Annotated in this window: 109 protein-coding genes and 5 pseudogenes (2 of these 114 only partly in view); 30 read left to right on the top strand and 84 right to left on the bottom strand. The window is 59.6% G+C overall.

Annotated features, from left to right (window positions below):
- The 3 genes from ACA079_RS12405 to ACA079_RS12415 form a co-directional block, all read right to left on the bottom strand.
- Positions 1-387 carry the 5' portion of a helix-turn-helix transcriptional regulator gene (locus tag ACA079_RS12405; RefSeq protein WP_497703710.1) on the bottom strand. 297 nt of this gene lie to the left of the window's left edge, so only the first 387 of its 684 coding nucleotides appear in the window; it begins with the start codon at positions 385-387; its stop codon lies off the left edge, out of view.
- Between the two features lie 19 nt (positions 388-406).
- Entirely contained in the window at positions 407-1,036 is a 630-nt protein-coding gene (locus ACA079_RS12410; protein WP_497703711.1) for a hypothetical protein, read from the bottom strand.
- 161 nt (positions 1,037-1,197) lie between these two features.
- A complete protein-coding gene (locus tag ACA079_RS12415; protein WP_134418515.1) occupies positions 1,198-1,629 on the bottom strand; it encodes a nuclear transport factor 2 family protein in 432 nt (143 codons plus the stop codon).
- Between the two features lie 281 nt (positions 1,630-1,910).
- Here ACA079_RS12415 and ACA079_RS12420 point away from each other — a divergent pair, with 281 nt between their 5' ends.
- The 5 genes and pseudogenes from ACA079_RS12420 (at position 1,911) to ACA079_RS12440 (ending at position 5,839) form a co-directional block, all read left to right on the top strand.
- Positions 1,911-2,543 carry a CDP-alcohol phosphatidyltransferase family protein gene (locus ACA079_RS12420; RefSeq protein WP_497703712.1) on the top strand — a complete coding sequence of 211 codons (633 nt, stop codon included), beginning with the start codon at positions 1,911-1,913 and terminating at the stop codon, positions 2,541-2,543.
- On the top strand, positions 2,530-3,129 hold the full coding sequence (locus ACA079_RS12425; protein ID WP_046049021.1) for a lysophospholipid acyltransferase family protein: 600 nt from the start codon (positions 2,530-2,532) through the stop codon (positions 3,127-3,129). The genes ACA079_RS12420 and ACA079_RS12425 overlap by 14 nt, the downstream gene beginning before the upstream one ends.
- Entirely contained in the window at positions 3,126-4,073 is a 948-nt protein-coding gene (locus tag ACA079_RS12430) for a phosphatidate cytidylyltransferase (RefSeq protein WP_497703713.1), read from the top strand. Before ACA079_RS12425 ends, ACA079_RS12430 begins: the two co-directional genes overlap by 4 nt.
- Positions 4,074-4,237: 164 nt before the next feature.
- Positions 4,238-4,741 (top strand): annotated as a pseudogene (locus tag ACA079_RS12435) (MCP four helix bundle domain-containing protein); the annotation flags it as partial.
- Between the two features lie 444 nt (positions 4,742-5,185).
- Entirely contained in the window at positions 5,186-5,839 is a 654-nt protein-coding gene (locus tag ACA079_RS12440; RefSeq protein WP_497704316.1) for a methyl-accepting chemotaxis protein, read from the top strand.
- Between the two features lie 105 nt (positions 5,840-5,944).
- Here the strand turns inward: ACA079_RS12440 and ilvD are convergent, their stop codons facing one another.
- On the bottom strand, positions 5,945-7,627 hold the full coding sequence (gene ilvD, locus ACA079_RS12445) for a dihydroxy-acid dehydratase (protein ID WP_497703714.1): 1,683 nt from the start codon (positions 7,625-7,627) through the stop codon (positions 5,945-5,947).
- 386 nt (positions 7,628-8,013) lie between these two features.
- Here ilvD and mqo point away from each other — a divergent pair, with 386 nt between their 5' ends.
- Complete coding sequence (mqo, locus tag ACA079_RS12450; protein WP_497703715.1) at positions 8,014-9,660, top strand: malate dehydrogenase (quinone); 1,647 nt, start codon at positions 8,014-8,016, stop codon at positions 9,658-9,660.
- Between the two features lie 116 nt (positions 9,661-9,776).
- On the opposite strand, the gene ACA079_RS12455 is transcribed toward mqo, so the two are convergent.
- The 29 genes from ACA079_RS12455 to ACA079_RS12595 all read right to left on the bottom strand — a co-directional run bounded on the left by ACA079_RS12455 (position 9,777) and on the right by ACA079_RS12595 (position 39,660).
- Complete coding sequence (locus ACA079_RS12455) at positions 9,777-10,055, bottom strand: hypothetical protein (RefSeq protein ID WP_497703716.1); 279 nt, start codon at positions 10,053-10,055, stop codon at positions 9,777-9,779.
- 192 nt (positions 10,056-10,247) lie between these two features.
- Positions 10,248-10,871, bottom strand: a complete 624-nt coding sequence (locus ACA079_RS12460) for a hypothetical protein (protein ID WP_497703717.1) — start codon at positions 10,869-10,871, stop codon at positions 10,248-10,250.
- 141 nt (positions 10,872-11,012) lie between these two features.
- Positions 11,013-11,843: a diaminopimelate epimerase gene (gene dapF, locus ACA079_RS12465; RefSeq protein WP_497703718.1), complete on the bottom strand. Its 831-nt coding sequence runs from the start codon at positions 11,841-11,843 to the stop codon at positions 11,013-11,015.
- 272 nt (positions 11,844-12,115) lie between these two features.
- A complete protein-coding gene (locus ACA079_RS12470) occupies positions 12,116-13,135 on the bottom strand; it encodes an AbrB family transcriptional regulator (protein ID WP_497703719.1) in 1,020 nt (339 codons plus the stop codon).
- A gap of 152 nt (positions 13,136-13,287) precedes the next feature.
- The gene (gene katG / locus ACA079_RS12475; RefSeq protein ID WP_497703720.1) at positions 13,288-15,543 is read right to left on the bottom strand and encodes a catalase/peroxidase HPI; all 2,256 of its coding nucleotides are present in this window, start codon (positions 15,541-15,543) and stop codon (positions 13,288-13,290) included.
- Between the two features lie 379 nt (positions 15,544-15,922).
- Positions 15,923-17,959, bottom strand: a complete 2,037-nt coding sequence (locus ACA079_RS12480; RefSeq protein WP_497703721.1) for an LTA synthase family protein — start codon at positions 17,957-17,959, stop codon at positions 15,923-15,925.
- Between the two features lie 32 nt (positions 17,960-17,991).
- A complete protein-coding gene (locus ACA079_RS12485; RefSeq protein ID WP_497703722.1) occupies positions 17,992-18,606 on the bottom strand; it encodes a hypothetical protein in 615 nt (204 codons plus the stop codon).
- The gene (locus tag ACA079_RS12490; RefSeq protein ID WP_497703723.1) at positions 18,603-19,901 is read right to left on the bottom strand and encodes a sialidase family protein; all 1,299 of its coding nucleotides are present in this window, start codon (positions 19,899-19,901) and stop codon (positions 18,603-18,605) included. The genes ACA079_RS12485 and ACA079_RS12490 overlap by 4 nt, the downstream gene beginning before the upstream one ends.
- A 675-nt stretch (positions 19,902-20,576) precedes the next feature.
- Entirely contained in the window at positions 20,577-21,605 is a 1,029-nt protein-coding gene (locus ACA079_RS12495; protein ID WP_497703724.1) for an IS110 family RNA-guided transposase, read from the bottom strand.
- Between the two features lie 171 nt (positions 21,606-21,776).
- Positions 21,777-23,006 (bottom strand): putative porin, encoded by a 1,230-nt coding sequence (locus ACA079_RS12500; protein ID WP_497703725.1) that lies wholly within the window; start codon positions 23,004-23,006, stop codon positions 21,777-21,779.
- A gap of 389 nt (positions 23,007-23,395) precedes the next feature.
- Positions 23,396-24,355 (bottom strand): PDR/VanB family oxidoreductase, encoded by a 960-nt coding sequence (locus ACA079_RS12505; RefSeq protein WP_497703726.1) that lies wholly within the window; start codon positions 24,353-24,355, stop codon positions 23,396-23,398.
- A gap of 3 nt (positions 24,356-24,358) precedes the next feature.
- Entirely contained in the window at positions 24,359-24,796 is a 438-nt protein-coding gene (locus ACA079_RS12510) for a Rid family hydrolase (protein ID WP_497703727.1), read from the bottom strand.
- A complete protein-coding gene (locus ACA079_RS12515) occupies positions 24,793-25,827 on the bottom strand; it encodes a Rieske 2Fe-2S domain-containing protein (RefSeq protein WP_056745372.1) in 1,035 nt (344 codons plus the stop codon). The genes ACA079_RS12510 and ACA079_RS12515 overlap by 4 nt, the downstream gene beginning before the upstream one ends.
- A gap of 21 nt (positions 25,828-25,848) precedes the next feature.
- Positions 25,849-26,076 (bottom strand): recombinase-like helix-turn-helix domain-containing protein, encoded by a 228-nt coding sequence (locus ACA079_RS12520; RefSeq protein ID WP_027923567.1) that lies wholly within the window; start codon positions 26,074-26,076, stop codon positions 25,849-25,851.
- A gap of 1 nt (position 26,077) precedes the next feature.
- Positions 26,078-26,395: a hypothetical protein gene (locus ACA079_RS12525; RefSeq protein WP_123368846.1), complete on the bottom strand. Its 318-nt coding sequence runs from the start codon at positions 26,393-26,395 to the stop codon at positions 26,078-26,080.
- A gap of 14 nt (positions 26,396-26,409) precedes the next feature.
- Positions 26,410-27,552, bottom strand: coding sequence for an FAD-dependent monooxygenase (locus tag ACA079_RS12530; protein WP_497703728.1), 1,143 nt, complete (start codon positions 27,550-27,552; stop codon positions 26,410-26,412).
- Between the two features lie 13 nt (positions 27,553-27,565).
- Complete coding sequence (locus tag ACA079_RS12535) at positions 27,566-28,531, bottom strand: VOC family protein (protein ID WP_497703729.1); 966 nt, start codon at positions 28,529-28,531, stop codon at positions 27,566-27,568.
- Entirely contained in the window at positions 28,528-30,024 is a 1,497-nt protein-coding gene (locus tag ACA079_RS12540; RefSeq protein ID WP_056745365.1) for an aldehyde dehydrogenase, read from the bottom strand. Before ACA079_RS12540 ends, ACA079_RS12535 begins: the two co-directional genes overlap by 4 nt.
- Positions 30,025-30,034: 10 nt before the next feature.
- Positions 30,035-30,838 (bottom strand): aspartate dehydrogenase, encoded by an 804-nt coding sequence (locus tag ACA079_RS12545; protein ID WP_497703730.1) that lies wholly within the window; start codon positions 30,836-30,838, stop codon positions 30,035-30,037.
- A gap of 10 nt (positions 30,839-30,848) precedes the next feature.
- Entirely contained in the window at positions 30,849-32,531 is a 1,683-nt protein-coding gene (locus tag ACA079_RS12550) for a thiamine pyrophosphate-binding protein (protein ID WP_497272944.1), read from the bottom strand.
- The gene (locus ACA079_RS12555) at positions 32,524-33,321 is read right to left on the bottom strand and encodes an SDR family oxidoreductase (RefSeq protein WP_497703731.1); all 798 of its coding nucleotides are present in this window, start codon (positions 33,319-33,321) and stop codon (positions 32,524-32,526) included. Before ACA079_RS12555 ends, ACA079_RS12550 begins: the two co-directional genes overlap by 8 nt.
- Before the next feature lies 1 nt (position 33,322).
- On the bottom strand, positions 33,323-34,159 hold the full coding sequence (locus tag ACA079_RS12560) for an IclR family transcriptional regulator (RefSeq protein ID WP_082555898.1): 837 nt from the start codon (positions 34,157-34,159) through the stop codon (positions 33,323-33,325).
- Positions 34,156-35,040: an alpha/beta fold hydrolase gene (locus ACA079_RS12565; RefSeq protein WP_497703732.1), complete on the bottom strand. Its 885-nt coding sequence runs from the start codon at positions 35,038-35,040 to the stop codon at positions 34,156-34,158. Before ACA079_RS12565 ends, ACA079_RS12560 begins: the two co-directional genes overlap by 4 nt.
- 4 nt (positions 35,041-35,044) lie before the next feature.
- Positions 35,045-35,584, bottom strand: a complete 540-nt coding sequence (locus ACA079_RS12570; protein ID WP_497703733.1) for a cupin domain-containing protein — start codon at positions 35,582-35,584, stop codon at positions 35,045-35,047.
- A gap of 14 nt (positions 35,585-35,598) precedes the next feature.
- Positions 35,599-36,366 (bottom strand): SDR family oxidoreductase, encoded by a 768-nt coding sequence (locus ACA079_RS12575; RefSeq protein ID WP_497703734.1) that lies wholly within the window; start codon positions 36,364-36,366, stop codon positions 35,599-35,601.
- A complete protein-coding gene (locus ACA079_RS12580) occupies positions 36,363-37,139 on the bottom strand; it encodes an ABC transporter permease (RefSeq protein ID WP_027923579.1) in 777 nt (258 codons plus the stop codon). The genes ACA079_RS12575 and ACA079_RS12580 overlap by 4 nt, the downstream gene beginning before the upstream one ends.
- 28 nt (positions 37,140-37,167) lie before the next feature.
- On the bottom strand, positions 37,168-38,169 hold the full coding sequence (locus tag ACA079_RS12585) for an ABC transporter substrate-binding protein (protein ID WP_497703735.1): 1,002 nt from the start codon (positions 38,167-38,169) through the stop codon (positions 37,168-37,170).
- Between the two features lie 39 nt (positions 38,170-38,208).
- On the bottom strand, positions 38,209-39,045 hold the full coding sequence (locus tag ACA079_RS12590; RefSeq protein WP_497704317.1) for an ABC transporter ATP-binding protein: 837 nt from the start codon (positions 39,043-39,045) through the stop codon (positions 38,209-38,211).
- A gap of 453 nt (positions 39,046-39,498) precedes the next feature.
- The gene (locus ACA079_RS12595) at positions 39,499-39,660 is read right to left on the bottom strand and encodes a hypothetical protein (protein WP_497703736.1); all 162 of its coding nucleotides are present in this window, start codon (positions 39,658-39,660) and stop codon (positions 39,499-39,501) included.
- Between the two features lie 161 nt (positions 39,661-39,821).
- On the opposite strand from ACA079_RS12595, the gene ACA079_RS12600 reads away from it, so the two are divergent.
- The 3 genes from ACA079_RS12600 (at position 39,822) to ACA079_RS12610 (ending at position 42,484) form a co-directional block, all read left to right on the top strand.
- Positions 39,822-40,475 (top strand): DUF2238 domain-containing protein, encoded by a 654-nt coding sequence (locus ACA079_RS12600; RefSeq protein WP_497703737.1) that lies wholly within the window; start codon positions 39,822-39,824, stop codon positions 40,473-40,475.
- Positions 40,476-40,597: 122 nt separating this feature from the next.
- Positions 40,598-41,818, top strand: a complete 1,221-nt coding sequence (locus ACA079_RS12605) for a winged helix-turn-helix domain-containing protein (protein WP_497703738.1) — start codon at positions 40,598-40,600, stop codon at positions 41,816-41,818.
- 36 nt (positions 41,819-41,854) lie between these two features.
- Positions 41,855-42,484: a Vgb family protein gene (locus tag ACA079_RS12610; protein WP_497703739.1), complete on the top strand. Its 630-nt coding sequence runs from the start codon at positions 41,855-41,857 to the stop codon at positions 42,482-42,484.
- Between the two features lie 16 nt (positions 42,485-42,500).
- Here the strand turns inward: ACA079_RS12610 and ACA079_RS12615 are convergent, their stop codons facing one another.
- The gene (locus ACA079_RS12615; protein ID WP_497703740.1) at positions 42,501-43,361 is read right to left on the bottom strand and encodes a CAP domain-containing protein; all 861 of its coding nucleotides are present in this window, start codon (positions 43,359-43,361) and stop codon (positions 42,501-42,503) included.
- A 173-nt stretch (positions 43,362-43,534) separates the two neighbouring features.
- Here ACA079_RS12615 and ACA079_RS12620 point away from each other — a divergent pair, with 173 nt between their 5' ends.
- Positions 43,535-43,942, top strand: a complete 408-nt coding sequence (locus ACA079_RS12620; protein WP_497703741.1) for a hypothetical protein — start codon at positions 43,535-43,537, stop codon at positions 43,940-43,942.
- On the opposite strand, the gene ACA079_RS12625 is transcribed toward ACA079_RS12620, so the two are convergent.
- Positions 43,890-44,780, bottom strand: a complete 891-nt coding sequence (locus ACA079_RS12625) for a DMT family transporter (RefSeq protein ID WP_497703742.1) — start codon at positions 44,778-44,780, stop codon at positions 43,890-43,892. The two genes, ACA079_RS12620 and ACA079_RS12625, sit on opposite strands and share 53 nt — an antisense overlap.
- Positions 44,781-44,862: 82 nt before the next feature.
- On the opposite strand from ACA079_RS12625, the gene ACA079_RS12630 reads away from it, so the two are divergent.
- The 3 genes from ACA079_RS12630 (at position 44,863) to ACA079_RS12640 (ending at position 48,214) form a co-directional block, all read left to right on the top strand.
- A complete protein-coding gene (locus ACA079_RS12630) occupies positions 44,863-46,194 on the top strand; it encodes an aminotransferase-like domain-containing protein (protein WP_497703743.1) in 1,332 nt (443 codons plus the stop codon).
- 158 nt (positions 46,195-46,352) lie between these two features.
- Positions 46,353-46,769 (top strand): organic hydroperoxide resistance protein, encoded by a 417-nt coding sequence (locus tag ACA079_RS12635; RefSeq protein WP_497703744.1) that lies wholly within the window; start codon positions 46,353-46,355, stop codon positions 46,767-46,769.
- Positions 46,770-46,942: 173 nt separating this feature from the next.
- Complete coding sequence (locus tag ACA079_RS12640) at positions 46,943-48,214, top strand: epoxide hydrolase family protein (protein WP_497703745.1); 1,272 nt, start codon at positions 46,943-46,945, stop codon at positions 48,212-48,214.
- 2 nt (positions 48,215-48,216) lie between these two features.
- On the opposite strand, the gene ACA079_RS12645 is transcribed toward ACA079_RS12640, so the two are convergent.
- From ACA079_RS12645 to ACA079_RS12655, 3 genes are all read right to left on the bottom strand, one after another.
- A complete protein-coding gene (locus ACA079_RS12645) occupies positions 48,217-48,816 on the bottom strand; it encodes an LOG family protein (RefSeq protein WP_497703746.1) in 600 nt (199 codons plus the stop codon).
- A gap of 104 nt (positions 48,817-48,920) precedes the next feature.
- On the bottom strand, positions 48,921-50,339 hold the full coding sequence (pdxR, locus tag ACA079_RS12650) for a MocR-like pyridoxine biosynthesis transcription factor PdxR (RefSeq protein ID WP_497703747.1): 1,419 nt from the start codon (positions 50,337-50,339) through the stop codon (positions 48,921-48,923).
- A 27-nt stretch (positions 50,340-50,366) separates the two neighbouring features.
- A complete protein-coding gene (locus ACA079_RS12655) occupies positions 50,367-50,996 on the bottom strand; it encodes an FMN-dependent NADH-azoreductase (protein ID WP_497703748.1) in 630 nt (209 codons plus the stop codon).
- 189 nt (positions 50,997-51,185) lie between these two features.
- Between ACA079_RS12655 and ACA079_RS12660 the strand changes: the two genes are divergently transcribed.
- Positions 51,186-51,641: a carboxymuconolactone decarboxylase family protein gene (locus tag ACA079_RS12660; RefSeq protein WP_497703749.1), complete on the top strand. Its 456-nt coding sequence runs from the start codon at positions 51,186-51,188 to the stop codon at positions 51,639-51,641.
- A gap of 81 nt (positions 51,642-51,722) precedes the next feature.
- The gene (locus ACA079_RS12665) at positions 51,723-52,043 is read left to right on the top strand and encodes a DMT family transporter (RefSeq protein WP_134097527.1); all 321 of its coding nucleotides are present in this window, start codon (positions 51,723-51,725) and stop codon (positions 52,041-52,043) included.
- Between the two features lie 15 nt (positions 52,044-52,058).
- On the opposite strand, the gene ACA079_RS12670 is transcribed toward ACA079_RS12665, so the two are convergent.
- Positions 52,059-52,847, bottom strand: coding sequence for an alpha/beta hydrolase (locus ACA079_RS12670; RefSeq protein WP_497703750.1), 789 nt, complete (start codon positions 52,845-52,847; stop codon positions 52,059-52,061).
- 454 nt (positions 52,848-53,301) lie between these two features.
- Here ACA079_RS12670 and ACA079_RS12675 point away from each other — a divergent pair, with 454 nt between their 5' ends.
- Positions 53,302-54,246 carry an aldo/keto reductase gene (locus tag ACA079_RS12675; RefSeq protein WP_497703751.1) on the top strand — a complete coding sequence of 315 codons (945 nt, stop codon included), beginning with the start codon at positions 53,302-53,304 and terminating at the stop codon, positions 54,244-54,246.
- A gap of 18 nt (positions 54,247-54,264) precedes the next feature.
- Here ACA079_RS12675 and ACA079_RS12680 read toward each other — a convergent pair whose 3' ends face one another.
- Positions 54,265-54,945: a glutathione S-transferase family protein gene (locus ACA079_RS12680; protein WP_497703752.1), complete on the bottom strand. Its 681-nt coding sequence runs from the start codon at positions 54,943-54,945 to the stop codon at positions 54,265-54,267.
- 148 nt (positions 54,946-55,093) lie between these two features.
- Here ACA079_RS12680 and ACA079_RS12685 point away from each other — a divergent pair, with 148 nt between their 5' ends.
- Positions 55,094-55,465, top strand: coding sequence for a nuclear transport factor 2 family protein (locus ACA079_RS12685; RefSeq protein ID WP_497703753.1), 372 nt, complete (start codon positions 55,094-55,096; stop codon positions 55,463-55,465).
- Positions 55,466-55,510: 45 nt separating this feature from the next.
- Here the strand turns inward: ACA079_RS12685 and ACA079_RS12690 are convergent, their stop codons facing one another.
- Positions 55,511-56,902, bottom strand: a complete 1,392-nt coding sequence (locus tag ACA079_RS12690) for an aldehyde dehydrogenase family protein (RefSeq protein WP_497703754.1) — start codon at positions 56,900-56,902, stop codon at positions 55,511-55,513.
- A 100-nt stretch (positions 56,903-57,002) separates the two neighbouring features.
- On the opposite strand from ACA079_RS12690, the gene ptrR reads away from it, so the two are divergent.
- Positions 57,003-57,887, top strand: a complete 885-nt coding sequence (gene ptrR / locus ACA079_RS12695) for a putrescine utilization regulator PtrR (RefSeq protein WP_415768564.1) — start codon at positions 57,003-57,005, stop codon at positions 57,885-57,887.
- 35 nt (positions 57,888-57,922) lie between these two features.
- Here the strand turns inward: ptrR and ACA079_RS12700 are convergent, their stop codons facing one another.
- From ACA079_RS12700 to ACA079_RS12715, 4 genes are all read right to left on the bottom strand, one after another.
- On the bottom strand, positions 57,923-58,384 hold the full coding sequence (locus ACA079_RS12700; RefSeq protein WP_497703755.1) for a MarR family winged helix-turn-helix transcriptional regulator: 462 nt from the start codon (positions 58,382-58,384) through the stop codon (positions 57,923-57,925).
- Positions 58,385-58,518: 134 nt separating this feature from the next.
- Positions 58,519-58,959, bottom strand: coding sequence for an Ohr family peroxiredoxin (locus ACA079_RS12705; protein WP_415768566.1), 441 nt, complete (start codon positions 58,957-58,959; stop codon positions 58,519-58,521).
- A gap of 109 nt (positions 58,960-59,068) precedes the next feature.
- Positions 59,069-59,521 (bottom strand): Ohr family peroxiredoxin, encoded by a 453-nt coding sequence (locus ACA079_RS12710; protein ID WP_497703756.1) that lies wholly within the window; start codon positions 59,519-59,521, stop codon positions 59,069-59,071.
- 76 nt (positions 59,522-59,597) lie between these two features.
- A complete protein-coding gene (locus ACA079_RS12715) occupies positions 59,598-60,038 on the bottom strand; it encodes an Ohr family peroxiredoxin (RefSeq protein WP_497703757.1) in 441 nt (146 codons plus the stop codon).
- Between the two features lie 237 nt (positions 60,039-60,275).
- On the opposite strand from ACA079_RS12715, the gene ACA079_RS12720 reads away from it, so the two are divergent.
- Positions 60,276-61,283: an Ldh family oxidoreductase gene (locus ACA079_RS12720; RefSeq protein ID WP_497704318.1), complete on the top strand. Its 1,008-nt coding sequence runs from the start codon at positions 60,276-60,278 to the stop codon at positions 61,281-61,283.
- Positions 61,284-61,422: 139 nt separating this feature from the next.
- On the opposite strand, the gene ACA079_RS12725 is transcribed toward ACA079_RS12720, so the two are convergent.
- The 15 genes from ACA079_RS12725 to ACA079_RS12795 form a co-directional block, all read right to left on the bottom strand.
- Entirely contained in the window at positions 61,423-63,003 is a 1,581-nt protein-coding gene (locus tag ACA079_RS12725) for an aldehyde dehydrogenase (NADP(+)) (protein WP_497703758.1), read from the bottom strand.
- 204 nt (positions 63,004-63,207) lie between these two features.
- On the bottom strand, positions 63,208-64,605 hold the full coding sequence (gene abaF / locus ACA079_RS12730; protein WP_497703759.1) for a fosfomycin efflux MFS transporter AbaF: 1,398 nt from the start codon (positions 64,603-64,605) through the stop codon (positions 63,208-63,210).
- A 72-nt stretch (positions 64,606-64,677) separates the two neighbouring features.
- Positions 64,678-65,595: a dihydrodipicolinate synthase family protein gene (locus ACA079_RS12735; RefSeq protein ID WP_033056590.1), complete on the bottom strand. Its 918-nt coding sequence runs from the start codon at positions 65,593-65,595 to the stop codon at positions 64,678-64,680.
- A gap of 137 nt (positions 65,596-65,732) precedes the next feature.
- Complete coding sequence (locus ACA079_RS12740; protein ID WP_076030925.1) at positions 65,733-66,761, bottom strand: trans-3-hydroxy-L-proline dehydratase; 1,029 nt, start codon at positions 66,759-66,761, stop codon at positions 65,733-65,735.
- A 117-nt stretch (positions 66,762-66,878) separates the two neighbouring features.
- Positions 66,879-67,601 carry an amino acid ABC transporter ATP-binding protein gene (locus tag ACA079_RS12745; RefSeq protein WP_008157200.1) on the bottom strand — a complete coding sequence of 241 codons (723 nt, stop codon included), beginning with the start codon at positions 67,599-67,601 and terminating at the stop codon, positions 66,879-66,881.
- Positions 67,594-68,244, bottom strand: coding sequence for an amino acid ABC transporter permease (locus ACA079_RS12750; protein ID WP_008157201.1), 651 nt, complete (start codon positions 68,242-68,244; stop codon positions 67,594-67,596). Before ACA079_RS12750 ends, ACA079_RS12745 begins: the two co-directional genes overlap by 8 nt.
- 10 nt (positions 68,245-68,254) lie before the next feature.
- Positions 68,255-68,920, bottom strand: coding sequence for an amino acid ABC transporter permease (locus ACA079_RS12755; protein WP_008157202.1), 666 nt, complete (start codon positions 68,918-68,920; stop codon positions 68,255-68,257).
- Entirely contained in the window at positions 68,913-70,691 is a 1,779-nt protein-coding gene (gene lhpI, locus ACA079_RS12760; protein ID WP_497703760.1) for a cis-3-hydroxy-L-proline dehydratase, read from the bottom strand. Before lhpI ends, ACA079_RS12755 begins: the two co-directional genes overlap by 8 nt.
- 10 nt (positions 70,692-70,701) lie before the next feature.
- Positions 70,702-71,520, bottom strand: coding sequence for an ABC transporter substrate-binding protein (locus ACA079_RS12765; RefSeq protein WP_497703761.1), 819 nt, complete (start codon positions 71,518-71,520; stop codon positions 70,702-70,704).
- A 250-nt stretch (positions 71,521-71,770) separates the two neighbouring features.
- Complete coding sequence (locus ACA079_RS12770; protein WP_497703762.1) at positions 71,771-72,520, bottom strand: AraC family transcriptional regulator; 750 nt, start codon at positions 72,518-72,520, stop codon at positions 71,771-71,773.
- Positions 72,521-72,594: 74 nt separating this feature from the next.
- Complete coding sequence (locus ACA079_RS12775; protein WP_497703763.1) at positions 72,595-73,851, bottom strand: FAD-dependent oxidoreductase; 1,257 nt, start codon at positions 73,849-73,851, stop codon at positions 72,595-72,597.
- Entirely contained in the window at positions 73,848-74,084 is a 237-nt protein-coding gene (locus ACA079_RS12780) for a (2Fe-2S)-binding protein (protein ID WP_008157207.1), read from the bottom strand. Before ACA079_RS12780 ends, ACA079_RS12775 begins: the two co-directional genes overlap by 4 nt.
- Positions 74,077-75,192, bottom strand: coding sequence for an NAD(P)/FAD-dependent oxidoreductase (locus tag ACA079_RS12785; RefSeq protein WP_497703764.1), 1,116 nt, complete (start codon positions 75,190-75,192; stop codon positions 74,077-74,079). Before ACA079_RS12785 ends, ACA079_RS12780 begins: the two co-directional genes overlap by 8 nt.
- Positions 75,189-76,121, bottom strand: a complete 933-nt coding sequence (locus tag ACA079_RS12790) for a 4-hydroxyproline epimerase (RefSeq protein WP_497703765.1) — start codon at positions 76,119-76,121, stop codon at positions 75,189-75,191. Before ACA079_RS12790 ends, ACA079_RS12785 begins: the two co-directional genes overlap by 4 nt.
- 114 nt (positions 76,122-76,235) lie before the next feature.
- Positions 76,236-76,907 (bottom strand): GntR family transcriptional regulator, encoded by a 672-nt coding sequence (locus ACA079_RS12795; protein ID WP_174553771.1) that lies wholly within the window; start codon positions 76,905-76,907, stop codon positions 76,236-76,238.
- Positions 76,908-77,084: 177 nt separating this feature from the next.
- On the opposite strand from ACA079_RS12795, the gene ACA079_RS12800 reads away from it, so the two are divergent.
- Positions 77,085-77,891, top strand: coding sequence for a hypothetical protein (locus ACA079_RS12800; protein ID WP_497704319.1), 807 nt, complete (start codon positions 77,085-77,087; stop codon positions 77,889-77,891).
- Between the two features lie 39 nt (positions 77,892-77,930).
- Here ACA079_RS12800 and ACA079_RS12805 read toward each other — a convergent pair whose 3' ends face one another.
- Positions 77,931-78,671, bottom strand: a complete 741-nt coding sequence (locus tag ACA079_RS12805; protein ID WP_497703766.1) for a hypothetical protein — start codon at positions 78,669-78,671, stop codon at positions 77,931-77,933.
- Between the two features lie 320 nt (positions 78,672-78,991).
- Positions 78,992-80,359: a M15 family metallopeptidase gene (locus ACA079_RS12810; RefSeq protein ID WP_497703767.1), complete on the bottom strand. Its 1,368-nt coding sequence runs from the start codon at positions 80,357-80,359 to the stop codon at positions 78,992-78,994.
- 717 nt (positions 80,360-81,076) lie between these two features.
- Here ACA079_RS12810 and ACA079_RS12815 point away from each other — a divergent pair.
- The 3 genes from ACA079_RS12815 to ACA079_RS12825 all read left to right on the top strand — a co-directional run bounded on the left by ACA079_RS12815 (position 81,077) and on the right by ACA079_RS12825 (position 83,469).
- Entirely contained in the window at positions 81,077-82,543 is a 1,467-nt protein-coding gene (locus ACA079_RS12815) for a DUF6861 domain-containing protein (RefSeq protein ID WP_497703768.1), read from the top strand.
- A gap of 8 nt (positions 82,544-82,551) precedes the next feature.
- Positions 82,552-82,866, top strand: a complete 315-nt coding sequence (locus ACA079_RS12820; RefSeq protein ID WP_497703769.1) for a hypothetical protein — start codon at positions 82,552-82,554, stop codon at positions 82,864-82,866.
- 291 nt (positions 82,867-83,157) lie between these two features.
- Positions 83,158-83,469: a hypothetical protein gene (locus ACA079_RS12825; RefSeq protein WP_497649276.1), complete on the top strand. Its 312-nt coding sequence runs from the start codon at positions 83,158-83,160 to the stop codon at positions 83,467-83,469.
- Positions 83,470-83,675: 206 nt separating this feature from the next.
- Here the strand turns inward: ACA079_RS12825 and ACA079_RS12830 are convergent.
- Both ACA079_RS12830 and tnpC read right to left on the bottom strand, forming a co-directional pair.
- A pseudogene (locus tag ACA079_RS12830) lies at positions 83,676-83,834 on the bottom strand (IS30 family transposase); the annotation flags it as partial.
- 23 nt (positions 83,835-83,857) lie between these two features.
- Positions 83,858-84,610: pseudogene (gene tnpC, locus ACA079_RS12835) on the bottom strand (IS66 family transposase); the annotation flags it as partial.
- Between the two features lie 2 nt (positions 84,611-84,612).
- On the opposite strand from tnpC, the pseudogene ACA079_RS12840 reads away from it, so the two are divergent.
- Together ACA079_RS12840 and ACA079_RS12845 are read left to right on the top strand one after the other, a co-directional pair.
- Positions 84,613-84,702 (top strand): annotated as a pseudogene (locus ACA079_RS12840) (transposase domain-containing protein); the annotation flags it as partial.
- 652 nt (positions 84,703-85,354) lie between these two features.
- A complete protein-coding gene (locus ACA079_RS12845; RefSeq protein WP_497704411.1) occupies positions 85,355-85,726 on the top strand; it encodes a hypothetical protein in 372 nt (123 codons plus the stop codon).
- Here ACA079_RS12845 and ACA079_RS12850 read toward each other — a convergent pair.
- The 5 genes and pseudogenes from ACA079_RS12850 to ACA079_RS12870 all read right to left on the bottom strand — a co-directional run bounded on the left by ACA079_RS12850 (position 85,679) and on the right by ACA079_RS12870 (position 89,501).
- Entirely contained in the window at positions 85,679-85,840 is a 162-nt protein-coding gene (locus ACA079_RS12850; RefSeq protein WP_497703770.1) for a DUF2986 domain-containing protein, read from the bottom strand. The genes ACA079_RS12845 and ACA079_RS12850 overlap by 48 nt on opposite strands.
- A gap of 132 nt (positions 85,841-85,972) precedes the next feature.
- Positions 85,973-86,362, bottom strand: a pseudogene (locus tag ACA079_RS12855) (VOC family protein); the annotation flags it as partial.
- Positions 86,363-86,436: 74 nt separating this feature from the next.
- Positions 86,437-87,762 (bottom strand): epoxide hydrolase family protein, encoded by a 1,326-nt coding sequence (locus tag ACA079_RS12860; protein WP_497703771.1) that lies wholly within the window; start codon positions 87,760-87,762, stop codon positions 86,437-86,439.
- A 106-nt stretch (positions 87,763-87,868) separates the two neighbouring features.
- Positions 87,869-88,777 (bottom strand): alpha/beta fold hydrolase, encoded by a 909-nt coding sequence (locus ACA079_RS12865; protein WP_497703772.1) that lies wholly within the window; start codon positions 88,775-88,777, stop codon positions 87,869-87,871.
- Positions 88,778-88,787: 10 nt separating this feature from the next.
- The gene (locus tag ACA079_RS12870; protein WP_497703773.1) at positions 88,788-89,501 is read right to left on the bottom strand and encodes an SDR family oxidoreductase; all 714 of its coding nucleotides are present in this window, start codon (positions 89,499-89,501) and stop codon (positions 88,788-88,790) included.
- Positions 89,502-89,696: 195 nt separating this feature from the next.
- Between ACA079_RS12870 and ACA079_RS12875 the strand changes: the two genes are divergently transcribed.
- Positions 89,697-90,287 carry a TetR/AcrR family transcriptional regulator gene (locus tag ACA079_RS12875; RefSeq protein WP_497703774.1) on the top strand — a complete coding sequence of 197 codons (591 nt, stop codon included), beginning with the start codon at positions 89,697-89,699 and terminating at the stop codon, positions 90,285-90,287.
- Positions 90,288-90,541: 254 nt separating this feature from the next.
- On the opposite strand, the gene ACA079_RS12880 is transcribed toward ACA079_RS12875, so the two are convergent.
- From ACA079_RS12880 to ACA079_RS12895, 4 genes are all read right to left on the bottom strand, one after another.
- Positions 90,542-92,107, bottom strand: coding sequence for an amino acid permease (locus ACA079_RS12880; protein ID WP_497703775.1), 1,566 nt, complete (start codon positions 92,105-92,107; stop codon positions 90,542-90,544).
- Positions 92,108-92,272: 165 nt separating this feature from the next.
- On the bottom strand, positions 92,273-93,433 hold the full coding sequence (locus ACA079_RS12885) for an iron-containing alcohol dehydrogenase (RefSeq protein ID WP_497703776.1): 1,161 nt from the start codon (positions 93,431-93,433) through the stop codon (positions 92,273-92,275).
- Between the two features lie 3 nt (positions 93,434-93,436).
- Positions 93,437-94,828: an aldehyde dehydrogenase family protein gene (locus ACA079_RS12890; RefSeq protein ID WP_497703777.1), complete on the bottom strand. Its 1,392-nt coding sequence runs from the start codon at positions 94,826-94,828 to the stop codon at positions 93,437-93,439.
- Between the two features lie 10 nt (positions 94,829-94,838).
- Positions 94,839-96,212 (bottom strand): glutamine synthetase family protein, encoded by a 1,374-nt coding sequence (locus tag ACA079_RS12895; RefSeq protein ID WP_497703778.1) that lies wholly within the window; start codon positions 96,210-96,212, stop codon positions 94,839-94,841.
- Between the two features lie 212 nt (positions 96,213-96,424).
- Here ACA079_RS12895 and ACA079_RS12900 point away from each other — a divergent pair, with 212 nt between their 5' ends.
- Complete coding sequence (locus ACA079_RS12900) at positions 96,425-96,742, top strand: carboxymuconolactone decarboxylase family protein (protein ID WP_497703779.1); 318 nt, start codon at positions 96,425-96,427, stop codon at positions 96,740-96,742.
- A gap of 81 nt (positions 96,743-96,823) precedes the next feature.
- Here ACA079_RS12900 and ACA079_RS12905 read toward each other — a convergent pair whose 3' ends face one another.
- Positions 96,824-97,279: a hypothetical protein gene (locus ACA079_RS12905; protein ID WP_497703780.1), complete on the bottom strand. Its 456-nt coding sequence runs from the start codon at positions 97,277-97,279 to the stop codon at positions 96,824-96,826.
- A gap of 238 nt (positions 97,280-97,517) precedes the next feature.
- Between ACA079_RS12905 and ACA079_RS12910 the strand changes: the two genes are divergently transcribed.
- On the top strand, positions 97,518-97,790 hold the full coding sequence (locus ACA079_RS12910) for a DUF2790 domain-containing protein (RefSeq protein ID WP_497703781.1): 273 nt from the start codon (positions 97,518-97,520) through the stop codon (positions 97,788-97,790).
- Between the two features lie 63 nt (positions 97,791-97,853).
- On the opposite strand, the gene ACA079_RS12915 is transcribed toward ACA079_RS12910, so the two are convergent.
- From ACA079_RS12915 to ACA079_RS12935, 5 genes are all read right to left on the bottom strand, one after another.
- A complete protein-coding gene (locus ACA079_RS12915) occupies positions 97,854-98,792 on the bottom strand; it encodes a LysR family transcriptional regulator (RefSeq protein WP_497703782.1) in 939 nt (312 codons plus the stop codon).
- 274 nt (positions 98,793-99,066) lie between these two features.
- Positions 99,067-100,017, bottom strand: coding sequence for an aldo/keto reductase (locus ACA079_RS12920; protein WP_497703783.1), 951 nt, complete (start codon positions 100,015-100,017; stop codon positions 99,067-99,069).
- A 23-nt stretch (positions 100,018-100,040) separates the two neighbouring features.
- On the bottom strand, positions 100,041-101,531 hold the full coding sequence (locus ACA079_RS12925) for an efflux transporter outer membrane subunit (protein ID WP_497703784.1): 1,491 nt from the start codon (positions 101,529-101,531) through the stop codon (positions 100,041-100,043).
- Positions 101,532-101,550: 19 nt separating this feature from the next.
- A complete protein-coding gene (locus ACA079_RS12930; RefSeq protein ID WP_497703785.1) occupies positions 101,551-103,035 on the bottom strand; it encodes a DHA2 family efflux MFS transporter permease subunit in 1,485 nt (494 codons plus the stop codon).
- The gene (locus ACA079_RS12935) at positions 103,035-104,171 is read right to left on the bottom strand and encodes an HlyD family secretion protein (RefSeq protein WP_497703786.1); all 1,137 of its coding nucleotides are present in this window, start codon (positions 104,169-104,171) and stop codon (positions 103,035-103,037) included. Before ACA079_RS12935 ends, ACA079_RS12930 begins: the two co-directional genes overlap by 1 nt.
- Positions 104,172-104,397: 226 nt before the next feature.
- Here ACA079_RS12935 and ACA079_RS12940 point away from each other — a divergent pair, with 226 nt between their 5' ends.
- Positions 104,398-105,024: a TetR/AcrR family transcriptional regulator gene (locus tag ACA079_RS12940; RefSeq protein ID WP_497703787.1), complete on the top strand. Its 627-nt coding sequence runs from the start codon at positions 104,398-104,400 to the stop codon at positions 105,022-105,024.
- 8 nt (positions 105,025-105,032) lie between these two features.
- The gene (gene mug / locus ACA079_RS12945) at positions 105,033-105,554 is read left to right on the top strand and encodes a G/U mismatch-specific DNA glycosylase (protein ID WP_497703788.1); all 522 of its coding nucleotides are present in this window, start codon (positions 105,033-105,035) and stop codon (positions 105,552-105,554) included.
- Here the strand turns inward: mug and yghX are convergent.
- The 5 genes from yghX to glcE form a co-directional block, all read right to left on the bottom strand.
- The gene (gene yghX / locus ACA079_RS12950; protein WP_497703789.1) at positions 105,551-106,438 is read right to left on the bottom strand and encodes a YghX family hydrolase; all 888 of its coding nucleotides are present in this window, start codon (positions 106,436-106,438) and stop codon (positions 105,551-105,553) included. The two genes, mug and yghX, sit on opposite strands and share 4 nt — an antisense overlap.
- Positions 106,439-106,775: 337 nt before the next feature.
- Positions 106,776-108,956, bottom strand: coding sequence for a malate synthase G (locus ACA079_RS12955; protein WP_497703790.1), 2,181 nt, complete (start codon positions 108,954-108,956; stop codon positions 106,776-106,778).
- A gap of 55 nt (positions 108,957-109,011) precedes the next feature.
- A complete protein-coding gene (locus tag ACA079_RS12960; RefSeq protein WP_497703791.1) occupies positions 109,012-109,413 on the bottom strand; it encodes a heme-binding protein in 402 nt (133 codons plus the stop codon).
- Positions 109,414-109,433: 20 nt separating this feature from the next.
- A complete protein-coding gene (gene glcF, locus ACA079_RS12965) occupies positions 109,434-110,651 on the bottom strand; it encodes a glycolate oxidase subunit GlcF (protein ID WP_497703792.1) in 1,218 nt (405 codons plus the stop codon).
- 3 nt (positions 110,652-110,654) lie between these two features.
- Positions 110,655-111,621, bottom strand: the 3' portion of a protein-coding gene (gene glcE / locus ACA079_RS12970) for a glycolate oxidase subunit GlcE (RefSeq protein WP_497703793.1). It continues 98 nt past the right edge of the window; only the last 967 of its 1,065 coding nucleotides appear in the window; the start codon falls outside the window, past its right edge; its stop codon occupies positions 110,655-110,657.

A 111,621-nucleotide genomic window follows, 5' to 3' on the forward strand; every position in this document is an offset into this window, starting at 1 on the left:
CTGCACGATCCTGGCTTCGTCAACCACCTGTGGTTCGCGGTCCTGGGCCAGTTTTCGGCCCATGCTGCGCATCAGCGAAGCCAGGGCATCGTGGCCGATGATGTCGGCCACTTCCTCGATCAGCACACTGGCCAGCATCTGGTATTGGCGAGGGAACTGCTCGCGCGCATGGTCGGTGAGCCGATACAGCTGCTCTGGTCGCCGGCCCGTCGGACGGGTTTCGCCGCGCAGCACCAAGGCGTCACGCTCCAGCGCCGCCAGATGCTGGCGAACGGCGGTGCGTGTCACCGAAAGATGGTCAGCCAACTCGTCAATGCTCATGCCGCCCGCGTGGTGCAGCAGTGCATTGAGCAGGTCCTGCTGTGTACGGCCCAGTCCTTCCAGCATGGTTTGCCCTCGCGCGGTATCAGAACTTGTCCGGGAACTGCTTGACCAGTGCGGCCGTCAGCGCGTCAGCCAGCGACACGATATGGCTGCGCATCATCTGCCAGGTGCGTGCTTCGCCTGCATAGTCGTGCGCGGCGAGTTCATCGACCTGGGCGACGTGGTGGCCGCCGTGAGCCGACAACATGGCAACCAGCGTGTTTTCAGGCAGGTTGGGGTTGGCTTTGGCCAGAAACGCCGCAATCGCCTTGGCATTGCTGGTCAAATCCGTGACAGCAGCCTGCTTGCCTTTGGTGTCTTTGGCGACCGTGGCGTCGCTGTAGTGTTTCACCGCGCCCCAGTGACCGGCAAGCAGCTTGAGCAGTTGATCGGCTGCGGGCTGGCCGTAGAGCGGAGCGATGCTGTTGGCGATTTTGGTCGCGTTGTCGACGACCTGGTCAGCGGCGACTGTGGCTTGCTGTTTGTCCGCTGCCTGATTGGCGATCGCGTAATTTCTGATCCAGAAAATATGCTCGACCCACAGGTCGCGCAAGGCCAGGCGCGTGGTCAGCGCAGCGCTGTCGGCGGAGGCTGGAGCGGCGGGGGGATTCTGACTCCAGGCCGGTTGAGCACAGAACGCCAACAGCATTAAAGCCAAAACTTTGATATTCATGACGGCACCCTCTGGTGATGGGATTGTTCGACAATATCAATTTAAGCATACAAATATGTTTTTATAGGATTCAGGTCAAACTCGCGGATCAACGGTAGATAAAAGGGGAGAGTAGGGACACCGCAGCCTGGCTGACCGGCGTCCCCTTCGTTAAGCAAGAATCAGAACTTGAACGCTTGTCGGCCTACCAGCAACCAGTGGCCTTTCTGTTTTTGCCAAATCTGGAAGTTCTCGATTTCGGTCGGAACCACTTCGGTGCCTTTGAGCGCTTGTGCCGAGAAGTGATGGCGGACTAACGCTACGTCACCCGACACGGTGATGGTCTGGTTCTGCATCTCCAGGGTTTTGAACGCGCTTTTGCCGGTTTCGATATCGTCAATGAATGCTTTCTTGTCCTGGATCTTCCCGCTGGAATGCCCATAGGTCAGGTTCTCGGCGGTGAGCGCTTTCAGTTCGGCAATGTTCTTGTGCAACATGGCCTGCGTCAGATGGTCGACGGCTTGCGCAACATCCTTGTCCGCGGAAGCGGGGGCGGCGGCTACGTAGCCGCTGAAGAGGCACAAGAATCCAATCAGCAGTTTCACTTTTTTCATGGGTGTTTCCTTGTTGTTGTGGGTCGTCGGAGCGAGAGTGAAAATATCACTTATCGGTCATCGTACAACCTAGCATGCAGCCGAGGAAAAAACGAACGTGCGTTGAGGGCTTTTCTCGAGGTTTAAGGCAGGAACGACGTCCCGAAAAAAGAAGGTGAAAACTGTTGGCTGGGGAGAAGCAGGGTTCGTTAGCAAAGTCTTCATATTGCTGGGTGTAGTCGGCGCGACTCGCCATTACAATGCAACACGTAGTAACTCATCATTTATAGGGATATTGGCTAGTGGATGACAACAGAAGGCCCATCAAGACGCGCTCTGCGGGCTGGGCAAAACGCATCACCGACATTCTGGTGAAAAGAGACATTTCCCCCAATCAGATATCCGTCGCCAGCATCGCCTTCGCGCTTGCCGGCGTCGTGGCGCTCAATATCGATAGCGGTGTCATTGGATCAATCTTCTGCGCGGTCGGCATTCAGTTGCGCCTGCTGTGCAATCTCTTCGATGGGATGGTGGCGATTGAGGGCGGCAAGAAGTCCGACATCGGCAGTCTCTACAACGAATTCCCGGACCGGATTGCCGACAGCCTGCTGATCGTAGGGTTGGGGTATGCCATTGGGCAATCCGACCTCGGATGGTTCGCTGCCCTGGCGGCGGCGCTTACTGCGTATGTCAGGGTGTTCGGCGGCTCGATTGGCCTCAAGCAGACCTTCATGGGCCCTATGGCCAAGCAGCATCGAATGGCCGTGATGACCGCAGGATTGCTGCTGAATGCCGTCGAAGCCAGCGTTTATGGCACTCACTACGTACTGTTGATCGCGCTGGCTGTCATCGCCATTGGCTCAGTCGCCACCTGCGTCACACGAACGCTGGCGATCGCCAAGCAGCTGAAGGGGACCGACCATGTGGATCAGTAATGCGCTGATTTCTGTTCTTCGACTGCTGATTGGCGTCACGGCCAGGTGGGAGAGCCCGCCGGATCTCACGCGTCAGCGAATCTATTTCGCCAATCACACCAGCCATATGGACACCTTGGCCATCATTGCGGCCCTGCCGCCCGAGGCCAGGTTAAATGTGAAGCCGATCGCCGCTGCCGATTATTGGGGAAAGAACCGGTTTCTGTCGTACATCTCCCAGAAAGGCCTGAATGCCGTGTTGATTGACCGTAAACCGGCGCCCGGTAAAAACGCGCTGGAGCCCATTTTCGATGTGGTGCAGGCGGGTCATTCGATCATCTTCTTTCCGGAAGGCACTCGCTCATCCGAGGCACTGCCCGGGGAATTCAAATCAGGTCTTTTCCGGCTGGCCGAGACCTTCCCCGATGTCGACCTGGTACCGATCTACCTGGAAAACCTTCATCGCTCCATGCCCAAAGGCAAACACGTCCCTCTGCCGATCATCTGCACGATCCGTATCGGCAATCCGATGGAAAGGATTGCTGGCGAGGACAAACAGGTGTTTCTGGAACGCGCGCGTAACGCCATTGTGGGGCTGTCGAAATGAGTCTTGAAGCAAAGTTCTTGTGGTTCTTTTTTGGATTGGCGTGCTTGCTGGCGATTGCTTCGGTGGCCGGTCGATTGCTGGCCCGGCGGGCCAAAACGGAAGGCGCTGTCTCGACCATCGAAAACCTCAATCAGCGCGTGAATGCCTGGTGGGGGATGGTCATCATCTTCTTCGTTTCCTACCTGCTGGGCGGCAATGCTACGGTCGTCCTGTTCGGGTTCATCTCTCTGTTCGCGCTCAGGGAGTTCATCACCCTGACACCGACCAGGCGGGGTGACCATAACGCCCTGTTTTCGGCGTTTTTCATCCTGATCCCGCTGCAATACATTCTGATCGGTACGCACTGGTATTCGATGTTTACGCTGCTGATTCCGGTGTATTCATTCCTGCTGTTGCCGGCGATTGCGGTGCTGAGTCAGGACACTGACGGTTTCCTGGAAAGGACTGCAAAAATCCAGTGGGGCGTGATGATCTGCATTTATTGCATCAGCCATGCACCCGCGCTTTTGCTCCTGGATCTGGAAGGATTCACCGGCCAAAACGCGCTGCTGCTGTTCTATCTGGTGTTCGTCGTTCAGTTGAGTGACGTGTTGCAGTACGTGTTCGGCAAGCTCTTCGGCAAGCACAAAGTTGCGCCGCTGGTGAGTCCGTCAAAAACGGTCGAAGGTCTGGTCGGTGGCGGCCTGTCCGCAACACTGATTGGCGGCTGCATGTTCTGGATGACTCCCTTCAGCTTCTGGCAATCGCTGATGATGTCGTTCGTCATCGTGGTGATGGGCTTCCTCGGTGGTCTGGTCATGTCGGCAATCAAACGCAGTCTGAGCGCCAAGGACTGGGGGACCATGATCAAAGGTCACGGCGGCATGCTCGACCGGATGGACTCGATTTGCTTCGCCGCGCCGATCTTCTTTCACCTGACGCGCTACTTCTTCTCCGCGGCCTGATTCGGGCGCCCTCAAAACCGAAAAAACATACCGCATGTCGTAAAGACATGCGCGTATGGATATTCGCTTCAATAACCACTCGTGCCAGCCGATAACCTTTTCAGCAAACCAATCCGCAGTTGGCTTTACGCCACTGACAAACGTGCTGAGAGAGGATCCACAGAGTGTCCATAAAATTACGTTTGATTCTGCTGATTGGCACCGGGCTGATTACCGCGTTGATCATGAGTCTGGTCAGTTACCTGGGGAACACCCAGATGGCTGGGGCGGTGAATGACAACGAGGTCAGTATGGCCGTGCTGCGCAATCACCTCGAAGCCGACATGATGCACGACGCGTTACGCGCCGACGTGCTGTCGGCGATGCTGGTCGGGTTGGGTAAAAGCACCAGCAGCAAAGCCGAGGTGCGCAGTTCCATCGAGGAACATGCGGCGCATTTTCGTGAAATGCTCGGTGAAAACCTCAAGCTGCCGGTCAACGACACCCTTAAAGCGGGCCTGAACAAGATCAAGCCCAGCCTCGATACCTACATCAGCGCCGCCGAACGCATCGTCGCGCTGGCGCTGGAAAATCCGGAAGCCGCGCAGCAACAACTGGGCAGTTTCAGTAGCGTATTCAGCCAGCTGGAAGACCAGATGGCCGCCCTTAGCGAACTGATCGAAACCAACACCCAACAGACCAGTGTCGGCACTCAAAAAGTCATCAGCAACGCCAACTTCACCCTCGGCGGCGTCCTGATCGCCAGCCTGTTATTGCTGCTGGCCCTCGGGCGCGGGGTGATGCTGAGCATCATGGGTCCGTTGCAAACCGCCAGCCGCATCGCCCATGGCAACCTGAGCGAACCGATTGCCGAGCCCACTCACAACGACGAAGCGAGCGCCCTGATTCGCAGCCTCGCGACCATGCAACGCGACCTGCGCGGCATGATCGAAGTCGTGCGCAGCAACGCCCACGGCGTGAGCGGCATGAGTGAGCAATTGAGCAGTGGCTGCCACGAAGTCGCCGGCAGCAGCCAGCAGCAAAGCGTAGCGGCCAGCACCATGGCAGCGGCCGCCAGCGAAATGACCGCGAGCATCGAGGAAATCACTCGGCATGCCGAGCGCGCACTGAACATGGCCAATCAGGCCGAGGCACTGGCCAAGGATGGCGGTCGCGTGATCCATCAGGTGGTCAACGACATGGATGGTATTGCGCGTTCGGCGCAACAATCCGCTCAGGTGATCCGCACGCTGGACAAGGAGTCCGAAGGGATTTTCAGCATCATCCAGGTGATCAAGGGCATCGCCGACCAAACCAACCTGCTGGCGCTCAACGCCGCGATCGAAGCCGCTCGCGCCGGTGAGCAGGGCCGTGGATTTGCAGTGGTGGCCGACGAAGTGCGCAGCCTGGCAGGACGCACCAGCGCCTCCACCCAGGAAATTGCCACGATGGTCTCACGCATCCAGCAAAGCACCCGCGAGGCAGTGACCAGCATGGAGGCGGGCGTGGCGCAGGTCGACAAAGGCATGGCTGTGACCGCCGACGTCGAGCGCGCCATCCGCGAAATCCTCGACGCCACGTTGAACACCACGCAACTGGTCAACGACATCACCCGCACCATCGGTGAGCAGAGCCTGGCCAGCAATGAAATCGCCCATCAGGTCGAAATGATTGCCGGCATGTCCGAAGGCAACAGCAAGATCATTGGCCGGACTGCCTCAACCACTGATGAGTTGTCCACCCTGGCGGGCAAGCTGTCGCAGTCGGTGGATCGGTTTCGGCTTTGATGCGGGGCTAAAAGATCGCAGCCTTCGGCAGCTCCTACGGGATTTGCGTACATCCGGGACGTACGCGATCGATGTAGGAGCTGGCGCAGCCTGCGATCTTTTGATCTAGAGGTACTTATCCGTCACGGCGCCTTCCGAGGCGCTGGACACGGTCTTCGCGTACTTGGCCAACACCCCGCGTTTGTACTTGGATTCCGGGCGCACCCAACGGGTCTTGCGCTCGGCCAGTTCGGCATCGGAAACATCGACCGTAATCTGCCGTGTTTCAGCATCGATGGTGATTTTGTCGCCGTCTTCAATCAGCGCAATCGGGCCGCCATCAAAGGCTTCAGGCGTGATATGGCCCACCACAAACCCGTGTGAACCGCCGGAGAAACGGCCGTCGGTGATGAGCGCAACTTCCTTGCCCAGCCCCTTGCCCATCACCGCCGAAGTCGGCGAGAGCATTTCGCGCATGCCGGGGCCACCTTTTGGACCTTCGTAGCGGATTACGATCACATCGCCGGCTTTGACTTCGCCGTTGAGGATACCGGCCAGCGCACCTTCCTCACCGTGGTAAACCCGGGCCGTGCCTTCAAAGCGCAAGCCTTCCTTGCCGGTGATCTTGGCCACGGCACCGGTGGGCGAAAGGTTGCCGCGCAACACCACCAAATGGGAGTCTTTTTTGATCGGTTGGTCGAAGGGCAGGATCACGTCCTGACCTTCGGGGTAATCGGGTACGTTTTCCAGGTTTTCGGCCAGGGTTTTGCCGGTGACCGTCAGCGCATCGCCATGCAGCATGCCGGCGGCGAGCATGCGCTTCATCAGCGGCTGGATACCGCCGATGGCCACCAGTTCACTCATCATGTATTTGCCGCTGGGGCGCAGGTCGGCCACCACCGGGGACACCTTGCCCAGCTCGACGAAATCATCCAGCGTCAGTTCGACATCCACGGCATGCGCCATGGCCAGAAGATGCAGCACGGCATTGGTCGAGCCGGCGAGGGCGATTACCACCCGAATCGCATTTTCAAAGGCTTTGCGGGTCATGATGTCGCGCGGTTTGATGTCTTGCTTGAGCAGTTCCATGACCTGCTGACCGGCGCGGAAACTGTCCGAAGCCTTGTCACTGCCGACGGCGTCCTGAGAGCTGGACCCGGGCAGGCTCATGCCCAACGCCTCAATCGCGGAAGCCATGGTGTTGGCCGTGTACATGCCGCCGCAGGAGCCGGGGCCGGGAATCGCCACTTCCTCGATTTGCTTGACCTGAATTTCGCTGATGTCACCCCGTGCGTGCTGACCCACGGCCTCGAATACGGAGATGATATCGGTGTGTCCGGCGCCCGGCCGGATGGTGCCGCCATAGACGAAGATGGAAGGGCGATTCAGCCGCGCCATGCCGATCAGGCAGCCCGGCATGTTCTTGTCACAACCGCCCACGGTCACCAGGCCGTCAAAGCCTTCGCAACCGGCCACCACTTCAATGGAATCGGCGATCACTTCCCGCGACACCAGCGAATACTTCATGCCTTCAGTGCCGTTGGCGATGCCGTCGGAAATGGTGATCGTGTTGAAAATGACGCCCTTGGCGCCCGCGGCATTCGCGCCTTTTTCGGCTTCAATCGCCAGCTTGTCGATGTGCATGTTGCAGGGCGTGACCATCGCCCAGGTGGAGGCGATGCCGATCTGCGGTTTCTTGAAGTCCTCGTCCGTGAAACCCACGGCGCGCAGCATGGATCGTCCCGGCGCGCGTTCCACGCCGTCGACCACTTGGGAGGAATATTTGCGCAAATCGTTTTTGTCGCTCATGACTGCTCCTCACAGGCTCGTCGAGAAAATCACGATGAGTATAGTGGGCTCAGCGCTCCTGCCCGGACTATCAAGTCGGGAACAGACGCGCGGGTTTGCCGTGTCGTGATATTCTTCGCCTAACTTGCTTTGACCTATTCAGTTTGCGCGTCCTTGAGACGCGCAAACAGAATCACTGTCGCTCAAGTAGCTGAAGCCAATAACGATAAAAAGTCAGTTCAGTAGGGACATATAAACTGAGGTCGATGGAGACACGTCGGCCTTGTGTGCCCACCCTCCAATCCTTATGAGTGCGGAACCCACAGCATGCTGCCTGCATGCCGTGAACCAGGGGCCTCAAGCGTGGGGATGGAAGGGCGGATGGCGTTTTATCAAAGGTGCTACACATGTTTAAAAAAATGAACACGGCCCTGCTGGGGCTGGCTTTGTCGATGGGGATCGCGTCCGCGCAAGCGGAAGAGGCAAAGAAAGTCGATGTGTTGCTGATTGGCGGCGGCATCATGAGCGCGACCCTCGGTGTTTGGCTCAATGAGCTTGAACCGGGTATGTCGATGGAAATGGTCGAGCGCCTCGACGGCGTCGCCCTGGAAAGCTCCAATGGCTGGAACAACGCCGGTACCGGTCACTCCGCTCTGGCCGAGTTGAACTACACCCCGGAAGACGATAAAGGCAACGTTCAGATCCCGAAAGCCGTTGAAATCAACGAAGCCTTCCAGATCTCCCGTCAGTTCTGGGCCTGGCAGGTTCAGCAAGGCGTGCTGAAGAACCCGCGTTCGTTCATCAACTCCACGCCACACATGAGCTTTGTGTGGGGCGATGACAACATCAAGTTCCTGAAAAAGCGCTACGAAGCCCTGCAAGCGAGCCCGCTGTTCGCCGGCATGCAGTACTCCGAAGACCCGGCTGTGATCAAGAAGTGGGTTCCGCTGATGATGGAAGGGCGTGACCCGAACCAGAAAGTCGCGGCCACCTGGTCTCCAATCGGTACCGACGTCAACTTCGGCGAGATCACCCGCCAGTTCGTTGCGCACCTGCAAACCACGCCAAAGTTCGACTTGAAACTGTCTAGCGAAGTGCAAGACATCACCAAGAACGAAGACGGCAGCTGGCGCGTCAGCTACAAAAACCTGAAAGACGGCAGCAAAACCGAAACCGACGCCAAGTTCGTGTTCATCGGCGCGGGCGGCGGTGCACTGCACCTGCTGCAGAAGTCCGGCATTCCTGAAGCCAAGGAATACGCAGGCTTCCCGGTTGGCGGCTCGTTCCTCGTGACCGAGAACCCGACCATCGCCGAGCAACACCTGGCCAAGGCCTACGGCAAAGCCTCCGTTGGCGCACCGCCAATGTCGGTTCCGCACCTGGACACCCGTGTCCTGGACGGCAAGCGCGTCATCCTGTTTGGCCCATTCGCGACCTTCAGCACCAAGTTCCTGAAAGAAGGCTCGTACTTGGACCTGCTGACCACCACCACCACGCACAACGTGTGGCCAATGACCAAAGTCGGCATCAAGGAATACCCGCTGGTCGAGTACCTTGCTGGTCAACTGATGCTTTCTGACGAAGACCGCCTCAACGCCCTGAAAGAATACTTCCCGAACGCCAAAGCCGAAGACTGGCGCCTGTGGCAAGCCGGCCAACGCGTGCAAATCATCAAGCGTGATGAAGCTGCTGGTGGCGTGCTGAAGTTGGGTACTGAGATTGTTGCCTCGCAAGACGGCAGCATTGCCGGTTTGCTGGGTGCATCGCCGGGCGCTTCGACTGCTGCACCGATCATGCTGACCGTGCTGCAGAAAGTGTTCAAGGACAAGGTTGCTTCGCCAGCCTGGCAGGAAAAGCTGCATCAGATCGTGCCTAGCTATGGCACTCAGTTGAATGGCAGCCCTGAGAAAGTGGCTGAGGAGTGGGCTTACACCGCCAAGGTGTTGCAGCTGACTCCGCCGCCGGCGATTGGTCAGGTGGTGGCTCCGGCTGCTGCTCCGGCTGCTCCGGCTAAGGCGCCAAAAGCTAATGCTGCTACTGATATGGCTCTGTAACTAGAAGCCTAATCAAAAGCCCACTGAACCGGTGACGGTCAGTGGGCTTTTTTGTGGGCGGAATTCAGTTCTTGCAGGTTACGCAACACTAAGGCCGAAGCGGGCGGACCGCTAACTCAGTACTGCGTTGGTTTTTTTTCAACGTCCTTAGAACCGCTAGAGGTGGCCGCATCTTTGTCCGTCTCTTCCGAGTCGGCACCGGAGTTTGAGCCCGCAGCTTCCTCACCTTTTTTGTCGGCCTTGTCCTCCTTGGATTCAGAGCCCTGGGCGTGGTTGATTCCGGGAAGCGCGGCAGGTGGCACAGCAGATTCTCCAGCCGTCTTTTCGGCAGCAAGTGCGAAAAGCGAGCAGGCGAACAGGCCCGCGATCGTGAGAGCAGCAATTGTCCTGTTCATCATTTAGGTCTGCCATGTGAGGGGTGTACAGCGTTGGAAAAACCGGGAAGGGGAAGGTGCTGAGGAGCTGACAAACGGTGGTGGCTCTTGAGTTCGTAGCTCCAGATTACGAAATGCTAAGGCTGACTAGTTTTTTGTGACGAGGGGGCTTGCCCCCGTTGGGTTGCGAAGCAGCCCCAGAAAGGTAAACGATCATTCAACGTCGTACATCAATTCCAAGCTATTTATCCATTCATTCGGCGCGTCGTACCTTGCGTAATAAATTTCCCTTTCTGCGCCGATTAAATTAGTAAAAAACGGCGAGAAGTAACTGTCGTTATAGTAGCCCTGAGCGCCTTGCATATTTCCTCCCCACCACAACGGGTTGTACCCCTCAAACGCTATCCAGGGTGGCGGAACGGCCAATTTCTCAAGCTGAATGATGTTCAGAAATTCGACGCTGTTCGTAACCATCCGGATCGTTGTGGCGTTAAATTCTCCGTCGGATCTGAAATAGATCAGGTGGTTGTTTTCTCGGATGTCTGAATAACGTTTTACGGGAAGGTCGTTGAATGGTTTTTCAGTCTTGAACCTGAAATTCGATTCGACGAGTGCCGAAAACTTATGAGCGTCTTCATTGCCGATTAAGAAAACAGAGTAATAGGCCGAGACACCGATCTCCTCCAAAGACACCCCTTGCGGATAGTCGGTCAGAGGCCGAGGGAGGCGTGATAGAGGCTCAGCAAAAACTGACTTCAACTCTGGTATGGAGTAGCCGGCGACTTGTTCTTCCTGGCCACGTCTTACGAAAGTTTTTATGCGACTAAAAATACTCATTTCCTATCCTCGATCCTTGAGATTACCAATCAATCTTGCCCTTTTTTGAGCGCTGACAGATAGACGTGCTGCTCTGCTATCCAAGCATCCGGGTAGGGCTCCGAGTCCTCTGGACCGCCTCTGTTTATCACGATATAGCCACTATAAAACGTGTAACAAACTATCCGTGATTGTTCCCGAAAAAGTCGTCTCTACCGGTCCAATAAGAAAAACAGGTCCCACACCATCCCATTGAACCGTTACGGTTCCGCCATCACATTCAACCTCAACGGAATTCTCTAACAAACCACGACGAATTCCGTTAACAGCGGCACCACAAGAGCAGGAACCTGAACCGAGCGGAATGCCTCCCCAGCGCTCCCAAATGCGCAACCGAATATGCTTTCGGTTAATGATCTGGACGAAATGCACGTTCGTCCTGAGGGGGAATAGGGGGTTGGTTTCAATTGTCGGTCCGATTGCCGCTATATCAATGGCCGTTAGATCATTCACAAAATAGGTGCAGTGCGGATTTCCCATGCTGCAAGCTGTTGGGTCACCAGCAAGTGGCAAAACAGCTGTATCCAGTTCCAGAGACAGGGGAATATCCGACCAGCCGAAAAGCGGCTCCCCCATGTTGACGGAAATTGCGCCGGTCGAGGTTCGTTCGCAAGTGAGTAGACCACGGTTGGTTCGGAGCGCTATCGAAGTGGTATTTGATTCGCGCATCAACATATCCGCGGCGCCCCGCGTTGCGCTGCCACAAACGTCCAGCGTGGAGCCATCTGCATTCCAGAACATCAAACGTGCATCTGCATCTGCATCTGCATCCTCGCAATCGAGCACCACCGCGAGTTGATTGAATCCGACTCCTCGGTGCCGATCCCCCATTCGCCGAGCCAGGGTACTTGTCATTGGATTGGCCGCGTTTCGCGAGTCCACAATAATGAAGTCATCGCCATTGGCGTGCATTTTATGAAAACTCAGCGGCATAAATAGATCCTGGCGGAATTGACGTTTAAAGGCGATCTAGCCCCAATCCGGTGTTCTGATCCGTATTTTCCTGCGCCATCTGCATCTGTAATGCACGCAGCCTCCGGCTCACAATAACGGCACGCTCCGCAGTCGCGGAAACCACTGCACCGCAAACTCATAATGTAGGAGGCCCAATGGGCAAGATGGCGATTTTCCTGGGTGGATTTCTGGTGTTGACCATTTTGATTGGTGCCCTGGCCACGATCTCTCCCACTTAGTCCTTTCTGCGATCAGACATCTTCCCGCCAGCGCCGCGCCTGAACGACCAATGCCGGCGCAAAGTGCAGCACGACCATTCGCACCAAGTGATGGGTCAGGATGAACACCACGTTCAGCCCGCCACTGAAGGCGACGAGGGCGATGGTTTCGATGGCGCCAGGCATGTACGCCAGCCACAACGACAAGGGATCGCTGCCCAGAACCCGCCCGGCCACTGCGGCAAACGCCGCTGCGATCAACAACATCAAGGCGACGGCCATCAACCCGGCCCGTCCGTGGCGGACAAGTTCTGCGAGGCTGATGTCTTTGAATTTCGAGCCAATCAGCACGCCGAGGAGGACCACGGCGGTGTCGACACTCCATGACGGCAGGTGGAAGGCCTGGAGATAGCCCATCTTGAGGTAGACGCCGGTGACGACGATCGCGGTGAGCATGAACGGTGCCGGTACGCCGACGCTCAATAGCAAGCGGCCGAGCAACATGCATAAGGCGATCAGTGTCAGCAGGGTCAGCGCGGTATTCGTTAGCAGCGGGCTGCTCTCGGCAAGTGCCACGTCGGTCTGTCCGGGAATGCAGAAACTAACTAGCACGGTGATCGACAGCAGTCGCACCAGGTGCACGACGATCACTTTGCTGGACGCGCGTTCGGACTCGAGTAAATCGAATACGGCGGCGAGTGCGCCTGGATACACGGCTAACAGGGAGTCCTTCGGGTTCCATCCCGAGACCTTGAGCAGCCACAAACCGGCCACGACGCTCTGGACCGTCAGGCCCAGGAGCATGAAGCCCAGGCTGGGCAACATGGCGGCCGCCGTTTGGCTGTTCCACGAGGTGAACATCAGGCCGGTCGCGATCCCCAACACGATTTGCACGTAGCCAAGGCTGAAGGGCAGCGTCGGGGAAAAACGCAAGTTGCTGGCGATCAACGCGGTGGCGAGTATCGAACCGAGCAACAGGCCATGAGGGAGACCGGCATATTGCAGCGCGGTGCCGACGCCAGTGGCGATCAGCAAACACAGTAGGGTTTTCATGGTTTGAAGAGTCTTCCTTGATTCTTGTATGAACCCAACGCTTGCATCCGGGCCACGCACGTTTTCCCATCTATCGGCGTGAAGCGTCAAGTGACAAAAAGCACAACGCCTCCACAGTGGGAGGCGTTGCTGTTTCAGCGATACCGCTCGTGTTACTTAACGTCGAAGCGATCCAGGTCCATCACTTTGGCCCAGGCGGCTACGAAGTCTTTGACGAACTTCTCCTGCGCATCAGCGGTTGCATAGACTTCCGCCAGCGCTCGCAGCTGCGCATTTGAGCCGAAGACGAGGTCGACGCGGGTGCCGGTCCACTTCAGGTCGCCGGTTTTGCGATCGCGCCCTTCAAACTCTTCATTAGCCTCCGACACCGGTTTCCATTCCACGCCCATATCCAGCAGGTTTTTGAAGAAGTCGTTGGTCAACGCTTCCGGCTGCTTGGTGAACACACCGTGCTTGGTTTGTCCGACGTTGGTGTTCAGCACGCGCATGCCGCCAATGAGCGCGGTCATTTCTGGCGCGGTGAGTGTCAGCAGTTGCGCCTTGTCGATCAACAGCTGCTCGGCCGCTACGCTGTATCTGCCTTTGAGGTAGTTGCGGAAGCCATCGGCGATGGGTTCGAGGAAGCCGAAAGACTCCACATCCGTCTGCTCTTGGGAGGCGTCCATGCGTCCTGGTGTGAAAGGCACCGTTACGGTTTGACCGGCATTTTTTGCCGCTTGTTCGACGCCGGCGTTACCGGCCAGCACGATCAGGTCTGCCAGCGAGATCTTCTTGCCGCTGTTGTTGAACTCGCTTTGGATGCTCTCGAGTTTTGCCAGCACGTTCCCCAGTTGGTCAGGTTGGTTGGCCTGCCAGAACTTCTGTGGGGCCAGACGCAAACGCCCACCGTTGGCGCCACCGCGTTTGTCGGAGCCACGGAAAGTGGAAGCTGCCGCCCAAGCCGTTGATACCAGCTGCGAGACGGTCAGGCCCGAGGCGAGGAGTTTGCTCTTGAGTGCGGCGACGTCACTGTCGTTGACCAGGGCATGGTCGACCTCTGGAATCGGATCTTGCCAAATCAGCTCTTCGCTCGGCATTTCCGGGCCGAGGTAGCGGGAGAGGGGACCCATGTCGCGGTGGATCAGCTTGAACCAGGCGCGGGCGAACGCGTCGGCCAACTGGTCTGGATTGGCCAGGAAGCGCCGCGAAATCGGTTCATAGATCGGGTCGAATCGCAGCGACAGGTCGGTGGTCAGCATGGTCGGATTGCGACGCTTGGACGGGTCGTGAGCATCCGGAATGATGCCGGCGCCGGCGTTGTTTTTCGGTATCCACTGGTTCGCACCGGCCGGGCTTTTACTCAGTTCCCACTCGAAGCCGAACAGATTTTCCAGATAGTTGTTGCTCCACCGGGTGGGCGTGGTGGTCCAGGTTACTTCCAGGCCGCTGGTGATGGTGTCAGGGCCTTTACCGGTGCCGAAGCTGTTCTTCCAGCCAAAGCCTTGTTGTTCGAGGCCAGCGGCTTCGGGCTCGGCGCCGACATTGTCGGCAGGTCCGGCGCCGTGGGTCTTGCCGAAGGCGTGGCCGCCGGCGATCAGTGCCACGGTTTCTTCGTCATTCATCGCCATGCGCGCGAAGGTTTCGCGGATGTCTTTCCCGGCCGCGACCGGGTCGGGGTTGCCTTCCGGACCTTCCGGGTTCACATAGATCAGGCCCATTTGCACGGCGGCGAGCGGGTTCTCCAGGAAGCGCCCCTGGTCGGTGCGGCTCTCCTCATTTTCCCCCGGCTCAGCAACGAGTGGGCCTTCGCCAGGCTCCTGCATGGGCTCGTTTTTTTTGCCGTAGCGGGTGTCGCCGCCCAGCCACTTGTTTTCCGAGCCCCAGTAGACGTCCTCATCCGGTTCCCAAACGTCCGGACGACCGCCGGAAAAGCCAAAGGTCTTGAAGCCCATGGATTCCAGCGCGACGTTGCCGGTGAGGACGATCAGATCCGCCCAGGAAATTTTACGACCGTACTTTTGCTTGATCGGCCAGAGCAGCCGGCGTGCCTTGTCGAGGCTGACGTTGTCCGGCCAACTGTTGAGTGGCGCGAAGCGTTGCTGACCGGAACCGGCGCCACCACGACCGTCACCGGTGCGGTACGTACCGGCGGCGTGCCAGGCCATGCGAATGAAGAGTGGCCCGTAGTGACCGAAGTCCGCCGGCCACCAGTCCTGGGAATCGGTCATCAACGCAGTCAGGTCTCTTTTGACCGCTTCAAAGTCCAGGCTTTTGAATGCTTCGGCGTAGTTGAAGCCCTCGTCCATGGGGTCGGACAGGGACGAGTGCTGATGGAGGATCTTCAGATTCAGTTGGTTCGGCCACCAGTCGCGGTTTGTCGTGCCACCGCCAGCGGCGCCAATGAACGGGCATTTCGATTCGTTTGCCATGTGTGAGCTACCTTTGGTCGTATTCATCCGGCTATCCGGCCCAATGTGGGCGTTAAACAGCAACGGGCGAAACCAATGACACAGGCTGCAGGGCCAGCAGTTTGATCAACTGATTGTTTTGATCACACGGGAATTCTGAATAGCGGCAATCGAGTTGCCTGCACGGTGGCCTACGGCAGGTTTAGTCAGGCTTCTGACCCATTCCTATCTCCTTATCAGCTCTTGACCGGCCGGCTTATGGTGCCGGCGCTCGGATAAGGTTAGACCCCAGTTGGGAAGTCAGCTAATAGGGGGAGTATTGGGTCGTGATAGGCAGAGTCTTTTACTGGCGTCACGGGGAGGTCCCGCGTCTATTTCAAGCATAGACGCGGGAAAGCCGTTACTTACGTACGTTCTGGTACAGCATCAACCTTGAGGTTTCATGCATGGCGCGGGTCAGCTGCGACAGGCGCTTGAACTCTTCAGGGTTTTGCTCGGCGACGTTGTCCAGCGGCGTCGGTGAGGCCAGGTCATGGAGACTTGGCGAGCTGCCGTCGTGTTCCATCTGCACCATGTAGTGCTGAGTGACGCCGGCAATCAGCGGGAATGTGCCTTCACGCAACACCAATGGCACCACGCGTTCGCCTTCGGGCGCAGGCTGCTGAATGTCACGGCCCATGCCGCTGTTGCGAAACTCAAGGCCGGCCATGCCCGCCACGGTCGGCAGCAAGTCCACCAGGCCGACCGCTTCCTTGACCTTACGCGTCCCCAGCAAACCCGGTGCGTGGATGATCATCGGCACCGCGTTGCTTTCCAGACCCAGTTGCTCGTAGGCCGGTGCCAGGAACGGGATTTGCGCGATACGGGTGTTGTGGTCGCCAAACAGCACGAAAATGGTGTTGTCGTACCAGCCGCCGGCCTTGGCGATTTCCATCAAGCGACCGATGTTGAAGTCCAGCAAACGCACGGCGTTGTACTGCTCGACACTGCGCGATCCTGCGGCCTGCACTTCCTCCAGGGTAGGGTGCTTGACCTCGAATCCATCATTGGTCTTGGGAATCGTGAAGGGACGATGGTTGCCGGCCGTCTGCACATAGGCGAAGAACGGTTTGTCCTTGGGCAGTGCTTGCAGGATCTGGTCGGTTTCCTTGAACAGGTCCAGATCGGAAATCCCCCAAACATCCACCACCGGGGACTTCCAATCCCGCTCTTCGAACAAGCGAACGCCGTCGATGCTTTGCCGGATCAAGGCATTCATGTTGGCCCAGCCGGAGTTGCCGCCAATGGTGTAGATCTTGTCGTAACCGGTGAAGGCGTTGATCAGTGTGTTCTGCTTGGTGATCAACGGATTGCGCGTCGCGGTTTCCTGTCGAGTGACGTCAGGTACACCGCTAATGCTGGCCCAGACGGTTTTTGCGGTCCCCGTCACCGGCACATAGAAGTGCTCGAAGAACCAGCTCTGCGTGGCCAGGCGATCGATGTTCGGCGTCGGATTGATCGGGTTGCCGTAGGCACCGACGGCGCTGGTGCCCAGCGATTCGAGCATGACGAACATCACGTTCGGTGGCCGCGAGCCCGGTACTTTGTAAGGCTGTGGCGCCTGGTGACGGACGAAATCAAGGGTTTGCGGGTCGGGTTTGTCCACGCCCAGGTAGTTGGCCATCACCGCGTAGTGTTCGCGCACCTGCGCTTCGTCATAGCGCGACTGGCCGACTTTGACCGTGTCGTAGAGGAACAACACCGGGTTCAGGCCCAACGCAGCGATCTGGTTATTGCCCGAGAAGAACGCATCGCTCCAGCGCAGCGGGACCGGGTTTTCAAGGTTCATGTTTTCGACACGACCTAAAATGCCCAGCAGCACCACCACGACCATCAACGCGCCGCCCAATGTCGCGGAGAGCCGGCGAATGGCTTTGCGAGGGCGGTCCAGCGTCACGCGTTCCAGACGCACCAGGGCCAGTGTCACCAACGCGACCGTTGCCAGCCAACCCAGTGAAATCCAGATCACCGGGTAGGTCTGCCAGACCATGTCACGGGATATTTGCGCATCCTCGATGAAGCGCAGCACGGTGGCGTTGATCCTCACGCCAAGGTAGGCGTAATGACCAAAATCGATGATGTAAATCAGCAGCAGGACGCTCAGGGCCGCGACCAGATACACGCGCGCGATCCGGCGAAGCAGACGGCTGCCGATCAGGTTCCAGCGAGGAATCCAGGCCAGCAACGCCAACGGCAACATCGCCAGGATGGCCAGGCGCAGATCGAAACGAAAGCCGATCCCCAGGGTTTCCATGACGTCATTTTTGTCGATCAGGGCGTTGGCGTCGAAACCGGAATAGCCGAAAAAAAACATGACCCGAAGCACAGCAAACAGCGCGAACGTAATCGCTGTCGCGCCCAGCCAGTAATGTAAACGTCTCGAGTGCAACCAACCCATCCATGTTCCCCTGTTAATAAAGTCGTTAAATCTCAAACGGAACTGGACACATCGCCCACGGCACCGCGGCGCTTGGTTGCCCGGCGATACGTCCAGCGTATGGCGAGCATCAGCAGGGCCAGGCAGCAATACAGACCCAGCAGCGGATCAACCAGGTAATCCCAATAGTTTTGCGAAGGTTTGATCCCGGCAATGAAGGCCAGGGTCGCGCTGGCCAGCATCACGACCGCCAGGCCGTTACGCAGGTAAAACAGGCCCAGGGTCAGCACAGCGACGAAAATCAACATGGGGCGTGGGCTGTAGCCAAACCGGTAGGGGTCCAGATCACTCATGCCCAGGGTTGCCGGGTACAGCACCAGGGCCATCGCGGCGAAGAGGATCAATACGCCGGTTTTGCCCCGCGCAGGTGGCAGGAGGTCCAGCCGACGCAAGCAGCCCCACGCCATGAACACCATTGAGGTGATCGCCAGGTCATCAATGTAGCTGCGCATATAGGCAGCCCAAGACAACCCGTTCAGCGGTATGAAGCTGGCTGCCAGCAATGCGGCCAACAGTGCGATCCGCCAGGTCCTGGGCAAGCCGAAAGAAGGCAGCACCAGGAAGATGATCATTGCGAAGCTGACATGGGCTTGCCACAGGCTGATCATTTGCGACGCTCGTTGAGCCAGGCATCGTTGAAGGTGACGTGCTTGATGAAGGTGTTGTTCCAGGTATAAACCAAGTGATACATCCCGTCGGGGCTGCGGATGAAGTACGGGTATTCATATTCAAACTCACACCCCTGGCTTTTACAGACACGTTTGTCGAGGTTATCCAGGAACTGTGCCTCCAGCGGTTGACGAAGCGCGCCGCTGGAACCGCGGAACTCTTTACCGATGATTTCCTTGTAGGCCTCGGGAGAAAACGGAGCGCCTTCGGGATCAGGTGACTTGTCCAGGTCCCGCAACGAGCGCCAATCGTCCATTTTTGCGTCGGTCCCATAAAGGCTCAGCTTGAAGCGTCCTTCCTGCAGGTCGTTGAGCGCCACCAGCAACCCATGTTCGGGCGTCGCGACGGCGGCCAACGAGGAATTCGGATTCGAGGGATCGAGCGGATAAGGTTCGCTCCAGGTTTGACCGGCGTCTTCGGTGCGGGTCGCCAGCACACGGTGGTAGGTGTCGCCGGCATAGCGCAGTAAGGCGATGCCGCGCTCGCCGTCCAGCGGAACCACCGTGGGTTGCAATGAATTATTGCCGTGGCTGATGCGGAATTTGTCGATCACATCGCCGTCTGCGCTCAAGTAGAGGTACTCGGCAAACTTGCCCAGAAACTCGTGGTAGACCGGTAAGCCGATGGAGCCGTCGGCATGAAACACCGGTGCCGACCGGACCAGCGTGCTGATGTTCAGAAAGGGTGAGGTGATCAGCTGGCGCGGGGCGGACCAGCTTTCACCGAAGTCGTCTGACACCATCACATTGACCGCGCTGCCGGCCCAGCCGCCCATGGACACGGACACGTAGAACAGCCACACGCGATTATCCGGCGCGAGGGCAACCACCGGGTTACCCAGCTTGCGAATGTATTTTCGCGTGCCCTGTTGGGTCGAATCCCTAGTCGCCAATACCTTTTCAGCCCCCCATTCGCCGCTTTTCGGGTCGAAACGGGCGGAGCGCACCTGTACATCGGCTGCGCCTTCGCGGGAGCCGGCGAACCAGACCGTCATCAGGCTGCCGTCGGGCAAGGCGGTCACCGCCGAGGAATGCACGAAATCCACCAGCCCGGAGGAGGCGAAACGGCTGGTATAAATGGGCTTGGCCACTTGGCCGGCCACTGCCATCACTGGACTGATCAGGGCAAAGGAAGAGTGCGTATTGGCAGGATTGACGAACCATGCGGCCGCAAACAGGCAAGAGAGTGCAAGGTAAGCACCGAGGGCAGGAAGGCTGGGAAGTTTGATGCGCATAATTAAGACTTTGGCATCTCATGGCCTGATAAAGCGCTCAAGCTAACACCCGGTAGTACAAGATCGGGTTTAATGAGTTTCTATTTTGTAAGCAATTGTTTGTAGCGTGCTGCGTGGTCGACGATCCACGTCTGATTGAGAGGCTGAGACTGCTGGATTAGACGGATTCTGTTGGTTTGAGGGGCCGTCTCCGCCATTGGTCGCAAAACCCGGACATGAGCAATTGACTTGGCTGGTCCGGCTTGAAAAAGGAGGCTGTGTTCCTAATGCCAGTCAATTAAGCCGCAATGCAATCTGTAGCAGCTGCCGAAGGCTGCGTTTGGCTGCGAAGCAGTCGTGAATCCGGCTAACGCGGTCCGCCTGACGCACCGCAGTTGCTGATTTTACGACTGCTACGCAGCCGAACGCAGGCTTCGCCAGCTGCTACATCTATGGTTACCCCCTTTTCTGCAATACTGTTTTTGATGCGTGTTTGGCTTGCTTTCATCTATCCGGCGTCTGAGTGGGGTTATGGCCCCGCGCCTCGATGAGAATCGATGCCTAACGACCCTAATTAAGGTGACGGCCTTTCAGCCGTGTAGCAGCTCAGGGTTGTCGTCAGGCCGGTTGGCCGTTCACGTCATCTGTTATCCAGCATCGCAAAACCAGGTGGGTGGTGCTCGGGTGACAGCAGGGTCAGGCGTTCATCGCGCTTGGCCCTGCATCGAATTCAGTGTGGTGTGCTGCAATCGCCCAAGCGATCCTTGCCAGCTTGTTGGCCAATGCACAGACCACCAGATTGGAGTGATGGTGGGACGCTAATAGCTGACGGACCCAGTCCGCCAAAGCGCCTTTCTGTCGCTCCAGCTGTATCAAATAAACACGGGCACACTGGATGAGCAGGCGTCTTTGGTTTCGATCACCACGCTTGCTGATACCCAGCAGAACGTTCTTGCCGCCCGTGGAATGCTGTTTGGGCACCAACCCGATCGAGGCTGCATAGCCTCGGCCGCATTTGAACTGTTTGCCATCGCCCAACTCGGCAGCCAGGACGGTGGAGGTGATCGGGCCGACACACGGCATGGTCATCAAGCGCGTCGCCAGATCATCTTCAGCGGCCTGGCATTCCACGTCTTTATCCAGCGCCTTGACCTGCCCATCCAGATAGTTGAAGTGCTCATGCAGCAGCATCAGATTTTTCTTGATGCGTTCAGAAAATGAACTGACCTCAAGCAACGCTGGGAGCTCTTTGATGGCTTTGAAGCCGGCTGCCAGGCTGACGCCAACCTCCAGAAGGGCTGCGTGAATCCGATTGACGGTCGCCGTGCGGTCTTTAATGAACGACTCACGTATCGAGTTGGACATGGCCAGCGCCTGCTGGGCCTGGGTTTTGGGCGGCACAAAACGCATCGTCGGTCGGGTCGCCGCCTCGCAGATAGCCTCGGCATCAGCGAAGTCGTTTTTGTTGCTTTTCACGTAAGGACGCACGAGATGAGGTGCAATGAGCTTGGGCGTATGCCCCAGCTTGGCGACCTCCTGCGCCATGAAGTGGGCGCCGCCGCAGGCCTCCATCACGACGATGCAGGGTTCCAGGTTGGCCAGGTATCGAATGAGCGTCACTCGATTGGATTTTTTGCGGTGAATCTCATGGCCGCGATCATCTTGCGCATGCAGATGAAAAGAGTGTTTTCCCAAGTCGATGGCGGCGATAGCTACTTTGTTCATGGCAACAGTCTCCGATGAGCCCCCGGTGAAAGCTTAGTGGGCGATCACAGGGGGCGGCGGGGGTAGCCATTTCATTAAGGACGTGCGTCGCAGCTGAAATTGCTTATCTGATCAACATTAGGCTGTGTTCCCCGGGGGCGGCGAGGAACCTGTTTTTGTGATCTTAGTGGGTCAGAAGTAATACCCGATATTCACGTTGGTCCGGTAATACCACTGATTGCTGCCAACCGAACTGGTATTGGTAAAGCCCGTGCCGTTTTCCGCACCGCCATAGGGGTTGGCGTTTTTTGCCCAGGTCAGGTCGACCCACGCCATGATCGGCATGGCCAGGAACTGCGCGCCGACGGTGTACATCTGCGAATCGTCCCAACCGCTCTTGTCTTTCATCATTCGACTGTAGTCGTTGTACAGCTTGATCTTCTTCAACTGACCCAGTTTCGGCGTCGGGATGTCATAGCCGACGTTCAGCGAAGCAATGGTGGCTTTGGAGGCGATCAGGTACGCCGGGGTCAGGCCGTTGCCGCCCATCAGCACCGAGTCGTTGCTGACACCCGCAGGGTTTTTGGGGTCGTACTCGTAGCGAATGCCTTGGGTGGAGACGGTCCACGCGCCGGCGTTGATGATGGCGTGGATACCGCCGGCCCAGTAATCGCCGTCGTCTTTGGTGGTGGCGTTGTACAGCTGGGCGGTGGCCACGGACGCGCCGATTTCGGTTTTCCAGCCGTCATTAGTAAAGGTCCGCGCGACCCGGGCGTTGATCTGGTTGTGTTTCTCGTTGTCCTGGCGCGACTGGGTGAAGGGGATCGCATTGTCCTTGAGGTCGGCGTAACGCCCGACTTCCGGCGAGTAGCGAATGTCGGAAGGCAACATGCGCGGGAAGTACCCCAGTTGCAGATCCCAATCCTGATCCTTGTAGCTGTACTTCAAGCCTGTGCCGGCGCTGACGCCATAACCCATGAAGAAGGGCAGGTGATAGCTCCAGCCAAATTGCGGATAGGGTTCCAGGCCAAACGGTTTGAACGGCGCGCCCAGTTGCAGGTTTGAGTTGCTGTTGAGGCGGTAACCGACGAAGCCGCGGTCGATGGAGCGCTTGCCGTCATCCTGAAACCAGTAGCCGACATCGCTATAGAGATTTTTGTAAGTCGCCTGTACGTCGACGCGGAAAGTGTCGAAGAGAAAACGCCCGTTGTTTTCGGTGGTGTCCCAATGCTCGTCGCGGTAGTTGGTTCGCAGGGCACCGCCGATGTCCAGGCTGCTTTCGCCATCGTCGCTGCGCCAGTTGATATGCGGAAACGGCTTTTTGCCGGTAGTCGATGTCACGGGCGCAGCGGGACCGGGTTCACCGGCGAAGCTCACGCAACTGCTCATCATCAGTCCCATACATATAACGTAATGCTTCATGTTGACTCCGCTGCTCAATTGAACGCTACAAAGTGACCGGCAACACTGTTCCGTTCGCCTTGAAAGTGGCGATGGGCGGATAACGTCGAGTGTTGCTTTTATTAAGTGCGTTTCTGTTTTTATTGTTTCATGGGTAATACGGCGTATGGCCTATGAACTCAGGGTTACCTGAGCAGAAACTATGCCAACTGTTGAAGCGCTTTCAGGTGCTTAAAAACTCAATAAAAACAATTGTTTATATGGGAAACATATTTGTTTGTATTGCCCATGAAACAGGCGCGTCGAGGGGTAACGAAACTGCACGTGCACTGTGCGTTTTTTATTTCACGCGCATAAAAAAGGCCGACATACCTGTCGGCCTGTTTAACCCTGGAAACTTGATGCTCGCGTTATAGATCCAGTACCAAGCGCCGACTCTTGCAACCCGACACACATACCATCATGGATTTGTTGGCCGCACGTTCGGCTTTGGTCAGTACGCCGTCCCTGTGGTCGACATCACCTTCCAGAACCCGTGTTTCGCACGACCCGCACACCCCTTCGCGACAGCTGTACTCGATGTCGCAACCCGCCTCAAGCAGCACGTCGAGCAAACTCAAACCCGGCTCGATCGACAGCGTCTTGCCGGTTTTTTTCAGCTCGACGCTGTAGCTGCTCTGCGCGTCTTCAGACGGCGGCAGTTCGGCCGCCGCGAAGCGCTCGATATGCGCATGAGGGTAGCCGAGGCCTTCGCAGGTGCTTTCGAAAGCATCGAGCATCGGCGTCGGACCGCAGCAATAGAAGTGCGTATCGCTGGGCTGATCGGCCAGATAAGCGCTCAGGTCTGGCGGCATGCCTTTTTCATCGTTGAAGTGATAGACGACTTTGGCACTCAAGCCGCTGAGTTCCTCAACCAGCGCGGCTTCCTGTCGCGAGCGGGCGCAATAGATCAACTCGGCGGATTTTCCCAGCGCCAGCAGTTGGCGGAACATGCAGTAAATCGGTGTGATACCGATACCGCCGGCCACCAGCACGCTGTGTTTGGCACTCAGGTCGAGCTGGAAATTATTGCGCGGCGACGAGATCGGCAGTTGCATGCCGACCCGCAGTTGCGCGTGCACAAATTCCGAACCGCCGCGGCTGTTGCGATCACGCAGGATGCCGATCACGTAACGGCCTCGATCGCTCGGCGAGTTGAGCAATGAATAACTGCGCACCAGTCCGTTGGGTAAATGCAGGTCGATGTGTGAGCCGGCTTCAAATGGGGCGAACACCGTGTCGCCAAACGGCCGCAACTCGACGCTGATGATGCCTTCGGCTTCATAGCGCAGCGTGTGCACGCGAGCGGTGAGGGGGGAGGAATGGGACATCGGTCACCTCTTTTCGACAGTACGCAAATCGAGATCGAGACGCGCGCCGGCCTCGATCTCCACCCGCAGTTCGGGAAACACCAGCGCGCTCACTTCAACCAGCGTGGAGGTAGGAAAAACCGCCTGACCTTCGAAGAAGTCACGCCGTGCGCGACCCACTTCGTCCTTGTCGGCGATGTCGGTGACATACACCGTCAGCCGGTAAATGTTGCCGACATGCCCACCCGCCGCTTCAACCAGCGCCCGGACTTTGTTCAACACGACGAGTGTCTGGGCGTAGGCATCGAGCGGCGCGTCAGCCACAACGGCCAGGCGTGTAGCGGGATGGCCGGTCATGCCGGACATCACCACTTCATTGCCGATCAGCAAGGCATTCGACCAGGTGGCGCTGGCCGGCTCGATCAACGAGCCGGCCTGAACACGTTGCACGGCTGCGTTCATGGCAACTGCTTCGCGTCGATCAGCTCCAATTGGGCCTTGGCCGCGTTTTTCAGGTAGCGACGCAGACGCACCACACCGAGGTCATGCTGGTAGAGGTTTTCCCGCTGGTTGGCGTCCGGCTCCATGAACTCGAGCAGCACCCGGTCCTGTTCCAGCACCGCCCAGTGCCGTGCTTCCAGGCGATTTTTGTAGAGGAAACGCCAGGTGTCGCGCTGCCAGCCAGTCAGTGGACGGCAACGCCAGTGGAACACCGCCGACAAGGAGCGGCTGCTCGGTGTGTAGCTACCGATGATGGTGAAGTTGCCGCCCGGGCCGCCGGTTTTCGGATAGGGGATTTCCAGACGCAGCCAGTGGCAGCCGTTATCCATGAACTCGGTCCAGTCGAAATTCACCCCGCGCTGGCCTTCTTTTTCGAAGAAGAAACCGTTGTCGGTGTCGCGGGTGACGAACTTGGCGGTGGCTTCGCCTTCGCTCATGGAGTGCGACATCTTGTGCAGGTAAGTGCCGTGCATCGGGTCCATGACGTTGTCGATGACGTAGCGATAATCGCCTTTCCACTCGGTGTAGCAGAGGAAGCTGCTCCATTCGGGGGAGGTCAGTTGCTCTGGCAGGACCAACTCCGGCGGGGTGTCCACGTGCGGATCTGCAGCGTTGTACAGAAAGATGGCGCCCGCGGCTTCACGGGTGTGGAACATGCGTGTCGGGCGGCTGCCTTCGAGTTTGCAGCCGGGGCTGCCGGGGACTTTGGTGACCGTGCCGTCGCAGCGCACTTCGACGCCGTGATAAGGGCATTGCAGACGGTCACCCAGCACCGGCCCTTGGGACAGTGGCGCGCCGCGATGAGGGCAGTGATCTTCCAGGGCATGGACGCTGCCGTCGTTGTCGCGCCACAGGGCGATCTTGTAGCCCAGACGGCGAATCGATACCGGTTTTTCACCCAATTGATCGGAGGGCAGGACCGGGAACCAAAGGTTTTTCAACCCGTTGGCCAAGAGGTTTTCAGCTGGATCGACGGTTGTATTCATGTTCATTTCTTATTGTCCTCCGGCGGCTCATTCGCCCAGCCGAGCCATCAGGGTTTTATAGGCGTCTGCTGTCCACTCTCCGGTGGTCAGCGGGCAGGGCGGCCCGGCCAGATTCAGGTGCGCGAGCAGGTCGGGCAACTCGGTCACCCCATTGCCAAAGGCACGTTCGATGGAGTCGCCGAGCAACTCTTCGAATTGAGTATTGGGACGTTTGCGGGCCTGATGGGGCTCCAGGTAGGGTTCGGTGTTGCTCATCTCATTGACCTCCGTTACGTACCCGTTCGCGGATCATTTCGCGCACGGGAATAAAGTCATACGTCGGGAAAACTTCGGTGCTGAACACGCCCCAGGCCGAGCGTTCGAGCTCGACGTTGAGGGTCGGCAGCAGGCTTGGCGGCAAACGCAGGGTGACGATCTGGCCCAGGCCCATGGCCACGGTCCAGGACACCACCTCGACGCCTTGCGGGGGAAACCGTTCCCACCAGTCCTGCTGCTTCATGTGCCGCTGAATCTCTTCCAGGTTCTTTGATTGGTCGTGCTTGAGCAGCACGGTCACCAGCAAGGTTTCGCTCATGTCTACGGTCCTGCTCACGCCACGTTCGGCATCGGCACGGCCCAGGCGTCATAGCCATAAACCCAGTCGGCGTTGCCGCCGTCCTTGAGCCATTGGTTGCCGCGCGAACCGATCTGGATCTGACTAGTGCGTTGCAGCCGCGCCTGCTGATAAGCCTGCAGGGCATCGGCGATCTGCGCGGTGCTGGTCAGGTCTTGCAGATGGCGAGCGAGCACCACCGCGTCTTCGATCGCCTGGCCGGCGCCCTGAGCCATGAACGGCATCATCGGATGACAGGCATCGCCCAGCAGCGTCATCGCGCCCTTGGACCAGAACGGCAGCGGATCGCGTTCATACAGCGCGGTCTTGAGCACTTCGTTGCACGCATCCAGCAGGGCGCGAGCATCCGGGTGGAAGTCCTGATAATGGCTGCGCAACTCGTCGGCATCGCCTGCGCTGGTCCAGGACTCTTCATGCCAGCTGTCCTGAGCGGTGGTGGCGAAGATGAAAATGTCCCGACCCTGGTTCAACGGAAACGTCACGATCTGGCTTTGCGGGGTAGGGCCCCACCATTTAGTAAATGCCTGAATGTTCGGCACATGGGCCACGCGTTCGGCAGGCACGACGGCGCGGTAAGCGACCACCCCGGTAAAGCGCGGTTGCTCATCACCGAACAGCGCATTACGCACCACCGAATGGATGCCATCGGCGCCGATCAACAGATCGGTGACGTGACGGCTGCCATCCTTGAAGCGCAACTCGATGCCGTCGGCGGTTTGCACGACGTGCTCGGCGCGTTTGCCAAACTTCACCTGATCCTGCGGAAAGACGTCCGCCAGCGCGGCCAGCAGATCGGCGCGGTGAATGGTCAGTTGCGGTGCACCGTATTTCTGTTCGGCGGCATCGGACATTTCCAGGCGCGAAGTTTCCTCGCCACTGTCCCACAGGCGGCTGATCCGGTGCGTTGGACGTGCAGCCGGAATGCGCACGGCAGCGCCCACTCCAAGACCATCCAGAGCACGTACGGCATTAGGTGTCAGGTTGATATCGGCACCGACCCGCAAAAAGGCTTTCGACTGTTCGAATACGGTGACGTTATGGCCTGCGCGAAGCAGCGCAATGGCGGCGGTCAAGCCACCGATACCGGCCCCGGCAATCGCGATATTCAGTGAGGACATGAGTAACTCCTGCTCAGGGTTTCGGTTTGTCGGTGAGGAATTTGCCTTGCGGCGCTTCGACATGCTGCTGGCGTCGGGTATTGCCATCGATGCCGCCGGCGATTGCCCATTCAGCGAACATTGTCGGGCCAGGCTCGAAGGCACGCGGTTCCCACTCGCCGGTCAGTTGGTCTTCGTCGGCGTAGTACTCGACCAGCGCGCCAGCCGGGTTCTTGAAGTACCAGAAGAACGCCGACGACACCGGGTGCCGACCCGGACCGATTTCCGTTGCCCAGCCGCGGCGGGAAATGTGCATGCCGCCACCGAACACTTCGTGCACATCGCGCACGGTGAAGGCGACGTGGTTCAGGCCGGCACGAGGGGCGGGCAGTTGCAGCATGAACAGGTCGTGGTGGCCGCCTTCTTCGGCGGTGCGCAGGAACGCCCCGCGATCCGGATAGCGGTCGGATGCCTGGAAGCCGAAACGCTCGTGGTAGAAGGCTTCGCAGGCGTTGACGTCCTTGACGAAAAACACCACATGGCCGACTTCGATCGGCGTGGCGCGGTCGTAGATCGGCGCGGCTTTGTTGATCCGGCCTTTGGTCTGCCAGGTGTTATGGCCGCTGCACTCGATCTCCAGTTCACGCTTGCGGGTCACTTGCAGGCGGATCGCCAGGCCATTGGGGTCGGTGCAACCGATGCGCCCATCCGCTTCGATGAAGCCCGGATCGTTGGCGATTCGTTCGCTATAAAGCTTCAAGTCAGCGTCGCTTTCGACGCCCCAGACCACTTCGCGCACGGTCGAACCGGCCTCGATGGCGGGCGGTAAACCGGCCTTGTTGATGTCGGCGAGCACCACGCGGCAACCGTTAAGGGTTTCGAAGATCACTTCGTCAGGCTGCTCGCTGACTTTCGTCAGGCCCCAGTCGCTGAAAAAACGCACGCTGGTGTCGAGGTCCTCGACGCCGTAGGTGACTTCATCAATGCCTAAAACGCTCATAACCCAACCTCTCGTTGCACACCGGCCCAGGCCAGTGGCTGTTCATTCATGCCCCAATAAAGGCTTTTCTGTTCCATGTACTGCAGGATGCCGAGGCGACCTTTTTCACGGCCCAGACCGCTGTCGCGCCAGCCGCCGAACGGTGTGGAAATCGAGAACTGTTTGTAGGTGTTGATCCACACCGTACCGGCCTGAATTTTTCGGCCCAGCGCCCAGGCGCGTTTGTAGTCGCGCGTCCAGATGCCGGCGGCGAGGGCGTACAGGCTGTCGTTGGCCTGCTCGAGCAATTGCGCTTCGTCATCGAAGGGCATCGCCACCAGGACGGGGCCGAAGATCTCTTCCTGACAGACCTGTTGGCTGTTGTTCAAACCTTCGAGGATGGTCGGCGGGTAGTAATAACCCTGGTCGTACACACCGCCGCTCGGACGTTTGCCACCGAGCAGCAGGCGTCCACCTTCGGCCAGCCCTAGAGCAACATAACGCTCCACCGACTCGCGGTGGCCGGCGCTGATCAACGGGCCCATTTGGGTACGTTCATCGGCCGGATCACCGACGCGCAATTCGGCCGCAGCGGCCACAAGGCGCGCCATGAACGGCTCATACAACGCACGGGCGACGAACAACCGCGAGCCGGCGATGCAGGCTTCGCCCGAGGAGCTGAAGATGCCGTACAACACACCCGCCACCGCGTGATCGAGGTCGGCGTCGTCAAGGACGATGGTCGGTGATTTGCCGCCCAGCTCCAGCGACACCGGCATCATCTTGTCAGCGGCGATGTGGGCAATGTGTTTGCCGGTTTTAGTGCCGCCGGTGAACGACACGCGCTTGACCAGCGGGTGACGCGTCAGCGCATCACCGAGCAGCGAACCCTTGCCTGGCAGCACACTGAGCAGGCCTTTAGGCAAGCCGGCGTCTTCGCAGATGCGCGCCAGTTGCAAAGCCATCAGCGGGGTGATTTCCGCCGGTTTGATCACCACCGCGTTGCCGGCGGCCAGCGCCGGAGCGACTTTTTGCGCTTCGCTGGCAATCGGCGAGTTCCACGGGGTGATCGCGGCGATCACGCCCATCGGTTCGTACACGCTCATGCTGACGAAATCACCACGGGACGGCGTGATGGTTTCTTCGAGGGTTTCACAGGCCGAAGCGAAGAACTGGAACGTGCCGGCGGCGCTGGCCACCAGGGCTCGGGTTTCGTTGATCGGTTTGCCATTGTCCTGGCGCTGCAATTGCGCCAGTTCTTCGCTGCGCTCACGGATCAGCTCGGCGATGCGGTACAGCACGCTGGCCCGTTCGTGAGGTTTGCGCTGCGCCCAGCCGCTGTGCAAAAACGCCTGATGGGCGCCTTGCACGGCGTCTTCAACGTCGTCGACGCTGGCGGCATTCAGCCAGGCGACGGCTTCCCCCGTGGCGGGGTAGCACGTGGCATAACGCTCGCCGCGACCGAGACGCCAGTCGCCGGCAATGCAGATCGGTAAAGTCTGTTCGAGAGTCATCGACGGTCCCCTAAATCGAAATCGCATGGGCGTGGTTGCCCAAGGCGCGGACAACGCTGTAAACGGTCAGCGCCGAGGTCTTCGGGTTGGCCAGCAGCGGTTTGCCACGCAAGCTCAGTTCGAAACCGCCGAAGGCACCGCGAGCTTCGAAGTGATGGACGTTTTCCTCGCTCAGCGGATCGGCGATCAGCGTCACGTGAGTGCGGTCCAGGCCGAGTCCGGCCAGCGACAAGGTCGCCGCGACGTTGGCGTTTTTTGGATAGAGCCGTGCCGCTTCTCGGGCGCTGCCCTGAAAAATCACCGTGGCTTCGGTAATGCTGTCCAGGTCACAGGCCTGTTCAGCGGGGGTGTTTTTCCAGGCTTTAGCCGGTTTGCGGCCGGTGTAGTTGACCGAATCCAGCCCGCCGACTTTGGCCGCCGACAAGGCGTCGATGCCGCCGATGGCGCCGGGCAGCAACTCTATTCGGGTCTGGCCGCGTTCGGCAGCTGCTTCCAGGCGTTCAACCAGGCCGACTTCGGACAGCGCGCCGACCGAGACGATCAGGCAGGCGATGCCACGCTCCAGCGCGGGCAGCACATGTTCTTCGATGGCGCGGTGGCCGGCGCACTCGACCAACAGGTCCGGGCGGGCGTCGGTCGGCAACGCGGTCAGCACTTGCGGTGGTTGCTTGAAGCTGGCCAGCCGCTGGCGGACCAGTTCTTCAGACCCGGCCGAAGCGATGACGTAGTCAACGCACAGCTGCGGATCCTTCTCCAACAGTTCGAGCACGCCGACGCCAATGGCGCCGCAGCCGATCATGGTGATATGCAACATGACGAAGTCCTCAGGCCGTGGCTTTTTGCGCTTTGGTTTCGCTGTTGGGCGGACCGGCGAACTGGGTGGCGAAGCTGCCGACGGCGAGCATGTCGACTTCCAGCAGGAACGGGCCGGGTTGAGCCAGCGCGCCGTCGACCACGCGGCCGAAATCCTTCAGGTCGGTGACCAGGCCGTGGCGCAGGTTCAGGGATTCCGCCAGCTTGGAATAATCCGGCGTGTGCAGGTCGACGTAGCAGTGACGGCTGCCGTAGACCGCGTCCTGAATATTGCGGATCACGCCGTAGCGCTGGTCGTTCATCAGCAGAATCACCACGTTGGCTTTCTCTTGCACCAGCGTCGCCAGTTCGCCGAGGTTGAGGATGAAACCGCCGTCACCGGCGAGGGCGAAGACCTTGCGCTCAGGCGCCGTTTCAGCCGCAGCCACGGCAGCGCCGATGCCCATCGACAGGCCCTGGCCAATGCCGCCGCCGAGGGCATGCACGCCAGCGCGCGGGTGGAACAGGGTCAGCAGGCGGTTGCCCCAGATGCTGTTGGACAGCGTGACGTCGCGCACCCAGGAGAAATTGCGCCCGGTGATGGCTTGCAGCTGTTCGACCATGGCCGAGTACGGGCCGAGGTCGGCGATCAATTGGGTGCGGGATTTTTCGCGGACATCCTTGAGTTCAGCGAGGAATGTCGGGTCGATCTGCAGGCGACCTTCCAGACGATCCGCCAGGCCTTCAAGGGCCAGCGCCGAGTCGCCACAGATGAACAGCTCGCTGTTATAGCTGCGACCTTCGATGGCCGGGTTGGCGTCGATACGCAAGGTGTTGCGTGGCAATTTCAGCGCGTACTTGAAGGTTTCGTTGCTGCGCAGACGGGAGCCGGCGATCAGCAAGGCATCGCAGCTTTGCAGGAACTGCTCGACCAGTTTGTTTTGCGAGAACGCGCCGAGGCAACGCTCGTCATCTTCGTTGACCACGCCGCGACCCTGGGTCGAGGTGATCACGCCAACGCCCATGTCCAGCAGGCGTTTGACTTGAGGCCCGGCATGCCGCGCGCCGCCGCCGAGCCACAACAGCGGACGGGTGGCTGTGGCCAGACGCTCGGCCACCAGGTCCAGCGCTTCAGGCGCAGGTACGGCCACCGGAATCGGCAGCGGTGAGAGGTCGGTCGGCATTGTGATAAAGGTCGACTGGATGTCGATCGGAATTTCCACGCTGACCGGCCCGGTAGGAGCGGTCAGGGCGGTTTGCACGGCCAGTTTCAGGGTGCTGATCGCGGTTTCGACGCTGCGCACACGGAACGCAGCCTTCGACACCGCCTTGAGCATGGTCAGTTGGTCGCGGGCTTCGTGGATGTAGGCGAATTCCTGGTCCAGGTACGGTGTTTCAATCTGCCCGGTGATGTGCAGCAGCGGGGTGCCGGCGGTCAACGCTTCGACCATTGCGCCTGCGGCGTTGCCGGCTGCGGTGCCGGTGGACGTCAGGCAGACACCGAGGCCGCCGGTGGTGCGGGCATAGGCGTCGGCCATGTTGGTGGCGCCGGCTTCACCGCGAGCCATGACGAAACGGATGTTTCCGCGAACGGCGAAGGCATCGAGGATCGGCATGTTGTGGATCGAGATCACGCCGAACGCGGCCTTGACGTCGCACTGCTCGAGAAATGCGGTGATGGCAGCGCCAACGGTGACAGTATTTTCATTACGCATGGCGGGACAGGCCTCCAGAAACATCGATATGGCTGCCTGTGGTGTAAGCCGACAGAGGCGAGGCCAGAAACAGGATCGCGCGGGCCGCTTCAATCGGCAGGCCCAGGCGCCCTAAGGGAATGTGTTTTTGTTGTGCAAGCCGGGCGGTCCATTGGGTCCAGTTCAGGTCCCGCTCTTCACGGGCCTCGAAACGTCGGCGCCATTGCCCGGACTCAACCAGGCCAATGAGGATGCCGTTGACCCGAATGTCCTGACCGGCAAATTCGGTGGCCATCGAACGCACCAGGTTCATGACCCCGGCGCGAGCGGCCGAGGTGGCGACCATGTGCGGTTCCGGCTGGCTGGCCAGCAGCGAATTGACGCAGACGATGGCCGCGTTCGGCTGGCGTTGCAGCTGTGCCATGAAGGCGTGGACCGGGTTGATCACCGAGAAGAATTTCAGGTTCAACTCTTCGGTCCAGGCGCTATCGGTGGTGTCGGCGAAGGTCGAGACCCGACCTTGCCCGGCGTTGTTGATCAGCACGCTGGCCGGGCCCAATGCGGCCAGACTAGCCGCGGCAAACGCCTTGACCGAGTCCGCATCGAGCACGTTGCAAACATGGGCGAGCAGCCGTGCTTCGGGGAAGCGTTGACGCAATTGGGCTTCGGCGCTGCGCAGCCGGTTTTCGTCCCGGCCACAGAAGGCCACGGCCGCGCCGGCTTCGAGCAACAACTCGACGCAGGCCAGGCCAATGCCCGAAGAGCCACCGGTGACAATCGCGGTGCTGTCTTGCAGTTGATAAAGGCTCATTTCAATCCCTCATCAACGCAGTGACGCGGTGCTGACCGTCATGGGCAGCAGCGCTGTTGTAGTTGAGTAGTCGCGACAGTTCGTCAGCGCTACGGCGCACTTGCAGGAGCAACTCGTTGAAGTTGACGTGAGCGATCTGTGCGGTCGGGATCGTGACGCCCAGCGCCGCGACGATCCTGCTCGTCTCATCGCGCACCGGAGCAGCGACGGTCGAGATCGTTGACTCGAAGAAGCCTTCGCTGCTGACGAAACCGCGCTGGCGGTCGGCCTGAACCAGGTCGAACAGTTCCATTACGGTTTTCGGCGTGCACGGCGAGAACTGCTCCAGGTGTTCTTCCGGGTACAGCTCACGCAACTCGGCCAGCGACAGGTCTTCGAGCAGAATTCGCCCGAGGACAGTGGCGTGGGCGGGCAGGCGAGTGCCGACGTTGACCGCACTGGAGAACACTGATGGCGGCGAGACCTTGGCCACGTAAACGATCGAACGGCCATCGCGCACCACCAGGTTGCTCGGGTAGTTGAGGCGGTCGCACAAACGAGCCAGCAGCGGCTGACCCAGTTCGGTCAGCTCCAGCGAAGCCAGGTATTCAAAGCCCAGGCGCAGCACTGACATGCCCAAGCGGTATTCATTGCCGCTGCGGGTGACGAAGCCCATGGTTTCCAGGGTCGTCAGCAGACGGAATATGGTCGAGCGTGGCAGCGCCAGACGCCGGGCCAGTTCCGGCGCGGTCAGCGTGCGATTGCGCCGGCTGAATTCGCAGAGCAGCAGCAGGCCGCGCTCCAGGCCCGGCACGATGTATTTGTCCTGAGCGTCCTTCAGCAGATCTGAATCGTTCATAGAGATGCACCTGTCAGGGATTCTTTAATGGCAAAGGCCAGACGGCCCGCCACGACATAAGGTTGTTCAATAGGGCTGGCATGCCCGGCATCGGCAATCAGGTTGAACGTGGCGCCCAACGCTTTGGCCAGGGTCAGGCAGCTTTCGGGCGCCGTGATGCCGTCGGCTTCGCCGCAATGCACTTCGCAAGGCATCGACAGCGGTGGGTGCCGCAGCAGGTCATCGCTGCACAGCTGTTCAATGGCCTGGCGATAGCCATCGGGATTGAGCCGCGCCATGTTCCACCGCACCCAGGCCAGTGCTTTCGGGCTGGCGGCGGGTGAAAGCATGTAGGGACTGCGTTGCTCGGCCATTTGCTGAATGCTCAGTTGTTCCAAGGCACGCAGGCGTTTGTTGCGCACTTCCTGACGTTGCAAGGCACGTGATGGATGGCCATAGCCTTGGGCCGGGCTGATCAAGACCAGCCGGCTGATCCGTTGCTGCTGCACGCCGCTGGCGAACGCCGTGGCGGTAATCGCCCCGAGGGAGTGACCCACCAGCACACAGCGCTGGATGCCCAGTGCGTCGAGCAGTTGCAGCAGTCGTTCGGCGTAGTCCGAAGCGTCGGGGGCCAGCGATCTCAGCGGCGTGGAATCACCGTAGCCGGGAGCGTCCCAGGCAATCACCCGGGCGCTCTGGCCAAGTTCCTGCGCCACCTCTAACCACGACGCCGAGCCCGAGCCGATCCCGTGCAACAACACAATGGCCGGCCCGGACCCGCATTCGCGAAAGGCCTGGCGACCGCCTGCGATCTCCAGCGTGCGCACCGGAAAGTTCAGGGCCAGTTGTGCCTGGAGGTCAGCCGTGAACGGCGGGACGAGATTATCGATGGCGTACGACATGGGTTTATCCGCGCTTGATCGAGGCCAGAGGGTGTTCTGGCGGGTAGGTCGGGGTCAGCGGTTTTTTCGCGCCAAGCATCACGCACATCAGCGCGTCTTCATCGCCGATGTTGATCTCTTCGCGGTACACGCCGGGCGGCACGGAAATCACGTCGCGGTCGGTGAGGATGGTTTCGAAACGCTCACCGTCCTTCTCGATCACCACTTTGAGTTTGCCGCGCAGCACAAAGAACACTTCTTCAACGTCGGTGTGCAGGTGTGGCGGGCCTTCGTGACCGGCCGGAATCACCATGGTGGAGAACGTGAAGTTCTCTGACGGGATGGTGTTCATATCGGTGCTCACGCCCGTGCCGCCGGTGCCGATGTAGCGCATTTGCGCGCGACGGAATTTCGGGTCGTAGTCGGCCTGGAACTTCAGCGCGTTCCAGTCGTACTTGCGCGTGTCGTAGCGGGCGATGCGGGTTTTCATCCAGCTTTCGAGATCGCTGCCGGCTGGCTGTTCCCAGCTTTTCGGGGTTTCTTGCTGTGCTGATAAATCGGTCATGGCTGTCTCCTGATTCAGGGCATGACGAACCCGCCGTTGACCGGCAAGGTTTGTCCAGTGATGAAGCGGGCGAGGTCGGACAGCGCGAACAGCACGGCGCCGCTGACGTCTTCGGGAAGTTGCGGGCGTTGAATGGCCCGGTGGTCGTTGTACAAACGGTGACGTGCTTCGGGCACGTAGGCGGTGGCTTCGACCAGCACCAGGCCCGGCGCGATGGCGTTGACCGTGATGTTGTCGGTGCCCAGTTCGCGGGCCAGGCTGCGGGTCATCGCAATGATTGCGCCCTTGCTGGCGACATAGGCCAGCAGGTTGGGCGCACCCCACAGCGGCGTGTCCGACGCCAGGTTGACGATGGCGCCATGACCGCTGGCGCGCAGGGCCGGCAGACACGCCTTGGTCATCAGCCAGGTGCCGCGCACGTTGACTTGCATGACCTGATCCCAGGTATCGAGGCTCAGCTCTTCGCACGTCTTGCCGCCGGAATTGGTGATTGACGCGTTGTTCACCAGGCCGTCGAGGCCGCCGAGCAAGCGGGTGGCTTCAGCCACGCAGGCATCGATCGAATCGGGTTGCGCCAGATCAACCGTCACGCCATGCACGGTCAGGCCTTCGGCGACGAGTTCAGTGGCCGATTGCTGGACGCGTTCGGCAAGAATATCGGCGATCACCACGTGGGCACCGGCGCGGCCGATGGCCTGGGCGAAGGCATAACCCAATCCGCGGGCGCCCCCGGTGACCAGGATCCGGCGGCCTTCGAGCAAACGATTGAGGGCCGTCATCATTGAGTACTCAGCATGGCTTTGGGCATGTAATGCAGAACGCGTTTCTCGGCCCAGACCACCGCGCCGTAAGAGAGCACACCGATCAGCGTGAGCATCACAATGGCGACGAATACGCCCGCGGTATTACCCTGACCTTCGGCATCGACCAGCAGGAAACCCAGGCCCTGGTTGCCGCCGACCAGCTCACCGACGGTGACGCCGATCACAGCGAGGGTCGAGGCAATGCGCAGGCCCGAGAACAGCGCGGCCATGGCCGAAGGGAACTCCACCAGGCGGAAGATCTGCCAGCGGCTGGCGTTCATCGTCCGGACCAGGTTGATCATGTCCGGGTCAACGGTGCGGATGGCCGACAGCACGTTGATCATCACCGGGAAGAACACAATCAGGATCGCGATCAGGATCTTCGGGTAGATGGTGTAGCCCAGCCACATCACGAACAGCGGGGCGAAGGCGACTTTCGGGGCGATTTGCAGGGCCAGAATGTAAGGCGACAGCATGGCTTCAGCGGCCGGCGAGAGCCCGAGCGAAACACCGATCGCCACGCCGAGCAGGGCACCCAGGCCGAAGCCGACGATGATCTCGAATGCGGTGATCAAGGTGTGTTGCAGCAGGCCGCCTGTTTGCCACATCACCACACTTTCCTGGGCCACGCGGCTCAGGTGCGGCATGACGAATTCAGGCATGCCAAGCAGTCCCGGGCCCCATTGCCAGAGCACCAGGAACAGGATCAGCAGTGCAACGCTGCCGAGCATGGAGTTATTGAGGTTTTTCATCGTGTCGTTACCTTGTTGTCACTCGCCGTTATTGCGCAGCTGTTTGGGTGTCGATGAACTGGTTGGTGTACAGGTCGTCGAGCTTCGGTTCCTGGGTGACGATGCCTTCGCTGACATAGAACGTGCGGACCGCTTCCAGCCGCTCCGGATCGATGCGACCCAGTACGGTTTGATTGGCGTAGACGTGTTCGACGTAAAGCTTGAAGACCTTCTCCAGCGAATCTTCCTTGCCGGCGTAGGCGGGCACGGCTTTGGCAAAGGTGACCGCAGCGGCGCGCGGGTCCTGGATGATGTCGCGCATGCCTTGCAGGGTGGCCTGGACCACGCCGCGAACAATCTCCGGGTGCGTCTTGATGGCGTCGTCCGAAGCGAGGATTGCTTGGGCCATGCTCTCGAAAATTTGCGATTGCGGGATCAGTTTGATCTTCACACCGGCTTCTTCGGCGTTGACCACCCAGTCCGGTACGCCCGCCATTGCCTGGGCTTTGTCAGCCGAGAACAACTGCCAGACGCCCGACGGGCCGGCAGCCTGGATGTTCACGTCGGTTTTGCTCAGGCCTGCTTTGCGCAGGGAGGCGAGCAAGGCGTAGTAGGTGGTGTCCGAGTAGGACATCACCGTCATGGTCTTGCCTTTAAGGTCAGTGATCGAGTTGATGTTCTCGGCAGCATTGGTGGCAATCATGGTCACACCGCCGGCGCCCAACACAGCGACGGAGCGCACCGGAATACCGTTGGCCCGCACCACAATCGGGGTATCACCCAGGGCACCGCCGAGCATGGCGTTACCGGCACCGATCTGCTTCGCCACGTCCACACCGCCCTTGGCCGCGATGAAGGTCATGTTCAGGTTCTGGGCGGCGTAGTAACCCTTTTGCTGGGCGATGATCCACGGGGCGAACGCCGGCGAATTCGGCGGCGCCGGCAACAAGTAGGTCACGTCGGTTGGCTGCGCCTGCGCGGCGAAGGCCATGCCCAGGCCGAGCGCAATGCCGGTGGCCTGGCTGAAGCGTTGAAACAGAGACTTGAACATGCGTACTCCTGAATCGGTTGATGGCCGCAAGGGCGTTGATCAATGCAGTTCGGTGTCTTCGCCGACTTTCAGCAATTCCATCAGGCGACCGGCCAGCGGGCCGATTTCCGGCAGCTTGCGGCGCTCCAGCGGGTTGTCGCGAAACGGCAGGTCGACGCTGATTTCTTCGATGATGGTGCCCGGGCGGGCACTCATGACCAGCAGCCGGTCGGACATGGCGATGGCTTCGATCAGGTCATGGGTAATGAACAGGGCGGTTTTCTTTTCATCGAACAGCATCCGCGCCATGTCCTGCTGCAGGATCATCTTGGTCTGCGCATCCAGGGCGGAAAACGGCTCGTCGAGGAACAGCACTTGCGGGTCGATGGCCAGGGTCCGAGCCAGGGCCGCACGCTGACGCATGCCACCCGACAGCTGGAACGGGTAGTGGTCGGCAAAGCCTTGCAGGTGGCAGCGATCGAGCAGATCTTTGGCCACGGCCTGACGCTTGGCGGCCGGTACACCTTGAATTTCCAGGCCCAGTTCGACATTGCGACGAATGCTGCGCCATGGCATCAGCAGGTCTTTTTGCAACATGAAAGCGACTTGGCGAACCGGACCTGTCACCGCTTCACCGCCGACGAACACTTCGCCTTCGGAAGGTCGATAGAGGCCAGAGCCCATGTTCAGGATGGTGCTTTTGCCGCAACCGGAAGGGCCGATGATCGACACCACTTCACCGCGGCGAATTTTGAAATTGACTTCGCGAATGGCAAACGGCGCTTCGGATTTTCCTTTGGCCGGGAAACATTTGCCGACATTGCGAAATTCAATTTCGATGGGCTCCAGATCTTCCTTGGGAGCGGGTTTATTCCATTGAGGGGCGATGGCGTACATCTCGTTCACAGCCATTGGGAAGGGTCTCTGGTCTGTTTTATAGGTGATACGGTGTTTAGTGCATGAACAATGCCACCCCAATGCCAGGTTGAGTTTTTGTTAGAAAATCCTTGTTTATTAATGAGTTGCGAAGTTTTTGAGGTTTTTGGCGTGTTTCATATACGAAACGTGGTTTCTTGTATGGCACGAAATTTCACATCGAATGTGCATACCATGGGAAATGGCGAGGAAGAAGGGGTTGTTGAGGTAACGCGGAGCGGGGATTTGTTTTACATATGAAACGAGGGCGCGCGGGCAAGCCCGCTCCTGTAGGAGCAGAGCTTGCTCGCGAAGGCGGTGGCTCAGTCAATAGGGATGTTGAATGTGATGGCCTCTTCGCGAGCAAGCTCTGCTCCTACAGGGGCGTGGCTTGGGCAGCACAAACGGTGAAAATTTCAGATCGGATCTGCTGTGCTATTTACCGCTAAACACCGCCGGCCTGCGATCGGTGAAGGCCGCCAGCCCTTCAGTGAAATCGGCGCTTTCGCAGGCCTGTCGCCGCAGTTCCGCAATCTGCTCCATCGCCTGCACGGGCATCGGTTGCAGGTCTTCCAGAATCCGCAATTGTTCCTTCACATTTTGAACTGTTCAAAGACCTCGGACGGCAGCCGGGGTGGGCGGCTGGACGATGACGTTGTGAGGGCTGCCTTTTGTCGGTGTGCCTGAACCGGTTTAGCGATCGGTTGATCCATGTAGAAGGACTCAGGCGCCATTCTCCGATGTGAGGAACTCAAACCATGCAGCCCAAGGCACACCTGCGATACGACCTGACGCTGCTGATGCTGTTTGTGTTGATCGTCGTGGTGTCGGGTTATTCACCCCGCAGCCGAGTCGATTGGGCGCTGGAAAATCTGCTGGTGCTGTTCCTTGTGGGCGCGCTGGTGGCTGTCTCCGGCCGGTTTCGCCTGTCGGCTGTTTCCATCAGCCTGGTATTCGTTTTCCTGTGCATTCACGAACTGGGTTCTCACTACACCTATGCCAAGGTGCCGTACGACCAATGGTGTTCAGCCTTGACCGGGGTCAGCTTCGATAAAGCGCTGGGGTTGCATCGCAATCATTTTGATCGGCTGGTTCATCTGAGCTACGGGTTGCTGATGGCTTACCCCATTCGAGAAGTGCTGGTGCGCCTGACGCCGTTGCGGGGTTTCTGGTTGGTGTTTATGGCGTTGAACATCATTCTGTCGACGTCGGCCATTTACGAACTGGTGGAATGGATCGGTGGCGCCTACCTGGGTGACGACACCTCGCGTGCCTTCATCGGCGCGCAGAACGATCCCTGGGATTCACAGAAAGACATGGCGTTGGCGGTGGCTGGCGCCTTCGTCAGCGAGTGTTTGGTTTTGCTGTGCCAGCAAAAGCGCGCCGTTCCTCAGGCCGAGCAACCGTTTTAAATCACCCCGATAAAAAAACCGATACCCGCTGGCCGCTGGCGGAGCCTTCGTGATGGGTCATCGTGAGATAGACTCAACAGCGAACATCCGACGGTGGGAGTGACAACGGTGGCGGGATTGCGATGGACTCGCTGATCACGGCCGCAGCGCAGGCGCTGGCGGCGGGTGATCCGCTCGGCGCGCTGAACCGGGTCGCGTTGCGCGAGGATGCGCCGGCGCTGGCGTTGCGCGGGATTGCGATGGCGCAACTCGGCGACCTGGTGCGAGCCAAGACGCTGGTGCAAAGGGCGGCGCGGGCCTTCGGGCCGAAGGAGGCCTTGGCTCGGGCGCGCTGTGTGGTCGCCGAGGCCGAGATCGCGCTGGCCTCCCGGGAGTTGGGCTGGCCGGTGAAGGCACTCGAGTCGGCGCGGGTGATGCTTGAGGCACACGGCGATCGAGTGAACGCTGCTCATGCGCGGTATCTGCAGATTCGGCGTTTGCTGCTGATCGGGCATCTCGAAGAGGCCGACGTGTTGCTCGCCGAACTGGACCCCGCGCCCTTGCCACCGGCATTGCGCACCGCCCACGAATTGGTCGTGGCGGGGATCGCGATGCGACGACTCGAGACGAACAAGGCGCGGTCTGCACTCACAAGGGCTGAGCACGCCGCGCGCGAAGCCGATATTCCTGCGCTGACGGCCGAGGTGGAAAACGCTGCCCTTATCCTGGACACGCCCGTCGCGCGTTTGATTGCCTATGGTGAAGAACGGCCTCTGTTGCTGGAGGAGGTTGAAGCGTTACTCGCGTCCACGTCGATGGTCGTGGACGCCTGTCGCTACGTGGTGCGTGGCGCCGGCATGTCGGTTCCCCTCGCTACGCGCCCGGTCTTGTTTGCCCTCGCACGGGCACTGGCCGAAGCGTGGCCGGCCGACGTGTCGAGGGAAACGCTGATTGCCCGAGCCTTTCGTTTGAAGCATGCCGATGAATCACTTCGCGCGCGGTTGAGAGTCGAAATCGGGCGACTGCGCGCGGCGCTGAAACCCTTGGCCGGCGTGACTGCAACCCAACGCGGTTTTGCGCTGGTGGCGCTGGTTGCCTCCGACGTTGTGGTGCTGGCGCAACACGTCGAAGAGAAGCACGGGTCGGTGTTTGCTTTCCTCGTCGATGGTGAGTCGTGGTCGAGCTCGGCCCTGGCACTGGCCCTCGGTTCCAGCCAGCGCACGGTGCAGCGGGCGCTCGATGAACTGGCCCGCGCGGGCAAGGTGCAGTCGTTCGGTCGTGGCCGGGCACGTCGCTGGATGACCCCGCCGGTGCCGGGTTTCGCGACGACCTTGTTACTCCCGGTTCCGTTGCCGGGTGACTAGGATGAACGCCACACATCCGTAACGAGGAAAGCCAACATGAAACAGTCAGCAGCCAAAATCCTTCGTGAATATGGACCCTTTGCCGGTGTCGACAAGGTGCATGGCGTCACCTGGGACGGCCAGCACGTGTGGTTTGCCAGCGGTGACAAACTCAACGCCCTGGACCCAGCGAGTGGCAAGACACTGCGTTCAATCGATGTCGCCGCCCATGCCGGCACCGCCTTCGACGGCCAGCACCTGTTCCAGATCGCCGAGGACCGCATCCAGAAAATTGACCCGCAGACCGGCCGTGTACTCGCGACTATTCCGGCACCTGGCGGCAGTGACTCAGGGCTGACCTGGGCGGAAGGAACGCTGTGGGTCGGCGAGTATCGGGATCGCAAGATTCATCAGATCGATCCCGAGACCGGCGCGATTCTGCGCACCCTTGAATCCAACCGCTTTGTCACCGGGGTGACCTGGGTCGAGGGTCAGCTGTGGCATGGCACCTGGGAAGAAGACGAGGGTGAGTTACGCCATATCGATTCGACCACCGGCGAGGTGCTGGAGAGCGTGAAGCTGCCGGCCGGCGTCGGCGTGTCGGGGCTTGAATCAGACGGCGGCGATCAGTTTTTCTGCGGCGGCGGTGGCAGTGGGAAGGTGAGGGCGGTGCGGCGCCCCAAATAAGGCGCCGCACAATCACTCACGGCGCGCCAAACAACATCGTCCAATAAACGCCTTCATCGCTACGTGCGTCCGCCGCATAGGCTGCGCCCATCTGGGTAAACATCGGGTTCATCAGGTTGGCGCAATGCCCCGGGCTGGCCAGCCAGCCCGACATTGCCTTGCTCGGTGAGCCCTGGCCGGCGGCGATGTTCTCGCCGATCTGCCGGCCACGGAAACCAGCGGCTCTGGCCCGGTCCGCGGGCATCTCACCGTCGGGGTCCTGGTGGGCGAAGTAGTTGCCGTAGGCCATCGCCTTGCTGTGCCCTTGTGCCGCTGCGCCCAGGGCTGCATTCCAGGCCAATGGCCGTGCGGCGGCGTAGCGCTGACGACCGCAGAGGCGCGGCTTTGAGCGTGCCGCATTGACCTGTGCCAGCAACGCTTTGCTGACGGCTCGCGAATCACCCACACGACTGTCCAGCACGGGCTGCGCCAGCACCACTTGCCACTCACTCCGGGCACGACTGACGCCAATGTCGGCATATTGGGTATCGAGCAACGCCCCACAGTGATCGCTCTGGAGCATGTCGAAGGCCTCATCGGCATCCTGCGCACCGACCACGCGAATCGTGCGCACGGTCACTGCCTGATAGCCGGACGCTTTCAATCGATCGCGCAAACCGCCGCCATAGCCGATCGGCAAGGCCAGGTTCGACTTCAATGCCAGCGGCGATAACGCTCGACCCGCGCGCCCCAAGCAGCGATCGGGGTGAGCGCGGTAGTCGTTGATGGCTTCCACCAACTGCCTTTCGGCACCGGCGTGGGCGGGGTTGGCGAACAGGGAAAACAAAGGAATGAAACAGAGCGAGGCAACGCGAACGGACAGGACGGTTTGGCGCATGGATGAATAGCTCTGAGCGGGCAAGTGGAATTCACGGCTCGGCTATGACTGGCGCTTCAACACATGGTTCACGGGCGAAAGAGACATATTTGCGGTGGGTGCAGGGCGTCCTCCAAAGAGGGCGTGGAGGTGTCGTATGATGGCTTCTTTTTACCCGTCACAAGGACCCACCCATGCCGTTAAGCAAACGCGATCAGGCGCACATCGAGCGTCGCCTGATTGCCACCCTGACCGAGGCGTGTGAGACGGCCAAAGTGGAAATCCTTGGGTTCTGCTGGCTGACCCATGAGATCGATTACGACCTGTTTCCCTCCAGTCTGCGGGTCATCTGGGTCTTCGATACGCAGGCCAATAAGGATCAGGCGCTGGCCAGCGGGCAAGGCGAACGCATGCTCGAGTTGACCGCCATTGCGTTAAGCGAAGCGGACGTTCTCGTCAGTCCGGTATCGGCCTATGTGCAGTTCGATTCTGAAGAAGAATGCCAGCGCGCCAATGGCGGAAACTGGCAGCAACGCTTGTCGCGCCCGCTTACTTCGAAAACTTCCTCGCTCCGGCCACGCAAAGGATCACCGCGACGGTAACCCCCAGCATGCCGATGCTGACCTGCTCGTGAAGCAGCGTGGCCGCCAGCGCCAAACCAAAAAATGGCTGCAGCAGTTGAAGCTGGCCGACGGCGGCAATCCCTCCTTGGGCCAGCCCGCGATACCAGAATACGAAGCCGATCAGCATGCTGAAGATCGATACGTACGCCAGGCTCAACCACGCGGATGTAGAGATTCCCGAGAACAAAGCCGGGGCCATGAATAAGGTCAGCGGGACCATGACGGGCAGCGACAGGACCAATGCCCAAGAGATCACCTGCCAGCCTCCCAGTGTTCTTGAAAGCTTTGCACCTTCTGCATAACCCAGCCCGCAAGCGAGGATGGCCAGCAGCATGAGAATGTCGCCGGTCGGCGAAGCGGTCAGGCCTTGGGAGACCGCAAACCCTACGACCAAAGCGCTGCCCAGCACCGAGAAGAACCAGAACACCGGCCGGGGACGTTCCCCGCCGCGCAACACACCGAACACCGCAGTGGCGAGTGGCAACAAGCCAACGAAGACGATGGAATGCGCCGACGTCACGTACTGAAGCGCCAGCGCCGTCAGCAGCGGAAACCCTACTACAACGCCCATTGCCACGATCGTCAAGGGCATAAGCTGACGCTTGGCGGGACGTTTTTCTTTAAACAGCATCAGCATGCAAAGGGCCAGGAGGCCGGCAATCGCCGCTCGGGCAACGGTCAGGAACACCGGGTCAAACTCCAGCACGGCCAACCGCGTGGCCGGCAGCGAGCCGCTGAAAATCAGCACGCCGATGAACCCGTTGAGCCATCCGCTCGCGGTCTTTTCCGTCGTTGGGTTTTGCAGGGTCCGTTCCATCTGAGGGCACTCTGAATTTGCAGAGTTCCATCGTATGATCGACGATCACTACAATCAAAAAATTGTCATGGATACATCTGACATGCCTCGCTCACGGTACAAGTCATTAGTGGATACTTTGGCGGCTGACATTCGCTCAGGGCGATTGTTGCCGGGCACGCGCTTGCCGACGCATCGCCAACTGGCGGCAACAGAAGGGCTGGCATTGGTGACCGCCTCTCGGGTCTATGCAGAGCTCGAAGCCATGGGCCTGGTCAGCGGCGAGACGGGGCGAGGCACGTTCGTGCGGGAGACGTCGTTGCCGCCGGGCTTGGGCATCGACCAGAAAAACGTTGCCGTTGGAATGACCGACCTCAACTTCAACTATCCCTCGCTGCCAGGGCAGGCAGAACTCTTGCGAAATGCGCTGCGTCAGCTCGCGTCGGGCGGTGATCTGGAGTCCCTGTTGCGCTACCAGCCACACGCCGGACGCCTGCATGAACGCGCCTCGGTGGCGCGCCATTTGCTCGCCCGAGGGCTGACGGTGGATGCCGAGCAAGTGTTAATGGTCAGTGGCGCCCAGCATGGGCTGGCCGTGACGATGATGGCGCTGCTGCAACCCGGTGATGTGATTGCAGCGGATGCGCTGACCTATTCAGGATTCATCGTGCTGGCCGAAGCCTTGCACCTTGAAATCGTGCCCATTCCCGTGACCGAACAGGGACCTGATCTGGAGGCGCTGGACCGTCTGTGCCGGAGTCGCCGCGTGCGGGCGGTGTACTCGATGCCGACGCTGCACAATCCACTGGGGTGGGTCATGAGTGCCGATCAGCGCGAGTCGCTGGTGACGATCGCGCGCAGGCATGACTTGCTCATCATCGAGGACGCCGCGTATGCGTTCCTTGCCGAGGACCCGCCGGCACCGATAGCGCAACTCGCCCCCGAGCGGACCGTTTACGTTTCAGGGCTCTCCAAGAGCGTGGCCACCGGATTGCGCGTAGGTTTCATCGCCGCCCCGGTCGAAAAAGTGCCCGCGCTGGAGCGAACGATCAGGGCGACCACCTGGAATACCCCCGGCGTGCTGACGGCGATCGCGAGTACGTGGCTCGACGATGGCACGGTCATGCAACTGGAAGCTGAAAAACGCCAGGATGCGCAAGCCAGGCAAACCATGGCCGCAGAAGTGCTGGCGGGCCTTCCGTGCATTCGCCACCCGTCGTCCTATTTTCTTTGGCTGCCTCTGTCCGAAGATGCGAGGGCAGACCAGATCGCCGCGGCGCTGCTGCGTGAAAAAGTCGCGGTTTCAACCGCCGAGCCTTTTGCGACTTCTGCTCATGTACCGCATGCGATTCGCCTGGCGCTGGGGTCGGCAGAGATGGGCGCACTGCGTGAGGCGCTTGAAAAAGTTAAGTGGGTGATTGGTGCTTATTCATAGCCCGAAGCCGCCCACCGCCATCTATATTGAAAGGTCCAGTCCGCTGCGGGTTACGCAAGCGCCCTGACGAGTGGCGAATCCATCAAGCAAGAAGGACTGGTCGATACGCTCACGAAGGGCAATCTTTTTCATCCAGCATTTTCAATCAGGAGATCATCATGACCCAGATCGAAAAAGTACTGTACACCGCCAAAGTCCACACCTCGGGTGGGCGGGACGGCGCATCACGCAGTGATGATGGACGACTCGAAGTCAAGCTTTCGTCCCCCGGCACCAAGGGGGACGGCACCAATCCGGAACAGTTGTTCGCCACGGGTTGGTCAGCCTGCTTCATCGGTGCGATGCAGGTCGCTGCCGGCAAAATGAAGGTCACGCTCCCGCCTGACCTGGCCATTGACGCCGAAGTGGACCTGGGCACCAACGCAGGCGGTTACCTGCTGCAGGCTCGCCTCAACATCAGCCTGCCGGGAATGGACCGCGAAACCGCCCGGGCGCTGGTGGATGAAGGGCACAAGCTGTGTCCGTACTCCAAAGCTACGCGGGGCAACATCAACGTCGAAATCAACCTGGTCTGAGCCGGACCTGTTACGCAATTTGGGCAAGGCATCGCAAGGGTGAAGCTTGGCGTTTCGCCCTTGCGATATGGCTCACGTGCCCAATGTCTTCTCTGACTGGCTGGTAAAGCGTCTTCGGTGACCGATAAGCGCAAACTCATCACTCATCGTGACCCTCAACTGAGGTAATGAAGATGAAGCCTATATTCGCGGTTGTTATCGCTACCCTCGCGCTTTGCGTCTCGGCCCTCGCCAGCGCCGCTCCCGCCGCCGATTCCCCAACCATTCAACCCTTCCACGTCAATGTGGCGGACAAGGAACTCGTCGATCTGCGCAACCGTCTCGCGGCGACCCGCTGGCCGGACAAAGAGACGGTTTCCGATCGATCACAGGGCGCACAGCTGGAACAGCTGCAGGCGCTGGTTCGCTACTGGGGCACGGACTACGACTGGCGCAAGGCCGAGGCGCAGCTCAATGCTTTGCCGCAGTACGTGACCACCCTCGACGGGGTCGAGATCCACTTTATCTGGGTGCGTTCCCCCCACCCGAACGCTTTGCCGATGATCATGACCCACGGTTGGCCAGGCTCGGTGTTCGAGTTCATCAAGGTCGTCGGTCCGCTCACTGATCCGCCCGCGCACGGGGGCAATGCGGCAGATGCGTTTGATGTGGTGATTCCGTCCATTCCTGGCTACGGCTTCTCTAGCAAGCCGAGTGGTATCGGTTGGGATCCGGACCACATCGCGCGGGTCTGGGCGCAGCTGATGCAGCGCCTCGAATACACGCACTACGTCGCCCAGGGTGGCGACTGGGGCGCCCCCATTACCAGTGCGATGGCGCGCCAGGCGCCGGCTGGATTGCGCGGTATTCACCTAAACCTGCCAGCCACGATACCGGCGGAAGCGAGCGCGGCGCTTGCTGTCGGTGGACCGGCGCCAGCGGGATTTTCCGAAGAGGAGCGTGCGACCTACGACGCCGTCGCCACGCTCGTCAAACAGGGGAATCTGGCGTACAGCGCGATGATGGCTGCACGGCCGCAGATGATCGGTTACGGCGCGACGGATTCACCGGCCTTCCTCGCCGCGCTCCTGCTCGTGCATCCAGGCTTTGCCCGGTGGACATACGGCGCCGACCCCCAACAGTCGCCGACAAAGGATGAAGTGCTGGACGACATCACCCTCTACTGGCTAACGAATAGCGCTGCTTCGGCAGCTAGGCTCTACTGGGAGAACATGGGGCGAAGCCCTCTCTCTTCGGCCGCACAGAAGACCACCGAGATTTCGCTGCCGGTGGCCGTCACGGTGTTTCCTGAGGATGTCTACTGCCCACCGGAGTCGTGGGCCCGGCGCGCCTATAGCAACCTGATCTACTTCCACCAGGCCGACAAGGGCGGCCACTTCGCGGCCTGGGAACAGCCGCAACTGTTTACCGAGGAACTTCGCACGGCGTTTCGATCGCTGCGCTAAGTTCAAACAACCTTGGGGCCGATCCATTTCGTGACGGTGGGGGCTTGCCACCGCTCCAGCGCATCAATCAGTGCAGATGGATCGGTGTGGAAGATCAGCATTTCGCTGTGTTCGGTTTTCATGAACCCTTCGTTCACGGCATGGTTGAGCAGGCTGCGAACCGGATTGAAAAAATCGCCAATGTTCAGGCAGGCGACGCCTTTGTGGTGTTCGCCCAGTTGCGTCAGGGTCGCGACTTCAAACAGCTCTTCAAATGTCCCCAGGCCGCCAGGCAGCGCAACGAACGCATCGGCGCATTCACTCATGCGCGTCTTTCGGCTGCGCATGTCTGGCGTCACTTCATGCCGGGTCAGTCCGCCATGAAGATGCCCGAGGTCGAACAGCAGGCGGGTAATGATGCCGATGACTTCACCGCCTTCGGCGAGCACCGCATCGGCCATGACACCCATCAGGCCCTTGTCGGTGCCGCCATAGACCAGGCGTATTCCGCGTTTTGCGATTTCCCGACCCAAGGCTTGGGCGCCGTCGACATACTCGGGGTTGAAGCCGAAATTGGAGCCAGAGAACACAGCCAGGCTACGAAGTGGAGGAGGTGTGGGCATCGGATTACTCCCGGTGGAAGGTCAGCCCCCATGATGCGCACGCCTCGACCTGTGAAGAAGATCCAAGAATGGGCTGATGGACTGGGCCATGGTCCTCGATGCGTTTACATCAACTCCAGAATGCGTTTGCCAAGCTGTTCGGCTGCATCCTGCGAGTCGATGTTGGCGAACCCGAGCAGCAGCGCAGAATCGGTTTGTCCACGGATATTCCAATCGCTCAGGGCTTCTGCATAAATGCCCGCGTGTTGCAGACGCTCGACCAGCGACTTATCGGATTGCTGGTCCGTCAGACGAAGGATCAGGTGCATGCCGCCGGGCTGAGCATCAATGCGAATGCGATTGCCCATGGCTTTCTTCAGCCCCCTCGCGGTCGCCTCCCGGCGTTCGCCGTAGAGTTTTCGCATGCGCTGGATGTGGCGAGCAAAATGACCCTCGGTCAAGAACGTCGCGACGATGGCTTGGGTGAGTTCCGGGCAACCGCCCAGGAAGGTCTGGCTGACGTGTTCGAATCGTTCGACCTGCGCTGGCGGCACCACCAGGTATGCGAGCCGGATGCCGGGATACAGCACTTTGCTGAAGGTCCCGGAGTAGAGCACCCGACCCTCGCGATCCAGGCTCTTCAGCGCGGGCAGCGGCCGGCTGATGTAGCGGTACTCACCGTCGTAATCGTCTTCGACAATCCAGGCCTGTTGTTGGCTCGCCCACTCAAGCAGCGCCAGACGTCGCGGCAGCGACAGCGATACGCACAGCGGGCTCTGATGGGCCGGGGTGACTACCGCCGCACGCGCGCCGGGGGAGCTATTCACACCTTGCCCGACCAGCATGCCGTCCTGGTCGACCGGCACGGGGGCAACGTCCATCTGCAGATGTTCCAGCAACTGGCGGGTGGGCAGGTAACCAGGGTCTTCAACCAGCACGCGATCTCCCGGTTTCAACAGCGCATAAGCGATCAACGCCAAGGTATTTCGATAGCCCGAGGTGATGAACACTTGAGCGGGCGAGCAGGTAATTCCCCGTGCGACTTGCAGGTAGGTGGCAATCGCGGTGCGCAACGACTCCAGCCCATAGACAGACGGATTGGCCATGTCCGGGATCCGGGTGGCACGCACGCAGCGTGCGCCGATTTGCGACCAGATTTTCCTGGGAAAGGCGTCCAGCGCGGGCAGGGCCATTTGAAAGGGCAGGACCGGCGCCTTTTGCCTGATGGAAGGGCTTCCCGCTGAACCGAAGGGCCGCTCGGTGGCGGCAGAGGACGCCCGGACCTTGATCCCCGGCGCCACGACCGTGCCGGCCTGGCCACGCGACTGGATGTACCCCTCGGCGGTCAGGAGTGAATACGCGGTATCGATGGTGCCTCTCGCTAGGCCAAGTTCTTTCGCCAGTGCCCGGGCCGCAGGAATCCGCTCTCCCGGTGTGAGCACGCCGTCAGTGATCGCGCTGCGGAACCGCCAGTAGATTTGCCGGTAAATCGGTTCCGTGGAGGCTGGATCGAGGGGTGAAAAATTGTTGATTTGATTGGCCATTAGCCTCGCCTGTGCATTCTTTCGCGCTCAGTCTGCGCCAAAAGCGCTGCCAGCATTTGTTAGAAAATAGTCGTGCAGTGCCTGGTCTGTCTTGGTCCGGGCCTGCGCTACCGCCTCCGGGCCAAAGGCTGTTCCTTCAACGGTGAAAAACGTCAGGTCATGCAGCCCGATCATGCCCAGCACGGCTTTCAGATACGGCGTCAGAAAGTCTGGCTGGCGAGGATGCTCCCCGGAAAATCTTCCACCCGATGATACGGCGACAAAGACGGGACGGTCGCGCAGCAGGCTGGTTTTGCCTTCCGGGCCGACATTGAAGGTGCGGCGAACGCGAGCGATGTGATCAATCCAAACCTTCAGTGCAGCCGGTACGGTGAAGTTATGCATGGGCGTTCCAATCACCACGACATCGGCACTTACCAGCTCTTCAATCAGCGCTTCCGAGCGAGCAATAGAGCCTTCTTGGGAGACGTCTGCGGACGACTGTTGGGAAGTCGCGTAAGGCTCATCCACCTGCGATATCGCGTCACCGGCCACCACTCGGTTTACGACAGTCGCCGTTGGATCGTTTTTGAGTAGATACCCAATAACGTTTTTAGAAAGTCTGGAGCTCTCGGAAGTGTGCCCGCGAGGACTGCAAGTCACGTGGAGGATTTTCATGATTCACCCGTTTTTGAAATGGCGTAGGGGAATCATTCTAGGAAGCCTATGACCCAGGCCAAAGGTCCATGAATGGAGTTTGTCACTGGGCCATCATGGCCCAGAACACAAGACTAATCATGGACCTTATCAAATAGGCCAAGCCGCAGCACGATGGAGTCCTTCAACCCACCACTACAAGGATTCATCATGAGCAATCGTCTCGACTACGCCAAGGCTTCACCCGAAGGTTACAAGGCTTTCGGCGGGGTCTACGTCTACCTGCAAAACAGCGGTCTCTCACACGAGCTGATCGATCTTGTCTACCTTCGGGTGTCGCAAATCAATGGCTGTGCTTATTGCATCGATATGCATTCCCGCGACCTGGTGAAACTCGGCGTTACCGTCGAAAAGCTCGTATTAGTACCCGTGTGGCGCGATGCCGGTGACGTGTTCAGTTCCCGTGAGCGCATCGCCCTCAATTGGGCGGAAACGGTCACTCGCGTCGCTGAAACCGGGGTTCCCGATGCGGACTATCAGGCCGCTGCTGCCGAGTTCAGCGATAAAGAACTGGCGGATCTCACTTATGCGATCGGATTGATGAACGCCTTCAATCGACTCGGCGTTACGTTCCGCTCGATCCCCGCGGCTGCCGGCAAAGTTTGAAGTACTCCATCAGTTACTAGAACGCTCACCCCGTCTCGCCGAGCCGTAACGCTTGGCGAGTCAACCAACGGAACTATGACTATGGCCTGGGCACTGCTTGGCATCGCTGGCATCCTCGAAATCGCCTTCGCCTTCTACATGAAAGGCTCTGACGGTTTCACGCGATTAACCCCTGGACTCTTGGCGGCCGCCACTGGGCTGTCGAGTGTCTTTCTGCTTTCACTCTCGCTGCGAACACTGCCTGTGGGGACGGCCTACGCGGTCTGGACCGGTATCGGCGCGGCGGGCACCGCGATCCTGGGCATGGTGCTGCTGGGCGACGCCACGACGGCGCTGCGGATAGTGTGCATCGTGCTTATTTTGGCGGGTGTTATTGGACTGCGGCTGGTTTCGGGAAACTGAGGACCGGCGTTTCACTTACAAACCATCACCCAACACCTTGAGGTACTCGGGACTCTCGGATATCGAGTTGTGCCCCGTGCCTGGTATGACCTTCAGCGACGCCACCCCCTTGGCGAAATGCGTGAAGAGCCGCTCGGTGCTGGAACGCGGTATCACTTCGTCGTGCTCAGCCGCGATCAACAGCGTCGGCACCGTGATGTGGGCGGCGTACTTCCAGGATTCAAAGGTGTCCTTGAGCAACCACTTCACCGGGAAGATGGGGAACTGCCGGGCGGCGAGTTCTTCAACACTGTTGTAGGGCGTTATCAGCACCAGACGCGCCGCCGGGCGTTGGCTGACGAGGCGCACAGCGACGCCCGAGCCCAGGCTGCGACCGACCACCGTAATGTGTGGATGGGTGGCGTAGACCAGGTCAAACAAGGTCATGGCGTCGCGCGAAATCATCTCCTCGGAGGGCGATCCGGAACTGCCACCGTAGCCTCGGTAGTGCAGCAAGTAGAGGGCTTGATCGGCAAAGGCTGCGGAAAACGAAGGCAGGCTCCGGGAGACGTCCTCGGCATTTCCACCGAAATAGATCAACGCGTTCGGCCCCTCGTGCGGCCTGACGGACACCAGCACCTGAGCGTCGTCGACGGACAACGTGAGCAGCGTTGCCGAGGTGCCGACAGCGCGCGGTTGCGGGAAGTAGATGAGGGCACGCTGGAACACAAACAGTGCAGCGCACAGCGCCAGATACACAACGGCGATGATGACGACGATTGACACCAGGATTCGTGGCATTCGGCTAACTTTAGTGGGCGGCATTGACGGCTCTGGCCGGAAGACGGTTATCGCTTGATCGCTGTCAGAGTGTAGTAGACCGATAGCGCGACGTACCGGGAGGGGCAGCCATGCCCATCGCTGTTAAATGGCTCAACGTTCTGCCCAGCGAAAGAGTGGCGCTGAGGCTAATGCCAGTCAGTTAAGCCGCAACGCGATCCTTGTAGCAGCTGGCGAAGCCTGCGTTCGGCTGCGCAGCAGTCGTAAAACCTGAGTTTGCGGTCTTCCTGAAACACCGCATCGTCTGATTTCACGACCGCTGCGCAGCCGAACGCAGGCTTCGCCAGCTGCTACGGATTGTGTCGTTCCTTAACTGATTGGCATTAGGCGCTGAGGCTGGGCTTCGTCGGTAGCTATGCTGATGTGGCCAGTCTCGTGCGTGCTGCGTGAGAAGTGCTGTGGACCGTGGCTGACAGCAAAAATGTGGAAGGGCAATTCCATGAGCCACACTGATGGGTACACGCGTCGAAAAATACTCACGCTGGCTGCCGGTGCTTCGGCGGTTTTCACCTTCGATCCGGCTTTTGCAGCATCCACGCCGTCGACCGAAACAGGAGGCAAGAACATGCTGACCCGGGCCATTCCATCCAGCGCCGAACTACTACCGATCGTTGGGCTGGGCACGTATCGCGGTTTTGATGTCGAGCCTTCAAGTCCCGCCTACAAGCAGTTGCCTGCGGTGCTGCGCGCGTTGTTCGAGAAGGGCGGGAAGGTGATCGACAGTTCGCCGATGTACGGTCGCGCCGAACAGACGACCGGTGAACTGCTGTCGATTCATGAGCCGCGCTCGCCGGCCTTTCTGGCCACCAAGGTGTGGACCCGTGGCCGCGAAGAAGGCATCGCGCAGATGGAACAGTCCTTCAAACTGCTGCAGACCGACCGGATCGACCTGATGCAGATTCACAACCTGCTGGACTGGAAAACCCATCTGCCGACCTTGCGCAAATGGAAGGAAGAAGGGCGTATTCGTTACATCGGCATCACCCATTACACAGCGTCGGCGTATGACGAGGTGGAAGCGGTGCTCAAGGCCGAGCCGTTGGACTTCTTGCAGATCAACTATGCCCTGGACGATCGTGGCGTCGAGAAACGCATTCTGCCGCTGTGTCGCGAACGCGGCGTGGCGGTGATCTGCAATCGGCCCTTCGGCGGTGGTGATCTGCTCGCCCGCTTGAAGGACAAACCGTTACCGCGCTGGGCCGCGGATGTGAGGGTCAATAGCTGGGCGCAACTGGCGCTCAAGTTCCTGCTGACGCATTCGGCGGTGACCTGCGTGATCCCCGGCACCGGCAACCCGCGTTACATGGCGGAAAATGCCGGGGCAGGTTTCGGTCCGATGCTGACGGGGGCGCAGCGCGAGCAGTTGATTGACGTGGTGGGTTAGGCGAATTGTCGAGGCCTGTCAGGTGTTGTCCGGCGCCTGGCGAAATCGCTCCGGGATGGCCTCTTCAAATGGATAAAACGAAAACCAGGGCCTGGCTTCGTCGATGACCCGCTGGACGGACGGTCTGCTCATCAGCCTGTCGAAATAGGCTTTCAAGTGACCGTAGTCGTCGGGAAACGGCTCAAGCGTACTGGCATAGAAAAGTGCCGGGGCCGCGGCGCAATCAGCCAGGCTGAAATCATCACTGGCGAGCCAGATTCTGGAGGCCATCTGGTGGTCGAGCATGCCGTACGTCGTCTGCAGTGTGGAACGTTCTCTGCTCAAATCGCCGTGAGTACCGCGCAGGCGATCAAACACAATCTGCTGTAGCGGGTGCTGGAGATAGTGGTCGCAGACACGGTCCCACAGACGGACCTCCAGCGCGGTGTCCCAATCGCTGGGAACGAGTGGATGTTCACCGGCATAAAATCGGTCCAGGTATTCGATGATGATCGTGGTCTCCGCCACGTTGCGCTGGCGAGCGTGGTCGCGGATGACCGGGAATTTGCCGAGCGGCCACAGCGCTTGCAGCTCTGCTCTGTCTGCATCGTTGGCGAGATCGATGATCCGCTTCTCGAATTCGACAGCGTTTTCATAGAGCGCGATGAGCACTTTGTGGCAGAACGACGACAGCGGATGGTAGTAAAGAGTCAGCGACATCTCTCAGCTCCTCGAAAGGCAAGTGACCCCCATCATCATAGTCGCCCGTCCGGGACGGTTAAGCGCGCGGTGCTAGACTTTCAGGGTGGGATGGATGATCGAACAACCTGATCCGGCGGTGCGATGGTGAGAACGCTGGAGGTATGACATGACGACTCAACTGCTGGCTAAAGAACACATCAACGTGGTGGTCCGCAATTATGTAGAAGGCATGGTGTTCGCTGATGAAGCCTTGCTGCGACAGGCCTTCCATCCTTCTTGCCGCATCATTGGTCATTACGAAGGAAAGCTTGAATGGGCATCCCTGGAGGAATTTATCAGTGCGATCAAGGCTGAGGGGCCGGCAGCCAAAGAGGTCAAACCGTTTTGGGAAGTGCTCAGCATCGATGTCTCGGGTGATGCCGCCGCGGTAAAAGTCACTGATGATTATCTCGGCATGCGATTTACCGATTATCTCTCGCTACTGAACATCAATTACCGCTGGATGATTGTGAACAAGCTGTATTACCTGAACGAATAGCGCGTGAGCCCGGGAGCCAAAAAGCTCCCGGGCTTCGTTATGCAATCAGCGCCGATCCAGCCACACCGTCTGGGCATTGCAGAACTCGCGCACACCGAAATGCGAGAGTTCACGACCAAAACCGCTTTTCTTCACACCACCGAAGGTGACACGCGGATCGGAGGCGCAATAGCCATTGATAAACACGCCACCGGTTTCCAGTTCACCGGCCATCTGCTCGGCAAGCTCGACGTTGCGTGTGTAAATGGTTGAGGCGAGGCCGAATTCACTGTCATTCGCCAGTGCCAATGCATGCGCCGCATCGCGCGCCGTGATGATCGAGGCCACCGGGCCAAACAGCTCCTGTTTGAACGAGGTCATCTGGTCGGTGACATCAGCGAAGACAGTGGGCTCATAAAAATTGCCAGGGCCTTCAGCCTTCTTGCCGCCCATCAGCAACGTCGCGCCTTCTTCCAGGGTGTCGCGCACCTGTTGATCCAGTTCATCACGCAGATCAAAGCGGGCCATCGGACCGATGTAAGTGTCGGAGGCCAGTGGATCACCGACCACCAGTTTTTGCGTGGCTTCGACGAACTTGCGCGTGAATTCCTCGACGATGCCTTGCTCGACGATCAAGCGTTTGGCCGCCGCGCAAACTTGCCCGGTGTTCTGATAACGGCCAATCACGGCGGCTTTGACCGCTTCGTCGAGGTCGGCATCGTTGAGCACGATGAACGGATCGGAGCCGCCCAGTTCCAGCACACACTTCTTCAACGCCGCACCGGCTTGAGCGCCGATGGCCATGCCGGCTCGCACGCTACCGGTGAGGGTCACTGCCGCGATGCGTGGATCGGCGATCGCGGTGGAGACGCCGTCCGGCGTGACATTGATGACCTCGAAGACACCTTCGGGGAAGTCGGCTTGCTTGAAGGCTTCCCGCAACAGATAAGCGCTGCCCATCACGTTAGGCGCATGTTTGAGCACGTAGGTGTTGCCGGCGATCAACGCTGGAACCGCGCCACGCAGGACCTGCCAGATCGGGAAGTTCCACGGCATTACCGCGAGAATCGGGCCAAGCGGGCGATATTCAATGCGCGCTTTTCCACCTTCCACCAGCGTCGGTTCAGCGCTCAACATCGCCGGGCCGTGTTCGGCGTACCACTCGCAGAGTTGCGCGCACTTTTCGATTTCGCCGCGGGCCTGAGTGATCGGCTTGCCCATTTCCAGGGTGATCATATTCGCCATCGCGGCGGCGTTGTCGCGCAATGCCTGCGCCAGGGCGATCAACAACTGCGAGCGTTGATCAACCGGTTTGCTGCGCCAGGCGCGGAAGCCGGCAGCGGCGCGGGACAGGGCGGCGTCCAGTACCGATGCGGATTCGAAAGGGTAGTGGCCGATCTGCTCGCCGTTGGCGGGGTTGATCGAAATGGCATGGGTGAGGCTGGAAACTTGAGTCATGGCACCGTCCTGCTAGGTGGGGATGCGCTCAGGTTACGGTGGCGTTTGTTTTCTGGAAACTGAATAATACTGAGCATATCGTTCACGTTTGGAGAGTGCCTTGGATCTGGTTCAGCTGGAAATTTTCAAAGCCGTCGCCGAGCACGGCAGCATCAGCGCGGCGGCTCAGCACATCCACCGGGTGCCGTCGAACCTGACGACGCGGATCAAGCAACTGGAGCTGGATCTGGGCGTGGACCTGTTTATCCGCGAGAAGAGCCGCCTGCGCCTGTCGCCGGCCGGCTGGAGTTTCCTCGACTATGCCCGGCGCATCCTCGACCTGGTTCAGGAGGCACGGGCGACGGTGGCGGGCGAAGAACCACAGGGTTCGTTTCCCTTAGGGTCACTGGAGAGTACCGCTGCAGTGCGCATCCCTGAGCTGCTGGCCGCGTATAACCAGAAGCACGCCAAGGTCGAGCTGGACCTGTCCACCGGGCCTTCGGGGACCATGATCGACGGGGTGTTGTCGGGACGATTGGCGGCAGCGTTTGTCGATGGACCGGTGCTGCACCCGGCACTGGAAGGCGTGCCGGCGTTTGAGGAAGAAATGGTGGTGATCGCACCGCTCAACCATTCCCCCATCCATCGTGCGCGGGATGTTAATGGCGAAAACATCTATGCCTTCCGCTCCAATTGTTCCTACCGCCATCACTTCGAAAGCTGGTTCGCCAAGGATGCGGCGGTGCCCGGCAAGATTTTCGAAATGGAGTCCTATCACGGCATGCTGGCGTGCGTCAGCGCTGGTGCTGGCCTGGCGCTGATGCCCCGCAGCATGCTCAACAGCATGCCCGGATGCACCACCGTGAGCGTCTGGCCGCTATCGGAATCGTTCCGCTATTTGCGCACCTGGCTGGTGTGGCGCCGCGGAACCGTGTCGCAAAGCTTGACCATGTTTGTGCGCTTGCTGGAGGAGCGTGGGGTGGTGCGGGATGACGTGGCGCGCTAGTTCGCGCGCGAGAATGTCCAGATCGACGTGCCGGCTTATTCCCCGGCTTTCGTCGACTTGATCAGATTGTTGCGCAGCTTCACGATCGACTTTTGCATGGTCGTGAACTCATCGAGTGTCAGGCCCGTCGCGTCGGCGAGGCCCATTTCCGGTTGGCTTTCGCGCAGCTGTCGACCGTTCTTCGTCAGGCTGATCCGCACCTGGCGCTCGTCCTCGGGATCGCGCTGCCTTTGCAAAAAGCCCATCGCTTCCAGCTTCTTCAGGATCGGGGTCAGCGTGTTCGATTCCAGAAACAGCTTCTCGCCCAGGCTGCCGACGGTCTGATCGTCTTCCTCCCACAGCGCGACGATGGTGATGTATTGCGTATAGGTCAGCCCAAGCTGCTCGAGTATCGGCTTGTAAGCTTTGCCGAAGGCCAGGTTGGTGGAATAGACCGCAAAACACAGGAATTCGGATAGCTTCAGGTTGTCGGGGGCGGCGTTGTCGGTGGATTTCATGTGCATCCTCGTTGGCCAAAGACGGATGGCTCGCAAAAAAACGAAATATACCTCGTATGCGATTGTGTCGGAACGACTCTAACTGACGGTGGCGACCGGTTCGACGGCGAAAGTCGAACCGGTCGTACGGTGCATCACGCTGTCAGGGCGTTGATGACCACGTCGATATTGCCGCGCGTTGCCTTCGAGTACGGGCAGATTTGGTCTGCGGCGTGCGCCAGCTCCGTCGCGACGTCTTGCGTCAAGCCTGGCACGCGAAGAGTCAGCCGGGCCTGGAGGAAGTAGGCCGGACCGGTCTGGCCCAGATCGACCTCAATATCAATGGCCAGATTGGGCGGCAGCGTCACCTTCATATTTTTAGCCGCCAGTTCGACGGCAGCGGTGTAGCAGGCCGACCATGCGCCGGCGAAAAACTGCTCTGCCGTTGGGTGCGGAACAATGGCTGCGAACTCGTGTGCCAGTCTAGGGTTTCCAGGCGACGAGAGCTGGATGGAGAGGCCGCGGGAAGAGTTGTCACCGTCGCTGAACGTCGTGTGGGTTTTGCCTGTGGCCAGGACTTTTTCGATCTTGCTCATGGTTGAGTCCTCAACGTTTTGTTGGGTTTGTAATTCGCATGCGCTTAAAGCGCATACGATATAAGTGGCGTATCGACCATGCCGATCGATAGCAACGCCGCGCGGTGCGTCATGCCGTGAGGACGTTCAGGGCCACGTCAATGTTACCCCGCGTCGCTTTCGAGTACGGGCAGATTTGATCGGCGGTGTGCGCCAGTGTCGTCGCGATGTCGTGGGACAAACCCGGCACGCGCAGGGTCAATCGAGCCTGAAGGAAGTAGGCCGCACCGGTCTGACCCAGATCGACTTCGATATCGACGGACAGATCCGACGGCAGCACCACGTTCATCTCACCGGCCACCAGCCCGACGGCGGCGGTGTAGCAGGCCGACCAGGCGCCGGCGAACAGTTGCTCGGCAGTCGGGTGCGGCTGGGTGGCGGCGAACACGTGGGCTGGCTTGGCGTTGCCGGGCGTCGACAGGGTGATGTCGAGGCTGCCGTCATGGCCGCGCGAGGTGTTGCCAGCGTCGCTGACGGTGGTGTGGGTTTTGCCGGTGGCCAGTACTTTTTCGATCTTGCTCATGATGATTTCCTAAGTTTTTACTGTTTTCGTATGCGCTTATATCGCACGCGACATATTTAATGGATTAAAGCGATCTTCACGCCGTCAGGACGTTCACTGCCACATCGATGTTGCCCAGCGTCGCTTTCGAGTACGGGCAGAGTTCGTGTGCGGCGTGCGCCAGTGCGGTTGCGACGTCGTGTGCCACGCCCGGCAAGCGGACAAAGAATCGAGCCTGAAGGAAATAAGCCTGACCGGTCTGGCCAAGATCGACCTCGATGTCGACGGACACATCGGCCGGCAGCACCACCTTTTTCGCCTTGGCTATGTGTTCGATGGCGGAGATGTAGCAGGCCGACCATGCACCGGCGAACAGTTGCTCGGCGGTCGGGTGCGCTTGGGTGGCTGCGAACACGTGGGCCGGTTTTGCATCACCTTGCGACGACAGCTCGATGTCGAGGTTGCCGTGGGCACGGGTCGCATCGCTGAACGTGGTGTGGGTTTTGCCGGTAAACAGTACTTTTTCGATCTTGCTCATGGAATGAATCCTCAACGTTTCAATAGGTGGTGTTTGTCTGTCGCATACGTTTGTATCGTATGCGATGTAAATAATATTCGCGCAGAGCTCGATCGCTGTCAAGGGGTGGTGTGCGGCCCAGCCGACGAATGGTCGGGTTGCCGGGGTATGCCGAATTCGTCGTCGACCGGGCCTAAAGCGATCAAGCCGTGGCGTCTTGAATGGGCCAGTCTGGACGGTCTGTTCAAGGAGTTGATGATGAAACGACTGTCCCTGGCCGAAGCTCGCGAGCTGGCCGAATCGATCTTGCTGCACAACGGTTTCAACCTTGCCCACGCTCAGGCGGTGGCCGCCACGGTGATTGCCGGCGAGCGCGACGGCTGCGCCTCCCACGGTTTGTACCGGGTTCTGGGATGCGTGAATTCGCTCAGGGCCGGCAAGGTGGTGGCCGATGCCGAGCCACGGGTGATCGACCAGGCCCCTTCGATTGTGCGGGTCGATGCGGCGGGTGGTTTCTCCCAGTTGGCGTTCCAGGCCGGTCTGCCATTACTGGAGGAGAAAACCCGGGCAAACGGGATTGCGGCGCTGGCGATCAATCGCTGTGTGCATTTTTCCGCCCTGTGGGTCGAGATCGAGCAGCTGACGGCTGCCGGCCTGGTGGCGCTGGCGTGTAATCCCAGTCATGCCTGGGTCGCGCCGGCGGGGGGCAATCAACCGGTGTTCGGCACCAATCCCATTGCGTTTGGTTGGCCGCGTTCGGGCAAGGATCCGTTTGTGTTCGACTTCGCTACGAGTGCGATTGCCCGTGGCGAGATCGAGTTGCATCGACGCGCCGGCAAAGCGATTCCTGAAGGTTGGGGTGTGGATGCAGATGGGCAGCCGAGTACCGATGCGAACGTGGTACTCGATGCCGGCGCGATGCTGACGTTCGGTGGGCACAAGGGCTCGGCGCTGGCCGCAATGGTGGAGTTGATCGCCGGGCCGTTGATTGGTGACCTGACCAGTGCCGAATCGCTGGCCTACGACGCGGGCAGCAAGTCGTCGCCGTACCATGGCGAGCTGATCATCGCCCTCGATCCGCGACGCTTTCTCGGCGAGGCCACCGAGCAGCACCTGGCCCGTGCCGAAGTCATGTTCCAGAGCATACAAGGGCAGGGCGCACGCTTGCCGTCGCAACGGCGTTACGAGGCGCGAGCGCGCAGTTTGGTGGAGGGCGTGCAGATTCCCGAAGCCTTGTACAACGACTTGAAGGCACTGCTGGATTGAGTGAAGCGGGGAGCCCGGTCCTCCTGTGGGAGCGAGCTTGCTCGCGATGAGGCCATCAGATTCAACATCTTCGTTGACTGACGCGGCGCCATCGCGAGCAAGCTCGCTCCCACAGGAGGTCGCTGCTCATTAAGTGGTTTTACAGCGGTTCGCGATGGCTGTTGCCGTCCACCAGACGGGCGATGCCCAGCGGATTGGCGTTTTGCAGCGCCTCGGGCAGGAGCGCATCCGGGCAGTTCTGGTAGCACACCGGACGCAGGAAACGCTCGATGGCCAAACTGCCGACCGAGGTGCCACGGGCATCGGAGGTCGCCGGGTAGGGACCGCCATGCACCATCGCATCGCAGACTTCGACGCCGGTCGGGTAGCCGTTGAACAGCACCCGGCCGACCTTCTGTTCAAGCAGCGGCAGCAGTTCGCTATGGGTTTGCAGGTCTCCGGCTTCGGCAATCAGCGTGGCCGTGAGTTGACCGTGCAAGCTCTGCAATGCCCGTTGCAGTTCGGCCTTGTCGGCCACTTCCACCAACACCGTGGTCGGGCCGAACACTTCTTCCTGCAACAGAGGATCGCCATTGAGCAGCAGGCTGACGTCGGCCTTGAACAGCTGCGGCTGGGCCTGCTTGCCCTGTTGTTCGCGGCCAGCCAGGTGGCTGATGTGCGGATGCGCCCACAGCGCCTGCACGCCCTTGGCGTAACTGGTTAACGTGCCAGCGTTGAGCATGGTTTGCCCCGGCTGGTCGGCCATTACCGCGCTGAGCGATTCAATAAATGCGCTGAATTCAGGGGAGCGAATGCCGATCACCAATCCGGGGTTGGTGCAGAACTGGCCGCAGCCGAGCACCACTGACGCGGCGAGTTCGCTGGCGATTTTCTCGCCCCTCTGTTGCAGGGCTTCGGGCAGTACCAGCACCGGATTGATGCTGCTCATTTCGGCGAACACCGGAATCGGCTGAGGCCGTGCGGCGGCCATGTCACAGAGGGCGCGTCCGCCCTTGAGCGAGCCGGTAAAACCCACCGCCTGGATCGCCGGATGCTTGACCAACGCTTCGCCGACACCCGCGCCGTAGATCATGTTGAACACACCCTTGGGCATGTCGGTTTGCTCGGCGGCGCGGATGATTGCATCGGCCACGAGCTCGGCAGTCGCCATATGCCCGCTGTGGGCCTTGAACACCACCGGGCAACCGGCGGCCAGGGCGGCAGCGGTGTCGCCACCGGCGGTGGAGAACGCCAGCGGGAAATTGCTCGCACCGAACACCGCGACCGGGCCGACGCCGATCCGGTACTGACGCAGATCCACCCGTGGCAGCGGCTGACGTTCGGGCAAGGCCCGGTCGATGCGCGCGCCATAGAAATCACCACGGCGCAGGACTTGAGCGAACAGGCGCATCTGACCGCTGGTGCGACCGCGCTCACCCTGAATACGCCCGGTTGGCAGCGCCGTCTCGCGGGTGACCAGGGCAACGAACTCATCGTCCAGCGCATCCAGTTGCGCGGCGATGGCCTCGAGAAACTCCGCACGGCGGCTCGCCGGCAAGTTGCGGAAGGCCGGGTAGGCTGCCGCCGCGGCCTGGGCGGCGGCGTCGACTTCCTCAATGGTGGCTTGCGTGAATGCATAGGGCAACGCTTCACCGGTGCTCGCGTCATGGCTTTGCACGGTGATGTTGCCGACGGCACTGCGCGCACCGCCGATGTAGTTGTGGCCGATGATGTGGGGCATGAATAACTCCTGTCGGAATGTGAAGCTAAATACGTTGCCAGGTGCAGCGCATGACCTGTAGCAGCTGCCGAAGGCTGCGTTCGGCGGCGAAGCCGTCGTAAAACCATGCAACGCCGTGTCTCAGTCACACCGTATCGCCCGTATTGACGACCGCTACGCGCTCGAACGCAGCCTGCGGCAGCTGCTACAGGTTGCGTATTGAGGTCAAGCCAGAGAATCACCCCGACGTGCGGTGGCGGTTTCGGCGGTATCCAGAGCGGCAATGCGCGCAGCCGATTCGGCATCCACCAGATGCAGCGACTTACCACGGGTTTCTCGAGTCAAACCGACGGCGACGATGGAGATCAACGCGGCGCCAACCAGGTACCAGGCGATCGGTGTCGAGCTGTGGTACTTGTTGAGCAGGGTGAGGGCAATCAGCGGCGCCAACGAGCCGGCGAAGATCGGAGCCACCTGGTAGCACAGGGACAACGCGGTGTAGCGCACGTGGGTCGGGAACATTTCGGCCATCAGCGCCGAGTAGGGCGCGTAGGTCATCGACTCGATTGCCAGGCCCAGGGTGATTGCCCCGATGATCAGCCAGTTGTTGCCGGTGTCCATCATCGGGAAGCCGATGAAACCCCAGAACGCGGTGAGGATCGCACCCGTCAGGTACACCGGTTTGCGCCCAACCAGGTCGGACAGATAACCCATCAGCGGGATCATGAAGAAATGCAGCAGGTGCGCGCCGCACATCAGAAACAGAATCTCTGAGGTGTCCTTGTGCACCACCAGTTTCAGATAGGTAATCGAGAAGGTTACGACGGTGTAGTAGAGAATGTTCTCGGCAAACCGCGCGCCGATACCGACCAGCACCGCACGCCAGTGATGACGCAGCACTTCGACCACGCCCAATTGTTGTTGCTTGTTTTGCGCCTGACGGGCCTGGGCCTCCTTGAAGATCGGCGCGTCATCGACGCTGGTGCGAATCCAGTAGCCGATCAGCACCACCACCGCCGAGAACCAGAACGCTACACGCCAGCCCCATGCGAGGAATTGCTCTTCCGACAGGTTCGATGACAACAGCAGCAACGCGACGGTCGCCACCAGGTTACCGGCTGGCACACCGGCTTGCGGCCAACTGGCCCAGAAGCCTCGGCGATTGTCCGGGCAGTGTTCGGACACCAGCAAAATTGCACCACCCCATTCACCGCCGAAAGCGAAGCCCTGGATCAGCCGCAGCAGCACCAGTAACACGGGCGCGGCGTAGCCGATCTGGTCGAAACCGGGCAGGCAACCCATCAGGAATGTGGTGATGCCGACCACCACCAGGCTCAATTGCAGCAGGCGTTTGCGGCCGAACTTGTCACCGTAATGACCGAACACCAACCCCCCCAATGGGCGGGCGAGAAAGCCGACGGCATACAGGGCGAAGGCGGCGAGGATGCCATCGATCGGGCTGTCGGTCTGGCGAAAGAACAGCTGGCCGAAGACCAGTGCCGAGGCGGTGCCGTAGAGAAAGAATTCATACCATTCGGCGACGGTGCCGGCCATGGCGGCAGCCACGACACGTTTAAGTCCCGAGGGTGTGGTTGCGCGGGAGGTGCTGTGAGGATTGGGCATGCTGACGTTTCCTGTAGAGGCACAAAGACAGGCAGCCGGGCCGGGTCCGCACGGGACCCGCCCGGCAATCACTCAGAGACCGACGTCCGGCAGTTCCGGACGATTGGCCAGGGCCTTGGCCATGATCTGCTCGACGAAAACCCGATCGGCTTCCGGCAGGGCCAGGCGTGGCGGACGGGTCAGGGCGCTGCCGCGACCGGCGATGGCTTCGCACAGCTTGATGCACTGCACCAGGTCGGCACGGGCGTCGAGGTGCAGGATCGGCATCAGCCATTCGTAGATCGGCATGGCTTCGGCGAAGCGACCGGCCTTGGCCAGGCGGAAGATGGTTTCGCCTTCTTTCGGGAACACGTTGGACATGCCCGAGACCCAGCCTTCGGCACCCACGGCGATGCTTTCCAGCACCACGTCATCGAGGCCGGCGAACAGCACAAAACGGTCACCCACTTCATTGCGCACGTCGATGAAACGACGGGTGTCGCCGGAGGAATCCTTGAAGCACACCACGTTGTCGCAGTCGGCCAGGGAAATCAGGATGTCCGGGGTGACGTCGTTTTTGTAGATCGGCGGGTTGTTGTAAACCATCAGCGGTACGTCGGCGTTCTTGGCCACGTAGCGGTAGTGCTCGGCGGTCTCGAACGGCTTGGAGCCGTAGACCAGCGCCGGCATCAGCATGACCCCGTCGACACCGACCCGGCGCACAGCGTTGGCGACTTTGGCCGCTGCGATGCTGGTGAATTCAGCCACGCCACAAATCACCGGCACGCGACCGCGGGAAGCGTCGACCGCGACTTCAGTCACAGCGATTTTTTCTTCGGCGGTCAGCGAGGTGTTTTCCCCCACCGAGCCGCACACCACCAGGCCCGACACGCCGTCACGGATCACGTTGGAAATCACCTGGTGGGTTTTTTCCAGGTTGATGGAGAAGTCGTCGTTGAATTGAGTGGTCACCGCGGGGAAGACGCCACTCCAGTTAATGCGCTTGCTCATTGTTGCCTCCGGTTCGTTAATTGTATTTCGTATACGATATTGCAAGTGAAAAGACTCGGCCAGTGCTTTTTTCAGTTACGAGGGGTTTTTACTAGCCGTTTGTCAGAGTTTTTTGGTGAGGGTTTGTAAGGTTGTGCTCAGGCCCCAGGCCAGGTGTCAGACAGTCGATAGCCTTGTGGCCACGGATCGCTCGGATCGAGCAGCAATTGATGGGTGCCGGTGATCCAGGCTCGACCGGAAATGCACGGGTAAATCGCCGGGCGTCCGGCCACTTCGGTCAGCGAATCGATGCGGCAGTGAAACTCGGAGCCGATGATCGAACGGCCGATAAAACGTTCGCCGACCTGCATCAAGCCCTTGGCCTGCAGCACCGCCATGCGCGCCGAGCAGCCGGTGCCGGTCGGCGAACGGTCGATCTTGCCGGGTTGAATCACCACCGCGTTGGCGCCGGTGGCGATGCCATTTTCATAGACGAGGGGAGCGGCGATCTGGCAGAAGGAAATGTGCGACCACTCGGGGTTCAGTGGATGGACGAAGCCCAGTTGTTCATTGGCGGCGCGGGTGATTTTCAGCCCGACTTCGACCAGCTCGGCCGCTTCATCAGGACGAATTGAAAAGCCCAGGCGCTTGGCGTCGGCGATCACAAAACTGTCGCCACCGTACGCGGTGTCGACCTGCAATGAGCCGACGCCTTCGACTTCAATCCAGGCGTCGAGGCGGTCAGCGAAGGAGGGTACGTTTTTGATTTCCACCCGTTCGACCTTGCCGTCACGGCAGTCGGCCACCGCTTCGATCAGCCCGCCTGGGGCTTCGAGCACTAGCCGGGTTTGCGGTTCGGTCATTGGCAGGATGCCGCTGTCGAGCAACACGGTGGCCACGCACAGCGAGTTGGAGCCGGACATCGGCGGAGTGTCGGCCGGTTCCATTATGATCCAGGCCATCTGCGCCCGAGGATCCTTGGCCGGCACCAGCAGGTTGACGTGGCGGAACACGCCGCCGCGCGGCTCGTTGAGCACGAAGTTGCGCAGGGTCTGATCCTTGGCAATCCAGCGCGACTGTTCCCACACCGTAGCCCCGGGCGGTGGTGCAACGCCGCCGACGATCACGTCGCCGACTTCGCCTTCGGCGTGGCAGCTGACTACATGGATGACTTTCGATGAGCGCATTGTCTGCTCCTTGTTTTGTCTGTTAGGGCCTCATCGCGAGCAAGCTCGCTCCCACACTGATTTTGTGTACACCACCAAACCCTGTGGGAGCGAGCTTGCTCGCGATGGGGCCATTAGTTATTTCACCGATTTCAGGAACGCCGCAGTTTCCGCATGCACCGGATTACCGATGACCTGATCAGGCGAGCCGATCTCATGCACCAAACCATTACGAAAAAACGCCACGCGGTCGGACACATCGCGGGCGAAGCGGATTTCGTGGGTCACCAAAACCATGGTCATGCCGTCTTCAGCGAGCATGCGCATGGTGTCCAGCACCTCGCCTACCAATTGCGGATCGAGGGCCGAAGTGGCTTCGTCGAACAGCATGTAGTCCGGCGACATGGCCAGGGCGCGGGCGATCGCCATGCGCTGTTGCTGGCCGCCGGAGAGCTTGCCGGGAAAGGCCTTGAGCTTGTCGCCCAGACCAACGTGAGTCAGTTGTTTAACCGCCAGTTCCTCGGCTTCTGCCTTGCTCTTGCCCAGCACTTTGCGTGGCGCCAGCATCACGTTTTCCAGCACGGTCAGGTGAGGGAACGCGTTCCATTGCTGGAAGACGATGCCGATCTTCTGCCGCAGACGGTTGAGGTCAGTGGCGCTGTGATGGACCTCGACACCGTCGACGCGGATGTTGCCTTTCTGGATCGGTTCCAGGCCGTTGATGCACATCAGCAGGGTCGATTTTCCCGAGCCGGAGCCGCCGATGATCGACACCACCTCGCCCTTGTTCACCGTCAGGTTGACGCCCTTGACCACTTCGAGGTTGCCGAAGGATTTGTGTACGTTGTCGATCTCAATCATTTTCTTGCCACCTTCTTTCCAGACGAGCGCCGAGGCGAGCGACCACCAGGCTCATGACGTAGTAGATGAGGCCCGCGATGCACAGCACCAGCAGCGGTTCCTGAATGCGGGTCACGATGGTTTGCGAGGCGCGCAGCAGTTCGACGATGCCGATCCACATCACCAGCGCGGTGTCTTTCATGACGCTGAGGACCAGGTTCAGCCAGCCGGGAAAGGCCACCCGCGTGGCCATCGGCAGAACGATCCAGCGCAGGTCCTGCAGGAAGCTCAGGCCCAGCGAGCGACTGGCCCGGCGCACAGTGAACGGCACCGAAAGCACGCCGCTGCGCACGATCTCGGTGAAGTACGCGGCGGCGTAGACCCCGAGCACAATGCAGCCAACGCTGAAAGCGCTGATGTTCAAACCGACGATGCTTTTCAACGAGTTGAACAACACAAACTGGATCAGCAACGGCACGCTGCGAAACACGTCCAGCACCCAGGCCAGTGGCAGGCTGGCGCGCGGCAACAGCGCCCGCAGCAAGCCGAACAGCAACCCGGCGAAGGAGCCGAGGATGATCGACCAGAACGTGAGTTTCAGAGTGACCCAGGCGCCATCAAGCAAGAACAACAGGTCATTCCAGGAAAAACTGGTGGTCAACATGGTCTCCTCCTCAGTAACGGAACAACCGCCAGGCCATCAGCCGGGCGACGGCGACGATCGCCTTGGCAATCAGGTAATACAGCGCCGCGGCGATGGCGAAATATTCGAAGGTGCGGAACGTCTTGACGTTGTAGTCCTGGGTCACGCCGGTGAGGTCATTGTTCAGCCCGACGATCACCCCAAGCGACGTCATCAAGACCGCCCAGACCATCTGGTTACTCAACGGGTAGAAGACGATTCGCAGCAGCTGCGGGACGATAATCATCCGGTAAGCCTGAAAGGCACTCATGCCCAGCGATCGCGCGGCGCGCACTTGCGTACCCGGCACAGCCTTGAGGCCGCCGCGAAAGTTTTCCGCCAGGTAACCGGCGTTGTTGAAGGTGATCCCGGCCAGCAGCGCGAACCATGAGCTGACATGCAAATCCAGCGAACCGAGGCCGAAGTAGAGGACGTAGATCTGGAACAGCGACGGGGTGTTGCGGGCGATCGATACCCAGCCGTTACCGATGCCGCGCAACAACGGCTGTTTGGTTTCGCGCATCACCGTCAGGGCCAGGGCGATCAGCACGCCGAAGATCATCGACAGCGCGGCGGTCTCGAAGGTGACCCAGGCGCCGGCGAGCATGTCCGGCAGGGCGCGCAGGGTCGCGCGCCATTGGAAGGTGTAATCAAACATGCGCGGGGCTCTCCAGAGAGGCGGCCGATTGCAGCCAGGCCGGCAAACGACCACTGGCCGTGGCGCTGCAGGCGGCATCGACACATTCGGCGAGGTTGGCGAAGTGCACCTTGCGGCCCACCAGGCCGGGTGCGTAATGGGCGTACTTGCCCGAGTTGGTCATCAAGGTTTTGGCAGCCAGCGGGATCACCGGCTCGCCGAGCATGCACCAGCAGGTATCGGTGACCAGCGTCGCGCCGAAGGCTTCGATCGCCGCGATATGCCCAGCCTCGCGGGCCTGCTCCAGCACCGCACGACCACAGGTGATGGCAAGCACCACCTCGGGGTGTTTGTGTCGACCCCGGCACAGCCGCGCCAGATGCGCGAATTCGCTAAGAGAGAAATGCGGGTTGCCCAGCGAGACCACATCCACCCGGTTGTCGCGGGCGCTGTTGAGCTCGCGCCAGCTGAGCAGCAAATCCTTCAGGCAGATTTTTTCCACCGGCAGATGGGCATCCGCCTCCAGCACCTGCGTCGGGTCGAGTGCTTCCGGAGTCACCCCGGCGATATGGAACAGCGGCGCGGCGGAGGTAGTTGCGAAAGCGGCGCCGAAGGCTTTCAAATCGTCCAGGCTCGGCTTGCTCTGTTCCAGCCCCAACACCAGCGGAATCCGGCTGCCGGCCAAGGCACCGATGTGGTAACCGAGCAGCGGGTAGAAGGCATCGTCCAGCTCGTGCAAAACCGGCAATTCGATTTGCAGTCTCGCTTTACGTTGCGCGTCCAGATGGCATCCGATCAGGGGCGCGCGGCCAGTCAGGGCGATGCAGATATCCAGGTAGTCCGGGTATTTCAGGGTGCGTGCGCCGAGCACGCTGTTGGCATACACCACGGCGTTGGATTCGGCCCAGACGATTTGCTCGCCGGCCTTCGGCGCGCTGTCGAGCAAGTAGGGTGCGCAGGTGAAACTCAGCTGTGCGCCCATCGCCATGTACGCATCGCCCAAGGCACTGGCCGGTACACCGAGCGCCGGATCAATGCCCAACTCGCGCCAACGGCGCTGGTCGACGGAAATCGAATTGAGAGTGGTTGGCACCCGTACTTTTGCTCCCCACTGCACTAACTGTTCAGCAAAGCGCAGGCTCGCGGGTCCGGTATAAATGCAGCCGTCGATGTGCGCCTGGGTGACGTCCACCAAGTGGCGGGCGCCTTGCAGTTCAGCCATGCGCAGGACGATCTGCATGGCCACTTGGGTGGCTTTGCCATGATCGCCGTCGAGCAGCGCCTGATCGTGTTCGGTGAGTTCGATAGCGGTGATTTTTTCTGCGGTCTGCAACGGACTGTCGAGTGCCTGCCAGGCATCGCCCGGCAGGTGTTCGAACAGGGTCACCATTGAGGCTTCGACCCGAGCATAGGCCTTGCCGCGCAAGGCGGCGAAGGCCTCCCGGCCGATGCACAGCACCGGCAGGGAACGCTCGAAAATGGTCTGTGCCACGAGCACGCCCAGGGTCAGGATCTCATCGGGTTCGGCCAGCACCAGCGCGGCCGGCGCATGACCGTTGCTGATCAATTCCATCAGCACACTGCTGCCGGTGCACGAGCCGCGACCACTGGGAATCGCCAGCACTCGACCGGCCAGATGTTCGCCGCTCAGTGGGTGGTGACGGTCGATGATCTCTCCACTATATGGATCGACCCCGCCCCAGAAACTCAGCCCGACATCGGCGAACAGCAAGGCGCCTTGTGCGGCGCCGGCGACCAGGCTGCGACCGGTCAGAGAGGTTGGCCTAGGCATGCCGGACACCTCAGTAATAGACCTTGGGCACGGTCAGGTCGGTGGGTGAAATTTCGGTGCCGACCCATTTGGTGAACAGCTCGTTGTAGCGGCCGCTGCGCACCTGCTGATTGACGAACAGATTGAGGTAATTGAGCAGACCATATTCGCTGCGCTTGGCGCCCAGGGACACGTAGTCGATGGTGTACGGCGCGTTACCGGCGATTTTCAGGTTCTTGTATTTGCCCGACTTGATCGTCGCAGCGGCCACGGTGTTGGTGACCACAGTGGCGTCGATGTGACCTTGGGCGACCGCCAGCAGCGTGTCGTTCTGCGACTGATAGGCGCGGAAGGTGCCTGTGCCCCAGTTCTTCACGTCTTTTTCCAGTGCGATGGCTTCATAGGTGCCGCTGGTGTTGCCCAAGGCTTTGCCTTTGATATCGGCGAAGCTGTTGATGCCGGTGTTATCGCGGGTCAGCACCACCATCTGGAAGGCGAAGTACGGCACGGTGAGGCCGACGGTCTTGGCCCGTTCAAGGGTGTCGGAGGTGGACGCTACGATCACGTCGGCACGCCCGGAGACCAGCGCCGGAATTCGATCGGGGAAGGGCGTTTCAACCACTTCGGCGTCGACCCCGAGGATCTTCGCCAGGTCGTGGCAGTAGTCCACATCGAAACCGGCCGGGTTGTTACCTGCATCGCGAAAACCCATGGGTGGGAAGTCCAGGGTCACGGCGCAGCGCAGCTTGCCCGAGCCAATAATGTCGTCGAGCTTGTCGGCCTGTGCGGTGGCGATAACGGAAGTACTGAGAACAGCGCTGAGGGCTACGGCAAATGCGGGGTTTTTCATAGAGGCCTCGTTGTCGGAAAGTGCTGTTGGATATCGTATTGTGAATTTCGTATACGATATGTGATTAGCAATGAGCGTGCCTGTTTCCGAACGGAGGCGAGAATTATTCGCCAAGCCTTGAGCTAAAGGTCTTACAAGATTGTGGGAATAGGGCGTAGGAGAAGTACGCCTCGGCGGGCCGTATCAGGTGGTGTTACAGAAGGGAGCAGTGGGAACGCCGGGCGCCCCTTAAAGGAACACTCGCCCGGGTTCAGCGACGGCTTTCGCGATACTGACTTGGCGCCAGACTGGTCAAGGCACGGAACTGCCGACTGAAGGCGCTGTGATCGGTGTAACCGCAGCGCAGGGCGATCTCGGTGATCGGCAAGTCGGTGTGCAGCAACAACCGGGAGCCTTCTTCCAGGCGCGCCTTGTGAATCATCTGCCGTGGGGTGAGCTGGAACACCCGTTTGCAGTGGCGCTCCAGTTGCGCCACGGAAAACCCGGCGATCGCGGTCAGTTCGGCAAGGCTGATAGGGCGGGCGAAATGCCTGCGGATATGCGCGTCCACCGCCGCGAGTTTCTGGAACGCCGGATGGCTGGACTGTGGCGCTTGTAGGTCGCGGGAGATGCCGGCCAGGCCAACGATCTGACCTTGCAGGTCGCGCAGCGCGAGTTTGTGGGTCAGGCACCAGACCGGCTGGTTACCGTAATACAGATGCAGTTCGAGTTGATCAGCCAGTTCGCGGCCGGTGGACAGCACTCGCCGATCCTGCTCGGTGTACAGCGGGCCGAAGCGCTCGGGAAAGACCATGTCGGCGGTGCGCCCGAGCAACTCGTCACTGTGTTTGAAGCCGCAGCGCCGGGCCAGGGTCTGGTTGACGAAGGCGTAGCGGGCCTCGCTGTCCTTGATGAAAAACACCACGTCCGACAGGGTGTCGAGCAGCGCCGCGATCGGCTGCAGACTGCTCAGCAGGGTCGGCAGGTCGCAGGGTTTGAAGGTAGTGAGGGAGGCATACATGGCGCTGGGCGTCTGGAGGCAATGCCCGGGATCATAAAGACTCGGCGACGGACCCGAAAGCCCCGGGCCGGCATTCAGGCCGGCGGGGTGTCGTCCAGGCACAACAAGGTCTCGATCCGCGCCGGACTGAACGGCGGGCGTGGTGCCGAAGGTTGCCAGCCGAACAGGTGCTGCAACGCGCCGCCACATACCCGGCCCTGGCAGGCGCCCATGCCGCAGCGGCTGGCCAGTTTGGCCTCGCGCCAGTCAGTGTGCCCGGCAAGCAAGCCGTAAGGCACGTCTTCGCAACGGCACACCAGGGTGTCGGGTTGTGCCAGCGACTTGAGTTGCGGATCGAGGGTGAAGGCTTTGTTGAGGGCGTTGGCGAAACCCTGCCAGCGCGCACGGCGCGGCCACAATGCTCGGGCCGAATCAAGGTCACCGACCGCGGCGTGGCCGGCGATGGAGCCTTCGACCAATGCCAGTTCACTGCCACCGAAACCGGTGCATTCACCCGCCGCGTAGTGATCGGCGCGGCGAGTGGTCTGCCAGGCATCGACGGCGATCGCCTGATCTTCAAGTTCGCAGCCGAGGGCCTGGCCGAGTTGGGTATTGGGGATCAGACCGAAACCGCAAGCCAGGCGATCACATTCCAGTTCGACGATTTTTCCTTGCTGTTGCAGGCGCACACCTTCCAGTCGCTCATTGCCCAGAGCGGCCAGTACATAAGTCCCGGTGCGGTAGTGGCGGTCGAACAACGTGACCGACTGCATCAGCTTGTTGGGCCAGCGTGGCAGTTGCGCGGCGAAACCGGCGACGGCGGCCGCGCAGGCCTGCTCGGCGATGCGCAGCACCCGGGCGCCGTTGTGTTTTGCGGTGGCGGCGCTGGCCAGCAATAACGGTCCGCTGCCGGCAATCACAACGCGTTCGTCCTGCACCGGCAGACCGCCCTTGATCAATGCCTGGAGGCCGCCAACTCCCGTCACGCCGGGCAGCGTCCAGCCGGGGAAGGGCAGGAGCAACTCGCGGGCGCCGGTACACAGAATCAGTTTGTCGTAGCCGATCACCCAGCCTCGATCGGCGTCTTCGACCAGCAGTTGTTTCGGTCCGGCGCAGGCAATCACCCGAGTGCCGGAGTGGCGGCGGATGTTGCTGCACGCCTCCAGCCGATCACGCATCTGACGTGCCGGGTTCGGCAGCTTGGCCTGAGGCCCATCACGCCAGATTTGCCCGCCCGGCAGCGGGTTGTCATCGAGCAGGACAATGCGCGCACCGCTTGGCGCCGCAGCGAGCGCGGCGGCCATGCCGGCGGGACCGGCGCCGATGATCAGCAGGTCGGCGTATTCGCTCATGCTTGAGTCTCCACGTGCATGCCGTCACGGCACAGCGTCTGGCACGCCAGGCGCCGACGACCGTCGATGGTCACCCGGCATTCCTGGCAAATACCCATGCCGCACAACGGCGCGCGGCGTTGGCCACTGACCGATGTGCGCGTGCAGCCATCGCCGCTCAGGGCCAGTGCTGCGGCGACACTGGTGCCCTCGGCAACCCGCAGGGCACGTCCGTCCAGCATCAATTCAGGCATAAACGGGCTCTCCGAGAAAACGTTGCGGCAGATACGGTTGCGCGGCCAGTGGCGGCGTTTCGTCGAACAGCTGCGCGACCAGCAGGTCGGCGGTGCCGGGGGCGGTCGTCACGCCGAGGCCCTCGTGACCAACCGCCAGCCATAAACCTTTGCGTTGTGGATGCTGACCCACCAGCGGCAAGCCGTCGGGGCTGGCAGCGCGAAAACCGGTCCAGGCGCGGATGCCGTTGAGCTGAGCCAGACCCGGCATGTAATCGGTGGCACGCCGGAGCATTTTCGCCAGCATCCAGCCCTCGACCTGCGGGTCAGTGGTGCCGAATTGTCGCGAAGCACCGATGAACAATTGCCCGGTCGGCCGGGGCTGAATATTGCACGCCGTCGATGGGCCAGTGGCGTTGTGGGCACTGGTGACGTAACCGAGTTCCACCAGGGTGTGGGTGACCTTGCCGGGGTAGCGGTCGGTGATCAGCAAGTGGCCTTTCTTTGGCTCGATCGGCAACTCCGGGCACAGCTCGTTGGCCTGGACGCCGTTGGCCAGAATCACCGCTTCGGCGCTCAGCCAGTGGCCGTCGTCGAGTCGCACGCGGTTGCCATCGATTTCGCTGACCCGTGCCCGGCGTTGGCTGATGTTCCGTGTGTCGAGCATCCAGTTGGCCGTCGCCGGAGCATAAAGAATGCCGTCGCCATTAATCAGCAGTCCGCCTTCCAGGTCCTCGCGCAATTCGGGTTCGCGTTGGTGCAAGGCACTGTTGGAGATCAATTCGCAAGCCACGCCTTGGGCCTGCAAATTCAGGTATTTGCTGTGGGCGACGGCCATTTCTTCGGTATTGGCGGCCAGCCAGAGGGTGCCATTGCAACGGTAGGCGCAGGCGTCGGGAAGGGCTGGTGCCAGTTCGCGCCAGCGTTGCAGGGAATATTGACTGAGGGCCAGTTCGGCCGGGTTGTCGTCGAGGACCAACAAGTGGCCCATGCCCGCCGCCGTGGCGCCGGGCAGGCCTGCGTCCAGCACCAGCACGCGCAAGCCGCGCCCCGCCAACGCCTGGGCACAAGCGGCGCCGATGATGCCGGCGCCGATCACGATCACATCAGCCACCAGGCCCTCGTTCACGGACGAATGCCCCAAGCGAACGGGTCGTCCTGCTCGATGATCAGGCTGGCTTCGGCGCTGATAAACGCGCGGCCGCGAATGGTCGGCACAATGCGCTCGCCCTGAAGTTCGTAGGAACCTTCGAACTCGCTGCCGATGACACTGGCCTGACGCCAGATCTGTCCCGGCTGCAATTTGTCGTCGGCCGCCAGGCACGCCAGTTTGGCGCTGGTGCCAGTGCCGCAGGGCGAGCGGTCGTAGGCCTTGCCGGGGCAGAGGACGAAGTTGCGGCTGTCGGCCTGCTCGTCATCGGCGAACAGCTCGACATGGTCGATCAAGCCGCCGTCTTCGCCGCGGATCCCCTGAGCCTCCAGTGCTTGCTGCACGGCGAAGGTGTAGGCGGTCAGCGTATCGAGGTTATCGCCGGCAATGCGCAGGCCGTGCTCGGCAATCAGGAAAAACCAGTTCCCACCCCAGGCAACATCGCCAGTCACTTGACCGATACCCGGCACCTGCAGTGACAGCGCTTTGCGGTAACGGTAAGCCGGTACGTTGCGCACGCTGACCGAATGATCTTCGTGCAGCGTCGCCTGCACCGTGCCCACCGGGGTTTCGATGCTGTGCACCCCAGGGCCGATCTTGCCCAGATGCGCCAGCGAGGCCACCAGGCCGATGGTGCCGTGGCCGCACATGCCGAGGTAACCGCTGTTGTTGAAGAAAATCACGCCGGCACAGGCGCTCGGGTCCACCGGCTCACACAGCAGGGCGCCGACCAGCACGTCACTGCCCCGTGGTTCCAGCACGCAGGCAGCGCGCCATTGATCATGCTGTTCGGCCAGCCGCTGTCGACGCTCGGCCATGCTGCCGTTGCCCAGGTCAGGAAAACCGGCGGTCACCAGGCGGGTCGGTTCGCCGCCGGTGTGGGAGTCGATCACGGTGATGCGTTTCATAAGTTGGCCACGCCCGTTCAGATGAGTGAACGAAAGAGTGGCCTGTGCGGGGGCTTGCCGGCTTGATGGTTTTATCCAGTGCCGATGACGAAATCGGCACAGTGCGGCGAGCTGTCAGTGGTGGTGAGGCAGGTGCTCGAACAGGGTCTTGCAGACCCCGGCAATGTGCTCGTCGAGCAACTTCACCGCCAGGTCCACGTCACCGGCGCGGCAGGCCGCAAGGATTTCCCGGTGTTCGTGATCGGCGCGTTCCTTGCCGGCCGACAGGCTCATCTGCATGCGCAGGTAGCGCTCCAGCTTGTCGTTGACCGAGCGAATCAGACCGACCAGAAACGGTCGTTGCGCCGGTTCGTAGAGGCAAGCGTGCAGTTCCCAGTTGAGTTCGGCCCAGCGTCCCACGTCATCTTCGCCGATGAACTCCTGGCAGATGCGCTCGGCGCGAGCAAAGGTCTCTTCGGTCATGTTCGGAATGGCCAGGCGCAGCACCTTGTCTTCGAGCAGCATGCGCACTTCGAACATCTGCGCCAGTTCTGCATCGGAAACCCGGGTAACCATCGCCCCGCGATTGCGCTGGAACATCACCAAACCTTCGGCCTCCAGGCGCTTGAGGGCTTCGCGCACCGGAATCTTGCTGACGTTGAACTGGCGGGCGATATCGTCCTGGCGAATCGGCTCGTCCTCGGCGAAATGCCCGGCGACGATGGCGTCACGCAGATGACGGGTGATGATTTCCGACGTCGAAGGCGAATTGCCAAGGTCGGGAGCGTTGAGTTTTGTCAGGGCCACAGTCGTGATCGTTAGGATGGAATTGCAGATATGGTATACGAATTTTCCCTGGGTGTTCCTTCGGCGATGGCCTTCCCGATCCGATGGCAACTGCTACGCTATTTTCTGGCAGCGCTCGAGTCGTCCATGGCCATTGAGGTGGCGGGCGACAGGCGGTTACCTGCAAGGAGGCAGGCTGTGGTGATCAAGCACATTGGCAATGCAAGTGCAGACATCGTTCCCGAACCTCTCGCTCGGGAAGAGGTGGAGCGAGTGCTCGCGCAGTTATTGGCCAGCCCGTTGTTCGCCAAGTCACGGCGGATGGGCAGCCTGCTGCGCTTTCTGGTCGAGTACGACCTCCAGTTCTCGGACATCCCCCTTACCGAGCACGCCATCGGCATCGCGGTGTTTCGCCGTGATCCGGCGGTCTATTGCACCGGCGATGATCCGGTGGTGCGGGTGCAGATAGGCCGATTGCGGCGCAAGCTCGCCAGTCATTACGCCACGTTTGGCCAGCAGGATCCGGTGCGTCTGAGCATACCGGCCGGCTGTTATCGGCTGGCGTACCAGCGGCAAAGACCCAAGGCGACCGGCACGCGCCATCCTGTCCTGCAACTCCAGCCGTTTACCTGCATCACCCGCGACGGCGACGACTTTACCCAGGGCTTGTGTGAAGAGTTGAGTTGCCGGCTGTTCGAGTCGTTTGAACAGACGCAAACGCCTGCGAACCATGTGCTGATGAAGGTGCCACGCAGTAGCGTAAAAGCACCGGATCTGGGGCGGGTCAGGCGCGGCAGCTATTCCCTGGAGGGCAGCGTGCGGGTGGAGCCGGCCCGCGTCCGGACCTCGGTACGTTTGATTGATGTCGCTCAGGGCCGCATTCGCTGGTCAGCGCAGTTTGATCGCAATCGACCTTATGGCATTGCCACTCAGGAAGATCTGGCCGAGTCCATCTGCCGGTCGTTGACCGGATATTTCGCCAGGGGTGGCAACGACGACGCCTGAGGAACAGGGGCAACGCGAGGTTGCCCCTGGGTGTGGCGGTTATATGGTTTTCCATTCACCGCCTTCGTAGAGACGAGCTGCATCATTGGTGAAGGTCAGGTCGATTTCGATGGCCTTGGAGCGCGAGGTGCTGAACATGGTGCTGGTCTGCACGTTCTGTTCGAACCACACGAGAATGGTCTCGACAGGGGTCAGAACGGTATTGCCGGTGACCACCTGGTTGACGGCCACGTAGATGGGCGTACTGACCTGATTGCCATCGATACCGGTGGACAACTGGTTGATCCCCGGGTGAATGGGCGCGTAGTTATTCACCAGCGTGAAGGACACGTTAGGTCCGCCCGTCACTGCCGGACCCAGCAGGCCGGAGTCGGCGAGTATCGACGTTTGTCCCAACCCGATGTTGACGATGTTGGTTGAGACTTTGACTTGCACGTTGTCCTTGAACACGTTGGAGGCGAACAGCTGGTACTGAGGAGTCCAGCTGAACTCATTGTTGCTGAGGTACTTGTCATAGGACTGCCAGACCACGTTGTAGTCTTCGCTACCCACCTTCTTGGCAAAGCACAGCTTGTAGCCGGACTTTTTGAGCTGGGTCAGATCGCCGGCGGCGATCTCGATCGTGACCGTTTTTTGAATAGCTGCCAGGGTCGACCTCAACACCTTGCCGTAGTCGGCAGGGCTCAGGGCCTTGGTGGCGCCCAGTATCGACTTGACGGCTTCTTGCACGTCATCCTGGAGTTGCTGGCTGTGTTGGCTGACAGCGACTGATTTGCTCATGGTTTCCCTCTTCCTTGGTGGTGTGTTGGGCAATCAATGGGCAGCGGGCATCGAATCGACAAGGGATCAGGCAGCACCCGTGACACGTCTTCCATGCCTCCACCGGCGGAGGCGGGCGGTGCCGGTGATGTGTCACAACCCTGTAAGCACATTGACGGCTTCACGGTAGGCGGGTCGCGCAGTGCGGCGAAGTGTCTTGGCGTTACAGCAAGGAGGGTTATTGGCACCGGTGCAGATCAGGAAGTAACAACCTGCGTAACGGTGTTGTATCAATCGGGGCTGACGTCTGCCAGCCATCGCGCAGGTGGACGTCGACGCTATCAACGTTCGGGCACGTTCCAGCTCTCGCGGATTTGCTCATATTCCGCCTCGGGCATTTGAACCAGCAGAGGGGACTGGCGAGGATCCAGCCAATTGAACAAGCGAGAAATATCCGCTTGATCCATGGCGGTGCAACCCAGCGTCGGGGAGGTGGGGCCGCGCCAGATGTGGAAGAAAATGCATGAGCCCGAGGCGGGGGACGCCGGCGTGTTGTGCTCGATGAAAATGCCTTTTCGATACATGTCGTCGTCGCGACGCATACGTTCTGAACTGTTCCAGTCTTTCGAAACCGTCGCTCCATCGACAAGCTCGTTGTAGCGTACGGAGTGGCTGTCATCCACGCATTCGATAGTCGGGGTTAGCGCCAGGTAAGGCAGTCTGGTGTCGGCCGTGCTGTCGTAGCCAAACGCCGTCCCAAGTTTGAACACCCCGGCAGGCGCTTTTCCATCGCCTTCACGTTTGACCGGACCTTCGCGTTGCTCAACGCCGTTCAGACCCTTGCCCCACGCCAGCCCGCTCTTGCCGACCATCACCGGAAACGGCGATTCGTATTTTCGAAAGGTGTTTCCCTGCCGTTCATAGCGCTGGGCCGTGCCCTGGATGTCAGTCCAGTTTTTTGTGGTGACCACAATGAGCTGATTGGCGGTGTCGAGAACGTCGCGTGCACCCAGCGGCGTGATGGGGAAGTCCATGACGTTCTTCGGCGAACCTTCGCCGCTGTACGTGAAGTGCCACCATTCCTTGGAATACCCGGTAAATCCTTCTTTCTCCATGGCCCTGCTGAGCTTCTGGCGATTGTCCCGGGCCGCAGCGCTGATCGTCGGGTTGTCGGTATGCGCTCGTTCATCGAAGCAATCGAAACCGGTACCCATGTCGAGTGCGCCGTCGCGCCAACGCTGGCCATAAGGGGCCGTGCAATCGACTTGCCCGGCTGAAGGCGTCCAGGTATCGGCGGGCAGGGCATCCGGACCGGTCAGTGTCAGATCCACAGTTGAGCCTTTGGAGTGGTTCGACACCCGGGCCACATAACCCAGGCGCCAGAAGTCCTGCTTGTCCACGCGCGGATAAAACTCAGCCTTGCGTGGATCACCCGGCTCTGTCGCAAAGCGCCCCATGTCGGCAACGGCACGGCTGGGCCGATAACAGTCAAACACCTTCAAACCGTAACCCTGCGCTTTCAATGCCGTTTGTACCCGAGCGAGGGCCTTGGCGGCGTCCAGCGATAACAGGCATTGCGCCGCGTGGTAACCGTCGAGTGGGTGCCCGGTGAAGTTGTGAGCGCTGGCATAGCGAATGTCTTGCTCAATGCCCGGATCAATCGTACGCAGATACACCATGTTCTCGGGGCGTGTCTCTGCAGCGGCCATGCCGGGCGCGACAATGCTCAGGCACAGGATCCATTGCAGACAGGTCCGCGTGAGCCTGTTTTGCAGGCGAACTGGGAATGGCGTCGAGAAGGACGGAGGTTTGATTGGGCATAAAGGGCGCATGCGATACCTACAAAGATTCTGGTTTCTAAACCAGATCATGCAATGACACGAGTCGGTGACAGTATCAATGCGCGACCCGCTGCACCAGCTGCGCGCTCCCTCCTTTCGTATGCGTCCGGGCATCACGTCTTGCGTGATTAAACCGGTTGTCACTTATGTAGAAGCAACTGCTCGATTTCACTCCCCCGCTGTGTGGGCAGGCGCGTGAGGACACCCTTTGGCATGTGCGTATCGAACAGATCGTCTATGCGCGCTTTACGTACACCGCTTTATAAGAGCAGCCGACATTAGGCGCTCACCAGCGGATCACGATCATCCGCCCAATTCCCCCTTTCGAGGAAATTCAAAAGAAAACGTGCGCATCAGAACAGCCTTGAACCCCTGCCGCACAGGGATTGCGAGCATTTGAGCAGTAAGTAAATACCCATAATGCCTGTTTGACATCATTGCCTTTGTAACGCCGATGAGAAAAATAGCCCCCGTTTGAAAATGTTTTCGAGCATTTGCGGTCATAAATGGGCAACCCTGCCAGTACCCGGCCGAGCTTTCAACAAGTGTGGCAGCCCCGCCTCCTTTCAAGGACGTCACGAGTAAATGGATCTTTTAACCAACCTGCCCAGCTGGGACGACATCGAACGAAATTTCGACCAGAAATTCAATGCGTTGAATGAGGGCGTTGATGACGGCTTCCAAAGCGCCCACGACGGCTGGAACGGCTTTACCCGCCGCGTCAGCAACGGCGCCACTCAAGCCTACGGGTACGTGGGCGGGCATCGGATCGATAACGTCCGCCACGCGATGGCCCTATCTGCCCCCATCATGCAGATGAACATCAGCCGCAAATGGGCATCGATCAATATCAACGAAATTCTGCCGGTGTTGCTCAAACTGTTGCAGGAAGTTGTGATGATCGTGGGCGGTAGCGTGACGATCGGCGCCGCTCTGGGTGGAGCGGTCGGCTCGCTTGCCTTTGGTGCTGGCGCAGTGCCTGGCGCAGCAATCGGCGCCGGTGTCGGATTGCAGGTCGGTAACTTGATCATGGCAGCGCTGGGGTTGTACGCCATCACCGGTTATTTCTCGGCGGGAATAGGGCCCTGCCTATCAACGATATTTGAAGGTCTCCGTACCGCGTGGCGAGCGGAAGACGGCTTGAAAAATCCAGGCCTCGACCCGACTGGCGGTTCAGCGGCGATGATCCAGGAACGCAAAGAACGCGCAGCCAGACAGTTGGCCCAAGGGCAAGAGCAATTGGTGTTGCTGTTACTGACGGCGATTGTCACCTATCTCACCCGAGGGCAGATGAAAGCGGGGGTGGTCAACAGCCTGGAAAGTATCGCGACGAGAAGTGCCAAGCTTCGATCAGAGATTTCCAACAAGCCGTTCGCTGTATGGCTCACGAAAAACGAAAAACTACTTTTGGAGCATCCGGAGCTACAGATTAGGGGAGTGACCTCGCTGGAGAGGCTTGCGAAGGAAAAGGAGATGCGTGAGTTCTATGCTCAGCAGGATCCGAAATTCGTGGCAGTCGAAAAACAGCGAGAGCTTGCTAAAACATTCAAGCCGGTAGGATTGAGTGACCAGCAAGTCGATGACTATTTGCTTAGCGCAGAGGGGCAGAAATACTCAGCTAAACTAATTGCAGCAGACCCGACACTGACTGATGAAGCGCTTTACAACAGGGCTCTTAATCAGATCGCCTCAGGAAGCACTGTGCCAGTAACAACTCGTATGTCAACGCCGCTGGTGAAGATCGTACCTCAGGGCGCAGAAGGAATTTCCGACTACTCGCCTTTTTTCACCACCATGGATGAGTTAAAGGCTGCAGCTAGAAGTGATAAAACTTTAGCCGATTCGCTCGGCCTACCAGTCCTCAGTGAAGACGCTAGATATTCAATTTTTGAAATCACACCACTCGGGCCTACCGATGTTTTTGTTAGTAAGGTCGCGCCAACGGTAGAGTTCGGAGGTAAAATCACAAGAACTGGGGAAGCGGCGCAGTATTTAGTACCTAACAGAAATGAGTGGTCATCTGCTAAACTCATCGGCGAAATCGATAATTAGGAATGGGTATGAATATTCTAGCTTTAAAACAGAGCGCTATTGATCTTCGTGAGAAATTGGATTTTTACAAAGACAAAGAGCCGGCCGCGCTAGCCTTATATCAACAGCTTGAACATTTAATATCAGCAGCTGAACGTGGAATGATCAAAGAAAAAATGCAAGCGAGAGACATTCCTGGATACCGTACCTTTGTCGAGTCAAATTTAGAGCAATACTCTGATCTTTCGAAAGCCTATAATAATTTCTTTATTGAGCTGAATGATGGCAGAAACTCAGAGGCCTTCAAGATGTTACAAGAGATGTTAAGAAAAAGCAGATTATAAGAATGCTTGAATCGTTTGCGTGCCTTGCCGCGACTGCTACAGCCAGTATGATATTTGGGATCAGCCAACTGTCTCGAAACAGCGACTAACGGTGATCTTGCGTCTTGAATGATGTATCGCTGGCAAAGGAAACGATTCCCCCAGCATCGCCATTTCTCTTACCTCGGGCACCGCAGATGCAAACGACCGACCTGCAGTATCTCGACAACCAATCTTGGCTATTCGCTTCCCACGCTCACATCGGGCAAAAGCCGCAAAACTCATTGTCGAAATCGACAATTAGGAATGCATATGGATACGTCATTATTGAAGCAAGCAGCTCTGGATTTACGTAAAAAGCTTGAATTTTACAAGTTGACAGATCTCTCCGTACTAGCTCTGCACATACAGATGGAACCTTTAATTTCAGCAGACGAAAATGAGATGATTCAGGAAAAACTCGAACCTCGAGACATCCCAGGCTATCGGCTGTTCGCTGATACAGATCTGCAACAATATGACGATCTCTCGAAAGCCTATAGCAAGTTCTATGTTGAAATTACCGACGGTAGGAATACGAAGGCATACAAGATTATCCAACAGATGCTAGACAAGGCACCTTGATTTGGCAAAATAAAACGACCTACCGGCGTCTTGCATCTTGAATGATCGGTCGCTGGCACAGGTACCGTACCGGTGCCTTCCCCCAAAAAAATGTGGTAGTCATTTTTGATTTGTTATTTATCCCCTGTTTCCGAGCCAACCATTAGACCTTCCCGGCGCTGTTCGATGAGGCATGGCGGTTGCAAGAGTTGAGCGCAACACGGCTGTTGAACTGAAGTGGGAGTCGCATGATGCATGTCCATCACCTCTGTAATGACTTCAATTGGACATTTATAACCGAAGCGTTTACGAGGGCGAATATTCATTTGGTAGGAGATGGCGTCCAACGCTTCCTGGCTGTGTACCGACAAGTCCGTACCCTTGGGCCACTACTGTAAATTAACGGGCATTACAGGTCGCGCAACGGCAACCAGTTATGCGGCAACAACTCGGCGATCTCACTGGCTCGCTGCGTCGGCAGACGAGTGAGAACGTCCTTCAAGTAAGCATACGGATCATGCCCATTCAGCCGCGCTGACTGGATCAAGCTCATGATCGCTGCCGCCCGTTTTCCGCTGCGTAACGACCCTGCGAAGAGCCAGTTCTTGCGACCAAGAGCCCATGGCCTGATTTGATTTTCGGCCCAGTTGTTGTCTATGGGCACGGCCCCGTCATCGAGGTAGCACGACAGCGCTGCCCAGCGTTTCAGGCTGTAATCGAGTGCTCTGCTGATGGCTGAGCCTTCGGGCACGAGTTCACGCTGGGCGATCATCCAAGCATGCAACATATTCATCACCGGTGCTGCTTTTTCTTGCCGTATTCGGCGCCGTAAATCCGGCTCCAGGTCGCGGACTTCACTCTCGATTTCGTACAACAACTGGATATAGCGCAGTGCTTGCTCAGCAAGCGTGCTTTTATTGGTAGCGTGCAGCTCGAAGAATTTGCGCCGTGCATGGGCCATGCACCCGATTTCGGTAACGCCAAGTTCGAAGCTGGCTTTGTAACCACCAAAATCATCACAGACCAACTTGCCTTTCCAGTCTTGCAGGAAGTTGCGAGCATGCTCTCCGGCGCGGCTGGGGCTGAAGTCATAAACCACCGCTGCCACATCCGAGAACTGGCTGGTGGCGTAGGCCCAAATATAGGAACGGTGGGTTTTCTTTGTTCTACCTCAAGGATGTTCTGACGCGGCTGCCGACCCAGAAAGCCTCTGGGATCAAGCAACTTCTGCCTCATCAGTGGGTGCCGGCCTGACTCCCAACGGTGAGTTGGACGTATGGTTACACCCCCCTTCTTACAGGCTGGGGTCATACGAGTTGAGCACTGCATCCCACCGCATTTCATGGTCTTCGACCGCAACATTCCATTCGCAACCAGACACCGAGATACGAATCTCCGATAAGCACTTACACCAATGTTGTACGCCAACCCATGATGCGTCTTCTTGGTTATCAGGGAGCTTAGTGGAGCCCGAGAGCACGAGACCCTTCTTTAGAAAACGACTCGGTTCCAGGTTTGTTGAAAAGTCAAATGACTCCCAATTTAGGCCAGCTCCGAGGGAGAGGAATCGTTCGATTTGATCGTCTACACAGTAGCGCCGAACAATCTCCTCAATAGCGGCTATCTCGTTCGAGCTGAGCGGAGCTTTTCGCCGAGCAGCGTAATAGATGGATATTGCCAAAATGTTCTCTCAGAGTCGGTAGTCGGTAGTCGTGATTGGGATGAAGGATACCGGGCTTGCCTCCGTTCGACTACGCAAGGTGTGTTAGCCGGACACTTACAGAACTGGTGCCCACTTAAATTTAAGTGCACACCATGTCTTGGCTTTGCGGGGCTGGGTAGATGACTTGGCCGGACGCTTACAAAAAAACCGATGTCCGGACAGGACAAGGTAGAGCGCCGCGCCATGATCGTTAAGCCGTTCCTGAGCAGCGGTCGGGATCTTCCTAAATCTGCTATTAATTCGATCAAACGTCGCTGGCTTAGCGATGAGATCGCGAAGGCAAAAGAGGCTGACATTCGCCTTGATGCTGCGATCTTTGGCGAGGAAGCTATTAATGCCCTGTTTATTTACGAAGTCGACTGTGTATTGCTTCGAGGCTGGTCTTGGCCTGGGCTGCAGGTAACGGGGGAGCGGTTTCAGTGGCGGCAACTGGCTGATTTCTGCCTGATACGATGGGCTGCAATCGACTCCGAACAGACGATGACGCCCTCGCAAGAGATAAATAGATCAGCTCTCCGGGGAAATGATCGGGTCTGGACTAGGTTCATCAGCTAGTTTCAATCGGTCAGCTTTACTAATGTATTTAGACTTACTGGGCGGTGCCAATTTGGCACTGGCCTTTTTTGCGTGAGCCTTTAATAACTGCTGTATTTTTTTACGACGATTCATTTTTTCTACTCGGCTTGTCAGTTCTTCAATGATGGCAGAGGTTTGCGCACGAAGCCTAGTGGTCAGGTTGTTGAGTTTCCGATACCAGCAGCACCCGCTTCAGCCCAAAGCAGACATTTACCGCAGCATCTCTCAGGCAAACGCAGCCTCGATAAATGCCTCCAGCGCCTTGTCTTCCAGAATCTCGATAGAGAAGTGCCCGAAGCGCTTGGGCAACCAGATGATGCGTGTCCCGGACGGGGATTGCAGGTTCGCGCGGGCCAATGGCTCTCCGTTTTCGTCTTCTGGCTGAACACCGGCGACCATCAATTCGTCATAGGCCTTCTCGATATCCGGTGTCGAGTAGCAATGGCGATAAATCATCCCTTCGCCCGAAGAGTCCTACAGCTCCTTCAGGTTCCCCGCCAACGGCTGTACCAGCATGAAACGCTCTTGGCCGATCAGCGCAATCGCGTAGCGCACGTGCAAACCACCTCGTTCCCAGACGAGCGTTTTGGAGATCCTGGCTTTAAGTATCTGCGCGTCGTCCTTGCGGACGGAAATCGGTGGTACGGCATGCCCATCAGGACAATGGGCAGGCCAATGCAACGCAATACTTAGCGCAAGGTGCGGAAGGCTGCGCGCAGTTCCTTGGCGAACAACTCGGGTTGTTCCCATGCCGCGAAATGCCCGCCCTTATCCACTTCGTTGAAATAGATCAGGTTGGGATAGGCGCGCTCGGTCCAGGTTTTCGGCGCCTGGTAGATCTCGCCCGGAAACACAGTCACTGCGACAGGGATCTTGATTTCCCGAGTCTTCTGCTCCACGGCGTTGAAGTTGTTAGTGTTGTTTTCCCAATACAGGCGAGCAGAGGAGATGGCGCTGTTGGTCAGCCAATAGAGCGAAATACCGTCGAGCATCTCGTCTTTGGTCAGGGAATTTTCCGCGTCGCCGCCGCTGTAGGTCCACTGGTTGAATTTATCGAACATCCACGCGGCCAGACCGGCAGGTGAATCCGACAAGCCGTAGCCGACGGTTTGTGGCCGGGTGCTCATCATTGCACCGTAAGCCGCATTTTTGCTGAAGAAGGTTTTCAGCGACTCATAGGCCGCTGTCTCCTTGGCCGACAGACCGGCGGGCGGCGGGGTGCCGTCGTTGATCGCCTTGGCGACATCGGCAGGCACGGTGGCCGGCATGTTCACGTGGATCCCCAGCAAGCCGGGCGGTGCCTGCCGTCCCATGGCGTCGGCGATCACCGATCCCCAGTCGCCACCTTGCGACACGTAGCGCTTATAGCCCAGGCGCTTGATCAACACATCCCACGCCACGCCGATACGGTCGGGACCCCAGCCGCCGTCAGTGGGTCTCTGCGAGAAACCATAGCCAGGCATCGAGGGAATGATCACGTCAAAGGCATCTTCGGCACGACCGCCGTGGGCAGTCGGGTCGGTCAACGGGCCGATGGCTTTGGTCAGTTCCAGAATCGAACCGGGCCAGCCATGGGTGAGCAGCAGCGGCAGGGCGTTGGGATGTTTCGATTTGACGTGGATGAACTGGATGTCGAGGCCGTCGATTTTGGTCACGAACATCGGCAGCGCATTGAGTTGTTTTTCAACCTTGCGCCAGTCGTATTGCGTACCCCAGTAACCGACGAGTGCCTGGAGTTTGGCCAGTTGCACGCCCTGGGATTGATCGTTGACTGTTTCGCGGTCGGGCCAACGGGTCGCCAGCACGCGTTTGCGCAGATCAGCCACCGCGTCTTCAGGAATGTTGACCTTGAAAGGACGAATCGCGCTGTCCTTCTCGACCGTGGCGGCGACCTCCGGCGTCGTACTGGCCCGGGAGTAGGTTGGCGAAACGAGGGCGACCAGTGCGAGGGCACCAGCGGTTGCTGAAACAGCTAACAGGCAGCGACGGAACGCCGCAAACGATAGTGCTGACATGGTCGTACTCCAGGGGGATGGGGGCGATAAAACAAGGGCCTACATTGGATTTCCTTACCGCGACGGCGTGTCGCTCAAAGGGTTTTCGAAAGCGATGGGGTCCGGCCTAGTTCAGGAAGGTGTTGGCTTGCTGCACGAAATCGTTGGCATATTGGAACAGTGAACCGTGTCCCGAACTTGGATAGATGAGCAACTTGGCGTTCGGAATATGCTGTTGCAGCGTGTAGGAGTTCTCGGTGGGCACCATCACGTCCTTGCTGCCGTTGACCACCAGGGTCGGCTGGGTAATTTTGCTCAATTGCGAAAAAGTGCCATCACCGGGAACGCTCCACTTGCCCAGCGCCGCCCCTTGGGCCGCGATGACCTTCATCGAACTGAGTTTGTCGAGGTCTTCCGTGCGTTGGTGGCGTCTTTCCCAGAATTCCCGGGCCGCCTGCTGGCTTGCCGGTGCGGGATCGAAGAACAGGTAAGCGGTCTCTTCCTGCGTGGCGATCGATTCGCGCAGCGCGATCCCCGGAACCCGTGGATCATGTCCCGAGACCCCGCCACGCGGCGACGTTCCCGCCAGGATCAGCCGGCGGACCAGTTGCGGATGGCGCAACGCAACTTCCTGCGCCACCATGCCGCCGATTGAAAAGCCAAGCACGTCTACCTGTGTCAGCCCGCGGGCGCGGGCAAAGGCGGCAACGTGGTCGGCCATGGCTTCGAATGTATCGGGTGTTTCGCCGCTGCTGAGGCCCACGCCGGCATTGTCGAACAGGTAGACCGGTCGCTGCTTTGCCAGGCCATCGGTTACTGCCGGGTCCCAGTAATCCATGTTGCCGCGAAAGTGCTGGAGCAAGATGACCGGAACGCCAGTCTGCGCCCCGAACTGGCGATAGGCATAACGCACGCCGTCAGCTTCGACGAATTGATTGGGTGCGCTGTTGTGCGTAGCAGCCGGCGCCGCGATGGCGCCGCTGACTGCGATGGCAAAGAAGGTAGCCCCGAGGGCCAGCCGCTGGAAGAGGTGCATGTTGTGCTCCTTATGCGACGGTTTCGGGATTCAGGTAGGCCGCTTGCTCAGTCGACAGGCTGGCCTTTATGGCGCGTGTACCTTTGTCTCCGAGCACTTCTTTCAGGCCTGCTTCCACACCGTCCAGCGACTGGATCACGACTTCGGATGGCTGGACTTTTGGCACGTCAAAACCATGGGTCAGGTCGGTGTCGATGAAGCCCACGTGCAGGCCTTGCACGCTGGTGCCCTGGCCGTGGAGTTCGATCCGCAGCGAGTTGGTGAAGCTCCACGCTGCCGCTTTCGATGCCGCGTAAGCGGACAGGAAAGGCGCAGCGACCCAGGTCGCATCCGACAGTACGTTGACGATCGCGCCGCCGCCGTTGGCTTTAAGCACAGGAGCGAAAGCCAGGCTGACGTGCATCACGCCGTAGTAATTGGTTTCGAAGATTTCGCGAGCGGCTTCCACCAGGCCAGGGTCAAGCATGGATGGCAGCAGGCGGGCAATGCCTGCATTGTTGACCAGCAGCGTCACGTCGCCAGCTTGAGCCACCGCCGCGGCAACCGATGCCGGGTCGCTGACGTCAAGGCGAATGGCAATCACACCCGGGATGTCGACGCCTTCGGGATTGCGCACCCCGGCATACACCTTGCTTGCGCCGCGGGCCACGAGCTCTTTTGCGAACGCAAGGCCGAGACCACGGTTGGCGCCGGTAACGAAGGCAACGGAATTTTTTATTTTCATGACAGTGTGCTCCGGTTGGATGAGCGGTTATCGCCCTGTAAGATTGCGCTCGCAATCATTGAATTAATAATGGTGGTCGCATTTATTAAAGTCAAGACAAATATTATTGCCGTAATAAAGCCTTGTCCGCATAGGGATATTGTTCGTTGTGAGCGCAATCATAATGTGCGAGAGTGAACGCAGAGGAGCCTCATTATGAAAATCTCGAAAGAAAAATCAGAAGCCAACCGCGCGGCACTGCTGGAAACGGCGAGCCGCCTGTTTCGACAGAAAGGAATCGACGGGGTGGGTGTTGCCGAAATCAGCAAGTCGGCTGGTTTGACCCATGGCGCGCTGTACGCACATTTCCCATCCAAGGAAGCGCTGGCGGCCGAGGCGCTGGCGTGGAGCCTGGAGCAGGGCAATGCCAAGCTCTACACGGGCACGGTCGATGGCGAGCCGGACCTGGAGCGTTTCCTGTCCGATTATCTGTCCGTCGACAAGCGCGACGACTACGCCGAGCACTGCGCAATGGCCGCGTCCGCCAGCGAAATCGGTCGCCAGGATATTGCGATCAGCACAACGTTTACCGAAGGTTACATGGTGCTGGTGCGGGCGTTTGAGCGCAGGGTCGCCGCCAACAATCCCGGCGTCGACGCGCTTGGCACCGCCATGGGCATCGTTGCGGCAATGGTGGGCGCCCTCTCGGTTGCGCGCGCCACGGCAAAGGCCAGGCCGGAGGTGTCAGCCCAGGTACTGCGGGGCGTGCGTCCCATGATCGACGCCGCGCTGGGTAAACCGGTCTAGCTGGAGCATTTCGAGACAGCGAAGAAATTCAGATGACGGCGGTGTATTGATTACTGTGGGGGATCAAATTGATCCGCCTTAGTAGGTGTTGCCTTAAAAGATCGTCCGAACGCGGCCCGAACCTTCGGCAGCTCCTACAGGGGATCGGGTAAACCTGTAGGAGCTGCCGAAGGCTGCGATCTTTTGGGGCCGCTGCGCTGCCCAGCGGGAGCAAGCTCCCTCGCCACAGGGTTAGCGTCACGCTTAGCTGGTAATCAGCTTCCAGCCCGCTTATTCAACGCCTCTTCCGCCGCTGCAATTTCAGCCTGACGCTTGACGATCATGTCGCCTATCGGCGGACCCTGAAAGCGGCGGGCTTCAAAACCGAACCAGACGATGGCCGTCAGCACCAGAAACCCGATGGTGATGTACAACGCCCATTCGTTCGGTGGCTGGATGCCGATGACGAAAATGATCACCATCGAGAGGATCGAGAGGATGGCGAACACCGAGTACCAGAAGCGCCCCATGTTCCACGGCCCCATGGTTGGCCACTTCGAAGTCCCGAAGGTAAACAGGCCCAGGATGATGGGAATGACGAAGGAGAAGAACAGGAAGATCACCGTGCAGGACACCACGATGGTATAGACCGGCGTTTCACCGATCGAGATCACCGACGATCCCCAGACAAACAACACCGCAAGAGTGGCACCGGTCCAGATCGCCGCCACTGGGCTGCGAAGGGTCGGCGAGACCGAGGCGAGAGCTTTGGAGAAGGGCAGGCCGCCGTCACGGGAGAACGCGAAGATCATGCGTGAGACCGAGGTCACGGTCGCCAATCCGCAAAGGAATTGCGAGATGAAAATCGCGATGTAAAGCGCCAACTTCACAGTCGGATTGACCTGGGTATCCATGGCCCAGAAAAACACGGTCCAGCCATGCTTCGCCGCCTCGTCCATGCTTGGCAGCATCAGCACAAACGAACTGAGCATGACCCAGCCGAACAGCAGCGACCAGACCACCGACATGACCATGCCGCGTGGCACCGACATGGCTGCATTTCGGGTCTCTTCCGAGGTATGCGCAGAGGCGTCATAGCCGGTGATGGTATAGATCGGCAACAGCAGGCCGAGCATGAAAATCCAGCCGTTCGACACCTGTGGCCAAACGCTGCCGCCAGCCTCGCCGGAGTAGTTGCTGAAGGTCCATAACCGGGCGAACTCATAACTGGGTGCTGAGATCAGGCAGACGATGGTCAGCGCGAGCGCCGTGGCGAAGATCAGATACCCCGAGAAGTCGGTGAGCTTCGCGGTCAGGCCGATACCCAGGTGGTTACACAAGGCCTGGAGGCCGGTCAGGATCGCCAGGAAAATCACCCGGGTCGTGGTGGTGTCTTCCATTCCCAGTGCCGGTCCGAAGGCGCCGAAAAAGAAGTAATAGGTGCCGACGTTGATCGCGCCGAGCACGGTGACCAGCCCGAGCAAGTTGAACCACGCGGTCAGCCAACCGGTAAAGCGGTTACCGAGAATCGAACCCCAGTGATAGAGGCCGCCAGCGGTGGGGTAGGCCGAGGAAATCTGCGCCATGGCCATGGCGAAAACCCCGGAGATCAGGCAACCGATCGGCCAGCCGATGCCGATTGACGCACCGCCTGCACCCGAGGTGCCCTGAGCGAGTGAGTTGATGCCACCCGAGAGGATGCAGATGATCGAAAAGGAAATGGCAAAGTTGGAGAAAACGCCCATGCGTCGCGACAGCTGCTGGGCATAGCCCATGCTGTGCAGCACCTTGACGTCATCGTCTTGCGGCGCGCTCGTGCCGGGCTGACTTGCTGGATTCATGTTGTGTGCCCCTTTTCAGGTTTTGGACAGGCCGAACTGAGCCGCCGTAGGCTGCGACCTTGGTTTTTTGTGGGAGCCGAGCTTGCTCGCGATGGACTCAAGGGCGACGCGTTTATTCAGAAAGCACGCGTTATCGTTAACGTCCATCGCGAGCAAGCTCGGCTCCTACAAACGGCCGTGGTACGCCGCTTCGAAAATTTCTGCCGCGCCATTTCGGGTCAATGGCAGCGGGTTGCCGCCGGCGCAAGGGTCGACAATCGCCATGTCCGCGATCAGGTCGGCCTGCCGGTCATCCACCCCCAGCTCAACCAGCGTATGGGGCACGCCGATGTCCTTGCGCAACTTGAGGACGAAGGCCAGAAAACTGTCGAAGCCGGGCGAGGGCAGGCGCAAATAAGCGGCGAGGCGGGTGATGCGTTCCTCGATGGCCGGACGATTGAACTTCAGGACATAGGGCATGAACGTGGCGTTGGTCATGCCGTGATGGGTGTCGTACAGGGCGCCCACCGGATGTGAGAGGGCATGCATCCCGCCCAGACCTTTCTGGAAAGCGGTAGCGCCCATCGCGGCGGCCGCGAGCATTTCCGCTCGCGCTTCCAGGTCCGAGGGTGTGTGTACGGCCCGCACCAGCGCATTGGCGACCAGGCGCATGCCTTCCACCGCAATCCCTTCGGCCATGGGGTGAAAGCCGGGGGCGCAATACGATTCCAGACAATGCGCAAACGCATCCATGCCGGTGCCAGCGGTGACCTTGGCCGGCATGCCGACGGTGAGGGCCGGGTCGCTGATGACCACGCGCGGCATCATCTTCGGGTGGAAGATGATGCGTTTGGTGTGCGTACGCTCATCGATGATCACCGCGGCGCGGCCCACTTCGGAGCCGGTACCCGCCGTGGTCGGCACCGCAATGATCGGGGCGATGCTGCCTTCGTCGGCGCGGGTCCAGTAGTCGCCGATGTCTTCGAAATCCCACACCGGTCGGGTTTGGCCGCTCATGAAGGCGATGAGCTTGCCCATGTCGAGGCCACTGCCGCCGCCGAAGGCGACCACGCCATCGTGTTTGCCGGCGCGCCAGGCGTCGAGTCCACCCGCCAGATTGGCTTCGACCGGATTGGGTTTAAGGTCGCAAAACAGCGCGACGCCAAGGCCGGCGGCGCGCAAGGCTTCCAGCGCTGCGGCGGTGATCGGGGCGCGCGCCAGGCCACTGTCGGTGACCAGCAACGGTCGCTGGATCCCTTGGCTGCGGCAGATCTCGGCGAGCTCGGCGATGCGGCCGACGCCGAAACGGATGCTTGTGGGGTAGTTCCAGTTCGCGGTCAGGCTCATGGCTCAGATCTCGTGGCGCAAATGGAAGGATTTCGCGCGGGTCAGATTTTCATAACCCAGGCGCGACAGCGTGACGCCGCGCCCGCTGTTCTTTACCCCGGTCCAGGCCAGGGCAGGGTCCAGGTAATCGCAGCGGTTCATGAACACGGTGCCGGTGTCGATCTCGTTGCCCAGACGTTCGGCGGCGGCAAGGTCTTGCGTCCAGATGGAGGCGCTGAGCCCGAACTCACTGTCGTTCATCAAGGCGATGGCTTCGTCGTCGCTGGCCACCGGCATGATGCCGACCACGGGACCAAAGCTTTCCTCGCGCATCACCGACATTTGATGGGTGACGTCGACTAATACTTGCGGCGCGAGGTAGGCGCTGCCCGGTGCGTCGGCAGGAAAATCCTTTGGATTGATCAGCGCCCGAGCGCCTTGGGTCAGTGCATCGGCGATCTGCCCGCGAACGAACTCAGCGGCACTCGGTGTGACCAGCGGGCCGAGCGTGGTGGCTTCGTCCAGCGGGTTGCCCAGCACGTATTGGCGGGTCAAAGAAACGAAGCGTTCGACAAACGCCGGATAGATTTTTTCATCGACATAAATACGCTCGACCGCGCAGCAGCTTTGCCCGGAGTTGAAGAAACTGCCATCCACCAGGTTTTCCACCGCATGTTCTAGGTTGGCGTCTGCCCGGACGTAGGCGGGGTCTTTGCCACCGAGCTCCAGGCCCACGCCGAGGAAACTTCCGACGGCAGCGTGTTCCATGGATTTGCCGGCTTCGACCGAGCCGGTGAAGTTCACTTGCTGCACGCGTCCAGAGGCAATGATCGCTCCGGTATAAACATGACTGAGCAGCAGATTCTGAAACAGCCCTTCGGGCAGATGGGCGCGGCGAAAGGCCTCGGCGAACCGTTCACCCACCAGCAGCGTTTGCGAAGCGTGTTTGAGGATGACGCTGTTGCCCGCCATCAGTGCCGGGATGATCGTATTCACTGCCGTCAAATAGGGATAATTCCAGGGCGCGACGACCAATACCGTACCCAGCGGCTCGCGTTTGATACAGCGTCGAAAACCGGCGACGGGCGTGGGTTCAAGCGCTGCCAACGCTTCAGGCGCAATGGCAATCATATGCCGGGCACGCTCTTCGAAACCGCGCAGTTCGCCAGCGCCAAAGCGCACCGGTCGGCCCATCTGCCAGGCCAGTTCCGGCACGATGTCGGCCTTCATGGCCAATATTGCATCCACCGCGGCGCTGCAAAAGGCGGCGCGTTCGCTCAGCGGCCGACGTTTCCATTGCGCCTGGGCAGCTTCGGCCGCTGCCAGAGCCTGGTCGATTTGCGCCGCATCGGCGCAGCGGCGTTCGGCATAGACCCGGCCATCGACCGGGGAGATGAGTTGAATCGTTGAAGTCATGATGGCGGTCTCAATAGCGCTCAAAACCACGCTGCAGTTCCCAGTCGGTGATCCGCCGGTCGTACTCTTTCTGCTCCCATTCGGCGGTGTGCACGTAGTGGTCGATCACTTCATCGCCGAACGCCTCGCGCAACATGGTCGAGCCCTGGAGTGCGGCGCAAGCTTCGCGCAGGGTCTTCGAGACTTCAGGCAAGTGTTCGTCGACGTAGGCATCGCCCTCGAAGGGCGCCGCGAGGCTGAGCTTCTCGTCGATACCGGCCAGTCCCGCCGCGATCAACGCGGCGAAGGCCAGATAAGGGTTGAGGTCGGCGCCGCCAATGCGACATTCGATGCGGATGGATTTGCTGCCTTCTGCGCACAAACGGAAACCTGCGGTGCGATTGTCCCGACTCCACACCGCCCGGGTCGGGGCAAAGGTGCCGGCCTGAAAGCGCTTGTACGAATTGATGTAGGGCGCGAGAAAACAGGTGATGTCGTTGGCGTATTTGAGCTGCCCGGCCACCCAGGAACGCATCAGTTTCGACATGCCGAACTCCGCTTTGGCGTCGAAGAACAGCGGCTTTTTACCGTTCTTGTCCCACAGCGAATTGTGAATGTGGCTGCTGGAACCGGCGGCGTCATACCGCCACTTGGCCATGAACGTGATCGCCTTGCCCTGCAGTTGCGCGATCTCTTTGCAGGCGTGCTTGATGATGACGTGGTGGTCGGCCATGGTCAGCGCATCGGCGTAACGGATGTTGATCTCTTCCTGGCCCGGCCCCCATTCACCCTTGGAGTTTTCCACGGGAATGCCGCTGGCCTGCAGATGTTTGCGAATCGCCCGCAGCACCGGCTCTTCGCGGGTGGTCTGCAGGATGTTGTAGTCCTCGATGTAGTGCCCGGCCGTCTTCGGCTTGTGGTAGTTGCGCTCGTGGATGGCCTCGTAGCTCTCGTCGAACAGATAGAACTCCAGTTCCGAGGCGAACATGCCGGTGTAGCCGCGCTCGCGCAGTCGCTCGACCTGCTTTTTCAGAATCGCCCGCGGGCTGTGCGGCAGGTCGCGCCGATGGTGATGATCGAGCACATCGCAGAGCACCAGCGCCGTGCACTCAAGCCAGGGCACCCGTCGCAACGTGGCCATGTCGGGTTTGAGCACAAAGTCGCCATAGCCTTTGCTCCAGCTGGCAGCGGCGTAACCCGGCACCGGTTCCATGTCGATGTCGTCGGCCAGCAGGTAATTGCAGCAGTGGGTTTCTTCATGGCCGCTGTCGATGAAAAACTCGACCTGGAATCGTTTGCCGACCAGTCGGCCTTGCATGTCGACCATGCAAACAAGAACGGTATCGATCTCGCCGGAGGCGGCGGCACGCTTGAGTTGATCAAAACTGAGGAGGGGCTCGGTCATCACGTAGTCCTGCGTGAATTGTTTGGGCCTGTCTGAAATAGCTGTTGCAGACGCTCTCCAGAACAAACCAAAACCTGCAGACGCGAGCATCGTGTGCAATAAGCTGCTGTAAGCGTAGCCTACTGTTGCAGTGTGCAAGTTTCGGAAATCACAGCCTCATGACTCGGGCGCAAAGGCGAGAACTGATCGCCCTCCAACGCGAGGAAACAAACATGACAAAGAAGAAAACGCACAACACCTACGAGCGTCTCGAACAGCAGTACCCGGACTATTTGGCCGCCGTGGAGGCCTTGGGTACGGCGGTGCGTCATACCGGCCCACTGGAAGAGATCGTTGTCCAACTGATCCAGCTCGGTGCGGCGGCGGCCATCCGTTCTGAGGGCGCGGTGCACAGTCATACCCGACGGGCACTGGAGGCGGGCGCTACACCAGAGCAGATCCGTCATACGCTGATCTCACTGACCAGCACGATCGGTTTCCCTACCGTCGTTGCGGCCATCAGTTGGGCGGATGATGTGATTGAGACGTGAAAGAGCTTGATCCAGCGCCGAAGCGCACCGGTCGTCCACCACCACCGGTGCGAAGTTGTTCGTTGTGGATTAGCGCCGAGGCTATTTCCCCGGGTCTTTCCGCTTGATATCTCCGCAAAAAATATCGACGTTGCCACTGTCCGGTGCACTTCGTACGACGATGGAGTATTCACCGGAAAGCAGGACCGACATTGCGACAGGTGCGCTTCTAGAGAAGGCCCAGCCGCGTATGGCCTGGCGTTCGGTGGTGACATGATCATTCATGGCGTAAGCGACTGGCCCGGGTTGCTGGCAGCTGCCTTTATTGATGAAGGTGAAGAGGCGCAAGGGCAGAGACGATCCGCTTGGAGCACCACTGATGAAGAAACTGAACCCGGTTTCTTTGCCCCCCCAGTCGGCCAACGTGACATTGCCGATCTGACCGGTGTTCTGCCGCGTGGCCACCAAAGTTACGCTCACTCCAGGGTTGGATGAAGTGGTGCAGCCGAAAAGGCTTGCGGTGACCATAAGAGCTGCAAGTGAGTTTCTGCGCTTCATTGCCAACCTCCTGTGCTGAAGAACTGCAATGAGAGATTAACGGGTATAGCTCATTAATCGTCTTCCTGGCGTTGTCTGTTCGAAACCCTCCATTCATGCGGAATCTGGCAACAGTGTTTGTCCAGTGGCCCGCTGTTTGAGGGAGGGGTAAACACCTAGCATCGTCTCTACCCAGTGAGCAAACAGAGTCAGTATCAACCCGCTCACGAGGTTAACTTTTGACGATAGGGTGAATACGATGAAAATCTCAAAACTTGCGATGTTTCTTGCACTTGGCGTTTTAGGTTCGCAGGCATTTGCAGGCGAAAGCCATTCAACTGCCGCGGACAGCAAGACGCCTGTTGAAACCTACACATACGACACGAAACTGGATATCCAGAAAGTCATTACGGTGACCGATATTCCCGACCAATGCGGGCCAGTCCCGGCGCAAATGACGTATGAAGACTCTCAGGGTCAACGGCATATCCTGCAGTATCAAGTCATGGGCACTGGCTGTTCAAATGGTTGAGTCGTGTGTGGAAGATGGAGGGTCGACACTCCATACCTGCCGCACTCGTCATTTAAAAGCTTGTTATCGTTTCCTCGGCGAGCCTGTGGTTTTTTCATCAGATGCCAACAAGCCTGGAATATAGCTTTTAAGAAACTCCACCCATGTCTTGATCTTTGCATCCACGAATTTTCGTGATGGGTAGATTGCGAACAAATTCAGCTCTTCAAGATGATAGTCGGGTAGTACCCGCACTAACGTACCCGCCCTGAGTCCATCGACTGCCGAAGCAATCGGCTGAATACCGATGCCCATCCCGTTTGTAATAGCGATGGTCATGCCATCGGCGGTGTTGATGTGCAAGGGAGACAGCGGGATGTTGACGGTTTCCATGCCTTCGGGTCCTTCAAATGCCCAGTTTTCAGCCGGCATGACGGTATTCACAATTCTCAAGCAATCATGTGAGCCAAGCGCACTCGGGGACTCCGGGTGTCCGCGTTTCTTCAGGTACGCCGGCGAAGCGCAGAGGATGCTGTAGGTCATGCCGAGCCGCTGAGCGACAAACCCTGAATCGGGTAAATCCCGCGCTAAGACAATCGACATGTCATAGCCTTCTTCCAGCAAGTCAGGGAGCCGGTTGGTCAGGGTCAGATCAAACATCACCGAGGGATGAGTCTCTCTATAGCGGGCGATGGCATCGATCACGTAATGGTTGCCAATGGCTGACATCGCGTGAATTTTCAGCCGGCCAACGGGCAGGGTGTGAGCGGTGCCTGCTTCTTCGTCCGCTTCGCGCATTTCATCCAGAATTTTCTCGCAGCGTTGCAAGTAACGCAGACCGGCTTCGGTCAGCGCCAGGCGTCGGGTTGTCCGGTTAATCAGGCGAGTTTGAAGCCTGGCCTCCAGACTGGAGACCGCTTTGGAAACGTTGGTCGTTGTGGTGTCCAACACCTCAGCCGCCGCGGTAAAGCTTCCGCTCTGAGCGACCGCCACAAAAAAACGCATGGTTTGGAAAACGTCCATCGTTTCCACCTCAATGGGTATGGATGAAGAGGGCGGCCCTGCAACAAGACCGCCCCCTAGTGGTTTATGCCAATCAGTTAAGGAACGACACAATCCGTAGCAGCTGGCGAAGCCTGCGTTCGGCTGCGAAGCAGTCGTGAAATCAGACGATGCGGTGTTTCAGGAAGACCGCAAACTCAGGTTTTACGACTGCTGCGCAGCCGAACGCAGGCTTCGCCAGCTGCTACGGATCGCGTTTTGGCTTAACTTATCGGCATTACCCCTTAGTGGTGTATTACTTTTTCTGCGGAATAAATCCAGGTACACCCGTTTCCACGACTGAGTTGAATCGAACCCGGGTCGTAATATCGTCCTGAATCTCACGCATGGCCCTGTGCGGCAGGGTAGAAATATCAAAGTTTTCGCGGATATGACTCGGTGTAGCAGACGTGGTCAGAAAAGCGACCCCCCGCTGTACCGACCAGGCCAGTGCCACTTGAGCCGGGGTCTTCTGTATGCGCTTGGCGATCCCTGTGATCACCGAGTCTTCCAATACGTTCGGTTCCATGCCATGGCCGAGTGGCGCAAAGGCAAGGACGATAATTCCATGCTGCTGACAAAACTCAAGCAGTTCCCACTCGGGCAAATAAGGGTGGGATTCAACCTGTACGACGGCAGGCTTTATCCGGGCCACTGCCACGATCTCTTGTAACCGCTCCAGCGTGATATCAGACAAACCGATGGACTTGCAGCGGCCTTCATCCACCAGGCGCTCAAGTGCCCGCCAAGTCTCTATTAACGTCACGCCTGAATCGTAGATAACTCGACCGTGCTCGTCTCTGGGGTCCTGATCATCACCGGGTTGAAAGGCAAAAGGCGTATGGATCAGATAGCAATCGATGTAATCAACTTGAAGCCGTCGGCAACTGGCTTCAAAAGCAGGTTCGACTCGCTCGGGACGATGATTGGTGTTCCACAGTTTCGTGGTAATGAACACGTCCTCGCGCCGGACCTTCCCCGCCTCAATCATTTCCTGCAGGGCAACGCCGACCCTCTCTTCATTTCGATAACGTTCTGCGCAATCGAAATGGCGAAATCCTGCTTCCAGCGCAGCCTTGACCGCTTGTGTTGTAACGCTGAGATCCCGAAACAGCGTGCCAAAGCCAACGGCCGGCATCTCACCCGACCCGTGGATCAGAGGGAATCGGGTATCGCGAAGGGCATCGTGAAAGGATTCGTAAGGCATATCTTTGACTCCAATATCTGGCTCTATTGATAGGAAGGTTTCTGGTCTTCGCGACTGGCCACTCGTTGCTCAAACACACCGACGGAGTTCCCGCCGAGTGCCACGTACAGGCGCACCGTGTCGAGGTACTGCGCGGTCTTCACTCTGATTTGACCCAGCAACGCTTGCTCATAAGCACGTTCCGCCTCCAGCACTTGGAGGATGCTGTTCTCGCCTTGCGCGTAGGCTTGTTGGTTCAAGCGAAAGCTCGTTTCCGCCGCTCGCAACGCGTCCTCCTGGGCCAGGTTTTCCTCTGCGTCATGATTGATCGCTTGCAGCGTGTCGGCGACCTGACCGAACGAGTTAATGACGGTCTGCTGGTAGCCGGCGAGGGTTGCCTTGTAGCCGTCGACGGAGGCCTGACGTTCAGCTTTCAGCGTTCCGCCGTTGAAGATGGGCGCCGTGAGCCCGGCAGCGAAACCCCAGAGGGCGGCGCCGCCATTGCCTGAAGCCGCCTGTGCAAGAGACGCGGACAGCTCGACATGCGGATAGAGATTCGCTGTCGCCACCCCAACCGCAGCGCTGGCCATGTGCAGTTCTGCCTCTGCTTGCCGTACGTCCGGCCGGTCGTGGGCCATTTCGGAAGGCAGACTGACCGGCACGTTTGCCGGCAAGGCAAACTCGGCGAGCGTGAAGTCAGGTGCGATCCAGTCAGCCGGGCCTTTGCCCGTCAGAATCGAGAGCGCATGGCGTGCTGAATCACGCTGCTGGGCGAGGGGCGGCAACAGCGTGCGGTCCTGAGCGAGCCGCGTCTCGGCCAGCGAAACATCGATCTGCGTGGTGCTGCCATTGGCGTGCGCGATGCGCACCAGTTCGAGGTTCTTGGCATCATTGGCGAGCAACTTCTCGACGGCTGCCATCTGCGCGTTGGCCGAGGCCAGCAACAGCGCCTGGCTCGCGACATCGCCCGTCAGGGTCAGGTACGCCGCTTCGTAGCGGTGCTTCTGCAGATCGGTAAACGCTTGCTGTTGTTCGACCTGCCGCTTGTTGCCGCCGAAAACGTCAAGGTCGAAGCCAACCCGTGGCCCGATCGCATAGAAATTGGAGGTGGAAGGTTCTTTCGCGGTGTGTACCCATTGGCGGCCAGCCTGGGCACCGAAGTCGACTTGTGGATACAGGGCACCCTCTGCCGCAGCGACGGAGGAGGCCGCCTGGCGGATCGTCGCGTCTGCAGCTACGAGCTCAAGATTGCCGTCGATGGCGCGACGTACAAGCTTGTCGAGCTTCGGCGAACGAAACGCAGACCACCAATCACCGTTGACCTTTTTACCCAGGTCAATGCGCTGTTCGCCAGGCTTGTTGCTGCCTTGGCCAAGACGCTGCTCGGCCTGTTGATCGTAGTGCTGCGACAGGCTCGGTGGCGGCATTTGATAGTCAGGGCCGACGGTGCAGGCGGTCAGGAACGCAAGAGCCGACACCGCACCGAACGTGGTTTTGAACATCTGTCTGTTGATGAAGCGCGCATGGGATTTCATTTGGCAAACTCCACGAAAACTAGTTGGTCGGAACGGGCTTGCGAAGAAAGACAACCAGTGGGCTGACCACCAGCATCGCGAACATCAAAATCTTGAACTGGTCGATCACCGCGATAAAAGCTGCCTGGCCGGTGATCATTTCGTTGAGCCCCGCCAGTGCTTGCAGGGACGTCGGCGCGGAGTGAGCAGCGGCGCGATACGGCGTCAGGTTGCTGACCAGCGCCATGTGCATCGCTTGCGTATTGTTGAAGAAGAACAGCTGCACAATCGCAACGCCGAGGGTGCTTCCGTACACCCGTGACAGATTGAACAGACCGGTGCCTTCCGGGCGTAACGTCGGGTCGAGTGTGCTGAACGCGACCTTGGTCAGCGACGGCATCAAGATGCCGATGCCAATGCCCTGGATCGCACCCGCCACTGCCACGGGCGACCAGTCCATCAACGGCGAATAGCCGAGCATCAACCAGTTGGCATAAATCACCACGGCGACGCCGGCCGCCACGAACAATCGACGGTCGAAACGCTCTGGAACACGGCTCATCAACAGGAACGCACCGACCAACCCGATCCCGCGCGGAATCGTCAGGGAACCCGTGGTGTCAGGCGGGTAGCCGAGAATCTCGTCGAGCATTGGCGAGGTCAGCGCCATGGTCGACAACAGCACGAAACCTACGGCGAAGAAGATGACCGTCGACAGCACGAAGTTGCGGTCGTTGAACAAACGCTTGTTGAGGAAATGCACCTTCGCAGTCAGCACATGCACAGCGAACAGGTAGAGTCCTAACGCACAGCCCATCGCTTCCAGCCAGATCTCGGTCGAGGAGAACCAGTCCAGGCGTTCACCGCGGTCGAGCAACATTTGCAGGCTGATCAAACCCAGCGTGAAGCTGCCGAAACCAAAGAAGTCGAACGACGGACGTTTCTCGGCCTTCTTCTCGGCCAGCAAAAGCGCCATCACCAGGAAGATAAATGCCGAGAGCGGAAGGCTGATGTAGAAGATCGGGCGCCATCCGAAATGTTCGCCAAGCCAACCACCGATGCTCGGGCCGCTGACGATGCCGAACAGCACGATGGCCGTCCATGTCGCGCCGAATTTCGCACGCTTCTCGAGTGGCAATGTCTCCAGCGAAATTGCCATCGACAGCGGTGCCAGCACGCCACTCGCCAGGCCTTGAATAATGCGCGCGCCAACGAACTCCAGCGGCGTTGATGCCTGCGTAGCGAGCAGCAAGCCAAGGACGAAGAAGGCCAGCGCAGTTTGATAAACCCGCTTCAAGCCATAGCGCCCGGCGAGCCATTGCGCGATCGGCATGGTGATGGCGCTCGCCGCGAGGTACGAGGTGAATATCCAGCCAGCCTGGTCGTCGGTCATCGACAGGCTGCCCTGAATCAACCTGAGTACTGCATTCGGCAAAGGCAGGTTCGCCGACTGCATATAGGTAGCGAGCAGCGCGGCGAACCTTAACGCTCCCGCACTTTGAGGTCCGGCAAGATTGGTGTTCATCAGAAGTTACCTGCGGTTAACAGGGCTTTGAGCGGATGCCACCATGGCGTGCGATACCCGGTATCGACCTTGACCGTGGCGCTGGTGCCCGAGAAAAGGGGCAGGGCAGGGTCCATCTCATCGAGTTCAAGTCGGACCGGTACCCGCTGCACAACCTTGACCCAGTTGCCGGTCGCGTTTTCCGGCGGCAGCAGGGCGAAGTCTGATCCGGCGCCGGGGCTCATGCTGGTCACGTGGGCTTTGAAAACGCGATCAGGATACGTATCGATACTGATGGTCGCTTCCTGGCCTGGACGCATGTGGGTCACGTCGGTTTCGCGGAAGTTGGCCTCAACCCAGATCTCGCGATCGGACAGCAGTGCAAACGCTGGCGCGCCGTTGTTCACATAGTTGCCCACCTGTAAATCGTCGACCTTGGCCACGATGCCATCGTCCGGCGCATACACCGTCGCATACGAGAGATACAGCTGCGCCTCGTCGAGCTGAGCCTTGGCCTCACGAACCGTCGGGTGGCTATCGGCTTCGATGTTTGGATTGCCGTTCAAGGCAACGACCGTGCTGGCGATCTGTTGTTCGATGGACGCTATTCGTTGCCGGGAAATTTTAAGGTCGGTGTCGGCGCGTTCGTAAATGGCGCGCGAGACAAACTCGGTCGCGACCAGTGCCTTCTTGCGGGCAAATTCCCGTTGGTCGAAATCGGCCGACTCTTTGGCCGATTGCAGTTCAGCCTGTTGCTGGCGGTAGCTGGCCTTGAGGCCATCGATGCGCAGCCGCGCGACGCTTAACTGCGCTTGTGCACGGTCAACCGCGATCTGCAGCGGTTTCGGGTCGATCCGGAACAGAATCTGGCCCTTGTGAACAGGCTGGTTGTCCTCGACCGCGATCTCGACAACTTGCCCGGAAATGCGCGCATTGATTGATGCCTTCGCCACGCGGGCATAAGCGTTATTAGTCGAAACAAAGGGCTCGCCCGCCACATAGTGGGCGTACCCAACCGCAGCGAAAAGGACAGGGAAACCCACCATCAGCCATGGCCGTAATTTCTCTTTTAACGGCTTTTTGATGGGCGAGTCAGCCGGGTTCGGCCCCGGATGCTCGAAGGTCTGTGTAGCTGGGATGTCGAACTGTTTGGTCATGATCGAATGCACCTATTAACCGGGAAGTCGGGCTAACACCCACAAAAACAGCCATACCGTGTGGCGGTCAGGAGGATCGCTCCACCGCCTCTGTTTCGTCGCCGCAACACCCTGTTCGAGCTCCGCTACAACAAACCTGCAAACCAAGGAATTTCTGGTTCCTTAATTTTGTGCGATGGTGTAAGAATATCCCCGAGCCCACCTTCATTCAAGGATTTTGTACGACATGGCACAAAAAAAGATTACAGAGGCGAAAGGCCGCGGCCGCCCTCGTGCGTATGACCCGCAAACAGCGCTGCTGCAGGCGCTTGATGTTTTTTGGAGTACCGGATATTCCGGCGCTTCCCTGGACAGCATCGCCACGGCGGCCGGCATGAATCGCCCAAGCCTCTATGCGGCTTTTGGCGACAAACACGCGCTCTATATCAAAGCGCTGGAGCAGTATTGGGAGTTTGCCGCTGCCGCCATGCAGGAGGCGCTGACGGACAGCGAACTGACATTGAGCCAGGCATTGATGCGGTTTTATGAAGGGCAGTTATCGATCTACTTCTCGGGTGACGGCCAACCGCGCGGCTGCTTTGCGATCGGCACGGCGACGACCGAAGCCGTCGAGGACTCTGAAATACGAGACGTGCTGTCGGACCGGCTCAGCAGGCTCGATGCCGATCTCGAAACGCGTCTGCGAGCGGCCATCAGTTCCGGCGAGTTGAAAAGCGATGTCGACCCGGCGGCCCTTGCCGTGCTCGCGTCATCCCTGCTGCATAGCATTTCGATACGTGCGCGGGCGGGCAAATCCCGCGATGAACTGACCGAGCTTGCACGCAGCGCGGTCAACGTGATTTGCGGTGGGTGAGGTTTACGGTGAGTGAAGGACTTGAAGATATTCTTGCCGAACAGCTAGCCGTGATTTTTTGTGGCATCAACCCTGGCATGACTGCCGCTGCCCAAGGTCATCATTTTGCGGGCAGAGGCAATCGCTTCTGGCGCACGCTGCATCTCGCCGGCTTTACGCCTGAGGAGGTGCGCCCGGAAAACGATCGGACGATCTTGCAGTATCAGTGTGGATTAACGGCCGTGGTGGAACGGCCTACGGCACGAGCGGATCAACTGTCTGCCCATGAATTCATCGCTGCCGCTGCGGACTTTGAACAAAAAATCGAGCGCTATGCGCCACGCTTTGTGGCGTTTCTCGGTAAAGCGGCGTATTGCGCGCTATCCGGCCAGCGAGACATTGCGTGGGGGCTTCAGCCAAAGACCTTCGGCAATGCCTCGGTATGGATCCTGCCCAATCCCAGTGGGCGAAATCGCGCGTTCACGCTTGATCAACTGGTGGGCGCGTACCGCCAACTCTATTTAGCAACAGGCGAGCAACCTGACCATTAAGCCAGGTACCGCCGGAACCACCCCAACGTCCGGTCCCAGGCTAGCTTGGCCGCGGCCTCATCGTATCGAGGCGTGGAGTCGTTATGGAAACCATGGTTGGCGCCGGGGTAGATGTAGGCTTCATAGGTCTTGCCCGCAGCTTTCAGTGCCTTCTCATAGGCGGGCCAGCCTTCGTTGATGCGCGTATCCAGTTCACCGTAGTGAAGCATCATCGGCGCCTTGATTCGGGCGACATCCTTGGCTTCTGGCTGGCGGCCATAAAAGGACACGCCGGCCGCCAGTTCCGGATAAGCCACAGCTGCAGCATTGACGACACCACCGCCGTAACAGAACCCGGTGATGCCAACTTTTCCGGTGGTCGCGTCATGCTTCATCAACCACTCGATGGCGGCGAAAAAGTCGTTCATGAGCTTTTCAGGGTCGACGGTCGCCTGCAACTCCCGGCCTTTGTCATCGTTGCCGGGATAACCGCCCACCGACGTCAGGCCATCAGGGGCGAGGGCGATGAACCCAGCCTTGGCCACACGCCGCGCGACGTCTTCGATGTACGGATTGAGCCCGCGATTTTCATGCACGACCACCACCGCCGGCACCTTGCCGGTGGCTTTCGCCGGGCGCACCAGATAACCACGGATCTGCCCGTTGCCCTTGGGGGATGGATAGGTGATGTATTCGGCCACGATGTCCGGATCGGTAAATTCCACCTGCTCGGCGAGCGCATAATTCGGACTCAGGGCGGCGAGGAGCGCGCTCGCGGTCAAACCGCCCAAAGTGAACAACGCCGCCCGATCCAGAAACTCCCGCCGGTTGATCTTGCCGTGGGCGTAGTAGTCGTACAGTTCGAGCAGTTCCGGAGCAAAGTCTTTCGCAGTGAGACGGGTCATCTGTGCGCTTCCTCTTGGGCGGGTCGATTGCTCTGTCGGTTGGACAGCGTGGGCGATACCTATCGAGCGTAGCTGCTCACAAAAAAAGAGGCCGGAGCCTCTAATGCTGATCAGTTAAGCAATTTCAGCTGCGACGCACTTCCTTGTAGCAGCTGCCGAAGGCTGCGTTCGGCTGCGCAGCAGTCGTGAATCCGGCTAACGCGGTCCGCCTGACGCACCGCAGTTGCTGATTTTACGACTGCTACGCAGCCGGACGCAGGCTTCGCCAGCTGCTACAGATTGCACTGCGGCTGAACTGACTGGCATTGGCCGAAGCCTCTTCTTTTGTCCCCTCTGTTTACGTCCTCGACTGCTTGTACACGCGCCGGAATTTATGCAGCAGCGGTTCGGTATAACCATTGGGTTGTGCGCATCCCTCGAACACCAGTGCGCAGGCCGCTTGAAATGCAACCGACTGTTCGAAGTCCGGCGCCATAGGCGTGTAGATCGGATCACCGGCGTTCTGCTCATCAACAACCCGCGCCATGCGCTGCAATATCTCGACGGTCTGGTCCTTAGTGATCACCCCGTGTCGCAGCCAGTTGGCCATGTGCTGACTGGATATGCGCAACGTCGCGCGATCTTCCATTAATCCCACGTTATGGATGTCGGGCACCTTCGAACAGCCAATACCTTGCTCAACCCAACGCACCACATACCCCAGCAAGCCTTGCGCATTGTTTTCGACTTCCTGACTAATCTCATCGGCCGACCAGGATGGGGCGGTGACGACCGGCACGCTGAGCAAGCCGTCCAGTAGTGCCGGGCTGGCGCCACCGAAGTCCGTTGTTTCAAGGGACTCCTGCACCGAGCGCACGTTGACCTGATGGTAATGCAGTGCGTGCAGGGTCGCGGCGGTCGGCGAGGGCACCCACGCGGTATTCGCGCCCGCTTTCGGGTGGGCGATTTTTTGCTTGAGCATATCGGCCATTCGATCAGGCATGGCCCACATGCCTTTGCCGATCTGCGCCCGCCCACGCAATCCACAGTCCAGACCGACGAGCACGTTGTTGCGCTCGTAGGCCTCGATCCACGCGGTGTTTTTCATGTCGCCCTTGCGCAACATCGCGCCCGCTTCCATGGCGGTGTGCATCTCGTCGCCGGTGCGATCCAGAAAACCGGTATTGATGAACGCGACCCGTGAGGAGGCTGCGGCGATGCAGGCCTTGAGGTTGACGCTGGTGCGCCGTTCCTCGTCCATGATGCCCATTTTCAGGGTATGACGTTCGAGCTGGAGCAGGTCTTCGATGCGGCTGAACAATTGCTCGGCGAAGGCCACTTCGGCGGGGCCGTGCATTTTCGGTTTGACGATATAGACGCTGCCGGTCCGGGAATTACCGCGGCGTTGCAGGTCATGCAGAGCAATCAGGCTGGTGATGACGCCGTCGAGAATGCCTTCCGGGATTTCCAGTTCGCCCTTGTCGAGAATCGCCGGGCTGGTCATCAGGTGCCCGACGTTGCGGATGAACAGCAACGAACGCCCGTGCAACGTCAGTGAGCGGCCATCGGCCGTGGTGTATTCGCGGTCCGGGTTCAGCCGTCGCGTAATGGCTTTACCGTTTTTCTCCAGGTCCTCTTTCAGGTCGCCCTTCATCAAACCCAGCCAATTGCGGTACACCTGCACCTTGTCATCGGCGTCGACTGCCGCGACCGAGTCTTCACAATCAATGATGGTCGAGAGGGCTGCTTCAATCAGCAGGTCCTTGACGCCGGCGGTGTCAGCCTGACCGATGACACTCTGTCGATCGATCTGAATTTCGACGTGCAGATCGTTGTTTTTCAGCAGGATGGCCGTGGGATCAGCGATCGAACCCTGGTAGCCGATGTACTGCGCGGCGTTCGATAAACCGGTTTGGCTGCCGTCGTTCAAGGTGGCTTCCAGTGTGCCGTTGTCGATCCGGTAACGTGACACCGCCGCATGAGAGCCGCTGTTCAAGGGAAATGCCTGATCCAGGAACGCCCGCGCAAAGGCGATGACTTTCGCCCCACGCACGGGATTGTAAGTCCGGCCCGGTTCGGCGCCGCCGTCATTGGAAATCACATCGGTTCCGTAGAGCGCGTCGTACAGCGATCCCCAGCGCGCATTGGCGGCATTCAGCGCATAACGCGCGTTCACGGCCGGGACGACCAGTTGCGGTCCGGCCTGCACACTGATTTCTGTATCGACGTTGGCGGTGCTGACCTCGACGTCTAAAGGTTGCGGTTGAAGGTAACCGATACCGCTCAGGAAGCTGCGATAAGCCGCCATGTCGGTGACCGGTCCCGGGTGTGAACGGTGCCAGGTGTCCAGTTCGGTTTGCAGGCGATCGCGTTCAGCCAGCAGCGCCCGGTTTTGCGGCGCCAGTTCGTGCACCAGGGTGGCGAAACCACTCCAGAACACTTGAGGGTCCAGGCCGGTTCCCGGCAGCACGTCCAGATCAACGAAACGTTGCAGAACAGGCGCGACCGTGAGGCCTTGGCAGTTCACGAAATCGGTCACTTTTTGCATCTCCATCACACCGTGTTTTCGAGCGCTAAATCGCGCCCGGCTCAATTCAGTTCAGGCATTGCGCCCCGGCCTTGGCCACTTGTGCGTCCTGCTCGGCTTTGACTCCGGACACCCCGACCGCGCCGATCACCTGGCCGTCGACGATGATTGGCACGCCGCCCTCAAGGGACGTCAGCAATGGCGCCGACAAAAAGGCGTGGCGCCCGCCATTGACCATCTCTTCATAGCCTTTGGATTCGCGCCGACCCAGGGCCGAAGTGCGGGCCTTTTCGGTGGCGATGTAGGCGCCAATCGGAGCGCAACCGTCGAGGCGCTCGAGAGCGAGGGGATGGCCGCCGTCATCGACAATCACGATGGTCACGGCCCATTGATTGTTTAGCGCTTCGGTGCGTGCAGCCGCGAGGATTTGGCTGACTTCGGTCTGGCTCAGTACGGCTTTGCTTTTCATGGGGAATCTCCAGTACTCGGTTAGGGCAAGGCGGCTTCGACCAGTTCGATCCAGTGCCTGACAGGGGTTCGGCCCGCACCGTCGAGGTGGGACTGACAGCCGATATTGGCCGTGACAATGACTTCGGGGTGTCCGCTTTCCAGCGCATTGAGCTTGTTGTCGCGCAGTTGCCGGGACAGTTCGGGTTGGGTCAGCGAATAGGTGCCCGCCGAGCCGCAGCACAGGTGACTGTCGGCAACAGGCGTGAGGTTGAAGCCCAGGCTGGTCAGAATCGCTTCCACCGCACCGCCCAGTTTCTGCGCGTGCTGCAAGGTGCAGGGGCAATGAAAGGCCAGGCGTTGGTCGCTGTGGACACCGAGCTTTTCCAGCGGCTCGTCGCGCAGCACTTCGACCAGATCCTTGGCCAGCGCGCTGACCTTTTTCGCCTTCTCGGCATAGGCCGGGTCGGTGCTGAGCAGGTGACCATAATCTTTGATGAAGGCGCCGCAACCGCTGGCGGTTTGCACGATGGCTTCGGCACCGTTTTCAATGCTCGGCCACCACGCATCGATATTGCGGCGGGCGCGATCCAGGCCGGCCGCCTGAGCGTCGAGGTGATAATCCACGGCGCCGCAACAGCCCGCCTCGCGAGTCGGTGTGACGCTGATCCCCAGTCGATCCAGTACCCGCGCGGCTGCCGCGTTGGTATTCGGTGACAGGCTTGGTTGCACGCAGCCTTCGAGCATCAGCACCTGCCGGGTGTGGCGAGTGACCGGGCGCGGCTTGGCCGGATAGACGTGGCGAGGCAACTTTATCTGCAAGGTGTTGGGCAACAACGCCCGGAACACCTGGCCACTGCTGACCAGCCCTTTGAACAGCGCAGGATTGGGTACGACGCTGCGCAATCCCTCGCGCAACAAGCGCTGACCAAGCGGGCGCGGCACCGCGGCATCGACCACCGCCCGGCCGATGTCCAGTAAGTTGTGGTAGTCGACGCCGGAAGGGCAGGTGGTTTCGCAATTACGGCAGGACAGGCAGCGATCCAGGTGCTGCTGGGTCTTTTGCGTAACTTCGTTGCCCTCCAGAACCTGTTTGATCAGGTAAATGCGACCCCGCGGTCCGTCCAGTTCATCGCCCAGCAATTGATAGGTCGGGCAGGTGGCATTGCAGAAACCGCAGTGCACGCAGGTGCGCAGGATGCTTTCGGCTTCTTCGGCGCGGGGCAGTTGGCGGGCTTGTTCGCTCAAAGTGGTCTGCATGGGTCAAAGCTCCGCGTACAGGCGCCCGGGGTTGAAGATGCCCCGGGGATCGAGTTGTTGCTTCAGGTTCCGGTGGTAGCGCATCAATGCGTCAGGCAACGGTTGAAACGGGCTGTCGATCAGGCCATGGGTATAGCAGGTCACATGTCCGCCGACTTCTTCGACGATCGAGCGAATGAACGTTGCCTCTGCGTCAGATTTGAGCCAGCGCTGCGCACCGCCCCAATCGAGCAGCTGACGGCCAGGCAGGGAAAGCCGAGGCGTGTTGTGAGGGACGGACAGGCGCCAGAGTGTCTGGTCCTCATCGAAGAAGCTCAATCGATGTTCGTTGAGATCCTCCCAATACGAAGCGTCCAGCAACTCGCCGCCGAGTCGGTCATGAGCCGCCGCCACCGAACCTTCGCCCCCCTCAAGCCGCAGGTGCAGGCGCTGCCCATCGTGGCACGCAGCGCTGATCGGCAGCGGCTGTTGCCCCCATTCGGCGAGGCGCAGCAAGGCGCGATCGCTGTCCATGTCCAGGCTGATGCTCAAGCATTGACGCGGCTTGGGCAGGACCTTGAGCGAGACTTCGGTCACCACGCCCAGCGAGCCGTAGCTGCCGGCCATCAAGCGCGACAGATCGTAGCCGGCGACGTTTTTCATGACTTCGCCGCCAAAGCGCAAATGCTTGCCGTGGCCGGTGATGACCCGTGTTCCGAGGACGAAGTCCCTGACGGACCCAGACCAGGGACGCCGTGGTCCCGACAGCCCGCTGGCGATCATGCCGCCGACAGTCGCGCCGTCGCCGAAAGAGGGCGGTTCGCAGGGCAACATCTGCTGCGCCGCGTCCAACACTTCAGCCAGTTCTGCCAACGGGGTGCCGCAGCGGGCGGTGATCACCAGCTCGGTCGGGTCGTAGCTGACGATGCCTCGGTGGCTGCGCGTGTCGAGCACTTCGCCCGCCACAATGCGCCCAAGAAACGCCTTGCTG

The sequence above is a fragment of the Pseudomonas sp. LBUM1645 genome, assembly GCF_059716185.1.

Bases quoted from the DNA above. Each gene is read 5' to 3' on its own strand.
- ACA079_RS12810 (WP_497703767.1), bottom strand. From the start codon at position 80,359: ATGGCCGCTGCAGAGACACGCCCCGAGAACATGGTGTATCTGCGTACG.
- ACA079_RS12850 (WP_497703770.1), bottom strand. From the start codon at position 85,840: ATGAATCGTCGTAAAAAAATACAGCAGTTATTAAAGGCTCACGCAAAA.
- ACA079_RS12495 (WP_497703724.1), bottom strand. From the start codon at position 21,605: ATGAACAAAGTAGCTATCGCCGCCATCGACTTGGGAAAACACTCTTTT.
- ACA079_RS12715 (WP_497703757.1), bottom strand. From the start codon at position 60,038: ATGAGCAAGATCGAAAAAGTACTGTTTACCGGCAAAACCCACACCACG.
- ACA079_RS12675 (WP_497703751.1), top strand. From the start codon at position 53,302: ATGAGCCACACTGATGGGTACACGCGTCGAAAAATACTCACGCTGGCT.
- ACA079_RS12455 (WP_497703716.1), bottom strand. From the start codon at position 10,055: ATGAACAGGACAATTGCTGCTCTCACGATCGCGGGCCTGTTCGCCTGC.
- ACA079_RS12940 (WP_497703787.1), top strand. From the start codon at position 104,398: ATGGCACAAAAAAAGATTACAGAGGCGAAAGGCCGCGGCCGCCCTCGT.
- ACA079_RS12410 (WP_497703711.1), bottom strand. From the start codon at position 1,036: ATGAATATCAAAGTTTTGGCTTTAATGCTGTTGGCGTTCTGTGCTCAA.
- ACA079_RS12900 (WP_497703779.1), top strand. From the start codon at position 96,425: ATGACAAAGAAGAAAACGCACAACACCTACGAGCGTCTCGAACAGCAG.
- ACA079_RS12440 (WP_497704316.1), top strand. From the start codon at position 5,186: ATGGCCAATCAGGCCGAGGCACTGGCCAAGGATGGCGGTCGCGTGATC.
- ACA079_RS12500 (WP_497703725.1), bottom strand. From the start codon at position 23,006: ATGAAGCATTACGTTATATGTATGGGACTGATGATGAGCAGTTGCGTG.
- yghX (WP_497703789.1), bottom strand. From the start codon at position 106,438: ATGACCCGTCTCACTGCGAAAGACTTTGCTCCGGAACTGCTCGAACTG.
- ACA079_RS12605 (WP_497703738.1), top strand. From the start codon at position 40,598: ATGGACTCGCTGATCACGGCCGCAGCGCAGGCGCTGGCGGCGGGTGAT.
- ACA079_RS12485 (WP_497703722.1), bottom strand. From the start codon at position 18,606: ATGATCAGCCTGTGGCAAGCCCATGTCAGCTTCGCAATGATCATCTTC.
- ACA079_RS12525 (WP_123368846.1), bottom strand. From the start codon at position 26,395: ATGAGCGAAACCTTGCTGGTGACCGTGCTGCTCAAGCACGACCAATCA.
- ACA079_RS12725 (WP_497703758.1), bottom strand. From the start codon at position 63,003: ATGCCCCACATCATCGGCCACAACTACATCGGCGGTGCGCGCAGTGCC.
- ACA079_RS12860 (WP_497703771.1), bottom strand. From the start codon at position 87,762: ATGTCAGCACTATCGTTTGCGGCGTTCCGTCGCTGCCTGTTAGCTGTT.
- ACA079_RS12665 (WP_134097527.1), top strand. From the start codon at position 51,723: ATGGCCTGGGCACTGCTTGGCATCGCTGGCATCCTCGAAATCGCCTTC.
- ACA079_RS12770 (WP_497703762.1), bottom strand. From the start codon at position 72,520: ATGTATGCCTCCCTCACTACCTTCAAACCCTGCGACCTGCCGACCCTG.
- ACA079_RS12925 (WP_497703784.1), bottom strand. From the start codon at position 101,531: ATGAAATCCCATGCGCGCTTCATCAACAGACAGATGTTCAAAACCACG.
- ACA079_RS12960 (WP_497703791.1), bottom strand. From the start codon at position 109,413: ATGAAAAGCAAAGCCGTACTGAGCCAGACCGAAGTCAGCCAAATCCTC.
- ACA079_RS12520 (WP_027923567.1), bottom strand. From the start codon at position 26,076: ATGAGCAACACCGAACCCTACCTGGAGCCCCATCAGGCCCGCAAACGT.
- ACA079_RS12935 (WP_497703786.1), bottom strand. From the start codon at position 104,171: ATGACCAAACAGTTCGACATCCCAGCTACACAGACCTTCGAGCATCCG.
- ACA079_RS12660 (WP_497703749.1), top strand. From the start codon at position 51,186: ATGAGCAATCGTCTCGACTACGCCAAGGCTTCACCCGAAGGTTACAAG.
- ACA079_RS12415 (WP_134418515.1), bottom strand. From the start codon at position 1,629: ATGAAAAAAGTGAAACTGCTGATTGGATTCTTGTGCCTCTTCAGCGGC.
- ACA079_RS12670 (WP_497703750.1), bottom strand. From the start codon at position 52,847: ATGCCGCCCACTAAAGTTAGCCGAATGCCACGAATCCTGGTGTCAATC.
- lhpI (WP_497703760.1), bottom strand. From the start codon at position 70,691: ATGCCTAGGCCAACCTCTCTGACCGGTCGCAGCCTGGTCGCCGGCGCC.
- ACA079_RS12630 (WP_497703743.1), top strand. From the start codon at position 44,863: ATGCCTCGCTCACGGTACAAGTCATTAGTGGATACTTTGGCGGCTGAC.
- ACA079_RS12590 (WP_497704317.1), bottom strand. From the start codon at position 39,045: ATGTACGCCATCGCCCCTCAATGGAATAAACCCGCTCCCAAGGAAGAT.
- ACA079_RS12580 (WP_027923579.1), bottom strand. From the start codon at position 37,139: ATGAAAAACCTCAATAACTCCATGCTCGGCAGCGTTGCACTGCTGATC.
- mqo (WP_497703715.1), top strand. From the start codon at position 8,014: ATGTTTAAAAAAATGAACACGGCCCTGCTGGGGCTGGCTTTGTCGATG.
- ACA079_RS12545 (WP_497703730.1), bottom strand. From the start codon at position 30,838: ATGTTGCATATCACCATGATCGGCTGCGGCGCCATTGGCGTCGGCGTG.
- ACA079_RS12710 (WP_497703756.1), bottom strand. From the start codon at position 59,521: ATGAGCAAGATCGAAAAAGTACTGGCCACCGGCAAAACCCACACCACC.
- ACA079_RS12620 (WP_497703741.1), top strand. From the start codon at position 43,535: ATGCCGTTAAGCAAACGCGATCAGGCGCACATCGAGCGTCGCCTGATT.
- ACA079_RS12745 (WP_008157200.1), bottom strand. From the start codon at position 67,601: ATGATTGAGATCGACAACGTACACAAATCCTTCGGCAACCTCGAAGTG.
- ACA079_RS12780 (WP_008157207.1), bottom strand. From the start codon at position 74,084: ATGCCTGAATTGATGCTGGACGGACGTGCCCTGCGGGTTGCCGAGGGC.
- ACA079_RS12885 (WP_497703776.1), bottom strand. From the start codon at position 93,433: ATGAGCCTGACCGCGAACTGGAACTACCCCACAAGCATCCGTTTCGGC.
- ACA079_RS12470 (WP_497703719.1), bottom strand. From the start codon at position 13,135: ATGAAAACCCTACTGTGTTTGCTGATCGCCACTGGCGTCGGCACCGCG.
- ACA079_RS12570 (WP_497703733.1), bottom strand. From the start codon at position 35,584: ATGACCGATTTATCAGCACAGCAAGAAACCCCGAAAAGCTGGGAACAG.
- ACA079_RS12425 (WP_046049021.1), top strand. From the start codon at position 2,530: ATGTGGATCAGTAATGCGCTGATTTCTGTTCTTCGACTGCTGATTGGC.
- abaF (WP_497703759.1), bottom strand. From the start codon at position 64,605: ATGCCCAATCCTCACAGCACCTCCCGCGCAACCACACCCTCGGGACTT.
- ACA079_RS12705 (WP_415768566.1), bottom strand. From the start codon at position 58,959: ATGAGCAAGATCGAAAAAGTCCTGGCCACAGGCAAAACCCACACGACG.
- ACA079_RS12790 (WP_497703765.1), bottom strand. From the start codon at position 76,121: ATGAAACGCATCACCGTGATCGACTCCCACACCGGCGGCGAACCGACC.
- ACA079_RS12815 (WP_497703768.1), top strand. From the start codon at position 81,077: ATGGATCTTTTAACCAACCTGCCCAGCTGGGACGACATCGAACGAAAT.
- ACA079_RS12905 (WP_497703780.1), bottom strand. From the start codon at position 97,279: ATGAAGCGCAGAAACTCACTTGCAGCTCTTATGGTCACCGCAAGCCTT.
- ACA079_RS12610 (WP_497703739.1), top strand. From the start codon at position 41,855: ATGAAACAGTCAGCAGCCAAAATCCTTCGTGAATATGGACCCTTTGCC.
- ACA079_RS12845 (WP_497704411.1), top strand. From the start codon at position 85,355: ATGATCGTTAAGCCGTTCCTGAGCAGCGGTCGGGATCTTCCTAAATCT.
- ACA079_RS12910 (WP_497703781.1), top strand. From the start codon at position 97,518: ATGAAAATCTCAAAACTTGCGATGTTTCTTGCACTTGGCGTTTTAGGT.
- ACA079_RS12575 (WP_497703734.1), bottom strand. From the start codon at position 36,366: ATGATGACGGCCCTCAATCGTTTGCTCGAAGGCCGCCGGATCCTGGTC.
- ACA079_RS12805 (WP_497703766.1), bottom strand. From the start codon at position 78,671: ATGAGCAAATCAGTCGCTGTCAGCCAACACAGCCAGCAACTCCAGGAT.
- ACA079_RS12655 (WP_497703748.1), bottom strand. From the start codon at position 50,996: ATGAAAATCCTCCACGTGACTTGCAGTCCTCGCGGGCACACTTCCGAG.
- ACA079_RS12460 (WP_497703717.1), bottom strand. From the start codon at position 10,871: ATGAGTATTTTTAGTCGCATAAAAACTTTCGTAAGACGTGGCCAGGAA.
- ACA079_RS12895 (WP_497703778.1), bottom strand. From the start codon at position 96,212: ATGACCGAGCCCCTCCTCAGTTTTGATCAACTCAAGCGTGCCGCCGCC.
- ACA079_RS12875 (WP_497703774.1), top strand. From the start codon at position 89,697: ATGAAAATCTCGAAAGAAAAATCAGAAGCCAACCGCGCGGCACTGCTG.
- ACA079_RS12530 (WP_497703728.1), bottom strand. From the start codon at position 27,552: ATGTCCTCACTGAATATCGCGATTGCCGGGGCCGGTATCGGTGGCTTG.
- ACA079_RS12510 (WP_497703727.1), bottom strand. From the start codon at position 24,796: ATGAACGCAGCCGTGCAACGTGTTCAGGCCGGCTCGTTGATCGAGCCG.
- ACA079_RS12585 (WP_497703735.1), bottom strand. From the start codon at position 38,169: ATGTTCAAGTCTCTGTTTCAACGCTTCAGCCAGGCCACCGGCATTGCG.
- ACA079_RS12720 (WP_497704318.1), top strand. From the start codon at position 60,276: ATGAAACGACTGTCCCTGGCCGAAGCTCGCGAGCTGGCCGAATCGATC.
- ACA079_RS12550 (WP_497272944.1), bottom strand. From the start codon at position 32,531: ATGCGTAATGAAAATACTGTCACCGTTGGCGCTGCCATCACCGCATTT.
- ACA079_RS12540 (WP_056745365.1), bottom strand. From the start codon at position 30,024: ATGACTCTCGAACAGACTTTACCGATCTGCATTGCCGGCGACTGGCGT.
- ACA079_RS12755 (WP_008157202.1), bottom strand. From the start codon at position 68,920: ATGTTTGATTACACCTTCCAATGGCGCGCGACCCTGCGCGCCCTGCCG.
- ACA079_RS12480 (WP_497703721.1), bottom strand. From the start codon at position 17,959: ATGGGTTGGTTGCACTCGAGACGTTTACATTACTGGCTGGGCGCGACA.
- ACA079_RS12825 (WP_497649276.1), top strand. From the start codon at position 83,158: ATGGATACGTCATTATTGAAGCAAGCAGCTCTGGATTTACGTAAAAAG.
- ACA079_RS12700 (WP_497703755.1), bottom strand. From the start codon at position 58,384: ATGAAATCCACCGACAACGCCGCCCCCGACAACCTGAAGCTATCCGAA.
- ACA079_RS12750 (WP_008157201.1), bottom strand. From the start codon at position 68,244: ATGTTGACCACCAGTTTTTCCTGGAATGACCTGTTGTTCTTGCTTGAT.
- ACA079_RS12870 (WP_497703773.1), bottom strand. From the start codon at position 89,501: ATGAAAATAAAAAATTCCGTTGCCTTCGTTACCGGCGCCAACCGTGGT.
- ACA079_RS12865 (WP_497703772.1), bottom strand. From the start codon at position 88,777: ATGCACCTCTTCCAGCGGCTGGCCCTCGGGGCTACCTTCTTTGCCATC.
- dapF (WP_497703718.1), bottom strand. From the start codon at position 11,843: ATGCCGCTGAGTTTTCATAAAATGCACGCCAATGGCGATGACTTCATT.
- ACA079_RS12555 (WP_497703731.1), bottom strand. From the start codon at position 33,321: ATGAGCCTTTATCAACTGCAAGACAGCACCGCGATTGTCACCGGTGGC.
- ACA079_RS12820 (WP_497703769.1), top strand. From the start codon at position 82,552: ATGAATATTCTAGCTTTAAAACAGAGCGCTATTGATCTTCGTGAGAAA.
- ACA079_RS12600 (WP_497703737.1), top strand. From the start codon at position 39,822: ATGCAGCCCAAGGCACACCTGCGATACGACCTGACGCTGCTGATGCTG.
- ACA079_RS12490 (WP_497703723.1), bottom strand. From the start codon at position 19,901: ATGCGCATCAAACTTCCCAGCCTTCCTGCCCTCGGTGCTTACCTTGCA.
- ilvD (WP_497703714.1), bottom strand. From the start codon at position 7,627: ATGAGCGACAAAAACGATTTGCGCAAATATTCCTCCCAAGTGGTCGAC.
- ACA079_RS12775 (WP_497703763.1), bottom strand. From the start codon at position 73,851: ATGAGCGAATACGCCGACCTGCTGATCATCGGCGCCGGTCCCGCCGGC.
- ACA079_RS12515 (WP_056745372.1), bottom strand. From the start codon at position 25,827: ATGAACATGAATACAACCGTCGATCCAGCTGAAAACCTCTTGGCCAAC.
- ACA079_RS12615 (WP_497703740.1), bottom strand. From the start codon at position 43,361: ATGCGCCAAACCGTCCTGTCCGTTCGCGTTGCCTCGCTCTGTTTCATT.
- ACA079_RS12685 (WP_497703753.1), top strand. From the start codon at position 55,094: ATGACGACTCAACTGCTGGCTAAAGAACACATCAACGTGGTGGTCCGC.
- ACA079_RS12765 (WP_497703761.1), bottom strand. From the start codon at position 71,520: ATGAAAAACCCCGCATTTGCCGTAGCCCTCAGCGCTGTTCTCAGTACT.
- ACA079_RS12625 (WP_497703742.1), bottom strand. From the start codon at position 44,780: ATGGAACGGACCCTGCAAAACCCAACGACGGAAAAGACCGCGAGCGGA.
- ACA079_RS12635 (WP_497703744.1), top strand. From the start codon at position 46,353: ATGACCCAGATCGAAAAAGTACTGTACACCGCCAAAGTCCACACCTCG.
- katG (WP_497703720.1), bottom strand. From the start codon at position 15,543: ATGGCAAACGAATCGAAATGCCCGTTCATTGGCGCCGCTGGCGGTGGC.
- ACA079_RS12560 (WP_082555898.1), bottom strand. From the start codon at position 34,159: ATGAACGATTCAGATCTGCTGAAGGACGCTCAGGACAAATACATCGTG.
- ACA079_RS12915 (WP_497703782.1), bottom strand. From the start codon at position 98,792: ATGGACGTTTTCCAAACCATGCGTTTTTTTGTGGCGGTCGCTCAGAGC.
- ACA079_RS12645 (WP_497703746.1), bottom strand. From the start codon at position 48,816: ATGCCCACACCTCCTCCACTTCGTAGCCTGGCTGTGTTCTCTGGCTCC.
- ACA079_RS12680 (WP_497703752.1), bottom strand. From the start codon at position 54,945: ATGTCGCTGACTCTTTACTACCATCCGCTGTCGTCGTTCTGCCACAAA.
- glcF (WP_497703792.1), bottom strand. From the start codon at position 110,651: ATGCAGACCACTTTGAGCGAACAAGCCCGCCAACTGCCCCGCGCCGAA.
- ACA079_RS12430 (WP_497703713.1), top strand. From the start codon at position 3,126: ATGAGTCTTGAAGCAAAGTTCTTGTGGTTCTTTTTTGGATTGGCGTGC.
- ACA079_RS12690 (WP_497703754.1), bottom strand. From the start codon at position 56,902: ATGACTCAAGTTTCCAGCCTCACCCATGCCATTTCGATCAACCCCGCC.
- ACA079_RS12890 (WP_497703777.1), bottom strand. From the start codon at position 94,828: ATGACTTCAACGATTCAACTCATCTCCCCGGTCGATGGCCGGGTCTAT.
- ACA079_RS12880 (WP_497703775.1), bottom strand. From the start codon at position 92,107: ATGAATCCAGCAAGTCAGCCCGGCACGAGCGCGCCGCAAGACGATGAC.
- ACA079_RS12640 (WP_497703745.1), top strand. From the start codon at position 46,943: ATGAAGCCTATATTCGCGGTTGTTATCGCTACCCTCGCGCTTTGCGTC.
- ACA079_RS12505 (WP_497703726.1), bottom strand. From the start codon at position 24,355: ATGTCCCATTCCTCCCCCCTCACCGCTCGCGTGCACACGCTGCGCTAT.
- ACA079_RS12565 (WP_497703732.1), bottom strand. From the start codon at position 35,040: ATGTCGTACGCCATCGATAATCTCGTCCCGCCGTTCACGGCTGACCTC.
- ACA079_RS12920 (WP_497703783.1), bottom strand. From the start codon at position 100,017: ATGCCTTACGAATCCTTTCACGATGCCCTTCGCGATACCCGATTCCCT.
- ACA079_RS12740 (WP_076030925.1), bottom strand. From the start codon at position 66,761: ATGCGCTCATCGAAAGTCATCCATGTAGTCAGCTGCCACGCCGAAGGC.
- pdxR (WP_497703747.1), bottom strand. From the start codon at position 50,339: ATGGCCAATCAAATCAACAATTTTTCACCCCTCGATCCAGCCTCCACG.
- ACA079_RS12930 (WP_497703785.1), bottom strand. From the start codon at position 103,035: ATGAACACCAATCTTGCCGGACCTCAAAGTGCGGGAGCGTTAAGGTTC.
- ACA079_RS12735 (WP_033056590.1), bottom strand. From the start codon at position 65,595: ATGAGCAAGCGCATTAACTGGAGTGGCGTCTTCCCCGCGGTGACCACT.
- ACA079_RS12535 (WP_497703729.1), bottom strand. From the start codon at position 28,531: ATGAGCGTTTTAGGCATTGATGAAGTCACCTACGGCGTCGAGGACCTC.